Genomic DNA, 114,038 nt, shown 5'->3' with positions numbered 1-114,038 from the left:
ACCTATCAATCTGAAAAAATAATAGCCCCGGCAAACCAGGGCTACACGTGATGAACTTCCAAGTGGAGGCCCTCATTGAATGATCAAAATTATTAAATATTATTTGCTTTTAAAGACAGTACCTCTTTGCAAGCAAATAGAAGGTGGTAAAAGGTGACAGCTGAAAGGGAAATGCTGAAGGCTTTTAAAAAACCTTCTTTGCGCAGCAGAGAAGGTGGTCGGGCGAAGCGAAGACCGGATGAGTAAACCTATGCAACAAGCCTTAAGCCTAATCATATTAGCCTATTCAGCGCGGTTTCACCGTTAATTACCCCGTCGGTTAATATTTCACCGCTAAAATTGCCTTTTTTACCGATTTGTTTAAATAGCTGGCCTACTTTAGGTTGGCTAATTTAGTGGGCCGATGTACCTTTATATCATTAAACAACACCACTAAAACTGAAAACGATGAACATGTACCAAAATCCATACTATGCATTACCAGGCATTACCCCAGAAGAGGGAATGTTTTTGCAACAAGCAGTAGCTGAATTTAATGAAGAGCAAAAAGCTTATTTCTTTAATGTGTACGCTACTAAAAGAAAAAGTCCGCAGGATGTAATGTTGGTAACATTACTTGGCTTTATCTGGATATCAGGCGTGCAACGCTTTATGCTTGGCCAGATAGGAATGGGGCTGTTGTACCTTTTCACCGGCGGTTTGTGCTTTATAGGTACCATTGTTGATTTGGTAAACCACAAAAGCCTTACTAACGATTACAACAAGCAAATGGCTTACGAAAGTTTCCAGATCACCCAAATGTATGGCAACAACGCGCCTAAATTTTAACCGTAGCCGAAAGGCAATCTATCATATATATGATGCGGGCAGTATAACGATACTGCCCGCATTTTTTTTTAAGATAAGGGCGAATTAAGCTCCCGGTATCTGCTCGATAATTTTTTCGGTAGTACCGCTCTCACCTATTCGCGGGAAAATGTATTTCAGGCTGCGGTCGTGTGCTTCGATGGTTATATCTGTCATGGCATCAATTGCAAAGGTTACATTATAACCCAATGCGCTGGCCGAACGCGCGGTGCCTTCAACCCCTAAGCTGGTTGCTACACCGCCTAATACAATATTGGTAATGCTACGCTCTTGCAGTATCTCATGCAGGCCGGTTTCGTGAAATGCGCTCCAGGTTTTCTTTACTATAAAAATATCGGTTTCGCGGGGTTTTATGCCAGGTGTTATATCCAAAGCGCCATCGGGTGCCGGGGCAGTATTTTGTTTAGCTTCCTTGCGGGCATGCGTCCATGGCGCGCCATAGGTGTCAACGGTTACTATTACTACGGGTAAGGCCGCAGTATGAAAGGCGTGCATTAATTCGGCCGATCTTTTAATGATGTCGTCGATTGGGTGTACTGTAGGATAGGCTACAATGTTGTTTTGCAAATCTATCAGTACCAGCGCGGTGTTTTTATCAATTGCAGTAATCATGTTGTTTTTCTATTTTGTAGTGTTATGCAGTTACGGCAGCTTGTATCTCCGGTTCAACTATGGGTATGCCTGCCGCCGGTTTATTTGATTTTTCTTTTTTGATAAAGTATAGGTGAGCAACGCCAATCAACAGGGCTATAATACCTTCGGCCAGTATGGTATTTTGAGCGCCGATCTTTTGTGATGCCGCGCCGATGATGAGCCCGCCCAATGGCTGCATCCCGAAGAAAGCCATAGCGTAAAAACTGATCACCCGTCCGCGCATTTCAGGCGCAACGGTGGTTTGTATCAGCGTATTGCTAATGGTAATTTGCGACATCATGCCGAACCCTCCGATTGCCGAGAACAGCAAGGCCAGCGGATAATTGCTTTCGTGTGAAAACAACACCAACCCTGTGCCGAAAATGAGCGTATTGATGGCCAGTATCAGTTTCAGGTTGCGGCCGGGCTTTAACGAAGCCAGGAAAATGGCACCTGAAAACGCGCCTAATCCGATCAGGCTATCAATCACACCGAAGGTAGATGCAGTACCCTTAAAAATATCGCGGGCATATACTGGTATCAATGTACCATAAGGCAATACGAACAGACTGATCAACCCGAGCATCAATAGTAGGTAGCCGATGGATGGCGTATTTTTGATATAGGTAAACCCTTCCTTCAGTTCTTCAAATACCTTTTTTGTGTGCGGTATGGCTACGTATTTTGGCAAGCGCATCATCATCAATGAACCTATAACCGCTATAAAACTCACGGTATTCAATCCGAAACAAACATCGTCGCCCCATTTTTCCAATACCAACCCGGCAATACCCGGCCCAATAAGTCTGGAAAGGTTAACCATGGATGAGTTGAGTGCAAGGGCATTAGGCAGGTGCGCTTTATCATCAATCATTTCGTAAACAAGCGATTGCCTTGCCGGCACATCAAAGGCATTGATAATACCCAGCACTACGCTCAGCGCGATAATTTCCCAAACGTTATAATGCTTAAAAAAGATAAGCCCGGTTAACAGTAAAGCCTGCACCATAGAGGCAATTTGTGTTATCATGAGCAGTTTGTAGCGGTTGTACCTATCGGCCACTACACCGCCCAAAAACGAGAAAACGAAAGAAGGGAAAAGGCTGGCAAACAAGGTTAGCCCCAGCATAAATTTTGAACCGGTCAGGGCATAAACTACCCAGCTAACCGCTGTTTTTTGCATCCACGTACCTATAAGCAATACCGACTGCCCGAAGAAATATAACCTGTAATTGTAATTTTTAAATGCGTTGAATGTGTTAATGCTGCTCATTGTGTGTCAAATCCCTCTCCCTGTAATTGGGCTTTTCCCAATTATTCATAGTCAATAATTTTTGTTAATGGCGCCATTGCCCGGCTAATCAGCTCCCGCTCTTCATCGGTACATACTTCCGTAATAGCCTTGAAAAGCCATTCTTCACGTTCGTGCCTTACGCGGTACAGCATCTCCTGCCCCAATGGAGATAGCGATATATATACCTTGCGCTTATCGGTTGTTGATGCTTCGCGGATAATGCAACCCAGCTCAAGCAGGTGGTTCAGTATTTGCGACATGGATTGCGTGGTGATCTTTTCCGTAGCGGCCAGCTCGCTCGGCAGCATTTGCTTGTGCTGATCGAGCAAGGCAATAACCGACCGCTCGGTAAGCGATAGCGAAGACCCGGTTTCCGACTTTTTACGCAACTTTTTAATGAGCCTCGTAGTGGTGGTTCTTATTTGCGATGCCAGTTGATGGCTTTCCTGTTCGTTCATTATACAATGTTGTAAAGAAAACTTGTAAGTTTACCTTACAAAGGTACGTGAGGTTTAAATTTTTATTGTCATGGGTGTTTCATTATCGTTGTTGTGGGATCATTCGGAATATGTTATGCCGAGTACCTTTTTCGTCAGCAAACAGCTTCGGGCGAAAGCGGGCAGAACTGTGGTGGCCCGGAGCGCAAAGGCGGGGCATAGGAACTTGTTGCATGTGGGGTGGAGAATGAGCGACGGGGCAAAAGTTTCAGCCCTAAGTTCTGTACGTTTTGCAGGGAAGGCCATGTGCGGCAAAGAAGCCTTTTGCTGGACAAGCCTTTTTGTTACTTTTGGGCTCAAAAGTAATGGGGCACTGCGCCCAAGAGCAGGCTGCCTTGAATATTAAGTACAAGCTAAACAAATGACGAATAGAGTTGCCCCACTGCTTCAAACTACAATAGTTTTCCTCGCATGATAAAAGCAAATACATAAAATAATTTCACATCCTACAAACGACACACGCCCTTTTATACTAATTTAGTTGAATGAAATTAGCCGAACTGATCAACTATCTGGAAAGCTTCGCGCCGCTGGCCTACCAGGAAGATTATGACAATGCCGGACTTATTGTGGGCGATGCCGGTAAGGAAATTACCCAGGCGCTCATCTCTTTAGATTGTACCGAGACTGTGGTTGATGAGGCCATAGCTACCGGCTGCGAAGTGATCATCTCGCACCACCCTATCGTTTTTCGCGGGTTGAAAAAGTTTAACGGGCGTACGTATGTGGAGCGGGTTGTTGAAAAAGCCATTAAGCACGATATTGCCCTGTATGCCATCCATACCAATTTAGATAATGTGATAGGCGGTGTAAACACACGCATTTGCGAAACCTTGGGTTTAAAAAACCTGCATATCCTCGCGCCTAAAAGCGGTTTGCTTAAAAAGCTGGTTACTTACGTGCCCCTTGCCGCGGCAGAGGAAGTAAAAGACGCGTTGTTCGCCGCCGGAGCAGGTGATATTAGTAATTACAGCGAATGCAGTTTTAATGTAGAAGGCACTGGTACGTTTAAGGGAAATGAAGATACCAACCCCTACGTGGGCGAGCCCGGCACAAGGCATCACGAAAGTGAAGTGCGTATAGAAACCATTTACCCGGCCGCTATAGAAAGTAAGATCATCATGGCGCTGATACTGTCTCACCCATACGAGGAGGTTGCTTACGATCTGTATAACTTAACAAACAAGCATTTGCAGGTAGGCTCGGGTATGGTTGGCGAACTGGACGATAGCGTGAGCGAAGAGTATTTTTTACGGCAGGTAAAAGAAAAGATGCAGGCAGGTGTTATTAAGTACACCGAATTACGGGGCAAGCCCGTAAAAAAAGTAGCCGTTTGCGGAGGTGCCGGGGGCTTTCTTTTAAAGCAGGCTATTGCCGCCGGAGCCGACGTTTTTGTAACGGCCGATTACAAATATCATGAGTTTTTTGATGCCGAAGGAAAAATAGTGATTGCCGATATCGGACATTTTGAAAGTGAGCAATTTACACAACAATTATTGTTTGATATTATTCGAAAAAAATTTGCTACCTTTGCCCTCCGTTTAACAACGATAAATACGAACCCCGTCAAATATTTTATTTAATGGAACAAACCGTTGAACAAAAGCTTAAGGCTTTATATGAACTCCAGACTATCCACACCAAGATTGACAGAATACGTCAGGTGAGGGGTGAACTGCCTGTAGAAGTTGCTGATCTTGAAGATGATGTTGCAGGCCTTGAAACCCGTATACAAAAATTAAAAAGCGAGCTTGATGATGTAGAAGATGATATTGTAACCCGCAAAAACCTGATAAAGGATGCGCAGGCCAACATCAAAAAATACGAAACCCAGCTTAATGAGGTAAAAAATAACCGCGAGTATGATGCTATTTCTAAAGAGATAGAGATACAAGGGTTAGATATACAGGTAAGTGAAAAGAAAATCAGGGAGTATGGCTACGAAATAGCTACCAAAACCCAGGTTTACGAAAAAGCCCTTGCCGACCTTGATGTTCGCAAAAGCGACCTTGATGGTAAAAAATCTGAATTGGGTACTATTACTGCCGAAACTGAAAAAGAAGAAGCAGAATTAGTAGACCAGGCTGAAAAAGCGCTTCCGAACATTGAAGAGCGTTTATTGATCGCTTACAAACGTCTGCGTCAAAATGCGAAAAACGGCTTGGCAGTAGTAACTATTCAGCGTGATTCATGCTCAGGTTGCTTTAACCAAATTCCGCCTCAGCGCCAGTCAGACATCCGTCAACGCAAAAAAATTATTGTTTGCGAGCATTGCGGTCGTATCCTGGTTGATGAGCAAATGGCTTTGGAAGCTGAAGAAACAGCCTAATTGCAACACCCATATAATATATCAAAAGCGCCCAAAAGGCGCTTTTTTTGTTTTAACCCATCGGTAATTGAGCTTTTACTATCCTTTAGTTGTCTCTATAATGATAATACGGCTTTTGCTTTTATTAAATACCACAATGGTGTGGGTTTTATGATGGTCGATGGTTTTGCCTACGGCAATATCCACATCGCTAAGCGCTTCTTTCTCCTTGTCTTCACGTATAAAGAAGGCGTTATCTCTTAAAGTGGTATAACCGTGGTTGCCGTTCATAAAATAATCTTCAACCTCTTGTTCGTTGTCAGCGTTATAGCCCAATATGTAGCTTACCCTGCTTTCGTTATTATTGGCATTGCTTTTAATATTAACGTTGTTTAAATCTACCTTCAATCCCGGGCAATATTTGGCCAGTTTCTCTTTGCTTTCGGTAAACAGGGCACAACCCGAGTACAATACGCAGGGAATAAGAAACAGGATAAGATTTAGTGAATGCTTTTTTAAATGGATCATGTGGGTTTAAATTATTGTGTTGTGTTTGTTTTTTAGACGATAGTAAGCAGAAGTTATTACAAGCGCGATAAAAGAAGCGGAGATGGCGGATACGATGACATTTCCGACCAACAGCATAGTACGGGAGATCGCGAAACGAGCAATAACAATAAGCAAAGTGATAGTTATCACGACTAACCAATACCCAAAGATCGGCCTTTTGATGGTGAGTAACCCAACAGGCAGTTTCCATATAGCATATAAAATGACGAGTAACCCTAATAAGGAACTCGCATGTTGCACTATATTATACACATATAAAGTGGTATGATTTATAGTAACCGGAATAGAAAGCGCAGGAATATGCGCCACAAAATATCCGGATTTATGTGTAAAGCCATCCCATAAAATATGGCTTATCGCGCCCAGCAAAATACATAGCACTGCGATGATTGCGTTTGAAAAGCGAAAGCTTGGAGGATTTTTAAATGAAGAGAAACGCTTGTTAAGAAATTCGGGCAGGTGATCAATCAATACGTTCTTAACTAATGAAAGGTAGATCAGCAGCACAAACAGACCAACCGGCAGATCAAACCACAATAAGCCATCCCAGGTATGGCTATAAATGCTGAAGATGCGCATCCTGAAGAAATACTCAAAATCGGGCGCCATACTGCCGATAACCAGTGCCGATACAGATACCACGCGTTTAGGTAAATAGCCCAAAGGCAAAACAATAGCCGGGTGACAAAAGGTAAAAGGCATATCACTAATATACAATCATTATACGCACTGTATGTATTGACCGCGAACAATCAATCTAAATCTATTATATTAGCCCATATGCTTAAACAAAGGCTCGTCTATTTAGCGCTTACTCTGGCCACCATAATTATTGGCCTGCTCTCCCGGCATTATGCTGCTATTCCTTTGTTTGTTGGCGATATTTTGTACGCTGTAATGGTTTACTTTATTGTGTGCTTTCTGTTTGTTAACGCGCACATAAAATATGTTGTGATAGTCGCACTGGTATTTTGCTATGTCATTGAGTTCAGCCAGCTTTATCAGGCTATTTGGATCAACGATATCAGGCACACACTATTCGGGAGGTTAGTACTCGGCGCAGGCTTTTTATGGAGCGACCTGCTTTGCTACACTGTTGGCGTTAGTATAGCGATGTTAGTTGATCGGTGGTTCCTGAAGATAAAAAATGATGCATAACTTTTCAGCCTTCCGAAGTTTCAAAACGTCGGAAGGCTCCATACAATCTGACAGTACTAAAAAAACTCCCCGAACTCTGCGCAAGCCTCAGCTTTCTCAGCGGTTAGAAATAAACTAATCAAGGCAATCCCCCAAATCCCATAAAATCATGGTCAAAATAAACTCGTTTGCTTGCCATTTTTAGGCGTAAATAACGACAGGTCATACGCAGGCATATCGCGCCCGGCCATAAAGCGGTTGCACGACATGCGGAACAATTGGTGAATGGAATTAGCGACATGCCCGTCGCCGCTCATGCGGCGACCGAACTCGCTGTCGTTAAGATTGCCGTTGTGGCAGGCACGTATCATGTTCAGTATTTTATCGGCACGGTCGGGGAAGGCTTTATGCACCCAGTCGGTAAAAATTTCGGCGATGCTGCCATTTAGCCTCACTATGGTAAACCCGGCCGAAAGCGCGCCGCGATCTGCCGCGGCCTTTATAATATTAGGAATCTCGTTACTGTTTAAGCCGGGAATAATAGGCGCGGCCATTACCCTTACCGGGATGTTATTTTGCGAGAGTTTTTGAATAACCGCCAGTCGCCCTGTTGCCGTAACCGTACGGGGTTCCAGTTTTTGCCGCAGCTGCTCATCAAGCGATGTGATGGATACATTTACATGAACGAGGTTCATCTTGGCCATTTCGGTAAGAATATCCAAATCGCGAAGGATAAGATTATTTTTGGTGATAAAGCTCACGGGGTTGCGGTAGCGCAAAAACACCTCTAATAACGAACGCGTGATTTTCAGCTTGCGCTCAATGGGCTGGTAACAGTCGGTATTGCCGGATAGTACAATGGGGACGGGTTCATAATTCTTTTTATTGAAATATTTTTCGAGCAGTTCGGCGGCATTACGTTTAACGATGATCTTGCGTTCAAAATCAAGCCCGGCGCTGAACCCATAATATTCGTGACTGTTGCGGGCGTAGCAGTAAATGCAGCCATGTTCGCACCCCTGATAAGGGTTAATAGAATACATGTGGCTCAGATCCGGACTGTTTGATTCGCTTATTATCTTCTTAGCGTTCTCCTCAAACAGTTGCGTAGCTGTATTTTCAAGCAGCGGTTCATCCAGCCCCTCAATATGCTCTAACACATATTTGTTCTTTAAAAACTTATTGTGGGTATTAACCTGCGCGCCTCTTCCCTTAAAATACTCCGGATTATCCTCATGTGCCATGAGAACAAATTTGCTAATTAATTTAGCAAATTACAATTCTATCAGCTTATTTTTTATGGCGTAAAGTACCAGGCCTACGCGGCTTTTTATTTGCAGTTTTTCGAAAAGCTGGTCGCGGTAACCATCAACCGTACGTACGCTAACGCACATTTGGTCGGCAATTTCCTTATAGGTGAGTTCGGTACCGGCAAGTTTTAAAAATTCAAGTTCGCGGCTGTTCAGTTTAATATCTTCAACCTTGTTGTTAAAACTGTTGATCAAATGGCGTGTAACAAACTCCGGGTAGTACACTTCGCCTTGCGATACCTTGGTTAAGGCTTGTTCAAATTCGCCGGGTTCCGAGTCTTTCAGCAGGTAGCCCTTTACACCCATTTTCACCATGGTGAGCACCTTTTCGGCATCCTCAAACATGGATAGTACAATAATGCAGATCTCCGGGTAATTCTCCTTTAACCATAGCGCGGTGCTGATACCATCCATAACCGGCATGTTGATATCCAGCAATATGATATTGGGCTTGTTTTTGGGCGAAATTTTACGGCCCAGCTCTTCGCCGTTACCGGCTTCAAACAGAATATTAAATCCGTTGAGGTTATTTATAAGGGATACAATGCCGCTTCTGAAGAGGCGGTGATCATCAACCAGCGCTATTTGGATAGTGTCCGTCGGCATAATTTTGTTTAACAAGTGGGTCAAGAGAAATTTTTATACTGCAGCCCTCGCCCGGTTCGCTGCTTATTGTAGCCGTTCCACCGATCAGGGTTGCCCTGTTTTCCATGTTTTTCAAGCCCGAACCACTGTTTTCTTTCAGTTTATCGGTAATTGAAAAACCCGCGCCATTATCTTCAATCTCCAAAGTAAACAAATCGGCAGTGTAATTCAAACAGATTTTTAAATTGGCGGCAAAAGCGTATTTCAACGTATTGTTAAACGCCTCCTGAAATATGCGAAATAATACCAGTTCGCGCTGTGCGCCAAGCTCATACTCATCGCCCTTTACTTCCAGTTCGGCCTTAATAAGCTCGCTTTTGTTAATGCGGTCAACCTCGCGCATAATAGCGCTTTTAAGGCCCACAACCTTTATGCGTTCAAAGCTTAAACTTTTTGACAGATCGCGTAAGTCGTTAATAGCCTGGGCAATCAGTTCGCGGTTCTCGTCTATTTTTTGATGCTGCTGCCCGGTATCCATATTTTTTACCGTGGCTAATGAGAGCTTTACAAAGGAGAGCACCTGCCCAATGTTATCATGAATCTCCCGGCTGATGTGGTTGAGGGTTTGTTCCTGCACCTCTATCTGCGTTTTTAAAAGTTCCTGGTGAAATTTTGATTGCAGCTGCGTTTTTTCGCTGAGGTGGTTGTTGTGCTTGCGCTGATAAAAGAATAAAAAGCTGATAATGAACATGCCCAGCAAGAGCAACATAATGGTTCCTGCAATTATCAGGGTGATAACTTCTTCGTCTTGCTGAAGCATAAGAATGATATGGATAAACAAGAATACAAAATTAAATTGGCCATATTAGCTATCACCAGCGATAATAAGTAATAGTGATAGTTATTGCGCGATGCCATATAGGCAAATGCCGCGAAAAACAGGAACTCGGCCAAACAAAAGAAAAGCAATCCGGTATTCACCCAAAAATGCGGGAGGCTCAATAACGACATGGATTGCCCGCTGCTGTTCATCAGCTGGTAAAAGAAACAGCATACCAAAACGATAAGCATTACGTACTGTACCAATATGGCAATGGTACACAAGTTCCAAAAGCCTTGTAAAAAAAACACATCCACCAAGGTAAACAGCAGGCAAACGATTACCAATGCTGTTAAAAGCCGTTTCAGTTTGCGCGAAATAAGGGAGATAAGGAAGAAACTGTAAAACGCAAACTCAACAGTAATTACAATATTGGTGATATAAGCGTTACTACCGTGTATATTGAAAAGATTGAAAACCGACGCGCATTCATATATTACGATGAATAGCAGGTAAGGGAGGAAATAGATGTAAACTGATTTTTCAAGCTTCTTATACTGAATGATCAATATAAGAAGCGCTATGGTTTCGAATGCTAAGTATAAAAATGTGGGCATTAAAATTATTATGTTAACGGGCATTGCGCCGGCGGGCAGATCTTTCCATGATCTAATCCTGTACCGGCCTCAAGCTTTTGCTTTGAACCTGTTGCTGCAACGGTCATCATTTTGGGCGCCAGGGCAATAGGCTCAACCAGTTCGTGCTTATCATTATCATAAAGCTGGTCAACCTGTTTACCTGAGTGGGCATCAAAACGGGTGGCTACTAAAACAACCATTAATTTATCGTCAAACTCCGTTTGCATCACGTCTTTATCGTGAACGCCAAAGTAAATACGCAGGCCACCATTATCGTCAACACGGTTAGCGTCAAATAATTTTTCAATGTCGGCTTTTGAAAACCAAATGCTCGATGAATCATTTTTCAGGTCATGTGCCATCGGCGAATCGGAGTTCTTGTGTAAATAGAGTACCCGTTTCCGGAAATTGTTGGTTAATCTTTTTAACACGCTTTTTGTAACACCAATTGGCTGCAGCCTACGTTCTTCTATCATGACAGTTGTTTAAGGGTTTAAAAAAAATAGAGTTTAAGCCACTAAATTAATAAGTTAATCCTTTTTATCAACCCCGTGTTTTCACGGTATTTACAGGGTGTTTGTGCACCAAAAATACCGTGATTTGGGTATTTTTTGGTAAGCAGGCATAGCGGATATTTGTATCAAGGCAGAAGTAGGATATGAAACAGCATGCCGGTACATATCCTATATAAATAGGGGTATTTTTTCTGCTTAATATAAAGATCGGTTCCCTGCACCTAACAGTGCAGGGACTTCTTTTTTGACCATGATTTTGTGGGATTTGAGGATTTACCCTGATTAGCCACTCTCCTATCATGTTATTTCCCACAAAAGATTCTGCTAAACTTACCGTCCTTCCCTCCTCACTTAAAATCAGTCCTTTATTTATCCTTCCTGCCAAACAATCCGCATTATTAATACATTAGTGTGTAGATGCGCAAATTTCTTCAGCAACTGTTACGTAGGACGGTGAGTAAACTGGCCGACAAATATTCGTCGCGCCCGGATAAAAGGCAGGTGAATTACGCGCTGAATAAACTACTGAAAAAAATGCGGGAGGGTAAAGGATATAGGGGATCGGTTATTCAGTTTAATCCACAAATGGATAAGTTCATTATCCTGTCCGATCAACATGTCTTTAAGGAAATTTCAAACTCTTTGTTAAGAAAAGAGCTGCTATGAATATAAGTAGTTGACTTTTAGTCGATTGTTGTAAAATAAAAGAGAGCTAGATAAATTATATCTAGCTCTCTAAAAGTAGCCCGTAGGGGAATCGAACCCCTGTTTCTAGAATGAAAATCTAACGTCCTAACCCCTAGACGAACGGGCCATTTTTTATTTGGTGGTGCAAAAATAGGCTTATATTTTAATTTGGCAATACCTGATGCAAAATTTGGCACTAAACAGATAAAGCGGTATTAGCTATCGCCTACCCAATCGCTTACAATTTTTGCCGAAAGCAGGCATAGGGGAATGCCGCCGCCGGGATGTACGCTACCACCGCAGAAGTATAGGTTCTTTACCTTTGCTGACCGGTTGGCATGCCTCAAAAATGCCGCGAAACGGTTGTTGGAGCTGGTGCCATATAGCGAGCCACGGTATGAGGATGTGCGCTGTTCAATACTTCTCGGGTCGAGAATATCTTCGGTAACTATCAGATTTTCAATGTTCTCTTGCAACGCTGTTGATAATTTGTGGAGGATATTTTCTTTCGCTTTGGCAATCAATGCATCCCAATTTTGGCCGGAGTTGGCTGGCACGTTGATCATTACGAACCAGTTTTCGCAGCCTTCGGGGGCATCTGTATGTTGATGTTTCGAGCTGATGTTGAGGTATACTGTAGGGTCGTGGTAAATGTTCTTTTTTTGCCAGATGTGTCTAAATTCAGCGGCATAATCAGCACTGAAAAAAATATTATGCAGATCAAGCTTGTCGAACTGTTTTTTTATTCCCCAGTAAAATATCAGCGCCGAGCTGCTGCGTTGTTGTTTCAGGGTTTTATTAGGGTGCAAGGCCGGGTAGTTGCTCAATAGCTTACGGTAGGTGAACCAAACATCCATATTGGATACAATGATGTTGCCCTTAATTTCGCGGTTGTGCACCAATATGTAGCGGGCCTTATGATTCTCGACTATTATTTGCTGTACCGGCGAATTGTAATGAAACTTTACACCCAGCTCCTCCGCCAGTTTCACCAGGCTTTGGGTAATGCTATACATTCCCCCATCCGGAAAGTAAGCGCCGTAATGTTGTTCAAGGTGCGGTATAACGTTAAGTGTGGCCGGTGCCTTGTAGGGGTTTGAGCCATTGTAAGTGGCATAGCGGTTATATAATTGCACCACACGCGCGTCATTAAAAAAGCTTTGATTGGCCTTGTGCATAGTGCGCATGCTGTCAATCTGCCGCAGACGAAATATCGATCGCAGGGTATCCCACTTCAAATAAGTTTGCAGGCGGTGTAATGATCGTTCTAAAAAAACGTGGTTGGTTATGCGGTAGATCCGCTCACTGTAACCGGCGTGCTTTAAAATCGATTCGACCGGTTCTGTCGTGTTACGGTTTATTTCTTTTGCCAGATCATTTACATTGGCGGGGGAGTTAAATTGAGTGCCATCGGGGTAATGGTAGCGACAAACGGTATCCAGCTTTTTGTAGTTGAAGTAATCGCGCGGGTTTTTACCGGCCAGCGTAAAAAGCTCATCCACATATTGGGGCATGGTAAACAGGCTCGGCCCGGCATCAAACCGAAAACCATCCCGTGTAAATTCAGATAGCTTACCTCCGGGATAGGTATTCGCCTCAAAAACTTCTACTCTGTAGCCTTTTACGGCTAAGCGTATGGCTGTGGCTATTCCGGCTATTCCGGCACCTATAATAAGCGCTTTTTTGGTAGGCATGCCCGCAAATATACCTAAAGCAAAAATTTAAAAGCCATGTTACTATTGTTGCCCTGCGCAAAAACTTTGTTGATAAAACGCTGTTAAATAATGCCTGTTACAGCAACGAGATTTATCAGTATTTAATAATACCTTTAAACAAGCCGTTTCAATAAAATATTTAACCGTATGAAATTAGTATCAAAACTCTTTTTAATAATTATGCTGGGTATTCCTTTTATTACACAGGCGCAGGACCGAACAGCTTATGATAAAGGCCTGTACGCCGCAAAGGGAGATACCCTGCCCTATCGCATATTGTTCCCGCTGCAATTTAACCCTACCGAAAAATACCCAGTTGTAATTATACTGCATGGCGCAGGCGAACGTGGTAAGGACAACAATGCCCAGCTTACTTACGGTGCCGACTTGTTTTTGAGGCCCGACATAAGGCAGCAATACCGCGCTATCGTGATCTTCCCGCAGTGCCCTGCCGAAAGTTTTTGGTCTAACGTAGATATTGAGCACAATGATGTTACCGGCAAAAACAAATTTCTGTTTAAAACCGATGACAGTGCGCCTACCAAGGCTATGGCTGCCTTGCTTGGTTTTACCGATGAATTGTTGAAGAAACCATATATCGATAAAAAACAAGTATATATTGGCGGCCTGTCAATGGGTGGCATGGGCACGCTTGAAATGCTGGGGCGTAAACCGAATCTGTTCGCGGCGGCAATTGCTATATGCGGCGGCGATAACTCGCTGAATGTGCCTAAATACGCCAAAAAAGTTCCGCTTTGGGTTTTCCACGGGGGCAAGGATCCGATTGTGCCGGCAGATCACTCGGAAGTAGTAGTAGCCGCGTTGAAAGCCGAAGGCGCTAACCCTAAATTCAGCCTTTACCCTAACGTTGGGCACGATAGCTGGAACAATGCTTTCGCCGAGGTCGGGTTGTTGCCGTGGTTGTTCTCCAACAAAAAATAGAAATTACCGATTAAATAGTTTTTCAGTATCCCGATGTATGATAAATATGCCGGGATTGCTTTTTTGTAAGTTGTTTGATATGCCTCACAGCTGAGCTTTTTTAGCCGGACAAATTATGTATTGATATATTTAAAATAATTTACATATTTATTCAATCTATCAATTGAAAACGCTATGGGACTATTCAGCAAATTATTAAACGAGTTTATTGATGTAATTGAGTGGGTAGATACTACTCATAATACAATTATATGGAAGTTTCCGAGGTATGAGAATGCCATTAAAATGGGCGCCAAGCTTACCGTTCGCGAATCGCAGGTAGCCATTTTTATGAACGAAGGCAAAATTGCCGACGTTTTTGAGCCCGGCATGTACGAACTTACCACGCAAAATATGCCCATCCTTACCCTGCTGCAAAGCTGGAAATATGGCTTCAACAGTCCGTTTAAGGCGGATGTGTTTTTTGTAAGCACCCGCCAGTTCACCAACCAGGGCTGGGGCACCAAAAACCCGGTAATGCTGCGCGATGCCGAATTTGGCCCTGTGCGCTTAAGGGCTTTCGGTTCGTATAACTTTAAGGTGCAGGATCCTAAATTGTTTCTGCAACAGATAGCCGCTACCAATCCCGAATTTAATGTAGAAGATATTAACGAGCAATTGCGCAATATCGCGGTATCGCGCGGGATGGATGCTGTTGCTCAATCTAAAATACCGGTGCTTGATCTTGCTGCCAATTACGATGAAATGGGCAAGCTTATCACCACCAATATACAGCCCGATTTTGCCGAGATAGGCCTTAACCTTACCAAGCTGCTGGTTGAAAATATTTCCCTACCGCCCGAAGTGGAGCAGGCGCTTGATAAACGCAGCAGCATGGGCATAGTGGGCAACCTGGGTGCTTACGCGCAGTTTCAGGCAGCTAACGCTATCGAAAAATCTGCCGAGAACAGCATTGGGGGCAACCTTGGCGCGGCGGGTATGGGTTTAGGTGTTGGCGCGGCCATGATGGGGCAGGTTGGCAATATCTTCCAGCAAAATAAATTCGACCCTAACCAGGGCAGCACCCCGCCACCTACAGCGGGCGGGCCACCGCCAGTACCCACCGAAGAGCAATACTATGTGGTTATTGCCGATAAATCGAACGGGCCGTTTACCCTGCACCAGTTAAGTCAAATGGCAGGCGAACGCTCGTTTAGTGAGAGCAGTATGGTTTGGAAAAAAGGTATGGCAGCCTGGGCTCCCGTAGCTACGCTGCCAGAGGTGGCCGATCTGTTTAAGAACACGCCGCCGCCATTGCCAACCGCTTAATAATCGGCAATTACATTTATAAAAACTTAAACCACCCTGTATGGAACCGGAGGCAAGTGCCGTAATAAATAATTCGCTTAACTGTAAAGGTTGCGGGGCTATATTAAATTTTGCCCCGGGCACGCATAGCCTAAAATGCAACTATTGCGGGGTATCCAACGAAATAGAATCGGCACCGGATAGCAGGGAGATCATCACGCTGGACTATGAAGCGTTTATAGCCCAAAGTGAAAATTGCCGGCAGGATGCCGGGCTGAAGACCGTAAAGTGCAATAGTTGCGGCTCATCAACCGTGCTGGCCGCTAATGTTACGGCCGATAAATGCCCGTTCTGTACATCGCCGTTGGTGCTCGATCTATCTGCTGAAAAGCAATACGTTCGGCCGCATTATGTACTGCCATTTTTTGTTACTAAGGATGCCGCCATACAGTACTTTCAAAAATGGATGAAGGGCTTGTGGTTTGCTCCTAATGATCTGGTGAAGAAGGTAAGCGGTAATATGATGCCTTCATTGCAAGGTGTTTACATTCCGCATTGGGCTTTTGATGCCGATACCAATACCCGTTACGAAGGACAGCGCGGCGAACACTATTACGTAACCGAAACTTATACCGAAAACGTGAACGGGCGCAGTGAAACCCGTACCCGCCAAGTACGCCATACCCGCTGGTACTCGGCATCGGGCACCGTACAGTGCGATTTTCGGGATTTGGTAGTGCCGGCCAGCAAATCGTTACCAACAAAAACACTGAACAAGCTTGGCCCATGGGCCTTTAATATGCTGCTTAAGTTTGACGAACGCTACATCAGCGGTTTCCGTGCCGAAACCTATCAACTGGCACCTGAGGCCGGTTTTGATCAGGCGGTCATCATGATGCAGCCCGAAATAGAAAGCGCCATCCGTAACGACATTGGCGGCGATGAGCAGCGCATTGACGATACCGACAGCGATTATTTCAACAAAGGTATTAAATACCTCATGCTGCCGGTATGGGTAAGCTCATACACTTACAGCGGAAAGGTATACCAGTTCACCATCAACGCCAGCACCGGCGAGGTTATCGGCGAACGCCCGCTTAGCTGGATCAAGATCACCCTGACTGTTTTGTTGGTGATCATATTGCTGATCATTGGGTTTATGGTATTTGGAAATAAGTGATCAGGATTGCGATAAAAGCGTCTGTGTGATATGTAATATTGTCATCCTGAATATTTGTAAGGATGACAATATTATAAAAAAAACTTACGCTCCCTTCAGCTTATCTATCGCCCTGTTAGCGTTAATATCGGCTTGTTTAATTTTATAGGCCAGCCATTTATCTTTAAACAGGCGGCGCATGGTGTTATCCACACGGCGGGTTAGTAGTATGTTTTTCAATCCGCGGAGGCGTTCAATGGGTCTTTCGTTGAGCATACGCATACTTACCGAATAACCCTCGGTTGCGTATTTTATGTAGTGCCAGTAGCCCGATGGTATGTACAGCGTTTCGCCGGGTTGCAGCTCACATTCGTAACCGTTAAGGTATTTCAGGCCGGGGTGTTTATCATAATCGGGATTGTTAAGATTGGCCATGCCATGAAAGTTATATGGCAGCTTATACAACAGCGGGGACTGATCTAAGGGAAAAAGCCAGATCTTTTTCACGCCCTTAAACTGCGTTAAAAATATGTGCGACATATCAATATCGTAATGATAGCGCACGCTTGAGCCCTCGCCGCCAAAAAACATGTATGGCAGCCACGATACTATCTTACCGCCTGTTGGGTCGTTATAAACAAGGTCTTTCTTAAGTTCCGGATTGTGCTGTAGCAGGTTGAATAAAAACAACCTCAATTCGGCCGGGCCGGAAGCGATAATATCCAGGTATTCGCCAAAGGTAGCCTTCATTACCGGCGGACTGGTAACATGGTCGTTAAACTCGTCCTCACGGCCATAAAGGTTTACTTTATAGTCGCCCGCTATTTCTTTAAAATAATCGTACGTCCATTTATGGAGTGCCGGGCTGTCCTTAACAAATCCGGTTAGTATTACCGGTTTTTTAGGTTGAAGATGTTGTTTGTAAAATTCGTCTTTCTCAATAAGGCCAACACGGCTAATGGGCTTCAATAACATGAACCAAAAATAAAATAATTATATAATTACCATAAAGCTTTGCTACAACTATTGAGCGTACATGGCGGTAAGCGCCTGCATAAACCATGCCGAATGCGGGATCCATTGTTCGGTCCACCGCCATTCGTTGCCTTCGGCCTCTGTTTTATAATCTATACCGCTGCCATCAGGGTTGCCATCTTTACCGGTAATGCCGTTTGAAATACCGCCCCGTTCTGATCCATGGCCAAAGTTGGAGTGCATATAAGGCACATTATTCCTGCCGAATTTATACATAAAACAAGCCTGATAGGGGTTGCAGCCAAGTATCCAGGCTATCTGTTGTGAAGCGAAAACTTCCAGCGAATCTTTAACGGCTTTGTTGCCGGCATAAGCCACCTTCGCGCCCGCCAGCGCGGCGGTAGCCAATGAGCCTAAGCGCGCGTTTTCGCCCTGCCACCACCAGCCTGTTTCGTTCTCGTGCGGAATAAAAAAGCCGTCTTTAATTTTGCCTTTGTATTTAAATGTTTGCCGTGCATAACCAAAGGGATTGCTCACCTCGTTAGTTATCCTCAAATTATACGCCAGCGCTTTGCGAATAGTACTTAGTGCAGCTTCGCGATGTACAGCATCATTTTCCTTTTGCAAATAACGACACAAAGCAATTACCGGCATACCGGCATCGGATGCATGCCAAAACGGACGGCCTTTATCATCGGCCCTGAAATAACCTGCTTTAGTAATACGGGCATTAAGATTAGCGGCGCGTTTACGGGCTTCATTGCGGTAGGATACATTGTTGGTAGCGGCCCAAAGTTCGGTTGCGGCCATCAGGGCACAGTAATCGTCGATGATGTTTTCTTTACCATCGTCATCGTATTTTTTATTGTAGATGAGTAAATGGGCAAAGCCTTTTTTTGCTGCCGCGAGATATTGTGCCGAGGTATATTCGCCGTGCTTCTGCCAGCGCGATGCACGGGCCAGTGCCGCTATGGCCATACCACCACCCTCGCGAAAGGCGGCCTGGTATTGATTGGTGGTTACACTATTGGCCAGCAATCCAACTACCCGCCTCGCATGTGGGTCTTTATTAAAATAGCTGAACACGATCATGTAAAAATAGCCATCCTTTGATAGCGATCTTGCCAGGTAGTCGGCTCCCCAAAGCGCTTCGTTCTCTATAGAATCTTTTATTTTAAGCTGCCCGAGCAAACCGGGCATATTATCGCGGGCGTTAATGAGCGACCAGGTAACCAGCGGGATCTGCTGCGGCGACATGAAATTGGCATAGGCCAAATGCGAAAAGTACTTGCTTACATCGCCCGAGGCATCGCACCAGCCACCATGCAGATCAACCGTTTTGTTACTGCCGAATAAACGCACCTTTTTATCGGCTTCCAACTCGGCCGGGGTGTTGGCGCGTTGCTTATTATAATAATGCACTATGCTTGGCAGGGTGAGTTTGGCCAAAGCATTATCACCAATGGCAAAACTATCCGACTGGTATGTTTTATCATTAATGCTGATGGCTACATGGTAAGTGCCCGATTTATCGAACGTTGAAAAATCGGCCGAATAAAACACCTTACCCGGCAGCCATTCTTCTATCGCCTGCGGACCACTTAATACGCCTGTAAACACTTCCTCGCCAGTAGAATCATTCACCAAATGGAATACCGTTTTACGGGTAAGTTTTTCATCCATACCAACCAAAGCCATTTTGGGGCTGCGGTTGTTATAGGCAACCTGGTTAACATAAATATTGGGCTGGCCGCTGCAATATCCGCAGGCGAATAGAAACATCAGGCAGGCTAAAAGTAGTTTCATCATATTGCTGTAAGATAGGTTTAATGTTTACCCGCCGCCCAAAATATGGCATTGGTAAATAGTTTGGTGTAAGCCGTGTTGCTAAATAATTCGGGCGAATGCCCCATAAAAATATAGATGTTACGGGCCTTGTATTTAGGGTTGGTCCATACCACGGGATGATCGCCCATTTTAATATCTGTAGCAGGCTGATAGGTTGATTCATCAGCCGAGGCCAGCACCTGTACATTAGCCCGCGGACTTTTATCATAAGTGTACCATTCATCCTTATCTACTACAAATGCATGGGGCACACCTTTCATAACGGGGTGCGCGGGTTGCTCAACCTTTACCGTTGCCGATGCAAACGTGGCTATATAGTTTTTAAAACGGATACCGCCCATAAACTGATAGAACCACTGCCACATCTGCTGTCCGTCGAACTCTCCTAACAGACTGGCATGGTGAAAGCCTATCCACCCGCCGCGGCCTTTGTTAATGTATTTTATAAAGGCATCTTCAGCAGGTTTTCCCCAGCCATAAGGCGCGTAATCAATCTGAATAAATAGCCGGTAACGTTTCAGCAGGTCATCGGTAATTAATTTAGGATCTTGTATATAATCAACAGTAAAGTTGCTATCCGTAGCCAGCTTATCGAGCCATACCCTTGCCGCTTTTGAGTACGCAACATGATGCCCGCCGTTCTCGTAAATAGCCAGCACCTTAAACCGGGGTGTTTTTTGTTGCGCCCATACAATAGTTGTGCAAAATACAATGAGTAGCGTAAGTAAATAACGGGGAATGTTCTTCATTTATTTAGCAAGTTGACTATTGGTTTTTAAAAATACATATTATCGTTTAAAATGCTAATTGTTTAGCAATCAGTATATGCAATAAATAATTATAGGCATCGGCAGGTATAAAGCCTAAACTTTTTATCTGCTTGCTTGTAATAAAGGCATCAACCCATTAAACAGCAGGTATGGCTAAAAATTACAAATCAATATATAGCGCGCTGGCGGCCAACCTGCTTATAGCAGTAACCAAGTTTGTTGCAGGAGGCTTCAGCGGCAGTTCGTCCATGATATCTGAAGGAGTACACTCGCTGGTTGATACCATTAACCAGGTGCTGATATTGTATGGCCTTAAACGCAGCCGCAAACCGCCCGATGCAACCCACCCGTTTGGCTATGGTAAAGAGATCTATTTTTGGTCGTTCATTGTATCGATACTCATTTTTGGTTTGGGCGGCGGTATTTCTATTTACCAGGGTGTACACCATATAATGGAGCCCGAACCATTCGGCAACCCAACATGGAACTACGTGGTACTGGTGCTATCAATGATATTTGAGGGGAGTTCGCTCGTTATCGCCATAAAAGAATTTAACAAGGTTAGGGGCGACTTAAGCTGGTGGGATGCCATTGTAAAAAGCAAAGACCCAACCAGTTTTTTGGTACTGTTTGAAGATAGCGCCGCCGTAATTGGCCTGATGATCGTGTTGGTGTTTATGCTGATCGGTCATGGTTACAACCTCCCTTATATGGACGGGCTGGCATCGGTAATGGTGGGCTTGCTGCTGGTATTCGTATCGGCCATACTTGCCCGCGAAAGTCGCAGCTTGCTGATGGGCGAGGGTATAGCCCCCGAAACAAAGACCAAAATAAAGGCTATTGCCGAGCAGGATGGTTCGGTAATAAAAGTGCTTAATATCTTATCGAACTACCAATCGCCGGAGGAGGTTATACTGATGCTGATCGTAGCTTTTAAGCCCGACCTGGATACGGAAGACATTACCGATACCATCGACAGGCTGCGCAAACGCATTATGGACGAATACCAGCTTGTGCGCTTTGTGATCATACAGCCGCAAACCTATCCGCCAACGGGCGATACAGGTGTAAAAGCCAATGCCGAAAATATTAATTAGCCAGCACCATACGCTCCAGGGCGTCGATAAAGGTAGGTGAGTCGTTCAGGCTTTCTACCAGTTGCACCTCTTCGCCGCCTAAGTGTTTAAACTCGGCGCCGTACTCTTCGGTAACCTCAAAAACGGTTTCCAAACAATCGGCAACAAAGGCCGGGCAAAATACCAACAAGCGTTTTTTACCTTCTTTGGCCAGTTGCGCAATTACTTCGCTGGTGTAGGGCTGTACCCATGGGTCGCTGCCCAGGCGCGATTGAAAGCAAACGGTATAATCCTCTTTTGAAATGTTAAGTTCGGCCGCGATGAGCCTGGCTGTGTGGTATGATTGCGCCGAATAGCAAAACTTGTTTTTATCGGTAAGCGTTTGGCAGCAATCGTTCACTTTTAAACAGTGACTATGGGTATGATCGGCTTTAATAAGCTGCCTTTGCGGCAGGCCGTGAAAGCTGAACAGGATATGATCGTATTTTTCGGGCTGATATTTACGGCCGTTATCGGCAAAGGTTTTAATCATCAAATCATCATCGTGAAACGAGTTGATGAATGATATAGGCGGCGGGGTAGGCCAATCTTTAACCAGGCGCATTACCTTTTCATACACCGAACCTGTACTTGCCGAAGCGTATTGCGGAAACATCGGGATCACCTGTATACTATCCACCAGGGCAGCTTTCAGGTTATCAAGCGCCAGTTCTATCGATGGGTTTTGGTAGCGCATAGCCAGCTCAACCATGTAGCCATCGCCAAGGCGTTGTTGCAGGGCATCACGCTGTAATATGCTGTAGTGTTTTAATGGCGAACCGGTTTTATCATCCCAGATAGCCTTATATAATTTGGCCGATTTTGGCGCCCTGAAGGGTACAATAACCGCCTTAACCAAAAAGGTACGCAAAGCAGCATTTACGTCAATCACCCTCGGATCCATCAAAAACTCATCCAGATAACGGCGCACATCGCCTGTGCTCGGGCTATCCGGCGTACCTAAATTCACTAATAAAATTCCCTTTTTAGCCATAATATTTCGAGGCGCAAATGTAATAAAAAACCCCCTAACCCCCTGAAAGGGGAACTATTATTGCAAATTGATGATTAGCTTATGAATGCCGCCAATTACTTTATATTGCAAAACAGGTTTCCATTGAAATTATCGTTAGCCTGTGTGTCGTTTTAGGCTGATCTTAGGCAGGTTACAAATAACTATCAATATTATTCCGATCAAGCCCCCTTGAAGCGGGATGATTAGCAAGGGTGAAAAATTGCCCGCATTATCAGGCACTGCTTCACGCCCTATAGAAGTAGCTACGATAGTCAATAACTCAAACCACCAACCGAGACTCATTAAACCAGTTATAATTAAAATAAGATAAGCCTTGCTACGAAGCCGCTTTGCAAACAAGCACAAAGGGAGGATATAACCAGCCAATAACATTATCCAATAACTCCACCAGTATGGTCCGACTGCACGATTAATAATATTTATTGTATAATATTCTGCCGATGAAAAATAACCAATAAGGAATTCAATAACAGGAATGATGATATTGAGCGATGTATAGACCAATACTAACCAGCTGATTATAATAACCGGTCGCTTATAATCTAAATCTCTTTTTAACAGGATTCTCGCAACTATGATAATAAGTACGCTGAAAAAACTGCCTTTTATCAGGTTCATATCAATCAGATGTGCAAAACGATGTAATATCTCCATTAACGATATGTTTAGGTTGCTGTAAAAGTATCCCTTTTATTTACTGCTAACTTAGTAAACAGCCTATTTATTTGCTTGTGGCGGTGGCGTTTGCCACAGCTTCCACCATGGTGTACCCGGCGAATCGTGGTGTTCATAATGATAACCAAAAAAATAGCAGCTAAAAAAGGCCGCTACGTGGTTTCGGGATTGACTACGGGCGTGGTATTGATTATCGTGCTCACCTTTGTGTGGTAAATAAGTGCCAAAGTAAAACAGCTGCAAGGTGCTTAATAAAGATGGCGCTACCCAAAACAGCAGCAGGTTAGGCTGCGGAATCCATAGCTTTAGTACATTGAATACTATCGCCATAATTACTATTTGCCAAACAGACAGATAATTGCGGATAAACCTTACATACCAACTCCAAAAACCACCTTCATGATAATCCGGATCGACCTCGGTATGTACATGGCTGTGGTGTAAGTGGTGTTTGGTATACAGTTGCGGGTACCAAAATGAGGCATACAAAAAAGTACAGATATAACCTACCAAGTTATTAACCTTTCGGTTGGGTGCTATAGTACCGTGCATGGCATCGTGCGCGGTAATGAAAAGCCCTGTATACAGGTGCATCTGCAATAAAATAAAGAAATAAAGCAGCGGATTAGCAAAGTTCACCTGCCATTGCATCAGCAAAATAATGGACGTTAGCCAGCTGCCAATAACCAGCATGGCAACAAATAAACCGGTGTATGATGGTGCTTTTTGCATGAATATGCTATAGCGCAAATATCGTGCTGTTAAAATTGCTCAAGGGCTTCTTTCACATCTTTCATCAACCACATAGGGGTCGATGTAGCGCCTGCAATGCCCACGGTATCACCGGGATTAAACAGGATCTTATCCAGTTCATCAACTGCCGAAATGAAGTAGGTGCTCGGGTTATGCTTTTTGCATACCTCATACAACACCTTCCCGTTTGATGATTTACGGCCGGAGACGAACACGATCTTATCAAATTTGGTAGCAAAGGCAGGCAGATCCTTATCGCGGTTGGATACTTGCCGGCAAATAGTATCGTTCGCCTTTACTTCATACCCGCGCGACAGCAACTCATCCTTAATACCATAGAATTTCTCCATGCTTTTGGTGGTTTGGCTGTACAGGGTAAAACTTTGCGGCAACTCCACATTATCCAGCTCGGCAATATCCTGAAAAACCAGCGCCTCGTTATTGGTTTGCCCTTGCAGACCTATAACCTCGGCATGGCCATGTTTACCGAATATGAGGATCTTCTCCTTACTATCGAACGATGTTTTTATCCTGTTTTGCAGTTTAAGCACTACCGGGCACGAGGCATCAATCAGGGTGATGTTGTTCTCTAAAGCGGTGCGGTAAGTTTCCGGGGCTTCGCCATGGGCGCGGATGAGCACTTTTTCGTTATGCAGGTCGCCCAGTTCGGCGTGTTCAATAATGCGCAGACCTTTAGCTTTCAGGCGGGCAACCTCTTCATCATTGTGCACAATATCGCCAAGGCAATAAAGGTAGCCGTCTTGCTCCAGTATTTCTTCGGCCATGTCAATAGCAAACACTACCCCAAAGCAAAAGCCCGAATCCTGGTCAATGGTAACCTTTAAATTATACTCTCCCATGATGATGCAAATTTACAGCAAAAACATTTAACAATTATAATAAACCATTTGTGTTATGCCGATTGATTACATGGCTTTTACATCTGCCGGAAATTCGTAATTTTATCAGATAACGATCTAAACCTATAACTGCTGGATACCTTAAAATATATCTTAAAAAACACAGTAGTTTACTTGCTCCTGTGTGTGGCAACCTTTTTAATGCTGCTGGGGATTGTACGCTATTGTCCTATGCAAAACAACATCGGTTTTTTGCAGTTTAAACAGGCATACTTACATATCCTGCCCTGGAAAATCGCTTTTTAAACGCATGTATTCACCATCATATTCACATTGCTGGCAGGCTTCACGCAGTTCTCGGCCTATATTTTAAAACACCATTGCCAATTACACCGTGTAATAGGGAAGATATACGTTTACGATATTTTTATAAACTTCCCCGTAGGCTTATTGATGGGTATTTACGCCAACGGATTATTACCCTCAAAAACAGCTTTTGTTATTTTAGATTGCCTGTGGTTTTGGTTCACTTATAAAGCGGTAATAGAAGTTAAGAAAGGCAATATTACAGCACATAAGCAATACATGATCAGGAGTTACGCGCTTACCCTATCTGCCGTTACCCTACGCTGCTGGAAAATTGTTATTTTAAGTATTACCTATGTTGATCCGCTGCATCTTTACATGATAGATGCCTGGCTGGGTTTTGTGCCTAATTTATTATTTGCCGAATGGCTTATCGGGAGAAAAAAACGGCACTATCGCTCAATCCGGAAATTGTATAATATCACAAAATAAAAAGCGGTAAGAATTATGGCCAAACTGCCCATAAAAACAAGCGCGCTAAATAGTCCGGGATATTTACTCCCGTTACTTTTCAATTTTTTATTAGCGAAAACAGTAATAAAAGTGGAGGCTATAATGGCAATAAGAAATGGCAGTACAGTTATAAGTAAATAGAACATGTCGCTTATGATTTAGGTACAGGGCTTGTGGATATGATAATAATGCAAGATAATTGTTTTTTGAGAGGATAGTACCTACACCCAACGCAAAACAATAAAAAACACAAACTGCGCGATCAATAAAGCTAAACCGACAAACCCCTGCTTTTTAAAGAGGAACAGCTCAAATACAGCCAACATTAGCGCGCTTACTAAAAACCAGCAGATATAATTTTTGAGAGGAATACCGGCCGATTGCCACTGCCAGTAATCAAACAGGATAGCTACAGGCTCAATCAAATAATCCAGCAGCACCAATACAACCGCGCCAAGAGCAATACGAACTACAGGTTGTTTGATGCCCGAATGTTGCAATACTGTTCCGGCAGCATAAATCAACAACAACCAGTTTACGCCGATCATCAGCGGGATATCAAATACTTTTGTGCCCAGCGTTTTACCGTAGGCATAACTGCCAAACAGCAGGCCTGTATGTACGCCTATCCATTCGGCAGTAAAACCGGCTATGAAAATGAGCAGGGCGAATAACAAAAACTTCCCGCTAAAACTCTCATGACTGTATAGCAGCACGGCCAGCATCAACAGCAAATGAAACGGCACCAGCTGTAAAAACAAGGGCACCAGGGCAGGTATGGCAAAGCCGATCAATCCCACAAAGTGGAACAATGCCACAATGATGATCAGTATCCTATTGCTTACCATGCGTTGCCCGTTCATATCCGCCTGCCTTTCCATACGGTGGTTTTGGTAAGGTATTGTTGAATAGAGGTAAATGCTATGACGGCAAGGTTAAGCATCTGCACAGGGTGCAGCAGTACATTTACTAAGGCATTTTGCCCGGCCAGCAGCGATATCATGATGCGGGTAAGTACAATGAGGCCTATCATCATAAACATCAACTGGAAATTTAAGGCCATAATTACAATAAGCGGACCACCCACCAACAGCGTTATGTACAGCAAAAATCCCGGTATGCTATAGTTGAAAGCTGCCAAAAAATTCTTCCCGAAACCGTTGATCGCCTCGTGCCTGCTTTTATACATCCGGCAACTGATCATCCCGTTGGCTAACAAAGCTTCGCCATTATATTTTTGCGCCTTTACACAGCGCATTATCTCCACATCTTCCACCACCTTATTACGCACTGTTTTATGCCATTCGTGCCTGCGGTAAACTTCGGCATCAAACAGCATAAACTGCCCGCTGGCTGCCGCTACAGATGGCGTTTTTAGCAAGTACACCAGGCGCAAAGGCAGCAGGTTTAACAAAATATAATGCATCAGCGGCACTACCGCTTTTTCGCCGGGACTAAGCATGGTTTGATTGGTGAACAGGCTTAGCAAAGCCAGTTTGTTTAGTTTCATGCGGTGCAGCGCGCTGTTGATGAGCTGCCGGTTAACCTGTTCATCGGCATCTAAAAATAAAAAGTATTCGCCCCGGGCTTGTTTGGCCAATTGATGGCAGGCGAAGTTTTTGCCCAGCCAGTCGTCGCTTAATTTTTTGCCTTTTATTACCCTGAACCGGGGGTTGGTCGCCACGAAATCGCTGCATACCCGGTAAGTATCATCGGTAGAGTTATCGTCGAGGATGAGCACTTCGTAATTCGGATAATCCTGCCCGGCGATAGATTGCAGGAGCGTTAAAATATTGTCCTGCTCGTTGCGCGCGGGGACGAGTATGGACACCAGTGCGTTGTACTGGTGCGCTATATGCGGGAGTTTTGGGTTCGACAGGAAATTGAACAGGGTTACAGCAAAGCGCAAAATGACAAAAAAAAGCGTTACGTATATGGCTATGATCACGTTATAAAACTATTTGTGTTTGCTGCTGCCTTGCCGCATCGTAATGCTGCCGGTAGGCCTGCTGTAAATTGCCGATAGTTGCAAATTCGCTATCGCTGTTACTAATGTAAACGTTTGCTGTTGGTTTTTTATGTTGCAGGTGCTCTATAAAAGTTGCGGCAAATACCAGGCTGAAGTTTTTACCCGCCCGCTGCATAATACGGAACACCCCTTTCTCAAAAATAACATTATCCGAAAAGTTGGAGTACAGTTTACCCTGCGGAAATATGAGCACCAAATTTTGCGGATCGTTCAGTAAACCAGCCGCATAATCCAGCGAAGCCACAACATCTTTTGAGTTTTTGGATACCGAAAAGCCGCCCACATATTTAAAAAAGGAAACCTTGCGCGAGGTTTCTTCCAGTATCATTACAAGGAAACGTTTTTTGAACAGCCGGGTATTGATGTAATACATAATAAAACCATCCCACCAGCTAAAATGATTGGCTATCAGCAGCACGGCCTTATCATTGGCCACCTCAACCGTATTATAATTTACGGCAGCAAAGCTTTTAACCACCAGCCTGTTAATATAGCGGTGGAAAAACCAGTGGATGAGGGAGTTGTTCTTTGCGGGTATCATGCAGTGCCGGTTGGTGAGGCCATAAGGGCAATATTAACAATTACAGGCTAAAGCGGTAAATAATCGCCGGTATTTATTTGCAGGATGCCAACTTTAGCTTAACTTTATAAAAAAGGATTGCAGCGTAATGAAAGTAACCTATAGTAAATTTATGGCCTGTGCGTTAGCGGTAGCAGAAATAGGCTTACTGGCAGCATACAGTTATAGTTATCGGAAAGACCTTACCGCGCATACCTGGACACCATACGTAGCCGGTTTTATAATGGCGGGCATATTGTTAACCATCATTTACCGTAACGTAGTGCCTGCTTTTAAAAATGCGGTAGCATTAGAGATGAATGAACATCAGTTGATCAATAATACCGATAACCGCACTTTAGATTGGACTGAAATTAAGAAGATCCATTTGTTTGACTCGGGCGTGATTTCTATAGAACTGCATGATGCCGAAGCTTTAAGACCCGTTACCATGCTGGGTTATTTACCTTATGGCTTATCAAAACTAATGTACCGTAGTCCGCTGGTGATAGGTACACGCATGTTAAACAATAAGGCTACCGTAATACACGAAACCATGCTGCAATACTGGAACGCTGCCAACCTGCACCGTAACGTCATTTGCCCCCGGTAGTTAAACTGTTATTAGCTTTAATATCTTTTCGGTAGCGCCTTTTTGCTCATCTACATACCGCTTTGCCGTAGCGCTGCTTTGCTCATAAAAGGCAGCATCATCTGTAAGCCTTTTCGCAGTAGCTATTAACTCTGTTTCGTTACTGATGCTGAACCCGCCCCTCAAGGCTATCAGATCGCAAGCCTCTTTAAAATTTTGATAATTAGTACCGAATATTACCGGCAGGCCAAAAGCCGCGGCTTCCAACGTGTTGTGTATCCCCGCGCCAAAGCCCCCGCCAATGTAGGCAATGCGCCCATATTGATAGAGTGACGAAAGCATGCCGATATTATCGATAATAAGAATGTCGTGTTGCTGGCTGTAGGTATCCACCTGCTTTACCAGTTCCGAATGACTGATGGCCGTGCCCTGTGGCAACACGCTCAATAAACGGCTTATCTTTTCTTCGCCGATTTCATGTGGTGCTATTACAAATTTCCAATCGGGGTAGGCGGCTACCAGTACGGCCAATAACTTTTCATCCTCGGGCCAGGTACTGCCGCAAACAAATGCATTTTTACCGTTAATAAAGTTTTTGATTACCGGCAGATCGCGTGGCGACTGCGCGTTGGCCCACACCCTGTCGAACCGGGTATCGCCGCTTACGGTAGTATTGGTTATGCTGATGGCTTGCAGTAATTGTGTTGAGCGTTCATCCTGCAAAAAAAAATGGCTCACAAAAGTTAACATCTTACGGTGCAGCCCGCCATACCATTTAAAAAACACCTGTTTCGGCCTGAATATGCCCGATACGATATACAACGGAATATTCCGCTGATGCAGCGCTTTAAAATAGTGGTACCAGTATTCGTACTTGGTAAATACAGCGAGCGTGGGCTGTATGGCATCTATAAAATTACGGGCGTTAGCGGGGGTATCTAAGGGCAAATAATAAACGGCATCGGCAAGGGGCGTATTCTTCCTTATTTCGTAGCCTGATGGTGAAAAGAACGTGACTACTATTTTTCGGCCGGGGTGCTGCTCGCGCATCTTCTCCAGCACAGGGCGGCCCTGCTCAAATTCGCCCAGCGAAGCGAAGTGAAACCATATACTATCCTGGCAACGTATAACGGTTTGGTTCTTGCGGCCTGTTATCCATAGCTTTGCTTTTTTATTGAAAAACGAAGCGATATAAACAGCAAGATAATATAACCTGACCCCTAAATTATATAGTAACATCATTTAATAAACGAATTATTATATTCGTAGGGGATAAAAGTAAGAACATTAATTTTATAAAACATCTGCGAAAATAATAGCTGTTAAACGGCGGGTTTTACAGGGATACGAGAGGGTGATATTAACAGGTATTAGTGTATAACATCTAAAATAAAAATACCAATATGTCAAGAAAGCGTATACTGATCACCGGGGCCGCAGGCTTCTTAGGGTCGCACCTGTGCGACAGGTTTATCAAAGAAGATTACCATGTAATTGGTATGGACAACCTGATAACAGGCGACCTGCGTAACATTGAGCACCTGTTTAAACTGGAAAATTTCGAGTTTTATAACCACGATGTATCCAGCTTTGTACACGTACCCGGCGATCTGCACTATATCCTGCATTTCGCATCACCGGCCAGTCCGATCGATTACCTGAAGATCCCTATCCAAACCTTGAAAGTAGGTTCATTAGGTACGCATAACCTGCTTGGCTTGGCCAAGGTGAAAGGCGCACGAATGCTGATCGCTTCTACCTCAGAAGTATATGGCGACCCAAACATCAACCCACAACCCGAAGAATACTGGGGTAACGTAAACCCTGTTGGTCCGCGTGGTGTATATGACGAAGCCAAGCGTTTCCAGGAAGCTATTACGATGGCTTACCATACCTTCCATGGATTGGAAACCCGCATTATCCGGATCTTTAATACTTATGGCCCAAGAATGCGACTGAATGACGGCCGTGTATTGCCTGCATTCATCGGTCAGGCTTTGAGAGGCGAATCATTAACCATGTTTGGTGATGGTTCCCAAACCCGTTCATTTTGTTATGTAGATGATTTGGTTGAAGGTATTTACCGCTTGTTATTCAGCGATTATGCCCAGCCGATGAACATTGGTAACCCCGATGAGATAACGATAAGACAATTTGGAGAAGAAATTATAAAATTGACCGGTACTGACCAAAAATTAGTAAGTTTGCCGCTCCCGGTTGATGATCCAAAACAGCGCCGTCCGGATATAACCAAAGCCAAAGCCATACTGGGCTGGGAGCCGAAGGTGTCGCGTAGCGAAGGTTTAAAGATCACATTGGATTATTTTAAATCCTTACCCGAGAAAGAAATACGACACAAGGATTTCACTTACTATAATAAATAATTTAATGGCAAAAATATTAGTAACCGGCGGCTTAGGTTTCATAGGCTCGCACACGGTGGTTGAACTGGTAAACTCGGGCTATGAACCTGTAATTGTTGACGACCTTTCAAACTCTAACCCTAAAATTTTAGATCAGCTAACCAAGATCATCGGTTACAAACCGGTTTTTCACCAGGTTGACCTTTGCGACGAGAAAGCCGTAGCAAACCTGGTAGCTACCGAAAACGACATTGCCGGCATTATCCACTTCGCGGCTTTTAAAGCTGTGGGCGAATCGGTTAAACTGCCATTAAAATACTACCGCAACAACTTTTACTCGCTTATTAACCTGCTTAACGGTTATTATGGCAAGCCTTTAAACTTCGTATTTTCTTCAAGCTGCACCGTGTACGGTCAGCCGGAAATATTGCCTGTTACTGAAGATGCACCGGTGCAACCGGCACAGTCGCCTTACGGTAATACCAAACAGGTAGCCGAAGAAATACTGACCGACATGGTAGCTTCGGGTACCGATTACAAAGTGATCTCCCTGCGTTACTTTAACCCGGTTGGCGCGCACGAAAGCGCCCTGATAGGCGAATTGCCAATTGGCGTACCGCAAAACCTGGTGCCTTTCATTACGCAAACGGCCATAGGCAAACGCGAAAAACTGACCGTTTTCGGTGACAAATATGATACCCCTGACGGCAGCTGCGTACGCGATTATATCCACGTGGTTGATTTGGCCAAGGCGCACGTATCGGCACTTAAACTGATGGAGCAGGAAAGCTTTAAAGGTTACGATGTGTTTAACCTGGGCACAGGCACAGGCAGTACCGTTTTACAGGTGATCGCCGCTTTTGAGCAGGCCACCGGTGTAAAACTGAACTACGAAATTGGTCCGCCGCGCGAAGGCGATGTGGAGAAAGTTTGGGGCAACGTTACCAAATCAACCGAAAAGTTGGGCTGGAAAACCGAGCTTGAACTGGATGCCATGATGTCATCGGCATGGGCATGGGAAAAATACATTTCTCAAAATCCGCTATAAAAACTATTAGCCGGTAATATTGGTTATATTACCGGCTAATAAATAATATAAGGCGCCTACAAAATTGCCGCGCGCCATACCACTATGTTTGATTTTTTCAGGAAACCGAAGGTTGCCGCGTTTAATTATGAAACGGTGGCGGTTGATATGCACTCGCATGTTTTGCCGGGTATTGATGATGGTGCCCCAACCCCTGAAGATTCGATAATACTGATCCGTAAGATGATGAGTCTTGGTATCAGCAAAATAATCGCTACGCCGCACATCATGGCCGATTATTACCGCAACACGCCCGAAACTATCAATAACGCTTTACAGCTATTGAAGGCGGCCCTGGTAAAAGAGCAGATCAACATCCCCATATCTGCCGCTGCCGAACATTACTTCGACGAAAATTTTGAACAAGCCATAAATGAAGGCCGTGCAATGACAATGGGCGACAAATATGTGCTGTTCGAACTGTCGTTTTTAAGTATGCCCGGTAATATTTTAGAAATGATCCGCCGCATGCGCGAAGTGGGGTACAGACCAATACTGGCTCACCCCGAGCGTTACCTGTACATGAGCGTTGATCAACTCAAACGCATCCACGATGAAGGCTGCGACCTGCAGCTTAACACCATATCGCTCACGGGGTACTTCGGCAAAGCCTCAAAAAAAATAGCCGAAGAATTGATAGACCGCCAGATGGTCGATTTTATATCCAGCGACATGCACCACCCGCGCCACGCCACCGCTTTTGAAGAGGCGCTGCGTATGCCGTACCTTGAAAAGGTATTGTTTGATTATCCATTGAAGAATAAGTTATTATTATAAGCGGCCTAATTACTCCGCGGTTACTCTTTTAACGTATTCCGTTTTGCCCATCTTCTTATCAGCCAGTAAACAATTACAACGGCTAACCATAATGGCCATAATGCTATAATACCGAAAAGAATGCTTTCGATAGTGCCAACACCGTTGCCCAATGCCTTTTGCAATTTATACACAAAGCCATTTCCGCTGGCTACCTGCTCTGCTTGCTTGGTGTAAAATGTGATGGAAAGCGAACTGTAAGCAACTTGTTTATTTAAATAGTTCAGTTGGCTTTGGGTCGATTCAATATCGCTACGGATCTCAGTAAGCTTGTTTTCAATCTCCAGCAGGTCGCTTATTTTAGTGGCTTTCTTCAAAAGATCGAGGTAGCGCGCCTCTAACAGCTTCTTATTATCGAGTCTTGTTTTATTATCAATGTATTGCGTAGTAACATCTGTAGCGCGGATACTGCGACTGTCAATTTTAACGGCTGTAGCCGATACATTGCTTACAAAACCATCGAAATTAGCGGCCGGGATACGGATATCTAAAGTATACTCTTTACGATTTTCGTCACCATCGGTTGTTTCGCTGTCGTTATCAACGTAGCCACCCATCTTTTTTAGCGAAGCGAGAATCTCTTTACGGGTGTCTGCTACATTACCGGTTTCAAATCTAATAACACCTTCTTTTATAATTTTCTTGTCGGTATTACTTGCTGTTGAAGTGTTACCGGCCATCGGTTTAGCTGCATCGCTTGCCGATTCTTCACTGCTTATATCATCTGCTGACTCTCCATTATCAGGTACAACCACAGGCGGCACGAATCTTTTAGCCGAATTACCAGCTTCTTTCTGCAATACTATTTCGGCTTCGGCAGCATTAGTCTTTTTTTCATTACCACAAGCACCCAAAGTGAGTATCAGTGGCATTATCAATAGTAACCTTTTCATATTTTATGGTTTAAGTTTCTCATTATTCCTGTGCCTGTCGGCATCGCGGATACTTTTCTTCTCCAGGTTTTTCTCCAACGCTTCGGTAAGGTCAATGCCGGTTTGGTTTGCCAGGCAAATCAGCACGAAGAGCACGTCGGCCATTTCATCGGCCAGGTTAACTTCCGTGTCCGATTTTTTGTAGCTCTGCTCACCATACTGCCTTGCCATAATGCGGGCAACCTCACCAACCTCCTCCATTAAAATAGCGGTATTGGTCAACTCGTTAAAGTAACGTATCCCCATTGTTTTTATCCAGTTATCTACAAGATGCTGAGCGGCCTTGATTTCCATAAAGTATTGTGCTGTTTTTTAGTGTGTATCTTTTTCCTTAGTATCCATTATTATGGTGACCGGCCCGTCATTCACCAGGCTTATCTTCATATCGGCCCCGAAAATACCGGTGGCTATCTTTTTGCCCGTGAGCTTACTTAGTTCGCTTATCATATACTCGTATAGCGGAATAGCTTTGTCCGGCCGTGCAGCACGGATAAACGACGGGCGATTGCCTTTTTTAGTTTGGGCAAACAGCGTGAACTGTGATATGAGCAGAATATCGCCGCCAACATCGGCCAGGGCTTTATTCATCAAACCATTCTCGTCGCCAAATACCCGCATGCCGGTTATTTTTTGTGCCAGCCATTGCGCGTCAGCTTCTGTATCGGCATCCTCAACTCCTAATAAAACCAAAAAGCCTTTGGCTATTTCACCCGTAATATTGCCGTCGACCCGGCAAGCGGCTTCTGAAACCCGTTGTAGTACTGCACGCATAATTATGATAGAATAAAAATGCAAGATAGGTAAGTGAGAGGCAAGAATAAAGAAACAAGATTCAGGAATCTTAAGGATGCCCTGTCTCCTGATTCTCAACTGCTGTATCTAATCACGCTCTTGTATCGTTGCCGTTGTAAATGCTGAGGTAGCTTTCGTAGCGTGATAGTTCAATTTCGCCGTTTTCCAGGGCTTCGAGCACCGCGCAGCCGGGCTCGTTGATGTGACGGCAGTTGTTAAAGCGGCAATCGTGCATGCGCGAGCGCATTTCGGGGAAGAAATGACCAAGCTCCTGTTTCTCAATATCGATAACCCCCAGTTCGCGGATGCCGGGCGTGTCGATAATAAATCCGCCTTGCGGCAGCTCAAACATTTCGGCAAAGGTGGTGGTGTGCATGCCCTTATCGCTCCAGTCGGAAATTTGGTTGGTACGCAGTTCCAGGTCGGGCAGCAGGCGGTTGATCAGGCTTGATTTACCTACACCCGAATGCCCAGAAAACAAGGTCACTTTATCTTTAAGCAAAGCCTGCACTTCATCAATATTGGTACCCTCCAATGCCGAAACTTCAAAGCAAGGGTAGCCTATGTTTTCGTAAACGGCTTTGTATTCCTGCAAAATCTCCAGGCCTTCGTCACTAAACAAGTCAAGCTTATTAAAGATAAGCCTTGCCGGAATATCGTAGGCTTCGGCAGTAACCAAAAAGCGGTCGATAAAACCCAGTGAAGTACGCGGCGAAGCCAAAGTAACTACCAGCAAGGCCTGATCAAGATTGGCGGCGATGATTTGCGCCTGTTTTGACAGGTTGATGGATTTGCGGATGATATAGTTTTTGCGCTGTTGCATGTTGGTAATAACGGCGGTATCCTGGTCGGGCTCCATCTCAAAATCAACCACGTCGCCTACTGCTAAGGGGTTGGTGGTGGTGATGCCTTTTATCCTGAATTTTCCTTTTATCCGGCAATCATAGCGTTCCCCGTTGGGCGTTTGCACCTGGTACCAGCTTCCGGTTGATTTTGTTATTAGTCCCTGCATTTTGAAGGGGTAAAGGTATGAAAGATAACAGCCGCTAAAAAATAAATAACAATTACCCTTGCTAATTCAAAAATTAACCGCTTTATTTGCGACGTCTGAAAAACAGACATATAACAACAATGTTTAACTGCACCACCATTATTATTAGCATTATTACCACCGGGATAACCCGCGGAGGAAGATAAGCGTATGGTGTAAAAAATACAAAGAACCAAATGAGCGCCTTCCTCCGAAAAGAGGAAGGCGCTTTTTTTTTAATTTAACCTGAAGATGAAAGTTTTAAAATTTGGCGGTACTTCCGTAGGCTCTGTTAACAGTATAAAAACCTTATTGAGCATTGTAAAAAATGAGGTTGATAAGGGCGAAAAGCCGGTGGTAGTATTATCGGCCATGAGCGGGGTTACCAACCTGCTGATCAATATGGCCGAAGAGGCTGCCAAAGGCAACGAATTTACCGCCCAACTGGCCGAGCTGGAAAAACGCCACTTTGATGCTGTGAAAAGCCTGCTGGATATACAAAACCAAAACCCGGCCTTCACCCGCTTAAAAATTCATTTTAATCAACTGGAAGAGCTGCTGCAAGGTGTGCTTACCCTACGCGAGCTTACCCTAAAAACCCGCGACCTGATACTAAGCTACGGCGAGCGTTGCTCAACCCTTATGATCAGCAAAATTGCCGCGCAGCATTTTGCCAACGCCTTTTTTGTAGATGCAGCTGATGTTATAAAAACCGACAATACCTTTGGCAACGCCAAAGTGAACACCGGCCTTACCGAAATGCTGATACGCGATTTGCAGCAGGCCAATACCGATAAAGTACTTTTTGTTACCGGTTTTATAGCCAGTAACGATGCCGGGCAAATCACCACCCTTGGCCGTGGCGGCAGCGATTACACCGCGGCCATATTCGGCGCAGCGCTTAACGCGCAGGAAATACAGATATGGACAGACGTTAACGGCATGATGACCGCCGACCCGCGGATGGTTAAAAAAGCCTTCCCGCTGGATGAGCTTACCTATACCGAGGCGATGGAGCTTTCATACTTCGGCGCCAAGGTGATCTATCCGCCAACCATGATCCCGGCTTTTCTGAAAAAGATTCCTATCGTTATCAAAAACACCTTTGAGCCTGAGTTTGCGGGCACCGTGATCAAGCACGATTGCAAACCATCAAAATTGGCTATTAAGGGTATCTCATCAATCAACAATATCAGCATACTTAACCTGCAAGGCAGTGGCATGGTGGGCAAATCGGGCTTTAGCGGCCGTTTGTTCTCCTTACTGGCCCGCGAGCAGATCAACGTTATCCTTATCACCCAATCATCGTCAGAGCATAGTATCACCTTCGCGGTAAACCCTGATGATGCCAACAAAGCCAAGCTGTTAATAGAGCAGGAATTTGAACTGGAACTGCTGGCTAATAAATTAGACCAGGTAGTGATAGAGCAAAACCTGGCCATACTGGCTGTGGTAGGCGAAAACATGAAACAAACACCCGGCGTATCCGGCAAGTTGTTCCACGCGCTGGGTCGTAACGGGGTTAACGTAAGGGCAATCGCGCAGGGCTCGTCAGAGTATAATATTTCGGTGATCATCAGCGAGTATGACCTTGCCAAAGCGCTTAACGCGGTGCACGATGCTTTCTTTGTTGATCTGTATAAAACCCTGCACGCGTTTTGCCTGGGTACAGGCAACATAGGCAAAACCTTGTTTAAACAGTTGAATGCCCATGCCGAGTTTTTACGTAAAGAGAACGGCATACAGGTTAAAATTTCCGGTATAAGCAATACCCGCCAAATGGTGTTCAGTGCCGATGGCATATCGCTCGACGATTGGGAAGAAACCCTGCAAAACAACGGCGAGCAAGCCGACCTGCGCGGATTTATCGACAGGATGAAGAGCATGAACCTGCCTAACTGCGTGTTCATTGATAACACGGCCAGTCCTACGCCTATCGCTTTTTACGAAGAGGTTTTTAAATCAACTATATCTGTGGTTACCTGTAATAAAATAGGTAATTCGGGCAGCTTTAATCAATACAAAACCTTCAGGGATACCGCGAGACAACATGGTGTCGACTTCTTTTACGAAACCAATGTTGGTGCAGGCCTGCCAATCATCCGTACCCTTAAGGACCTAATGAACAGCGGCGACCGCGTGCAGCGTATCGAAGCCATCTTGTCGGGCACTATATCATTCATCTTTAATCACTTTAAGGGCGATGCCAATTTTCACGATGTGGTAAAGCTGGCACAGGAGAAAGGCTATACCGAACCCGATCCGCGTGATGATTTACGTGGTACCGACTTTATGCGCAAGATATTGATACTGGCACGTGATGCAGGCCACGCTTTCGAAGCCACTGATGTGAACATAGAAAGCATATTGCCGCAAGCCTGCCTTGATGCTACCACTGTTGAAGATTTTTACGCCGCACTGAAAAGCGAAGATGTCTACTTCACCAACCTGAAAGAGCAAGCTGAAGCCGGTAAAAAAGTATTGCGTTATATAGGTATGCTGGAAAACGGCAAGGCATCTATTAAACTGCAAATGGTTGATGAAAACCATCCGTTCTACATGCTGTCGGGCAGTGATAACATTATATCCTTCACTACTGACAGATACAAGGAGCGTCCGCTGGTGGTTAAAGGTCCGGGCGCAGGTGCCGAAGTTACAGCGGCCGGTGTGTTTGCTGATTTGATTAATGTTGGGGCTAATTAAGTGAGAGGCAAGAGTTAAGATTCAAGAGACAAGAAAAAGGCCTTTAGCGCCCGGGTTCCCCTCTTGAGAGGGGCGGGGGTGTGTTAATGACGATGCAAAGCACGCATGTGTTAAAGCTAAAAGAGATATTATTATGAGCAACGATATACAAGAAATAAAACAAAGCGCTGCCGCTGCCTTTATCGGCAACAGTGTTGCTGTGGGTACAGAGGTGAAGGTTTTTGCACCGGCCACTGTGGCTAATGTGGTGTGCGGGTTTGATGTGCTGGGTTTTGCGGTAAACGAACCCGGCGATGAAGTAGTGATGCGTGTTACCGGAACACCGGGCATTACCATCAGCAAAATTACAGGCGATGACGGTCGCCTGCCTTTAGACCCGGCTAAAAATACGGTAAGCGTAAGCGTACAGCATTACCTCAACAGTATCGGTCGTGCCGACATTGGGTTGGATATCGAACTCCACAAAAAAATGCCTATAGGCAGCGGATTAGGTTCAAGCTCGGCAAGTACCGTGGCTGGTTTATACGCTATCAAAACCTTATTAGGCGATGATCGCGACGTAATCAACCTGCTTCCGTTCGCCATGAAAGGTGAAGAAATGGCTTGCGGGCATGGCCATGCTGATAACGTAGCACCTGCCTTATTGGGCGGCTTTGTGCTGATACGCAGTTACGAGCCTTTAGATGTGGTACGTTTACCGCACCCTGCCGGTTTATACTGCGCCATTGTATTCCCCGATGTAGATGTGCCAACCCGTGAGGCCAGGCAGATCATCCGCACCAAAATATTAATGCGCGACGCGGTTACGCAGTGGGGCAACATCGCCGGGTTGGTAAGCGGCTTGTTCATGCAGGACATCGACCTGATCGGGCGTAGTATGCAGGATGTACTGGTAGAACCGGTACGCTCCATGCTTATCCCCGACTTTTACAAAATGCGCGAAATAGCCATGGAAAACGGCGCGGTAAGCTTCGGCATATCAGGCTCCGGTCCGTCAGTGTTCGCCTTCACCAAAGATGAAGCTACCGCCACACTCATCACGCAGAAATTACAACAGCACCTAACCGGCATCAAAATAGGTTCGAATACTTATGTATCTACTATTAACGATGCAGGACCGAGGGTGCTTTAAGAGGGAAAAGGTGAAAGGCGAAAGCAAAAAGCTTTGGCATTGATAAATAGATTAAAACCCTTGTCATGCTGAGGAACGAAGCATCTGTCGGCTACTTTAAAGCGAAGAAGATTCTTCACTACGTTCAGAATGACAGTCTTTTTAATCTTGTCATTGCGAGGAACGAAGCAATCCCGTCGCCATGCAAGCTATAAAGCAATAACAAACAAACCAAATTCGAAATTGAACATTCGAAATCCGAAATAAAATGAAATTATACAGCACCAATAACACCGCAGCCAGCGTATCATTTAAAGAGGCGGTTTTTAACAGCATGCCGCAGGATAAAGGCTTGTATATGCCGGTAAACATTCCGCAGCTCGATCCGGAATTTATCAGCAACCTGGATAAGTACACCCTGCCCGAGATCGCTTTCCGTGTAGCTAAGAACCTTTTGGGCGATGCAGTGCCGGAAGCCGATCTGAAAGCTTTGATAGAAGACGCTATCAACTTTGATGCGCCTGTAGTGGAGCTGGAAGAAGATGTTTACGTGCTCGAATTGTTCCATGGACCATCGCTGGCGTTTAAGGATTTTGGCGCGAGGTTCATGAGCCGTATCATGAGCTACTTTTTAGAGGCAGGCGAAAAACAGCTCGACGTACTGGTAGCCACATCGGGAGATACCGGGGGTGCTGTAGCGTTGGGCTTTTTAGGTGTGCCCAACACAAGGGTGACTATATTATACCCTAAAGGCAAGGTGAGCGGCATACAGGAGCAGCAACTAACCACCAACGGCCAAAACATTCGCGCGCTGGAAGTGGAAGGCACCTTTGACGATTGCCAGTCCCTGGTGAAACAGGCTTTTACCGATGCAGAACTGAACGCGGAGTTCCGCCTTACATCGGCTAACTCCATCAACATAGCACGGTTGGTTCCGCAAACGTTTTATTACTTTAACGCCTACGCGCAATTATTAAGGCAGGGCAAAAGCAAGGTGGTATTCGCGGTGCCAAGCGGCAATTTTGGTAATATCGGAGCCGGCTTACTGGCCTGGAAAATGGGCTTGCCTATAGAGCAGTTCATTGCTGCTACCAATGCTAACGATACTGTTCCGGCTTTCCTGAAAACGGGTGTGTATGAGCCAAAGCCATCGGTGCAAACCATATCAAACGCCATGGATGTGGGCAACCCAAGCAACTGGGTACGTATTGCCGACTTGTTTAAAGAAGATACCGAAGCCCTTAAAAAACTGATCATAGGTTATAGTTACGATGATGCCGAAACGGTAACAGCTATTGAGCAGGTGTATGATGATTACCAATACGTGGTTTGTCCGCACACGGCTATCGCATGGCAGGCCCTGAAAGACTGGCAGATCCGCAACTCGGAAAATGACGCCGCAGGCGTGTTCCTTTCAACAGCACACCCATGCAAATTCCCGGATGTGATCCCTGCCCGGGTCGCCTCAAAAATTGTAGTACCCGAAGTAGTAAAAGAACTGGAAGGTAAAGCCAAACAAGCCGTTGAACTATCAACCGATTTCGCTGATTTTAAAGCTTATTTGCTGGCGAATAAATAAGAGATATTGCGGTGCAGACTTCTAAAGGTTTGACAACTTTTTAAAAGTTGTCAAACCTTTAGAAGTTAAAAACGTGTCATTGCGAGGAACGAAGCAATCGCGAATAATCAGGGCGAACATCCATAGCTACGGGATTGCTTCGTTCCTCGCAATGACAATGTTTTTTGCTAAACCAAGCATAACCCCATCCCCCAAAACATTTCCCGCGGCATCCTGTTGCTACACATTAATTGTAATGTTTTTGTTGCATGTTGCACTTCGGGGTATTTCTCCGTCTATAGCTATATATACAAACTAATAATACGAATATGAAGAAGATCATTATAATGGCGGCACTGCTTGCCTCAACTATTGGAGCATTTGCACAAACTGCCGATCTGCGCAGAAAAATTGAAGTTACCGGCATCGCCGAAAAAGAGGTTACCCCTGATATTATCAACGTATCCATCTCCCTTAAAGAATATCTTGACGGTAAAAAGAAAACCACCATTAGTCAGTTGGAGCAGCAATTAGAAAAGGCCGTTGCCGAAGCCGGTATAGCCAAGGAGGACTTTACAGTGAACAATGTATCAAGCTGGAACTATACTATTGAAAAGAAAAAGAACCCCGATTTTTTGGCCAGCAAACAGTATGGTATCAAATTCCGCGACCTGAACAAATTTAACCAGGTATTGAGCAAAATCGATCCGAAAGGGATACAATCAACCAATATCGATAGCTACGATTACTCAAAGGTAAACGACCTGAAAAAAGAGCTGAAGGTGCAAGCCTTACTGGCAGCGCGCGATAAAGCCAGCTACCTGGTAGCAGCGCTTGGCGACAAACTGGGCGGCGCTATTAACATTACCGAAACTGATAACAGCAGCTTTCCATCACCACGCATGTATGCTAATATGATGTTTAAAGGCGCCGCTGCAGACAGCGCGGTACCAGAATCTGACATCGATTTTAAGAAAATAAAGCTGAGCTTTCAAATCAACGCTATTTTCGAAATAAAATAAGGCTAACCACATTTTATTAATAGTTGAAAACCAGGCCCCTAAAGGCCTGGTTTTTTTATGCAGTTTAGCCAGTCGTTAACTTTGTGAAAATAATTTATCACATATCTACCAAAAGTTACGTTATAGGATATTTAGGAGAAATTAACTGTATGTTAATATAATGCATTACACTTTATTTAAAACAAGTGCTTGACAATGTGAATATTACCATATATTTTTACGCACCCCTAACAAACTGAGCATGATTCGACAGAGATTCAAGACGGTATTATTAATAGCTCCCGATAACTGCCCGAGGCGACTTGCGGCAGAGTACCAAAACGTTAAACACGTATCCTCACTCGATAGGGTATTCCCCACCATGTTTGAAGTAAAGCCTGATATGATCTTGTTTGATTACGAGCATGTAAAGAACGATCTGGAACGCATTGTGCGCCGCATCAGGATGAATGCATTCTATAAAAAAACCAAAATTTGCTGCTATAAATTAAAGGCTCATACCGGTACCGATGAATTGCTGAAAGCCATTGGCGTAAACAATTTCGTATACCCCGAAGACCTGCTGAACAACCCGGCCGAAGAAAAAGTGAATATTTTCACCGCCATACTGGATGCTTCGCTGATGAGAGTATTGGCTAAGGTGGCTAACTAAGCTTGATTATTACATAGTAATTCTTTGCATCTGTTTTATTAAATTTGTGTATGACAGTTAAATATTTGACAGATCAGCACGGCAAAACAACTGATGTGCAGCTTTCAATTGATGATTATCTTAAATTACTTGAAAAGGCAAACGAACTGCCCGAGTATGTAAAAGAAGGCATTGAAAGGGGCAAACAGCAAGCACGTGATGGCCGTACAAAATCGACTGCCGAAGTTATGCGCAAATACGATAAAAATGCATGATATTTGACATCCGATGGACTGAAGAAGCAGAACTTACTTTCGATAGTATCTATACTTCTATAGAAAACCGTTGGAGCACAGCCACGGCCAATAAATTCAAGGGCAGAGTTTTATCGCTATTAGACAATATTTCGGGTCATCCCTTTTTATTCCCCGAGACCGTGATTCCTAACATCCGTAAAGCAGTTATCACCAAACAATCTTCTTTATTTTATGAAATCCATGATGACCATATTGCTTTAGTTTTCTTTTGGGATAACAGGCAGGATCCCCTGTTCTATTGAAGTAACATTCAATTTTTTGAACATTTCGTAACTCAAATAGAAGAAGCAATTCGGGTATACCAAAAAGATCAAAGCACTCATAACTTTCACTGTTGCGGCTATGTAAACAACAAAGGCAATAAATACGCTGCTAACAATCATAGAATATACCCACAACCCCTTATTATTGGCATGTTTACTAAAGTTAAATTGGCAAAAGTAAACAGCTTCGACACTTAATGAGATCGCGGTGAATACCAGTGTGGCAATTTCTCCGGTACCCAAATCCAGCGGCCCATTCTGATCTAATGCATCTAAAGCCAGCAGTAAACATATGCCCGCGGGTATCAGGTTAATCCAAAATAAGATGGCGGCGGCTTTGGTTGTTGATAAGCCGCGTACATAACCTGATATATTTATCATAGTGTGTTTAACGCTAATCCAATAAACACCCTGTCATTCTGAGTGTAACGAAGAGTCTTCTTCGCTATCTAAGTAGGCTAATAGATGCTTCGTACCTCAGCATGACAGGGTTTAACAGGGTATTTTGAATGGAGTTAAGAATCTTCTTCGCTATTTAATTCGGCTATATAGATGCTTCGTACCTCAGCATGACAGCGTGAAAAGCCCGGCGGCGTCTTAATCAATCCACTCAAACTTAGTGTATGGCACTAATGCTTCCGGTATTTTAATGCCATTCTCGGTTTGGTTATTTTCCAACAGGGTGGCTACAATTCGCGGCAGGGCCAGGGCGCTGCCGTTAAGGGTGTGGGCCAGCTGGGTTTTGCCTTCGGCATTACGGAAACGCAGCTTAAGGCGGGTACTTTGAAAGGTTTCGAAGTTTGATACTGATGATACCTCCAGCCAACGTTGTTGTGCCGCGCTCCAGGTTTCCATATCGTGGGTAAGCGCTGCCGCGAAGCCCATATCGCCGCCGCATAAACGCAATACACGGTATGGCAGGCCAAGCTTTTGCAGCAGGCTTTGCACGTGCGCGCTCATATCTTCGTGCGCTTTATATGATTCTTCCGGGTTTACAATTTGAACGATCTCAATTTTATCAAACTGGTGTAAACGGTTTAGTCCGCGTACGTGCGCGCCATAAGATCCCGCTTCCCTGCGGAAACATGGTGTGTAGCCGCAATTCTTCACCGGTAGTTCATCAGCCTTTAAAATAACATCACGATATAAGTTAGTTACCGGTACTTCGGCAGTTGGTATCAGGTATAAGTTATCTATTCCAACATGGTACATCTGTCCTTCCTTATCGGGCAATTGCCCGGTACCAAATCCTGACGCCTCGTTAACCAATAACGGAACCATTACCTCGCTATAACCCGCTTTTTCGGCTTCATCTAAAAAGAAGTTAATGAGCGCGCGTTGCAATTTGGCGCCTTTGCCCTTATATACAGGGAAACCTGCTCCGGTTATTTTAACACCAAGCTCAAAATCTATCAGTCCGTACTTGGCGGCCAACTCCCAATGCGGCAAGGCACCGGCAGGTAGTTCGGGGATAGTGCCGTTCTCTAAAACCACTTCATTTTCTTCGGGCGTTAAGCCTTTGGGTACTGATGAATGCGGCAGGTTGGGCAACAGTACCAGCTTTTGGTAAAGCTCATCCTCTACAGCAGCTAATTGCTCAGTATATGTTTTAATATCTTCTTTCCATTTGCCGGTATTGGCTTTCAGGCCCTCGGCTTCTTCTTTTTTACCGCTGCGCATCAGTTCGCCAATTTTTTTGGCGGCGGCGTTAGCTTCGGCAGCTACCGAATCCGACAGGTTTTGGGTTTGTCTGCGTTTTTCATCTAATTGAATAATTTCATCAACCAGCTCGGGTTGTTTAAAATTTTTTACAGCCAAACGTTCTAATACCTGTTCCCTGTTCTCGCGGATATAACTAACTTGCAGCATTATTTTATTTTTAAAAGGCAAAGATATAATCAGTTGGCGGTTTGCAGTGTGAAGTTTGCAGTTTTTTATTAACCTGCAAGGCAATGCTTACTGCGAACGTTTAACTGCAAACTAAAAAATGGCCGGTAAACTTTATTTAGTACCCACCCCAATTGGCAACCTGGAGGACATGACCTACAGGGCTATCCGCATTTTAAAGGAAGCCGACCTGATACTTGCCGAAGATACCCGCACATCGGCACCCATGCTGAAGCATTTCGATATTCATCAAAAGGTATTTTCGCACCATCAGCATAACGAACACCAGTCATCGGGCGAGATCATCCGTTTTTTAAAGGAAGGCAAAAACATCGCCCTTATCTCTGACGCGGGCACGCCTGCCATATCCGACCCAGGTTTTTACCTCGTACGCGAAGCTTTAAAGCATGAGCTGGCGGTTGAATGCCTGCCCGGCGCTACGGCCTTTGTACCGGCATTGGTAAACTCGGGTTTCCCTACTGATAAATTTTGTTTTGAAGGATTTTTACCGCTGAAAAAAGGCAGGCAAACACGTTATAAAATATTAGCCGAAGAAGAGCGAACTTTGATACTGTATGAGTCGCCGCACCGTTTATTAAAAACGTTGGAAGAGATGGCCACCTATTTTGGTGCCGACAGGCCGGTATCGGTATCGCGCGAGCTCACCAAAATGTTTGAAGAAACCGTGCGTGGTACCGTAGCCGAAGTAAAAACATATTTTGAAACACACCCGGTGAAAGGGGAGTTTGTAATTTGCGTACAGGGCAAAGAGGATGCGAAGGCCTTGAAAGCAAGGCTGCGGGAAGAGCAGGAGTAAATGTTGTTTAGAAAAGCTGGGCAATGTGCGATTCCCTCCCCTGGGAGGGTGTAGGGAGGGGTTTCGTGGCTGTTTTATATGAAACTGCATAGCCCCCCCCCTGCCACCACGGTTCCCAACGCGCCCCTCCCCAAGGAGGGATTGGAATCTTTTAATACCTGCGGTGATGACATCATGGGTTTAAAAGTAGATTGTCAATGACAACATGGTTAGTAGTAAATACTACGATTTAACAGACTAATGAAAAAAAACATACTTCTATCCGTATTTTCGGGGTTGCTGCTTTGGATAGCCTGGCCGCCAACTTCGTATACTACCTTTTTACTTTTTGTGGGTTTTGTGCCCATGCTGATGGCGATGGAGAACATCATTGCCTCATCAATCAGGCATACAGGTAAAAAGATCTTCTGGACTACCTTTATCGGCTTTTTCATCTGGAATACGCTATGTATTTACTGGGTGTATAACTCGCTTAAGGAGGCGGGCAGTATTGTGGCTATCCCTATCAGTTTGATACCTTACTCGCTGGGGCCGCTGCTCATGTCGTCGGCTTGCTGGCTGTATTACAGGTTGAGGCTCATCACCAACCGGGGTTACTCTTTGATAGGCTTAATGATATTTTGGATAGGTTACGAATACCTGCACCAAAACTGGGATCTTAACTTCCCCTGGATGACGCTGGGTAACGGATTCGCGGTATCGCATAAATGGGTACAGTGGTACGAGTATACCGGGGTATATGGCGGGACAATCTGGGTGCTGGCGCTTAATATCCTGTTATTTCTTTTATATGTTGGGTTGAAGGAGAACGCCGCCAAAAAGCGCAGATTAAGGTTAATCATAACGGCTGTGATTACGCTGGTATTGCCGCTCGGGTTTTCGCTGGTTACCTATTATGGTTATCGTGAAATACCTAATCCATCTAATATTGTGGTGGCCCAGCCTAATATTGATCCATACCAAAAAAGTGGGGGCATCCCTGTGCCGGTGCAACTGGCTGCGCTTACTCACCTGTCCGACTCATTGGCCCAGCCTAATACCGAATTTTTTATATGGCCCGAAACCGCTATCCCCGATTATAAGAATGAGGAGGATATCCGCGGTGATATGGCTTTTATGGAGGTAAAGAACTTTTTGAGCAAGTATAAAAACGGCAACGTACTTACAGGGGCCGAAACCTACAAGGTATACAACAGTCGCCTTACTCCTACATCTAACCCTTATGATGACAAAGGCCGTCAGTTTTACGACAGGTTTAACGCGGCAGTAAATATCGAAAACTCACCCGAAGTACAATTTTACCATAAATCGCGCCTGGTACCGGGTGCCGAAGAGTTGCCTTTTGGCGAAGCTTTATCTTTTTTGAAACCGGTTTTTGAACATTTAGGTGGCGCTACCGGCAGCTATGGCAGCCAGGAGAAACCCGGTGTTTTTTATTCGCAAAGTGGTATCGGGGTTGATCCGGTGATCTGTTATGAATCTATTTGGGGCGATTGGGTGGCTAAATCAGTTAAGACCGGCGCGCAATTCATCGCCATAATTACTAATGATGGCTGGTGGGAAAATACATCGGGCAAAGATCAGCATTTAGATTATGCCAAGCTGCGTGCTATAGAAACCCGTCGGTGGGTATGCCGCTCGGCCAATACCGGGATATCGGCATTTATCAATCAGCGCGGCGATGTGGTTAAGCATACCGAATGGTGGGTGAGAACGGCCATTAAGCAAGATATCAACCTTAACTCGGATATTACTTTTTACGTGCAATACGGCGATTACATCCCGAAAACGGCAAGTTTGTTAGCCTTGGCCGGTATCCTGTGGATCGTATTCAGATTGAAATTCGGAAAAAAGAAACTAACTGTCGCGGCTTAAAATAAAGGCCAGCAGATCGGTAATAGGCTGGCGCAATATTTTGCCCGGCCTCATCCCATTTTCGTTTAGCATAAAGCTAAGCTCATCGGCAAATACATAGGCTATAGATCCCACAAAATTACATTTGTATTTATGGTGCTGCGGGTAGGGCTTTACGTTGGTATCAATAAACTCCTGAAAGCCTTTTCGCAACAGTTGCTGCGCGTAAGGGGTTTCCCTGATGTTGTATAAAAATTTAGTGAACGATGCCAGGTAAGAGTTAGCCTTGGGTGCCTGGTACACATTCTTGATCACCTTTTCGCGGTTAATATGGTAGGCCTCGTTAAACTGCTTGCTGATGGTATCGGGCATTTTGCCGTATAAAAAATCGGTGATTAGCGCTTTGCCAAACCACGTGCCCGAACCCTCATCGCCCAATACATAACCTAAACCGTGCTCCCCCTCGTGGATATCTTCGCCATCAAAAAAAGAAATGTTTGAGCCGGTACCCAACACGCAGCAAAGGCCTTTCTCATGCCCGCAGGTTGCGTAGGCCGAACCCAGCAGGTCGCTATCTACACTAACAAATGCTGTAGGGAAAAGCTGGCTCAACGCGTTTGATACGATCTCGTGCCTGTCCGGACTTGAACAGCCCGCGCCAAAAAAATAGATCTCGGTAACTTCGGTATTAAAGGCGATCATATCGGCGGCCTGGGCCTGCAATATTTTAACGATCTCTTTTTCCGATAAAAAGTAAGGGTTTAATCCGTCGGTTCTAAAAGCTTTCGGTTCCTGTTGTGGTAATGTCAACAGCCAATCCGTTTTTGAAGAACCGCTATCAGCAACTAATATCATGCACTAAGTTCCTCGAGCACCTGAAAGGTGAGCGGCTTATGAATAAATTGGGTAATATACTTGTTATTTGAACTCCGGCGCAGATCGTTAGGGTCAAGCGATGATGACAGCATGAAGATCTTGATGTCGTTTTTATCAATTTCCAGCTTATCATACTCCTGCAAAAACTCAAAGCCACTCATCAGCGGCATACGGATATCCAGGAAGATCACATCGGGTTTTATCTCCGTACTGCGCAGAGCTTCAATGGCTTCGCCGGCAGATTGAAATACAACTATCTTCTCGGCAAAATGGGCCGTTTCCAAAATTCTGCTCGTGACAAAATTATCAATGTAATTGTCATCAATCAGCAGGCAAAATTTATAGGGCACCATATAAGTTCAAAATTAGCTTTTTAAACAATAACTTTTCAATATTTATTGAATATTTATACTGTTAGTTATCTGTTTTAAAGTAACTTCCGCCATTTTCGATTGGTACTGCGCTGCCGAGAACCGCGATTGAGCATCAAGGTAATTCCTTTGCGCTTCGCGTATTTCAAGCGGCGTAATGTTCCCCAACCGGTATTTCTCTAAAGAAAGATCAAGATTATGCTTGGCAAGAGTTACGTTGGTTTGCCCTAACTTAATCAAGTCAAGCCCAGACGAATAACTTATATAAAAGTTACTAACGATAGCTTCAATGTTTTGTTGTGTTTGCTTGTAGCTCAACTCGGCATTATTTATTTGCAGCTTAGCATTGCGCTCGCGCCGCCACTGGTTAAAGCCATCAAATATGTTGATAGATGCCGTTAGGCCATAATTAAAGCCTTTTGAATTTTGCACCCGCGCAAAACCCGACGGGTTTTTGCTATCGCTGATGGTATAGCCCGATGTTACCGAAATTTGTGGGTAACGCGTCGCTTTCACCTGCCTCAAATTGATTTCGGCCAGGCGTTTGTTTATTTGCGATGCCAGTACCGATGGGTTTTTGCTTTGCGCGTCGTTAATAATATCGCCAAGCTTGAGGCTTTCGTCCACTATAATGGTATCGGCTACTACAAAATCTGTTTGCAGGTCGCGCACCAGTAACTGGTTCAGCTGAATTTTGGTGGTTTTGAACTGCTGTATTTGGTTGATGAGGTTAGCGGTATCGATATTGGCATTCACCAGCGCGGTATTTACTTCCAGTTTTGATGCCCGGCCTACGCTGTATTTATCGTTAGCGTATTTGGCCTGCGTACGCGATATGGCAAGCACGCCGTTGAGCGCCTTTATCTGGTCGTTTTGGCTGATGAGGCTATAATAGGTATTGATCACGTTGGCCACGGTGCTTTGTATGGTATCCTGCAAACCTATTTGCCCCAGTTTCTCCAGTTCTTTAAGCTGATCGTAATTGGCAAACATGGCAAAACCGTCAAATATAGTCCAGTTGAGGTTGGCACCGTAAGTAATACCGGTGTTTTTGGCATTGGTAATATTGTTGGTAGTCCCATCGGCACGGGTTTGGTTGGTAGTTTGTATACTATTGCTTGATGTAATATCGGCACTTACCACCGGCAAAATACCCGCGTTGCCCAGCGTAACATTGTTTTTTGAGATGGTTGAACGGTTTTGCGATAGCTGGATATTGTAGTTGTTCTTTAAAGCTATCTCAATAGCCTCGCGCAGGGTAAGCCGCTGCGGGTTTTGCGCATGCGCCGTTATGGTAAAAACGCCAAGGCTTAATATCAGGAAAAGTGTCTTTTTCATGTTCATCGTACTACAGCTTTTCAATCAATTTTTGTGTTTTTACAGGTTCGTTATCTTCAGGCAATTCAGCATCGGGGTCGCGGCGTGTTTTTGAGGCGAACACGAGGTACATGGTAGGGATCACATACAGGGTAAGTACCAGCGAGAAGATCATCCCGCCCATAATTACAATACCTAACGATACCCGGCTTTTGGCACCTGCACCCAGCGCGAACGCTATTGGCACCGCGCCCAGCACCACGGCCAAACTGGTCATTAAAATAGGGCGAAGACGTGCTGTAGCCGCCTCAACCACTGCCTCATATTTCGACAGGCCATGCTCCATACGCTGATTGGCAAACTCTACGATAAGGATACCATTTTTGGTAACCAAACCAACCAAGGTGATAATACCTATCTGCCCAAAAATATTGAGGGTTTGGTTAAATAACCATAACGACAGGAATGCCCCGGCAATAGCCAGCGGCACGGTAAGCATTACAATGAATGGATCAACAAAGCTTTCGAACTGCGCGGCCAGTACCAGATAGATCAGCACCAGCGCGAACGCGAACGCGAATACCAGGTTAGAAGCACTCTCTGCCGCGTCGCGGGATGAACCGCTTAGGGCTGTGCTGAATGTAGGATCGAGCAGTTGTTTGGCAATGCGGTTCATTTCGGCAATACCATCGCCTACGGTATTCCCGGGCGCAAGTCCGGCTTGTATGGTGGCAGATTTGTAGCGGTTAAAGTGATATATAGATGGCGGCGTAGCGCCTTCATCCACCTTTACCACGTTATCCAGTTGTACCAGGTTGCCACGTGTACCACGCACATAAACCGATTTAAGGTCGAGCGGCTGATCGCGGTTGGCACGATCAACCTGGGCTATTACCTGGTATTGCTTGCCATTCATCAAAAAGTAATCTAAACGACCCGCGCTGTAGTAAAGCTGCAAAGTTTGGGCTATGTCGGCAACCGATACGCCCAGGTCGCGGGCACGGTCGCGATCGGTAATTACCCGTATTTCGGGCTTGGTGAATTTAAGGTTCACATCCGTTCCCTGGAAAACCGGACTTTTATTTACCTCGGCGAAAAAGTCGGGCAATACCTTACGGATCTTTTCAAAATCCTGATTTTGTATAACGAACTGTACCGGCAAAGAGGTACGCGCGCCGCTACCGCCACCGCTAATGGTTTGTTCCTGCACTACAATGGCACGGGCATCGGGCATGCGGCTTAGTTTTTTGTTGAGCCAGTCGGCAATTTCCTGCTGGCTGCGAACACGCTTATCGGGCGCTACCAAACCAATACGGCCAAAACCGTTATTGGTTGAACCGCCGCCACCACCGCCGCCCGATACTACTTCGATGTTTACGTTAGCTTCGGGAATGGAATCGTCAACCAGGGTGGCCACCTTATCCATATACTTGGTCATGTACTCGTAAGTAGCACCTTCAGATCCGGTTACGCTGTAACGCAGTAAGCTTTTATCATCCAACGGAGCCAACTCTGATGGCAATACGTTTACCAGTACACCTATAATGATCAGCGATGCGCCCAAAATCACGAATGACACCCACTTGCGCTTCATGAATTTGATGAGCGTATCGGTATAAGAATTGGTCATGTTTACGAAGAACGGTTCGGTATCTTCATAAAACTTCGATTTCTTTTGATTTTTGCGGATCAGCTTTACGTTAAGCATTGGCGTTAACGACAACGACACGAATGCCGAGATCAACACCGCCCCCGAAACCACCACCGCGAACTCGCGAAACAAACGGCCGGTGAAGCCCTGTAAAAACATGATGGGTAAAAACACAGCTGCCAGCGTTACCGAGGTAGATACCACCGCGAAGAAGATCTCGGCCGAGCCTTCAAAGGCTGCCTTGCGGATGTCCATGCCTTCTTCTACCTTTTTATAGATATTTTCGGTTACTACTATACCGTCATCCACCACCAAACCGGTGGCCAGTACTATGCCCAGCAGGGTAAGGATGTTGATGGAATAGCCGAAAATATACATCAAAAAGAAAGCGCCGATAAGCGATACAGGAATATCTATCAGTGGACGGAAAGCGATCAACCAATCGCGGAAGAAGAGGTAAATGATAATTACCACAAGTACAAATGAGATAAGCAGGGTTTCTTCAACCTCGGTAATAGATTGGTTGATGAATTTGGTGTTATCCAACGCCACTTTTACCTGTATATCTTTTGGCAGATCTTTCTTGATCTGATCTAACCGGATGTAAAAATCTTTGGCTATTTGCACGTAGTTGGCACCCGGTTGCGGCACTATGGCCAAACCCACTTCGGGCACGCCCGATTCTTTTAATGATGTTTCCTCATTGGCCGAGCCCAATACGGCATAACCAATATCGCGCAGGCGGATCACCCTGTTGCTATCCGCACGGATGATCATGTCGTTAAAATCCTTTTCGGTACTGAGCTTGCCCAGTGCACGGATGGTTACTTCGGTGCTGTTACCCTGTATCTTCCCGGCGGGCAGCTCTACGTTTTCCTGCGCTAAGGCCGCGCTGATATCGCTGGCCGCCAAATTTAATGCCGAAAGCTTATTTGGGTCAATCCACAGGCGCATGGCGTATTGCCGCTGCCCTTGTATATTGATCTGACTTACACCCGGGATAGTTTGCAGGCCTTCCTGCAACACGTTCTCAGCAAAATCATTGATCTGCGTAATGTTACGGGTGGTACTGCTTACCGTAAGGGTAATAATGTTATCGGCGTTGGCATCGGCCTTGGTTACTACCGGCGGGGCGTTAATATCCTGCGGCAACTGGCGCTGGGCTTGTGATACCTTATCGCGCACGTCGTTAGCGGCAGTTTCCAAATCGGCATCCAAATTAAACTCAACCGTAATGTTACTGCTCCCCACCGAACTGGTTGACGATATATTACGGATGCCCGGTACACCGTTGATCGCTTTTTCGAGCGGTTCGGTAATTTGCGATTCAATTACATCAGAGTTGGCGCCCGAGTAAGAGGTACTAACGGTGATAATAGGCGGATCTACCGAAGGAAAATCGCGGATACCAAGGTATTTGTAGCCTATAATGCCAAATACTACTATGGTTACCGATAGCACCGTGGCCAGTACCGGCCGTTTTATACTGACTGAGGATAAGCTCATTATTTGATAACTTTTAAAATGTTTACCTGAGCTTTTGGTCTTAACTGTATAATGCCCGATACGATTACGCTGTCACCCTGTTGCAAGCCATCCAAAATCTCAATTTGGGTATCGGTACGGATGCCTGTTTTAACCGGCCGCTCGGTAGCCAGGCCATTTTTGGCGATGTATACTTTGCTGCTTTTTAAATCAGGAATAACGCTTTGCGTTGGTACCATAATGGTTTTCGGGATCTGATCTAAAGAAAAATTGATCTTGGCGAAACTACCCGCGGTTAATAAACCTTCGGCGTTTGGCGCTTTTGCCCTTACGTTGATGGTACGCGAGTTTTGATCTATTGACGGATCTACCGCGTAAATGGTAGCGTTAAATTTCTTTTGCGAGCTCTCTACCGTAAAGCCAATTTTACCGCCCGGTTTTACCAGCGACAGGTATTTCTCCGGCACCGAGAAAGTAACCTTGGCCGGATCGATATTCACCAGCAGCGCGATAGGGGTTGATGGCGATAAATACCCTCCCGGACTAACATTACGCAAACCGATAACGCCCGAAAACGGCGCACGGATCTCGGTGCGGGCCATTTGTGCCTTTACAGCTTCGCTTTGTGCCTTTAACGAGTTTAACGAGGCCAGCGAGGTATCATACTCCTGCTTGCTTACCGCTTCTTTTTCCAGCAATACACGGTTACGGTATTCGTTCTCTTTGGCCAGGGCTACCTGGTAATCGTTTTGTGCTAAAGATGCTTTAAGATCCTGGTTGTAAATTTTAACCAGCAACTGGCCTTTCTTTACCCGGCTGCCCTCATCAAAATAAATATTGGTGATACTGCCCGATGCCTGGCTTACCAGGTTCACCTGCTCGTTAGCGCTGATGGTACCGGTTATATCAATGGCGTTGTTTACAGTAGTATCGCGCACAATCAATACGCTTACAGGTACCGGGCCGCCGCGTTTGCCGCCTTTACCCTTATCGCCGGGAGCTATCCGGTCGTCTTTGCCGCTAAAAAATTTGTTATACACCAAAAACCCAACAAGCAGGGCCAGTACAATGTATATGATATACCTGGTTCTCATAAATAATTATAGTAAACGAAATTTTGATGGCAATTTAAGTTGGTGGCTGAGTGATTAAAGTTGCGCTTTTTCAGTCTGCAAAATAATCGCTTATAGTTTACAAAAGTTTTTATGTATCAACCATTTTACATCTTATTTGTGTTACATAAAAGTTTAGCCGAATTGTAAAAATTTATAAATTGCCGGATGAAAAAATTTCGACTGACAACATTTATTTTTTTAATAGCTTTTTCTATGGGGAGTATTGCCGGCCAGGCCAAAGGCGCACAAATTTCATATAAAGTTACTTTTCCTGAAGCACAGGCACATTATGCCGATATTGAGATGAAAATAAGCGGCTTAAACCAAAAAGCCACCAATCTTAAAATGCCCGTTTGGACTCCCGGTTCATACCTCATCCGTGAGTTTGCCAAAAGTATAGAGGGCTTTAGCGCATCATACAAAGGCGATGCCCTATCTGCCGTAAAGATCAATAAGAATACCTGGCACATTGGTACCGCAGGTGTTAGCGAGCTTACCGTTAAGTACCGTGTTTACGCTTTTGAAATATCGGTACGTACCAGCGTGATAGATGCATCGCATGGCTTCCTGTCGACTTCGGGCATTTTCCTGTATCCTGAAGGCATGCTGAACCAGCCATCAACCATCAACATCGTACCTTACAAAAACTGGGATAAGGTATCAACCAGTTTAGAGCAGGTAGGCAATGATCAGTTCACGGTGAAAGCACCTAATTATGATATCCTCTTCGATTCGCCTATTGAAGTAGGTAATCAGGATGTTTTCGGCTTTGACGTGGCCGGCGTTAAGTACGAGGTATGTATGTATGGCGGCGGTAACTATGATAAAGAACGCCTGAAAACCGACCTCACGAAGATCATTGAGCAGCAAACCGCGGTATTCGGCGAAAACCCTAACAAACGTTATGTATTTATTGTGCATAACTACCAGCGCGGCGGCGGTGGTTTAGAGCACCTGAGCTCAACGGTATTAGGCGCTTCGCGCGATGCTTACGGTACCGAGCGCGGCTATGAGGGATTTTTAGGACTGGCATCTCACGAGCACTTTCACCTGTGGAACGTAAAGCGCCTGCGCCCGATAGCTTTAGGTCCGTTTGATTACGAAACTGAAAACTACACCACTAACCTATGGATAGCCGAAGGCTTTACCGCTTATTACCAGGATAACATTGTGCGCCGTACCAACCTTTATTCGGTAGATAACTACCTGGATGATGTGGTTGGCAATTTCAACATGCTGGATAACCAGCCGGGAGCCAAAATACAATCGGCATCAGAATCGAGTTTCGACGCTTGGATCAAATTTTACCGCCCTAACGAAAATTCGGCAAACACTACCATATCTTACTACAACAAAGGCGCGGTAATAGGTACCCTGCTCGATCTGGAAATTATTAACGACAGCGATGGCAAGTACTCATTAGATGATGTAATGAAGTACATGTATACCGAGTATTACAAAAACCGCAAGCGTGGTTATACCGATGCTGAATTTAAACTGGGTCTTGAAAAATTCGCGGGCAAAAAACTGGACGATTTCTATAAGAAATACATTAACGATGTTGACCAGGTTGATTACGACAAGTTTTTAGGCTATGCAGGCTATAAGCTGAATAATGAGTTGGCTAATTCAAATACGCCGTCGTTAGGTATATCAAGCAGTAACATAAGCGGAAAGATCATTGTAAGCGCCGTAGCACGCAACAGCGCGGCCTGGGTTGATGGTATTAACGTTAACGACGAGATTGCCGCTATTGACGGCACCCCGGTAACCGACCCAACCGCTATACTAAACGGTAAAAATGTTGGCGATAAAATTAACGTTACCGTAAACCGCGACGGCAAACAACTGGTATTGCCGGTAACCTTGCTGAAAAGCACCCGCGTTAAATATAAAATTGAGGCTATCGCCGATGCCAATGCCAAACAACTGGAAGTACGTAAAAGATGGCTGCGCCAGTAATTTGTACACATTTGCAGATATAACTCTTAAAAAAACTACACAAAAAGCCGCTTTAGCAATAAGGCGGCTTTCTTTTTATACATGCGATCTGTTTCGGCACGATAATGGGATATAGCTTAATATCTATTTATGAAAATCGTTAACTAAAATTAAAAAGCTATGAGATCTCTATTGTATATTATTGCTGTGATCCTGATAATTGGATGGGCAATCGGAGTATTTGCATATTCGGCAGTTGGTTTGATACATGCCTTATTGGTAATCGCTATTATAGCACTGTTACTGGGCGTTATCAGAAGACCAACGGCTATATAAACAGCCGGGTAAAATTTATTGAAAGGGCCGTGTTTTTACATGGCCCTTTTTAGTTGGTATCAGGTGAGCTTGGATAAAAGCAGAGTCTATTTAAGATTAGTGTTGGGATAAAGACATTACAGCGTAACAAAATAATACCATCTATTGCGTGATAACTCAGAGGTTATATATTTGTTATACCCCTAAACGGCATTGTATATGAAATTTAACAAAAACTGTGTAGCTGGCATAGCCTCTTTATTTATAAGCGTTACCGCGTTGGCACAAGATACCCAGAGCGGCAAGCTATCACCCTATGTTTTTCCTGAATTTGTAACCGGTACCGTGTTGCAAAAAGGAGGTGCTTCGCTTGAGGCATCGCTCAACTATAATACTATCACTGAGGAAATGATGTTTGAAAAAGACGGGCAAAAGCTGGTGCTTGATCAAGGGAATATCATTGACACTATTTACCTGAATAAGCGCAAATTTATACCGGCCAGGCAAGTCTTTTTTGAAAAAATTACCAATACCCTGACAGCCCTCTTTGTACAACACCGCGGAAAAGCAATAAAGAGCAACTTTAAATCAAATAATGAAAACCAGGCGGCATCAATGAATGCCAAAAAAGCCGAGGCGCCAACGGTTGACAAGTATGCCTTGCTTTTGCCTGATGGGTATGTTATGCAAACAGATGATAAATACTGGCTGCAAAAGGGCATGGAATTTATCCCGCTTACTTCCCTAAAAAAGATAATAGATCAATTTGCGGGTAAAGAGGCACAAATTGAAAACTTTGTGAAGGATAACAACATCAGCCTTAACAAGGCTGGCGATTTGATAAAGCTGATCGAGTTTTGCAACAAATAGGCAGTTCTTCCACATTGTCAGGGCTTTTTTACGCTGAAGGAATGCTCGCCGTATACCAGGTCTTTATCTGAAAAACCCTGCACAATTACCCTGAATGGCCCGGTTACATCACTGGCGTAAAAAGAAATAGCGGTTTCTTCTTCGGAGTTGATCGCTACACCATGATTCCAGTAAATGGTTGAAAAATACTCCGGTTCGGCTGGGCTATATTGTGCATAATCAGACCCGTAAAACTCTTTGGCCATATAAATGCCTTTCAAAATTTGCAGGTGTTTGTTTTCAACCTCCTTGCATCCGGTATAAATAACAGTCTCCAACCTGCCTCCAATGACAGATCTGTATTGTTTGTTCTTTTCGGGTATACTACCACCAAAAGGATGGTTAGGGCAGTTTAAGATACCGAAAGAGCATACATAATCGCCACAGGTATTTTTCAATGCGCTATTTAATCCATTCAATGTGCTTGAACCTCGTATCTCTACACCTTTGAGGTTAATAGCATTTTCAAATCCATTCAGCTTTAATGCTTCGGTACTTTGTTCGGTTGAGCTGTAAGCAACGGTAACAAATTTTTGCTGCTGTGATAATTCCCTGTTTAAGGGTAGGTATGGGTCGTTTAAAGATATCGCGTAATTCTCCATCGCTTTGCCATTAGTTATCATCATTACCTTATGATCCTGCTGTACAAACAATTCCCGGGGAGTTAATTCAAATTTTCCCGTGCTGTCAGTAAATACCAAACCGGCAATGCTATCACGCAAAAGCGTTAATGATAATGGCTTTTTTAATGGCTTACCATAATAGGTAACGGCCCCGGTAAAATTAAGGGTTTTATTAGCCTGCGCGGTATCAGCGGCGGTGGTTTGCAGCAGCTCGTCCCATTTATATTTGCGCCAGCCTTTAACCAGTAAAATATCTTCAAGATAAGCCTTGTCATTATACGCACGGCCCTGCGGGCTGGGTGGTAAGGCCTCCAGGTTATGGTTAAAATAAATATAGCTTTCTATGTCTGTTTGTTTAGCCTTTTCAATACGGTTTTCCTGCACGCAGGCAATAGAGACAAAGCCGCTGACCCGATTGCCCGAGGTGTCCCTTTTAAGCTTAAACTTCAAATTTACCTTTTCGCGGGTATTGTATTGCTGCCGTTCAGATGTGATGCTAACACCCGTAGATGGGCCATAATGAGCGAAGAAGATCCGCTCGGCCAAAGGCCTCTCCAATGAATCAAGTACCGTAATGGTAGATAAACCTTTAGGCAGATCTGTTAATGCTATTTTTAGTAATGTAGGTTTCTTTGATACCCGCTGTTCGGTACGGCCAAACACTTCGGTATAATTATGTACAATAACTGAAACACTTTGCATTAGCGCGCTACTCAGCAAAACCCTTACAGAATCGGCACACAGCGCATTAACCACACTAAGCTGTATTTTACCCGGCAATGCCTGTGGCAGGGCATAAACAGAGTCGGCCCCCGGGATATTGGTTTTTAATTTTATATAATACTTACTGCCCGTAAGCGGCAATATTTTAAACCTGCCAATACCATAAGCGCTGGTATTAATGGTTTCAAAGGGTTTATCATCCTTGTATAAAACAGCGGTTAATTTCAGTGGTTGCCCTAAAATTGTCTTGGCCTCCCAGCCTATGGTGTTTGTTAAACCTGCCGCCAAATTACCCCCTTCAGGGTAAAAGCCTATTTTAATCGCGCTCTTTACAACCGGCAAGCCTAAACTTATATTCTGGCTTTCTTTATCTACCCTAATATTAGCCTGCAACAGGCTGCTGGTATCGCCCCCCAGTTTTTCGCGCGGTATGCTGATAATACACTGCCCCATGTCATCGGTTTTAACCAGTATCTTTTTCTCATTACCCAGCGTATAGGTTAAGCGGGCATTGTTTATTGGTCTGTCATCTTTATAACGTACATTAACCAGTACCGATAGCGGGCCCACAAAACGATTTGCAGTATCAAGCACCCGCATAGTGGCATTAAAAGTTTGTTCCGTAGGGGCTTTAATAGTAATGGCCTGCGAAAAAACATCTAACGGTTTACCCTCTTTATTAAGCACATTGGTATAAGCAATAAAATGATAATTGCCCGGTGCAATACTATCGCTAAGCAAAATATTACCAAAAGCGAGCCCGCTTGCCATGGCAAACTTATCCTGCATTATTATTTGATGATTGGCATCGCGTATCAACACTACCGAAAGTGCCTCATGGTTAACACCCTCCTGGTTTGGTGATAACATATAACCCGAAAACCATACCTGCTCATTTTTAGTATACACCGTTTTATCAAAATGGACAAACAATAAAGACGCCGATTTTTTTAACGAATAGTATTCAAAGTTCTTTAATAATGCCTCCAGGCTATCGGTGCCGGTGCGTGCGTACAGATTCCCTGAAAAAAGCAATAGCATCAAATTAAAGATGATAATCCGGAAAGCGTTTCTCATAAGGTTGTTTTAACAGGTTTAAATTTATAAAATACTTTTTCGAAAACGCAGTATGCGTCTTACTTAACACCGTTAAGTTACTTGTCACGCGTTTGCCACATTGACGAGGACTATATAAGGACGTACAATAAAATGAGGCCATTTTCGGTTAATGTGCCTGTATGTTTTTGAACGATATTTCGCTGGTTGTTCCTCCCTCTTCATCCTGCCCGGATAACATTAAATTAAAAAATTTAATTAGTGCTGTTGCTCTTTGCCTGTAGCTCCCGTTTTATCAGGTAAACAAACAAGACTAATAAAATACACATGAAAAAATTCAAACACTTTTTGAAACCGGCTGCGGCCCTATTTGCTATTGCTTTAACTGTTACCGCTTGCAGCGATGATAAGAATGATTTGCCTGCACCAAGCGAAGCTGCTTTAACCGTAGTGCACGCGTCACCGGGCAGCCCTGAACTTACTTTAAAGATCAACGGAACTAAGGCGAATGCAAGAGCGCTTACTTTCGGTACTGCATTTCCTTACAGTGCAATTATTGCCAACACTTACGAGTTCAGCATCACTAAAAAAGATTCGAGCCGTGTAATGGTAAAATCAAACCTGGAGTTGAAAGCTAACAAGTTCTACTCATTATACATTGCTGATGTACCAACAAAACCGGTATTTGTATTAACCGAAGATAACCTTACCGCGCCTGCTGCTGATAAAGCCAATGTACGTTTTGTAAACTTAAGCCCTGATGCAGGTGCCTTAGATTTAGGTATCACAGGCGTTGCTACTAACGTGTTCACTAAAACCGCGTTTAAAGAGTCAACCGCGTTTACAGGTGTTACTCCGGGTGCTGAGCTTACTTTCGAGATCAAAGAAAACACCAAAACTGAGGTAATTGCCAAAGTAGAGAAAGTAAAAATTGAAAAAGGCAAGATCTATACCATTTGGGCAAAAGGTCTTAAAGCCGCTACCGACAGCACTAAACTGGCTGTAAAAGTAATTACAAACAAATAAGCAATACCCCTTTTAGTACCCCGCCACCCTTAAATAAATTAAGGGTGGCTTTTGATCTTTAAATGAAATCCGCAGCGCTGTTGTTCAAGTTTAAAAGCCAGGCCAAGGTGAAGCCCATAAAAAAGCTTGACGATATTCTTATTGGATGTTTGAGCGATGATGAGCAATGCCGCGAGTGGGTATATAAATCATTTTACGGCTACCTGATGGGGGTGGTGATCAGGTATAATAATGATGTGAGCCAGGCCGAAGAACTGGTGAACGATAGTTTTATAAAGATCTTTAAAAATATAAGGATGTTCATTCATCCCGAAGACCCCGAAAACCTGCTGAAGGCTTTTAAGGGTTGGATAGCAAGAATAGCCTCGCGAACGGCGATAGATTTTTTGCGGATAGCCAAAAACAACCAGGCTACCGACGAGCTGACCGAGATGCATACCCTTACCGACCACGTTACCGTGGTTGATAAAATGAACGCGCAGGATATATTGAAACTATTGAATAACCTGCCGCAAATACAAAGAGTAATATTTAACATGTACGAAATTGAAGGATTTAAACATGAGGAGATCGCTACCGAACTTAACATACCGGTAAAGAACAGCCGCGTTTACCTGGCCCGTGCCAAAGAGCGTTTGCGCGCGCTTTATCAGCAAACACTTAACAGATCAGGAGCATGAAAGACGAATTGATAGAACATATAAAAGCCGAACTGAGTGATCTGGATTTTGATTACAGGCCCGGCGCATGGGAAGAATTTCAGGAACGCAAACACAAGCGCAACAAAATAATACTGTGGAGAAGGGCACTAAGCGCGGCTGCTATATTAGTAATAGCCTTTTTACTGCTGCCCGGTAAAATAGCCAAACAAGATGATAAGAACGATGCCCAGGTAGCTGCTGTAATACAAAAAACAAATCCGCAGACTTCGCAAGCTATTGTTCCGCAGGCAATAGTTGAGTCTCAGCAAACAATCAAACACGCCGAAGCTCCGATAGTTACCAAGCCTCAGTTTGTTCGCCATACAAATCCTGTGGTTAAAGCGCAGGTAATTAACATTGAAGATAACGCAAGCGTTACGCCATCAACGGCAGATACGCAACAATATATAGCTACGGTACCTGTGACTGCAAATACAGGTAACATTACCCCATCGGTAGTGAAAACGCCTGCCCGTAAAAAAATGAGCATGGAAGAATATCTGGAGAAAGAAGCTCAGTTAACCCGTAAGCAACAGCCAGTAACCACCGGAGAAAAGAAATGGAGTTTCGGGCTGATGGTAGGCCAGGCATTGGATACGCGTTCAAAAACAAACTTAAATTTAGGTACGCAGGTATCATACGCCATCAACAATAAACTGGCCATTAGTACCGGTATCAATTATAATGAGCTTGGCGGTGCCAAAAAAATATCACCCGCCGCAGGCATAATGGATAAAAATGCGAGAATGCTTGACGGCGCCGAAGCCAGCATGGCCGGTATCGACATTCCGCTTGAGCTGCAATACAAGGTAAATAAAAAGATATACGCGCGGGTAGGGGTATCGGCATACTCTATACTATCGCAGCAGCAATCGTTAAAATACAGTCAGCAGCTATCAGTAGTTAATACTTATTTTGATGGGGCGGGGCAGCAACGTATTGAAACCGTTAGCCGTACCGAGGTATCAACCGAGGCTGTGCCCGATGAAAAGTTAAAGCAAAACAAATATGTAGGCCTTTACAATCTGTCGGTAGGTTTTCAGCAGAAGATCAATAACCGCAATACTTTATCGTTTGAGCCTTATGTTAAAGTGCCCGTAAGCGGCTACTCCGAGCAAAAACTCAACCTGGTACAAGGCGGGTTACGCATTAAGGTTGATTTTTAGATAAAACGCTGCTTTATTAACTTTTACATATTGTATAAATAGTGAGTGATATTTATGCTAATGAGCTATCTGCCAATAATTTGTTAGCTTGCATTAAAATCATCTATTCTATATGAAAAAGCAACTCATTTTAGTTTCCCTATTATTTTTTGCAATTAACATGACCGGTTTTGGCCAGGGGAAAAAAGGACAATCATTTGGAAAACGATCTGCCGAAGGTATAATGCAATATGTTGGTGAACAAGCACAGAAGGAGAATAAAAAAGTACTGGTTATTTTTCATGCTTCGTGGTGCGGCTGGTGTAAAAAAATGGAAGCTTCAATTAATGATCCGGCGATAAAAAAGATGTTCGATGATAATTATGTGATTGCATATATTGATGCGATGGAACAGCCTGATAAAAAAGACCTGGAAACCCCGAACTCACTGGCATTAATAACTAAATATAAAGGAGAGAAATCAGGACTTCCGTTTTGGTTCATTGCCGATGACAAAGGCAATAAACTGGCTGATAGTCATATTAGGCCAAGTGGTGCCGCCTTAGATACTTATGGTGAAAATATTGGCTGCCCGGCAGAAGAAAGCGAAGTAGCCCATTTTTTAGAAATACTAAAAGCAACCTCAAGCCTGAATGCTGAACAACTTGCCATAATAGGTAAGCGTTTCGCGCTAAATAAGCCCACACCTGTGCCTGCTAAAGGTTCGAATTAAATGAGGCTGCAATATTTATAGAAAGCAGTGATCTAAGCATTTTAAACTACGTAGCAATAGCTGTTAAGGCTTTGATAAGCTGATCAGTTTGGCGTTTATAACATCTTTGGGCGCGGCACCTATTTGCCTGTAAATCTCCACACCGTTTTTAAAGAATAATAAAGCGGGTACGCTGCTGATACCAAACTGCTTTGAAATGCCGGGACTGGCATCCACATTCACCCGGCCTATCAATATATTCTCTTTTACTTCGTTGGCCAGATCATTTAGTACCGGGCCAATCATCTTGCTCGAATTGCACCAGCCGGCGCAAAAGCTAATTAGCGCTAATTTTCCGGAACCGGTTAACGAGGTGAAGTTTTCGTCAGTTATTTCTGTTAATGCCATTGTTAACGCATTTACTGTTGTGAGGCATGGGAACGGATTCGAACCGTTGTAAAAGGTTTTGCAGACCTCTGCCTGAGCCGCTCGGCCACCCTGCCATTTAATTAAGCCGGCAGCCTTTGCAGGCATACCGGCACTATTGAGGTCAGTTAATAGTTTCTGATTTTTTCAAAGAAAGAAGTAACCCGGCTGCAAGCCGGATTAACTTCTGGTTGCACAAAGAACCACCACTTGTGCAATATGATACTACCACCATTTATTAAATGGTGAGGTTGGGAACGGATTCGAACCGTCGTGCAAGGTTTTGCAGACCTCTGCCTAACCCCTCGGCCACCCGACCTTTTGTTTACAATTACCTGCTGCCTGTTTTGGCCGCGGTATTTGTGTTGGTATTATACAGTTGTTGTAGTTTCTCGTTTAATTTATCGCCGGTAAGGTTTTTGGCTATGATCTTACCATCAGGATCGAGCAAAAAATTTTGCGGTATGGCCCTTACACCGTAAAGTTCGGCCACTTCATTTTTCCAATATTTAAGGTCCGATACCTGTGTCCAGTTCAACTGGTCATCTTCCACCGCTTTTAACCATGCTTCGCGTTTGTTATCCAGCGATACGCCCAGTATAGTGAAGTTTTTATCTTTAAACTGGTTGTAAGCTTTTACCACGTTGGGGTTTTCGCGGCGGCAAGGGCCGCACCACGATGCCCAAAAATCAACCAATAAATATTTGCCTTTAAATGATGCCAGGGTTACGGCATTGCCATCTTTATCGTTTTGTGTAAATGCCGGGGCTTGTACGCCTATCGCCGTTTGTTTCCAGCCTTGCAGCCATTTGTTGTATTGTTCGCCTGCTTTAGATTTTTTTACCGCTGCTGATAATGCCCCGTACAATGGCTCAACTTCTGATGCTTCAGGGAAATAGCCTCCCAGTGTTTTCAAGGCATCGAGGCTGATGAGCGAGTTGGGGTGATTTTTAATGAATGGCACCAGTACGCCTTTTTGCTGGGCTTCTATCTCTTCGGTACGTTTATCAAGGGCGGCTTCTGCTTCGGCGGTCTGTTGTTCTTTAGGCAGGCCGTAAAAAGCGGTGGCTTCGGCCTTTAATTTATCGCTGTAAGGCTTTAATACTTTTGCCAGTTGCTGGTTGTCCTTGTTTAGCGTTCCGCCTATAACGGTTGCTTTGGCTGCCGAGTCACTGCTGCTGATTTTTATGTTCCCGTTTTCAAGGTATACCGGTAAGTAGTCGGCTTTTTTTAGCTGTCTTAAACTTTCGCCCTCATGGGCGATGATCAGGTTGGCTTTAACAGCTTCCGGCAAAGTGCCCTTAAAACTGAATGCGCCTTGCTGTATAATGGCCGAATCGGTTACGTTACCGGCATCGTTGCGGTAGCTTAAAAATGCTTTTGCCGGCGCGTTTAGTTTGCCGATATTGCCGCTAATGGTATAAGTTATATTTTGTGCCATTAATGCTGCAGGTGATAGCAAGAGGGCTGTAATGATGCTTCTTTTCATAAAAAAACTGAGTGAATAAAACGATGTGGATACGTAGGCATACCGGGAATAGTATGCGAATAGGTTAATTACCAACCGGTTTCAGCAACAACAATAATGCGCGGCGTTGTTAAACATAAATGAGGCGTAATTTGCAAACCTGGTTTTCATATCGTAGCTTTCTGCTGTAAAAGCGTTGTTCTTCATAATCACAATGCAAATGTATATAAATTCTATAGATATAGTATACATTTGCGTTGTTCATTTTGTTTCTTCCTGATAATCTGCTTATTATTTTTTCATTTAACGAAAATATACTTTCAATTTCACTCTAAAAACTGAACGAGAACCTGTTCTATCAGTTCATTGCAGGAATAATAAACAGCTTTCAGATTGTCATTAAAAAGTTGCCATATCATGTAATCGTCATCTAAAATAATAGGTGATAAATTACATGTTTAAACATGCATGTTTGTGCTGTTATTTATAACTAAACAAACACGACTTAAAATGGCAAAGATTTTAAATATCATTTCAAGCCCTCGCGGCGAAGCATCAAACAGTATTAAACTGGGTAATGCTATTGTAGAGAAATTGAGAGAGAAAGATCCGGCAGCAGTTGTACAGGTAAAAGACCTTACTAAGAATCCTTTCCCGCATCTGGAAGAAGCGCACCTTGCCGCATTTTTCACTCCTGCCGAAAAACATACGGATGCTAACAAAGCAGCCATCAAACATTCAAACGAATCTATCCAGGAAATTATGGATGCCGATATCATAGTAATTGGCGCGCCAATGTACAACTTTGGTGTATCATCAACCCTGAAAGCATGGATAGACCATATTGCCCGTGCAGGTGTTACCTTTAAGTATACTGAAAACGGTCCGCAAGGTTTATTGACAGGCAAAAAAGTATACGTTGCAGTAACTACAGGTGGTGTGTACAGCGAAGGCGCTTACAAAACTGCCGATTTCATTAGCCCATACCTTAAATTTATGTTAGGCTTTTTGGGTATGACGGATGTAACCTTCGTTACCGCTGAAGGTTTTGCAGTGGCCGATTTTCAGGCTACCGCTTTAGATAAAGCTATTGACAGCATTGCTGTTTAAATATATTGTTTTCATGTTAAGAGGTGAGGGAATGGCTTAGGCTGTTCCCTTTTTTTGTTCGGTTTTTGTATAACAGCTGCTCATTCAAAGGCGCTTGCATTTTAGTAGCTTGCGAAAAACAATCACAAACATGAAGAGAACCTTATTTTTAAGCATAATGCTGGTTTTAAGCTTATGCATAGCAGCTTGTTCAACAAAACCCGCTAAACCATCGGCAAATGATGTAATGAAGCAGGCTTACGCGCAGGCAACAAAAGAGAACAAAAACGTAATAATTGTTTTTCAGTCATCAACCCGCGAGTGGTGTAAAAAGTTTGAGGCATCAATCAATGATGAATCGGTTAAGAAGCTGATTGATGATAACTATGTAGTGGTATACCTCGACCTGATGGAAGACCCCAACAAAAAAGAGCTTGAAAACCCGGGTGCTATAGACATACTTACCAAATACCAGGGCGAAAAAGCAGGCCTGCCATTTTGGGTAGTTGCAGATGCCAAAGGCACTAAACTGGCCGATAGCCAAATCCGATCTAAAGGTGCTTCTGTAAATACTTACGGGCAAAATATCGGCTGCCCTGCCGCCGATAGCGAGATAGCCTTTCTGCTGAATATCCTTCAATCCACCTCAAAGCTTTCTAAAGATCAGCTTACCTTAATTGGCAAGCGCTTCGCGAAAAACAAGCAGGCCTAAGCCGTTGTTGTTATCAATAAACGGGTAAAATTTCAGTACGTGTAAAAGCCATAAATGCCGAATTACTACATTTGGAAAAACAAACATAATGATAGTACACCACGTTTTATTCTGGCTTAAAGCCGATACCACTGAAGATCAGAAACAAGCATTTCGTAAAGGGTTAGAATCACTGCAATCTATTGGAGTAGCCAAAGCGTTCCATGTAGGCACGCCTGCCGCTATTGAGCGCGCGGTTGTTGATATTACTTACACATTCAGTCTTACCTTATTTTTTGAAGACCTTGCCGCACACGATGTTTACCAGGTACACCCGCTGCACAAAGCATTTTTAGATGAGTTCCGCGTATACTTTGAAAAGGTAGTTATTTACGATGCCGAATAAGCACATCGCAAGAAACAATAAAAAGCGGGTTGATAATCTCAAATTATCAGCCCGCTTTTTATTTATAACAAATTACGATGATCAACTAATTGCCCAAATTGACTATTTTTAATCCGGGGCTCAATAACCTAAACACTTGAAAACACATCACCTCATCTTGCTTTTATTATTAGTATGCTGCCTGTCGTCGATAAAAACAGATGCCGCTACACCGCATATTGATACAACCCGTACACGCCAAAAGGCAAAGGAGGCACTCGTTTTTTGCAAGCGCAAAGGCTATAACACTCGCTATTGTATTCTGATTGATATGAGCCTGTCATCGGGCGTAAAACGCTTTGTAGTATGGGATTTTCGTGCCGATAGAATACACTTATCGGGCATGGTAAGCCATGGCTGCGGGAGTAGCCCGTGGTCGGGAATTTGGTCTAAAGACAGGCCTGAGTTCAGTAATCTGGATGGCAGCCATTGCACGGCCCTGGGTAAATACCGGATAGATGGGCGGGCTTACAGTGCCTGGGGGATCCATGTAAAATATTTTTTAGCCGGTTTAGAAAGCAGCAACAGCAACGCCCTCGGCCGGCAAATTGTTTTCCACTCCTGGGAGCAGGTGCCCGAGCAGGAGGTATATCCGGGTGGCACACCCGAAGGCTGGGGCTGCCCCGCAGTATCAAACAGTGTAATGAAGCTGACAGATGCGTTGCTGCGCAAGAAAAAGAAGCGTATGTTAATGTGGATCTATAACTGACCTATCTTTTTTCTACTCAATTTGATAGAATGTATGCATCCTGCTGACACAGGGTTGTCACTACCCGCGCGATCTTTGCCCGCCTAATACACATCACAAATATGGAAACCACACAATTAGAAAAATTCAACATCATTGGGCTTGCTATTCGTACCACAAATCAGAACGGACAATCAGGCATCGACATCCCCAAATTATGGAGCCGTTTTATGATGGAGAATGTTATTTCCCGCGTGCCCGGCAAGGTAGATAGTGCTATCTATTGCATTTATACCGATTATGAGGGCGATTATACCAAGCCTTACACTACCCTATTAGGTTTTAAGGTAGACAACCTGAACAATATCCCGGCAGGACTTACCGGTAAAGCATTTGATGCCGGTAAATACACCAACTTTAATGCAAAAGGAAAATTTGAAGACGGCGTGGTTTTCGCCATGTGGACCCGTATATGGGAATCAGACCTGCCTCGAAACTACATTGCCGATTTTGAGGTTTACGGTGAAAACACTGCCGACGGCGAGGTGCAGGTTGATATATTTATAGGGGTCGAGTAAAATTTCTTTCTCCGATTGTCGTTTATTTCCAACAAAACCGGCTCAATAGTCGCTTATTTGTCACACGTTAATATAGTTTAAACATTATCGGTTTAACTTTGTTATAATCGTTGCTGATTATAAATGGATTATAATCAATTATTCAACAACTAAACAGATTATGAAAATTCACTTATCGTTACCCCTGATGCTGATTGTGGCAGTGGCAACATCAAGCTGCGTTAGTAGTAAAAAATACAATGAACTACAGGGCAATTACACGCAGTTGCAGGATAAAACCCGCGATCTTAACCTGAAATACCTGCTGAGCGAAAAATCGCTGGCAGCGGCCAATAGCAGGATAAGCAGCCTCGAAGAACAAATAGCTTCTGAAAAAGCCAATTCTGCCGGTTTGCAATCTGCCTTAAACAAATGTTTATCGGGCAATAACCAGGGCAGTATCAACATAGCCAAACTGGTTGACGAAATAAATGCATCCAACAAATACATTAAACAACTGGTTGATACCAAAAACAAAAGCGACTCGCTTAATATGGTGTTAACTAACAACCTTACCCGCTCATTAAGTCGCGACGAGATGAAGGATGTTGACGTGCAGGTATTAAAAGGCGTGGTTTATATTTCACTTGCCGATAATATGCTGTACAAATCTGGTAGTTATGAAATATCTGACAAGGCCGGTGCTACCTTATCAAAAATTGCCAAGATCATCAAAGACTACTCAGGTTACGATGTACTGATAGAAGGTAATACCGATAATGTGCCAATCAAACAAACCAATATCCGCAACAACTGGGATTTGAGTTCGTTAAGAGCGGCATCAGTAGTTAACGCGCTGCAAACCAATTATGCTGTTGATCCTAAACGCTTAACAGCAGGTGGCCGCGGCGAGTATAACCCAATTGCTGATAACAGCAGCGAAGCCGGTAAAGCTAAGAACCGTCGTACTCAAATTATTATTACGCCTAAGCTTGATCAGTTTATGGACCTGATAGGTAAATCAACCGATCAATCGGCACAGCCTGCTCAACCAGCGCAGCCGGTTCAGCAAGATCAGCAAAAACAATAATTACAAGAACGTCATTCTATACAAAAAGCCGTTTTGCAGCCGCAAAACGGCTTTTTTGTGCGATAATTTCGCCGAAGTACCGACAGCACCCCTCGTTCACCGATAATTAGCCCTCGCTTACCGTTTTGTTTTTCATGCCGAAGCCTGCTTGATATAGTTTTACATCATGAAAAACATGATAAGCACCGATATGGAACAGGATATAAAAGCTGTGCTAAAAATAAATAGCCGCATTTGCAAAGCCTTTGAAACCGTCGACTTTAGAGGCGCCGCTGCATATTTAACACCCGATTGCAATTACATCACCTTTAACGGCGATCATTTAAAAGGCCGCTATGCCTATGTTAAAACCCATGAGGAACTGATGAACAGTTTCTTTTTCAGGGGGGCAAGGCTTGAAGCCCAGGTAACAGAAGCCCGCTTTCTAAATGACGATACCGCCGTTGTTATAGCTACCGGGGCCATAAAGCTACGCTGGCAAAAAGAAGCACCAGCAAGTCGCCGGTCAATTACCACCTCAGTTTTTGTGCGTGAAGATGACGACCAATGGCGCCTGGCCTCGTTCCACAATTGCCGAATCAAAAAGTTCAGTCCGTTTGCAAAATGGCTGATGAAGATATTTAAAAGTTAATCTCCTAACCTTGCATCACCATGAGCACAGCGGCCCTAAAGCCTAACTGTGCTATGTGCGTTTATACTATTCTTCCTGCAAAAGGATATCCATATCCTTCATCAACTGTTCGGTTTGCTCCTCTTTGGTGCCATCATAAGCGCCGCGTACCCTTTTCTGTTTATCTACCAATACCAAATACCCCTGGTGCACATAACCACCGGGCGCTTTAGCATCAGCACTTACACTTACGAGGTAGTCACGCTGTGCCAGCCCGTAAATTTCTTCCTTACTGCCATGCACAAACTGCCATTGCTGTCCGCTTATGCCCAACCTGGTGGCGTAGGCTTTTAGCACATGCGGCACATCGTACTTAAAATCGATACTGTGCGATAGCAGCATTACATTTTTATTGTCCTTATACTTTTCGTACACCTTTAACAAATTGCGGTGCATAATGGGGCAAATAGAAGGGCATGAGGTAAAAAAGAAATCGGCCACGTAAATTTTACCATCAAATAAATGATTATCTATCATGGTGCTATCCTGGTTTAAAAACCTGAAGGCCGGGATGGTTTTGTATACGGTATCGGTAACCGTTTTGCCACCTACTATTTTCTCTACGGCTTCGCGACTGCCGTAAATAGGCAGTTTGGCTTGCTTAGGTTTGCAGGCGGCAAAAATTGTTATCGCCATGCATAAACATATCAGTTGTTTCATCGTCCTTACATTTTCATATCGTGGTGATGAGCCATACCCGTACCGGCAGTAGTATCGGCCTTGATATTGTATTGCTTCAAATAATTGGCAGATGCAGCAATGGCTTTTTTATACAAGCTGTCTACCTTTTTTACTTTCAGCATTTCCGCATCAAAATACTTGGATGCTTCAGCGTTGCTTTTACCTTGCACATCGGCATTAAAGGCATGCATCCAATTGTTCATTTCATCGTCGGCAGCATCAAGGTCTTTTACCAACACCGCTATTTGCTGCTTTATGGCGATGGTATCTGTAGCAGGCTGGGCTTTTTTCAAAGCCGACAAACCGGTTTGAGCTAAAGTATCCAGCTTCATTTTGTTATTCATGGCCCGTTCGCCGTCTATCATAATCTTATCGTGCAGATCGAGCACCTTTTGGCGGCTTTCCTTGTAATCGGGTTCGTTGGTACAGGCTTGTAATAGCGCTGCGGCTAAAATTAGAGTGGCTATTATATGGTTTTTAAATAGTTTCATGGTTGTTTGTTAATATTAGAAATAGAATAATGATGGAGCATCCCCCGGTTAATTTCACTCATCCGGTCTCGGCTTCGCCCGACCACCTTCTCTGGCGCGCAAAGACGGGTTTTATTATTTTCACCATCTTTGCGAAGCAGAGAGGGTCGACCAGCGTAGCGGAGTCGGGGTGAGTTGCCTATGCAAGCTGCCTTAACTTAAGGACACGGGATGACGCATGCAAAAGCGCACGTGCGAACATTCGCATATCATCGACAATAAATATTTGAAGAGATCACCCTACCTGTGGCGGATGGAATATGCCCGATGCCCTGTTAACCGGACTTTTGATGGGGCTTTGCGGATATGTTATTTTATAATAAACAGGCGCTTTGAAGCTAATGCTTAGCTTACGTGTGGTAAGCGCTTCCTGGTAACGGTTCTTTTGATCTTCGCGTTCCTGCTTTTTCTCTTTTTCTTCGGCTTGTTTAAGCTTTTTGGCAAGGTAGCACCTGCCGTTGCAATGCAACTCGGGGCGGGCCTTATTTATACAGAGGTTATTGATAATGTATTGCTTATTTACCTCGTAACCCGCACAAACAAAAAAACGCGAAAAGTTTGAACCGATCAGCGTAAAAATGAGGCATATGGTAAGTAAGCGTTGCAGCATTAGTGCGGCAAAGGTATATAGTTTTTAATTTAATACCGCATAGCTATGTAATTTGCGGAATACCCTAAATAGAAATCTTAACGTGATCTTTCTACGGGTGCGCTTTTGTGTGACAGGGGCATCGCATGTGAGCGGTTGCATTGACCCAGCGCAACGTAAATAATAATAAAGATAACAATTGTTGAAAAGCAGCCACCACCCAGTTTTTTAGCGCCCCAGGCAGCTATAATTCCTCTGAAAAAGTTATTCATAACAAAACGTTTGTTATACAACCCCAATTGAGTATGTATAGTTTTACTCTATGATAATGATTATTTGTAATTCAATATAAAGGCTTTGTAAAATCACAGCAAACCTGCTATCTATATTAGCCATTACGCCTTCATTATTTGAATCGTTTTTGTATTTCTTTCCCTTTAATCAATGTTCATATTAAAAATACCAGCTTTTGGGTATTGTTACACTTTGAAAACGTATACACCTTTATTGGTAACATAAATCGAATATAAAAATGGAAATAAACGCACCTGAATCCACTTTCGCATCCAGACTAACACAAATACAACTCTCGGCTGATATCCCTACTCCACAGAGTCATTTACAAAACCTTGTCAGTAAAGGTAAAACAGCAAAAGATTATTATTTGACATCTACAGATCCTGCAGCTGGGAGTAGCTTTAAAGAAAGAATGGATAATTTAAAAGCTTACATTAAAGAAGAGTTCAAGAGTTTTTCGTCAAAACGGGCCTTAGAGTACGCTACCCTGGAGTGGACATTTAGCAGCTTTGATTGGGCAACAGGACATCATGCCACTAAAACAGAAGTTATTGCAATCAATACGTACATTTTTACCAAGATATCAAGGACAACAAATGGAGATTGGAAAGGGGGGCCAATTATAAATGGAGTAGATCAAAAAACATGGATATCAGGTGATATTGCTGGTGGTAATGTAACCTGGACTACCGGCGGTCATGGAAAGGCAGAAACAAAATGGACGATATGGGCAAAGCTTGATAATGAATATATATTAAATATGATTCAAAATGAATTAAATAATATAAAAGCTCAACTAAATTTGTTAAATGTCCCGACGGATGTTTGATGGATTTTGTAAAGCATTATAGATTATTTCAAAATTGTAAAGGGATGCTACTGATAGGGTTATAATTAATTAATAAGCCCTTTCGGTTAGTGCTGATTATTACCTGGTATTAAAAAATCACAGCAATTTCCTTGTTGACGTAAAAAAACAAAACCGCTCTTAGAAAATGGAGCGGTTTTTATTTATAAGAAGGATTGCGTTTAATATCACTTCATTTTTACATCATTTCCCATCATGCCAATCAATTTTAAATACATATGATTCTGAAACTTTTCCACCGTTAACGTTCAAATCCGCTGAGCTATAGAAATAGGCTGGCTTGCCATTCAGCATCAAAATTGCGGGGCGTTCAAGTTTGCCCGATGCGTCCCTGTTAAAAACACCCGGTTTGGAAAGCAGCTTTTTATGATCCTCCGCTGTTCCCCAATAATCTAATATATTCCCCATGGCTATTTTTGAATCAGCCAGTTTAAAATCTAACCCAGTCTTTGACTTCCACAAGGTAATATCACCATAGATGCCCGTATTGCCGCCAAGGTTATCGGTAGTCAATAAATAGTATTTGTTTCCCCATTTAAATGCCTGCGCGTCTTCAAGGTATGATACATTGTCAGTTATCGGATGATCGCTCAGCGTGTATGGCCCTTCTAATTTATCGGCCACCGCGTAACCATATTTCGACTCCATTTGCCCCGGGGTGCCCGATTTGAAATATACATAATACTTCTTCCCTATCTTCACAAATGCCGGGTTATCGGCACCGATAGCGCCTTGATACGTCCAATGTTTTGAGTCGTTGGAAGTTTGAATAATGATACCGCCTTTGTCGCCTACAAATTTCCAGGGGCCTTCCAGCTTATCGGCAACCATCATCCCGATCCTCTGCTTTGTTTCTTTTGACGGATTTTGACAAATGTAGAGCAGGATGTATTTGCCATCCACATATTCGAGGCGGGGATTATGCGGCCCCCACATTGTTTTTTGATCGGTAAACATGGACGATTTCAGAACGGTGGTCACATATTTAAAAGGCCCCTCCGGGCGGTCGCTAACAAAATGTGCTATTTCGGCATTAGGCCCGGTCCAGCCTTCCATCCCTTCTGCCGCAGGCCAGCGCGCACCGAAGATGTGAATTTTACCATCTTTTCCCTGTATCGGCGATGCGCACCAGTTATACCAATTTGAATCGGCTACTGCCGGGCCAATATACTTTGCAGTTAAGGCCATGTGGGCGTACGGTACCTTTGTTGGTTTACCTTTGGCTGTTGGTAGCTGATGGCCATTTTTATCCTGGGCAAGCAATCGGTTACTTACCAGTGCGCAGGCAAAAAATAAACATACAGCAAGCAGCTGCATTGCAGTTGATTTGGTTTTCATTTTCAGAGTTCTATAATTGGACTTATGCTTTCAAAAATATGCTGCCTTTACAAACAATAAAATGGATAAAGCGCTGAACGTAATGGATTATTGCATAAACGTTGGCAAACGTTACACGGAAACAAAATGTACGTTTATTGTATAAATGATATCTGACGTGTTTGCGATGAGATTGATGTTTTATTTTGGTTGTCTGTTGAAGGAAAGTTTTAATTTAGTAAAATTGCAATCAGGGTAGTGAGAGTTACCATAATTTCAGAATTAAACTACCAACACCTAAGCATCAAAAGATATTACATAAATGAGCCAAAAAGAATTAGCAGAGCTAACAAACGAAGAGCTGTTACAGGAAACAAAAAAAACTAAATCCACCAAAATTTTCGATGCCGCCATCTTTGGCTTTTTGATTGGCGTTGCCGTTTATAGTGCCGTAAGAAATGGTTTCGGATTGTTAACTTTTCTTCCCCTGATATACATACCAATAGCCGCAAAGAATAAGGCAAGAAGTAAAGATTTGGAAGTATTATTAAAGGAAAGAAATTTAAAATAGGCCTCCCTCCTCCTGCAAATAACATCATATAATCTTTTGCAATTCTCATTTTCCGCAAGGCTATTTTTATAGCGTTGGCGCAAGTTTGCCAAGCCCTTTTTTTGGCGGGTTACTCCCGTTGTCATCTTTTAAGGCCCTTAAATAAGTCACATTGGAATAAAAATGCAAATAAACTTGCGCAACTCAAAAGTTGCACATATATTTGCAACCAGCGGGTTGCTTAAATGCGCCCGGGCAAAAAATGAAACAAGATATATTCCAGGCCATATCCGACCCAACACGCAGGGCTATTTTAGCTTTGCTGGCTATTCAGACATTAACGCCTAATGCCATGGCAGATAAATTTGATATGAGCAGGCAGGCCGTATCAAAACATATTAAAGTATTACACGAATGCGAACTGATAAAGCCAGAACAATCAGGCAGGGAAATTTATTATCACTTTAACGCGAAAAAAATGCAGGAGTTTGACCATTGGTTAGCTCAATTCAGAAAAAGCTGGGAAACTCAATTCAATCAACTCGACCAATTATTAACAACCATTAAAGAACAGGAATAATGAACAACGATTTGCTATTTGATTTTAATGTTGACAAAGCCGCGAAAACGGTTTATATAACCAGGGAGTTTAATGCAGGGCAATCTTTAGTATGGGATGCCTTTACCAATGCCGAACTGCTTGACCAATGGGGAGCGCCCGCACCTATGCGCGCCAAAACCAAGTACATGAATTTTGAAGTAGGCGGGCGGCGCTTTTACGCTATGATAAGTCCCGACGGGCAGGAGCGCTGGTCGGTGCAGGAATTTACATCCATTACCCCAAAAACCAATTTTAAGATGTACAACGCCTTTGCTGATAAAGACGAAAACAGGGAACTGCCGGGTTCTGAATGGGATTACAATTTCAGCGAACAAAATGGTATAACCAAAGTACACATTGTCATTTTTAATGAATCTTTCGAGCGATTGGAGAAATTATTGGAAGGCTTTAAGATCGGGTTTACCATGACCTTAAAAAACCTGGAAGAGCTGTTAACCACTTTGTCGTAAAAACTATAAAAGGAAATTATAATCACATTTAACAATAAAAATTATGAGAGCAATTAATCCCTGGATTAACTTCAATGGCAATGCCGAAGAAGCATTCACTTTTTACAAATCAGTTTTTGGCGGAGAATTTGCAAAGATCGTTCGCTTCGGTGACCTGTCGAGCGATGAATTCCCTGTAGCGGAAAACGACGCGAACAAGATCATGTACATCGCTTTGCCCATTGGCAAAAACAATGTGTTAATAGCCAATGATGTTCCCGAATTTATGGGACGGGTAAGCGAAAACGAAAACAGATCTAAAATATTGGTTAGTGCCGAAAGCCGTGAAGAAGCCGACAAGGTATTTAACGGATTATCAGCAGGTGGTGATGTTGAGGGAGAAATTGGCGACAGTCCATGGGGAACCTATGGCGGCATGTTCAGGGATAAATATGGCATTGAATGGATTGTGGAATTTGACCCCGCTTTATAATTGACGGCGAAAATAAACTCGCCGGTGCAAACGTGCAGCGTGTTCCGATAACAACAAGAAGCCGCTTTATGAAAGTAAAGCGGCTTCTTGTTTGATAAGCTACCAAAGAGGAATACCTTTTGAAAGTTATTTACTAAATGTGAGGATATTTAAGGGTGATTATATTAAATTACACGCAGCAATTCAATGTTTGCTAAAATCCATCAAGCCTTAATTATCATAAATGAGAATACGATTAATCTTAACACTTACTATTTCAATAACAATGCTCTTAGGGTTGGCAAAAGCCACTACTACTGAAAAGCCAATACCACGAAATATCAAACTAATTGCTGTTTTGAAAGACAAAAAAGGAAACGAACTGGGCAAAGTTTATATTGAAGACTTTAAAAAGGATGTTTTTAAGAAATTGTTAATCACGAAAAGAAGGAACGGGAAAACAGACACTTTATATTTTATTGATAACTATGTTTTTAAAAATTCGAAAGGCGTTGATATTACGTTTGATGCAAAAACATTTAATGGTTATAAAATTGAATGGATTAAAGATGATGCGTTACAGTTATTTGGCATAGGAAAGGGTGCAAACGGCGCATCTGATCCGGTTATAATTGCATGGCGCTACAAAAAGAAAGTATTTGAAGTTTTTTTTGAATCGCCTTGATAACTTGTAAAGTTTTGAACACAAAAAAACCTTACTGAAGTGCAAGGCTTTTTTATGCCAAAACGAAAAAATCTCAGAACCTCTTACCGAGTTTTTAGAAGTAGTAAAATAATTTGAATAGCCATTGATATTGAATAACATACTATATTTTACCAGGTTGCGTTTCATATTTTCAAACAGATTGGAATAACTAAATCGACACGGACTAAACCTGTATTAAAATGAACGTTACCGCTCAACTGAAGCTACTGTTCCTGTTCGTTATTTATTTCTTCTATGCCGAACTTGTACAAGCCCAGACAGTACAGGGCAAAATATATGAGATGGGTACTAAAAATGCTATCTCATCCGCTGAAATTTCAATAATATCAAAAGCCGAACATGTGTATACCGACACTAACGGCAATTTTCAAATAAAAGCAGCAATTAATGATTTACTGGTAATTGCTGCAAAAGGCTACAGGTCAGATACTATTTTGTTAACCAACCTCAAGTTTAAACAAATCTACCTGCTGCAAATTGAACGCTGGCTTGCGGGGGTGAAAATTAACGCGAACAAGGCAGTATCAACTAAAACTTTTCAATATCAAGACCCTGATTTTCATAACCAAACGGTGAAAAAGCAAATGGACGATGACGGAAACTATAAAGGCGGGTTAAGCTTAAGGCTTTGGTATTGGAAAAAGGATGAGAAAAGGAAGAAGAAAATTGAGAAATTAATCAATGATGAAGAAACTGCTATAAACATCGACAGGGTTTTTTGTAAGGATACTGTTCAAAAGTACATCCCTGTAGGCGATGAAGAAATTAACAGTTTTATAAAACGTTACAAACCAAGTCTGGCTGTTTTCCAGGCAAATTCTTTTAACTTATTATTGTATTTAAACAGTGCGTATAAAAATTTCAAAACGCTTTCTAAAGACGAACGGATTCGATCTGAACTGTTTTGATACAGTAAATGCAGTTTCTGAAGCAAAGAGAAAGGCAAATCAAAAACTTTGACTTGCCTCTTAAAATAGCCATAGGAGAATCCACTCGAATGCCATTTAGCAGACTTGAGACTATGGCGAGTTAGTATATTGGCTCAGTCTTGTTCCGGCTTAAAAGGAAAGAATTAGAAGTGTAAATGAATGCATATTTTCTACTCACTTCTTAAACTTTTTACCGGGTTGGCAATAGCAGCCCTCAAGGTTTGGAAGCTTAAAGTAAACAATGCCGTCACCAGCATGCCTGCGCCGCTGATAACGAAGACCCACCAACTGATAGCTACATGATCAACAAAACTTTCCATCCATTTATTCATGGCATACCATGCAACCGGCGTTACTAAGATAAAGGCCAGTAAAATGAGCCATACCAGTTCTGTGGATAGCAAGGTTAAAATTTGTGTAACAGTAGCGCCAAGCACCTTACGTATACCAATTTCTTTGGCGCGTTGGTTGGTTGTATAAATTGCAAGGCCCAATAAACCAAGGCAACTAATAAATATTGATAAGCCTGTAGCCCACGTTAATAAGGTTGATGTGTGTTGTTCTTCCTCGTAAAACTGGGCTATCGTTTCATCATAAAACTGGCAATCGAAATCATCGTCGGGATAAACCTTTTTCCAGGCTTTGGCCATCCGCGCAATCGTAGTTTTCCATTCGTTACCATCGGCAGTTTGAGGTTTTAAACTAACATGTAAAGTTCGCATCTCCCCGTATTTTTCGCTACCCCATGAAATAGCTGACGGATAGATTGGCGAATGTAGCGATCGCTGGTTAAAATCGGCTACTACGCCGATAATACTAATATTTCTGCGCCCGCTAAACTTGTCTAATTGTTTCCCTATAGCATCACCGGGATGCTTAAAGCCTAATAATTTCGCGTATGTATTATTAATAATAATGGCTTTTCCGGTATCTGATTCGAGTATGTTTCTGCCCGCGAGCAATTTTAGCTGATATGTTTTGATGAAATTTTCATCGCCCGTTTTAACTACTATTTCCTCTGTTACTATTTCCTTTTTTCCGGCATTATAAACACTGCGCGTTCTGTTAAAAACGTCAGACGAAGGCGGGTCGCTGCCTAAGCCTACCAAGGCAACTCCGGGTATTGATTGAAAGCTATTCAACAGTGCCTTATTATCGCGGAGCGTGGCGGCCTTCCATGGAGCATTAACCACCAGGATGGCATCTTTTTTAAACCCGAGTTCTTTATTTAATACGTAATGGATTTGCCTGCTTACCAAAACAGTTGCCATAATAAAAAACTGTGCTACCACAAACTGAGAAACCGTAAGCGATTTACGCAGCCATGCATGTCGTGTTTTGCTGCTATCACTTTGTGCCTGTTTTTTCAATACCGAAACAGGTTTGTAACCCGACAGCATAAGGGCCGGATAAAAACCCGATAAAACGGTTACCACAACTGTTAAAATCAGCAGAAACAGCATGATTTCCGGTTGATGCAGAAAATCTACGCGGATATCGGGGAGGATAAAGTCGGAGAATAGGTTTAAAATAACCGGTGCAAGTAAAACGGAGATAACAACCGCGAAAAGGGTTATCAAAAATGTTTCGCTTAAAAACTGTACTATCAATTGCGCACGGGTGCCACCCATTGTTTTACGAATGCCAATTTCTTTTGCCCTTTGGCCGGCCTGGGCGGTAGTTAAATTAACAAAGTTGATGCAGGCCAGCAGCAACAGGAAACCGGCTATAGCCAATAAACCATAGTCGGCGGTTTTGTTTGCCGGCGATGAAAAACTGAAAATATTATAATCCGCGTTGAAGTGAAGATCATCTAATGGCTGCAAGCGTAAGTTTACATTGTTGGCAAGCGCCCTGTCATCGCGCGGGGGTGGGTTATTTTCCTTATAAAGGGTATTCATTTGTTTTAAAACCTTAGCTGCCGAAATGCCGGGCATCAACTTTACAAAAACCTCTGAACCCGAAAAAATGTGCCCCCAATTAGTTATGTGTGACGATGCGGCAAAACTTTTGTTTGTGGTTATGGTGCTGATAGATACGAAACCGTGAAAGGCAAAGTCGGTATTTTGTGTAAGCGTTTGTACAATGCCGCTAACTGTTGTTGTTAGTGTATCATAGGTAACCGTTTTACCTATCATGTCTTTATATTTTAACGCCGGGAAATACAACCTGGCTTGTTGCGATGTTAGCACTACCTGGTTAGGTTCATCAAGCGCATGCTGCCGCGAACCGGCAAGCCATACATAGTTAAAAGCCTTAAAGTATTGCTGGGCGGTAAATGTCATCCCGTTCTGATCTTTAAACCGCTTTTGCTTATTGTTGATATAAACAAAATGAGGCCAAAACTCATAGATAGGTACAGTGGCCTCAATACCCGTTACCTGGTTTTTAATTGCACCGGCCAAAGGGCCCGGCACTCCGCTGGAATGAATTTTTTGCCCGTTAGACAGCTCCATATCCATAACCACACGGCAAATACGGTCGTTGTCTTTATGAAATTTATCGAACGTAAAATCATAGTTCACTATAAGGTAAATTACTACCGAGGCGCTGATGCCTATAGATAAATCGGCAATGTTTATTATCGTAAAAAGCTTATGCTTCCAAAATCCTCTGAATGCTGTTTTTAAATAATTTCTGAACATAAAATTGTAATTAAATTTCGAGGCAGTCCACTTCAGTGTGGATTGATTGCCCGAAACTACCGTTGCAAAGCGGCCATTACGTCCCATATTATAAGTTGGGAACTCTTTTTTCAGTTCAATTTTATATTCGGCGGGGCTTTTACCGGTCATTTCCTTAAAGATCCGGTTAAAGGTGCTTTTTGAGTTGAAACCGGAATCGTAGGCAATACCCAACAGGGTAATATGATCGTTTGCCGGATCCTGCATTTTTCGGATAACCTCTGCAACACGGTATTCGCTGATAAAATCGTTAAAGCTTTTTTGGAGTGCTGTGTTAATTATCCGCGATAATTCATGCGGGCTCATATCAAGCTTTTCGGCCAGCAAACTTAAATTGAGTTCCGGGTCCTGGTAGTACCTATTGACTTTCATCGTATTCTTCAGCCAAATGCCTTTTTGCCTCAGCTCCGCCGGAATCAATGATTTTAAAAACAATGGCGCATCTGCCTGCACATTATCCCCCGGCCTCAGAAAAACCACGGCGCCCATTCCAATGCTAACTACAGCCAACAGCAGGTGTAATAGATAATAAGGGTGTGCGCCCGGTTGGTTGTGGCAGTAAAAATAATCTGCGGCAGCAAAAGGAATCCATAACAGCCACACCAATCCGAAGGTTAACAGTAAATTACGCAGCCATTGCAGTTCGTTCCGGGGGCGGTCACCCCAATTAAATTTGAGTTGCCGGTAAAAACGCTCTATCTGTATAAAGCACAGGCACAGGTAAATGCTAACCGAAAAAAACGCCAGAAATTGGAGTACGAGATTTAACTGTTGAAATGTGTGGGTATTATAGGTTGCCCCACCCGTTTTCATACTTTCTTTAACCGCCAATACATGAGCGCCCAGCTCCAGCAACAGCGGACTGAAGTGCAGCAAATCCTTACCCCTGAATTTGTATTCAGGCCGGGTTATTTTGAGCACATAAAAGAAGATAAGCGGGCCGGTTGCCAGCGAAAATTGAAGCGGCAGCCAACCCCAGTGCGGGAAATAGGTGTTCAGGCCGATATCGATGCCTAATGTTTCCGTCATCCATAAAACCGCTGTGCCTAATGCCAGAGCAAAAAAACGGTTTGCCGTCCGCTTTGTTTTGGGGCTAAACCACAACAACAGCATGAAATTTAGGCCGATAAATATTGCCCCCAAAAGCGCTAAGTGGTAGGCGTTAATATGAAAGATATATGGATTCAGTTGCAACATCTATCCCGGTCGTTTCTCCTGTTTACTGTTTGTTGAAATATAGCTTTTTTACAGCAAATACACTGTTCATTATTAACTCTTGAAAGATGCAATCAATACACTGTAAACGAATATAAAGATAAAAGCACCAGGAGGCGAGCGTTATTTTATATTTCCATAGTCTTTTAGCCCCAAGCACATTAACACCTGTTTTTATTGAAGAAAGCCGGGATATATTAAATAGCAGCCGGGATGTAATTTGTTGATTTATTTTAAATTTACCTTGCATAAAAAAACCACCAATCGTGTATGATGATGGTTTTTATACCCCAAGTGGAGATTCTCTGAACACTTATCAGCGTTTACGAGGGCATTTGCAGCTAATCCTTAGCAACCGTTATTTTTGCTAAAATCACGTTTAAAAAGCACCTTGTTATTTTGCTCAATATAGTCGCCCGATATAATTAAATATGGATGATTAGGCGAATACCCCGCGCTGTGGCTTCTTACAATTATTTTGTCGTTAACTTTCAGGCTGTTTAACTGCTCAAAATCATCAGGAATAAATTGCATCATGTATTCTTCACCTTTAATTTTGACTATAAGCCATTTTGGTCCTGATGAGTTGCTGTTTTTGCGCTGAAAGGTAACAGAGGTTACCACAGCCTCCATATTGGAAAAATCCTTTATGTACTTCCTTATTTTATCATGACTGGCGTGCACTTTTATACCTTCAGGAAAAACCTCCCATTCTTTGTACCTTATACCGTCGGGAGAAGCCTCCCATTTTTTCCTGTCGTCCCGATGGGCTATGCTGTCAGCAATGGACAACGGCTTTGGATATCGCTCATTTCCATTTTTAATTTCACGATTAGCAAATACTAATCCGCTCACCACAACCAGCGGCAAGATGACCGCATAGATGACATTTTTTTTATTTTTCATATCCTTTCAAATTGGTTCAGCAAATCTACTTTGATGTTTTTTGGGTCGGGTGATTTGGATTGTAAATAAAAATGTAAATTTTGTAAATAAAGTTAAAATAGTAGCGGAATCGGGAGGCCGGATGGATCCGGAATGAAAATCAGGTGTTTCTTATCCGCCGTATTTGTCCGCCGTAGCTTAGCGTAATCAGTAGCTTTAGCGCTTTACCGACAGGTGCAGATCGTAGATTGGGACGAGGATTCACCAAAATAGCAAGTATAAAAAGCATCGATCCTAATAATCGATGCTTTTTTATGTAGTCCGTAGGGTGCTCGAACCATTTATCAAAGACCAGAAACGTTTGGCCGGGAAATGGTCGGGGAACCTTCTATCAGAACGCCGCAAAATATACATACTCCCTTGCCACCCCAAGCCTCCGATTTGTGGCCGCTTGCAAAGTCGCTGTCATATTTATAGAATCTTTACGGTTTAAACATAGGAACCACCACCACGGGGTGCTAACTGTAGTGAGAAGAGTAGACGCTACGCAAACACAAGCCTTACTGTTTCCTATTTGGCAACCATCGGCAAGATGAAAACTTACGCGTGTCGATGATATTTTTTTGCTGATTAATTACCATAGATATTATACCAGGGAACAAAATTTAGCTGTAAATAACCATTCTCTACTTTTTTTTGCTTGCCCGCAGCGTCAAGTATTGTAGCGGTAAATTTTGCTTTCAGATTGTAACTGCCGGATGTTGCTTGTGTAAAGCTCATAATCTCAAAGGTGGAATTTTTTTGAAAACCTGATGCGGCTACAACAGTATTAACTCCGTTATATGCATTGTAAGATGAGCCTGCTGCTACATCAATGGCAATACCATTTTGGGTGTTTTGCCATTCGAAATCTTCAGATAGAGCATATTTGCCTACGGTAAACAATTTAAGTATATCATTTCGGCCCGGCATCCACGAAACCCCTTGTTTCTGCTTAAGGTATTTTCTTAAAAAAGTAACAGTTATATCTGCGCTTTTAGTAGAAATAGAGTTTTTTTGATAGAACATCACAGAGTCTGGGTTGCCTACAAGGGTATAATTATGCGGGTTGTTATCGTTAATAACAAGTTTGCGGTTAGCCTCCTGACCGCCAACGTGCATAGAATTGAGGCCAACGCCACCGGCTGCATAGTTTTGGCCATCTATGGTATAAGATACCGAATCGCGAACAATGGCTATTACCTGCTCGGCAGGTTCGTCTACAGCGGGTTCCGGGTGATCGCTTTTTTTACATGATGTAAATAACATCAAAAGCGCAAAGGCATAAATATGGTTAAGGTTTTTCATATATGCTATGACGGCAATTAGCGGTAAAGGATTAATCTTTCTGTTATGGAAACCATAAAATAATTAATCAAAAACAAAATGCCTTAAGTTGATTAACTTAAGGCATCAATTGTTTCTCGTAGCCCGTAGGGGAAAGTTCCCGACCTCCTTCTTGGCAGATTTGCGACTGTTGGCGTCTTAATATCCTAAAATTGAGATTTTATCTTAATATCACTTTTTGATTTTCGTATAATAAGGCACAAACTCCTGTATATAACAAGATTTACTCGTTTTAAATATACCTTTCTCGAATGCAATTTTATGTAACTCAGATAGTTTCTTAAATCTTTTCATTCGAAGTTTATCTATCCGCTTTAGAGTTATAAAATCATAAGTGCCGCTTAACATCAGTACAACCTCTACTTCATTACATTTATCTACAAGCTTTATAGTTGCTGGCTCTATTCCAACAGTATTAAATGTTATTTTTTCCACTGAAATAGCAATATCTATATGGAAAAAACCATTTAAATCTGTTTTGCCAACCTTAATTGTGTCATTAATCAAAATTGATACATATGGCAAGGTTTCCAAATCATTATCAATTAGCCTTCCTGTAATTGTTTTATTCTGAGAATAAAGACTACATGTTGAAAAAGTGAGGAAAATAAGAGCGATTAATAGTTTCTCCACGTTGTTATCATTATTGGGTGAATAAATATTGATGAGAATAACCCAATTGTCCGAAACTCGTTTTTTCGACTAAAAATATCGAAAGTTTTCAACTTTCAAAAAACACAGACAATAAAAAAAGCCGCTCTACTTTCGTAAAGCGGCTTCTTCAGTAGCCCGTAGGGGAATCGAACCCCTGTTTCTAGAATGAAAATCTAACGTCCTAACCCCTAGACGAACGGGCCTTATATTTCCCTTATTTTGGGAATGCAAAGATATGTGTTTTTGTGAAAAAATAAAAATTTATTTAAAAACAGTTTTTCTTTTTTAAAACTATGCTGAATATCAGCACAAAACAAAACGCGCCTTGCTGGTATTGTATATTATTATGAACCACGAGAATACTGAAGTCACACATCTTGCATTTATGGCCCTGGCGGTTAAGTGCGCCGATGATAACCTTAAAACAGGCAATGGCGGTCCGTTTGGGGCGGTGGTAGTGAAAAATGGCGAGGTGATAGCCGCTACGCCTAATTCGGTAACGGCCACGAATGATCCTACCGCGCATGCCGAAGTAAATGCCATCCGCGAAGCGTGCAAAAAACTGGGAACACCCGATTTGGAAGGCTGCGTTATGTATACCAGCTGCGAGCCCTGCCCCATGTGTGCCAGCGCTATTTACTGGGCAAAAATAAGTGCGGTTTACTATGCTAACACCAAGGCCGACGCGCACAGTGCGGGGTTCAGCGATGCCTTTATTGAGCAGGAACTTTCAAAGCCATTAAATGAGCGCGATATAATTTTTAAAAGAATTGATGCTGCCGATGCTATAAAATCATTTGAGAAATGGGTAGCTTTGAGTGAAGCAGAAAAGGCCGGGATAAAGAACGGAACCTTATAAGCAACCTATTGTATGAAAGCCATTTGGAACGACCAGGTTATTGCCGAAAGCGATAACACAATTGTAATTGACAACAATCATTATTTCCCTAAAGAGAGTGTAAAAAGCGAATACCTCGAAGAAACCGACATTTACACTACCTGCCCCTGGAAGGGCCGGGCATCTTACTATTCGCTTAACGTTAACGGCAAACACAACCAGGACGCGGCATGGTATTATGCCGAACCCAAGGAAGCCGCGGCACAAATAAAAGACCACATCGCTTTTTGGAAAGGCGTTAAAATAACCGGATAATTATGAAAAACTACGATGCCATAATAATTGGTGCGGGGCAGGCTGGTGTGCCGTTAGCCAAAAAGCTGGCCAATGCCGGTAAAAGAACGGTACTTATTGAAAAGCGTTTTGTAGGCGGCACCTGCGTTAACGATGGCTGTACCCCCACAAAAACCATGGTGGCATCGGCTAAGGCCGCTTATGATGCGGCGCACGCTTCGGCTTTGGGAGTAAACATCAGCGGGTTTACGGTAGATATGAAAGTGATTAAGGCCCGTAAAGATGCTATCGTGCTGAAATCGCGCAATGGCGGGCAAAAAGCTGTTGAAGCCACTAAAAACCTCGATCTGATTTTCGGCGAAGCCACATTTACGGGCGACAAAACCCTGCTGGTAAAACTGAACGACGGCGGCGAGGAAGAATTAAACGGCGAATGGATCTTTATCAACGTGGGCAATAAAACGGCCATACCTGATATTGACGGACTAAAGGACATCGATTATCTTACGTCAACCACTATTCTCGATCTGGAAGAAGTACCGGAGCATTTGCTCATTATCGGAGGCAACTATATCGGCCTGGAGTTTGGGCAGATGTTTCGCCGCTTCGGTAGTAAGGTAACGATATTGGAAAGATCGGAACGCCTGTTGCCGCGCGAGGACGAAGATATTGCCGGTTCGGTAAGCAAGATCCTGAAAGCGGAGCAAATTGACATCCTTACCGAGGCTAACGCCTCGCTGTTTGAAAAAGCTGCCGATGGCAAAATATCCGCCACCATTAAACATGGCGACAAAGAAATAAAGATCAGCTGCTCGCATGTGCTGGTAGCTGCCGGGCGCATCCCGCAAACGGAAGCTTTAGCGCTGGATAAAACAGGTGTAGCCACCGATGATAAGGGCTTTATAAAAGTAAACGATAAGCTGGAAACCAATGTACCCGGCATTTATGCCTTGGGCGATATAAAAGGCGGTCCGGCGTTTACACATATCGCTTATAACGATTATACCATAGTATACCGCAACCTGATTGACGGCGAAGATTTTAACGCGCACGACAGGCCTGTACCCTACTGCATGTTCACCGATCCGCAGCTGGGGCGTATAGGCATCAGCGAGGCCGAGGCGAAAAAGCAGGGGCTCAATTATAAAGTGGCCACTTTGCCTATGGAGCATGTGGCCAGGGCTATTGAGGTAGGCGATACCCGCGGCATGATGAAGGCCATTGTAGATGCCGATACCAAGCAAATATTAGGCGCGGCCGTGCTGGGTACCGAAGGCGGCGAGGTTGTTACCGTGCTGCAAATGGCTATGCAGGGCGGCATCACTTACGACAGGATCCGTTATTGTGTTTTCGCGCACCCTACCTATTCCGAATCGTTAAATAACCTGTTCATGACCTTAGAAAAATAAACGCGCGTATGATAAAAGCCGACAAGCTGAGCAAACATTTCGGGGGGATAAAGGCGGTGGATGAGATCTCGTTCGAGGTGAACGAGGGCGAAACCATGGTACTGCTGGGCACCAGCGGCTGCGGCAAAACCACTACCCTCAAAATGATCAACCGGCTTATCGAGCCAACCAGCGGCACCGTATTTATTAACGGGAAAAACATCCTCAATCAACCGGCCGAAGAGCTAAGGCGAAGCATCGGTTACGTGCTCCAAAACAACGGCTTGTTTCCGCATTATACCGTGGCCGAAAATATTGCCATTGTACCACAACTGTTAAAGTGGGATAAGGCACGCATAACGCAGCGAACACAGGAACTATTAGAAAAACTCCATCTCAGCCAAGACCAACTACATGCCTATCCCGGTGAGCTAAGCGGAGGACAGCAGCAACGCATTGGCCTGGCAAGGGCACTGATCGCCGACCCACCGGTTTTATTGATGGACGAACCTTTCGGGGCGCTGGATAATGTTACACGGGCGAGCATCCATAAGGAGTTTAACGCGCTGGATGAACTGAAAAAGAAAACCATCATCATGGTAACGCATGATGTGCAGGAGGCTTTTGAACTGGGCGACCGTATTTGTATTATGGATAAAGGCCGCATCATCCAATCGGGTAGCCCTGCCGAATTGTTGTTTAAGCCTGCCAATAGTTTCATCATTGATTTTTTGAAGGAGCAACGCCTGCAACTGGAGTTTAAAACTATTAAGCTTACCGATGTATGGGATCAGCTACCTACAATTGAACGCAAAAGTAACACCTCACAAATATCGGCAGATGAAGGTTTGTGGACCGCGCTGGAAAGCTTCAGGTTCGCATCCGCAGAAAACCTTAACATATTGAACCAGCAAAGCAAAGAAATTAAAACCGTAAGCTTTGATCAACTGATGACGGCATTTTATCAATATAAACAACATAAAAGCCATGGATGAACAGCAACAATCCCTGCTGGGCTTCATGAGCCAGCAAGCCGATAAGCTACTCTCGCAAACGCTGGAGCATATCGGCCTTACTTTTATATCGTTGTTTATCGCCGTAATCATCGGTGTGCCGCTGGGTATCCTTATCGCCCGCAAACGTAAGCTTTCGGGCTCTGTATTGGGCATCGCGGGTATTTTGCAAACCATTCCGAGTATAGCATTGCTTGGCTTTATGATTCCGCTATTGGGTATTGGCCCTAAGCCTGCCATTGTCGCGCTGTTTTTATACGCTTTGCTGCCTATCATCCGTAACACTTATACCGGCATCAGCGGGGTTGATGTTATTGTAAAAGAGGCCGCTTTGGCCATGGGCATGAGTAAATGGCAAATACTGAAAAAGGTAGAACTTCCTCTGGCTATGCCCGTGATACTGGCAGGTATCCGTACCGCTACGGTGATCAATGTAGGCGTGGCTACGCTGGCTTCTTATATAGCCGCCGGTGGTTTGGGCGAGTTCATTTTCGGGGGTATCTCCCTTAACAATACCAACATGATTCTGGCAGGTGCCATACCGGCTGCCTTACTTGCTATAATTTTCGATTTCCTGCTGTCGAGGGTGCAAAAGTTAAACTTTAAGAAGATCCGCACCGGCACATCGGTATTACCTGTTTTGATGTTGTTACTGGCTTCGTTTTACTTTATCCCTTCTGCTTATGGGGGCAAGTTTACCGCCGGTTTTACCCCGGAGTTTATGGGAAGACAGGACGGCAATTTGGGCCTCCGCAGTAAATACGGCTTGAAGGTTCGTACCATAGTGATCAGCGACGCGGTGATGTACAAAGCCGCGTATGAAAAAGAATTGGACGTGATCAGCGGCTACTCTACCGATGGTCGCCTCAAGGCTTACGATCTGGTTACGCTGGATGATGATAAGCACATCTTTCCGCCATATTATGCCGCTCCCATAGTTAACGAGAGCGCGTTGAACCAGTTCCCTGAGCTGGAACATACCTTAAATATACTGGCGGGCATAATTACCGATTCTATTATGCGCGAGCTGAATTACCGTACCGACTACCTGCACCAAAGCCCCGAGCAGGTGGCAAAAGATTTCCTGGAATCAAAAAACCTGTACAAAGCACCACGCAACGGGCACGACGGAATAGTACGCATAGGCTCAAAAATATTTGGCGAGCAGTACATTTTAGCCAACATGTACACCATGCTGATAAAGGGCAATACCAATTACGATGTGGCCACTAAAACAGGCCTGGGCGGCACCAAAATTTGTTTCGACGCGCTTACCAATAAGCAAATTGATCTTTACCCCGAATATACCGGCACCGGCTTGCTGGCCATAATACAGGCATCACCTAAAAAGGTGAGCGAGTTAACTGTAGATAAAGACAAAACCTACCAATACGTAAAAACCGAGTTTGAAAAGCGTTACCAAATAAAATGGCTTACCCCTATTGGTTTTAACAACGCTTACGCTTTAATGATGCGGCAAAAACAAGCTACCGAATTGCGTGTTAAGACAATATCTGATCTGAAAAAATATCTTGACAGAAATTAAAATTTTTGATGGACTTAGTAGACTGTTACCAAAAAGTTAGGGCACGTACCGAGTGGATCTGTAGTCCGCTGCAAACGGAAGATTATGTAGTGCAGCCGGTAGAAGATGTGAGTCCGCCTAAATGGCATTTGGGGCACACCACCTGGTTTTTTGAAACCTTTATATTAAAGCCCTACTTTGCCGCTTACCAGGAGTTCGACCCGAATTATAACTACGTTTTTAACAGTTATTACGAAACTGTTGGTAACCGCGTTATCCGTACAGACAGGGGTAATTTAAGCCGCCCCACGGTTATCGATATTTACAGCTACCGCAAGTATGTGGACGATGCCATGTATCACTTTTTACGCGGCGAGCTACCTGCCGAAATTGAAGAGCTGATGCAGCTTGGCTTTAACCACGAAGAGCAACACCAGGAACTGCTGTTTACCGACATTAAATACATTTTAGGGCATAACCCGCTGTTCCCGGCCTATAAAAAAGACCACGAGGCACCGCATGTTCATGAGCATACTTCATCTGCTTTTATTAATATGGATGAAGGCATTTATGAAATAGGTTTTGAGGGCGAAGGGTTTAGTTTTGATAACGAGCTGAACCGACACAAGGTATACCTCAACGCTTACCAAATAAGCCCGGCACTGGTTACTAATGGCGAGTATCTGGAGTTTATTAACGCGGGCGGATACCAGGATTTTCGCCACTGGCATGCCGAGGGTTGGGCCTGGGTAAACACCCACAAGGTTGAAGCGCCGATGTACTGGTACCTCATTGATGGCAACTGGCACCATTATACCCTGAACGGCTTAGAGCCTTTGGATTTAAAAGCCCCTGTAAACCACATCAGTTACTTTGAAGCCTACGCTTATGCCGATTGGAAACAATGCCGCCTGCCTACAGAGTTTGAATGGGAAGCCGCCTCCGCCAAATTCAATTGGGGCAGCCGTTGGGAGTGGACCGAAAGTTCATACCTGCCCTACCCTGGTTTCGCTAAGGCGCCGGGTGCTATTGGCGAATATAACGGCAAGTTCATGGTAAACCAAAAGGTATTGCGGGGCGCATCAGAGGTAACATCGCCGGGGCATAGCCGGGCCACTTACCGCAACTTTTTTCAAACCCATTTGCGCTGGCAGTATACGGGCATAAGGCTGGCAAAATAAAACATACAAAACCACCTACCACTATGATATTAACACAAAACCACCAGTGTAAAAATATTGCAGTTGAAAACAAGCAGTTTTACCGCGATGTGATCAGCGGTTTGCAATTGCGCCCCAAGCAGTTGCAATCAAAGTATTTTTACGACGAGAACGGCGATAAGCTGTTCCAGGACATTATGAACAGTCCGGAGTATTACCTTACGGATTGCGAGATGGAGATCTTCACGCGGCAAACCAAGCAGTTGGCGGCCGCGATACGCAAAGGCGGCGAACCATTCGACCTGATAGAGCTTGGCGCGGGCGATGCCACCAAATCCATCCACCTGCTAAAACAGCTGATGGATGAGGGGGCTGATTTTACTTACCTGCCCATAGATATATCCGACCATGTAATATCATACCTTGATGCTACCTTGCCGGTGAGCCTACCCGGCCTAAAAATAACCGGCCTTAACGGCGAGTATTTTGATATGCTGAAAAAGGCGTCGGCAATATCTAACAGGCGCAAGGTGGTGCTGTTTTTGGGCTCCAACATTGGCAATATGCCGGTGAGCGACGCGCAGGAGTTTTGCAACGAGATCCGCAAACATATTTCGGCAGGTGATATGCTGGTGATGGGTGTCGATCTGAAAAAAGACCCGAAAACCATCCGTGCCGCTTATGACGATAAAGAGGGTATCACCAAGCAGTTCAACCTTAACCTGCTTACCCGTATCAACCGCGAGCTGCATGCCGATTTTAATGTGGACAGCTTTGACCATTATTGCAGTTACGACCCGGAGACTGGTTCGTGCAAAAGCTACCTCATCAGCCTTACCCAACAACAGGTATGCGTTAATGGCGAAAACATCAGCTTTGAAAAGGACGAGTACATTTACATGGAAATCTCCCAAAAGTACACCGTAAACGAAATAGACCAAATGGCCGATGCGGCCGGTTTTAAAACCCTTGATCATTTATACGATGACCGGGGCTGGTTTACCGATTCTGTTTTGATAGCAGAGTAATTCTTTATACTATAGAAGATCATCAGCTTTGACAACTTTTAAAAGTTGTCAAAGCTTTTTGCATTTTAACCCATCTACTAAATGGGTATTACCAAAGGTTAGCTTTTTGCGTTTCAAGCACCTGTAAACATACTATTTACATGTAATCATCATTATTTAACAAACAATTAACCTGCAATTTTATTGATGTAATAAACACAAAAGGAGTATGGCATTAAACACAGGCAGACCGACCGGTAAAACAGACGAACAACTTTCATTTTCGCATAAAATTTGGATAGTAATAGGTATAGTAGCACTTGCGGTAAGCATTATATTAATACTGCGGGTTGCCTTTAACGTATTGCTGATGGTGCTGGCCGGTTCGCTTATAGCAGTGTTTTTTCATGGCCTGGGCGATGCCATACAACGCAGAACTTTTATGCGCCGCTCGATATGCATGATCATATCAGTAGTGGGTACGTTTGCTATTGTGGGCTTTTTGTTTTGGTTTATGGGCAACAAGATACAGGCACAGGTAGCCGCCCTTAGCGATGATTTCCCAAGGATTGTGAGTAAAGCCCAAGGCCAACTACAACAAACCGAGTTGGGTGCGAAGGTGCTTAAAAGCGTATCCAAATATGATACCACCAGTTTAATGACCACCGCGCAAAGCTTTTTCAGCACCAGTTTTGGCGTATTGGGCGATCTGTATATTATCCTTTTCCTGGGTATCTTCTTTACCGTTAGTCCGTCGATGTACAAGGATGGTATCATCAAATTGATCCCGCCAAGCGGCAAGCACGATGCCAAGGTGGTTATAGACCGTATCAGTTTAGTGTTGAAGGGCTGGCTTAAGGGCATGATGCTGGCTATGCTGCTCATCGCCATACTAACCGTTAGCGGCCTTACCGCCCTCAGCATTCCTATGGCACTTACGCTGGCGCTGATGGCGGGCCTGCTTAACTTTATACCCAATTTTGGTCCGCTGATTGCCATGGTACCCGCCGTGTTGCTTGGCTTTACCATTAGCCCTAATATGGCCATTACCATTGCGGCCATGTATATCCTGATACAAATACTCGAAAGCAATATCATTACCCCTATGGTACAAAAACGCATGATCGACCTGCCGCCCGCGCTTACCATCATCAGCCAGGTATTAATGGGTACGCTGTCGGGGGTGTTGGGTATCCTGCTGGCAACGCCTATGCTGGCTATAATTATTGTTTTGGTAGATGAGCTTTATGTTAAAAAACAAAAGGAAGTGATCATTACTTCGGAGTAAAAGGCTTGTTATTTAGGGCGATTTTAATCTGCGAAGCATAGCGGAACTAACCTTGCAAAGTTGATATTTGTATAAATACATCAACCCATGCCTACCGAACTCGAAAAAATGCTTGCCGGCGAGCTATACAATGCCGGCGATCCCGATCTGATAGCGCGTCGTTCAGCCGCGCGTAAGCTTTTTGTAGCGTATAACGCGCTGCCTTATGAAAATGCCGACGAGAAGAAAGCCATCCTGCGAAAGTTGCTTGGCGGCTTTGGCAACAACGTAGATATTCAGTCGCCATTTTACTGCGATTACGGCGAGAATATCTATTTCGGGGAGAACGTGTTTGTCAACTTCAACTGCATCATGCTCGATTGCGCTAAGATCACCCTTGGCGACAATGTGTTTTTAGCGCCCAATGTGCAACTGTATGCCGCCTACCACCCCATTATAGCATCCGAACGTATTAAGGGACCCGAGCTGGCCGCGCCTATCACCATTGGCAACAATGCCTGGCTGGGCGGTGGTGTAATTGTTTGCCCCGGCGTAACCATTGGCGAAAATACTACCATTGGCGCGGGCAGCGTAGTTACAAAAGATATACCGGCCAATGTGGTTGCCGCGGGTAACCCTTGCAGGGTGATAAAGCACCTGTAATATTATTTTAACATTGTTTTTTGCATTGAATATACAAGGCATGCCAAAATAACTTAACGTTTTGTCAAAAACGCTAAACGCAGTGCCTCGGAAAAACGTTTTATTTGACTTTTGTTAAAAACCTCATAATGCAAACCATCAAGCGCAAAATCACTTTCTTGTTATTGTTGATAACAAGCCTGCCCGCTATTGTGGCCGCCCAAAACGGACTGCCTATCAATAACGAAAAATTGAACCAGCTACAGCAGCAATTTGTAGATCTTAGGTTCGGTATGTTCATTCACTTTAACATGCCAACTTACAACAATGCCGACTGGCCTGATCCGGAAGCTTCGCCGGAAATGTTCAACCCTAAAAAGCTTAACGCCGACCAATGGGCAAAAGCGGCAAAATCTGCCAACATGACCTATGGTTGCCTTACCACCAAACACCACAGCGGTTTTTGTATATGGGATACCAAAAGCACCGATTATAACGTGATGAACAGTCCGTACAAAAAGGATGTGGTAAAGCAATTTACCGATGCTTTTCGTGCTAATGGCTTAAAGGTGATGCTGTATTATTCGATATTGGATACGCACCACAAACTGCGCCCTAACCAAATTGAGCACAAACATATTGAGATGATCAAAACCCAGCTTACCGAGCTGCTTACCAAATACGGCAAGATAGAGGCCCTGATCATTGACGGATGGGATGCGCCATGGTCGCGTATTTCTTATGACGATGTGCCTTTTGAGGATATCTACAACCTGGTAAAATCATTACAGCCAGATTGCTTGCTGATGGACCTTAACGGCGCCAAATACCCTGCCGAAGGTTTATACTATACCGATATTAAAACCTACGAAATGGGTGCTGGTCAGCGTTTATCAAAAGATAGCAAACGCATGCCTGCACTGGCTTGTTTGCCTATCAACAGCGCATGGTTCTGGAAAACAGATTTCCCTACCACCCCGGTTCGTGAGGCCGCTAAAATTGTTAACGAGAACATTATCCCGTTGAACGATGCAAGCTGTAACTTCATATTGAACGTTGCGCCAAACCGCGATGGTTTAATTGACGACAACGCTTTAGCCAGCCTGAAAGAAGTAGGCAAACTGTGGAAGAACACCGGCCCAACAACCAAACTTTCTCCACTTGAAGCGCCGATAATTTCGAGCAACATCGCGCTGCGTGCACCTGCCAATGGCAGCTGGAGTGATGATTCGGCTATTTACGATTTTGCTAACGATGATAATTTCCACTCTTCATGGCAATCAAGTCCGGGTGTTAAAGCGCCATGGTACGAGATCGACTTTAAAAAGGACAAGCCATTTAACACTATCGTGGTTTTTGAAGAGCAATCTAACATCAGCAAATACCGTTTAGAATATTGGGATGGTATTGCCTGGAAACCACTTTACAGTGGCGAAAACAAATCGCGCATGAAACTGCACCGCTTTAACCGGGTATGGGGCAGCAAAGTACGCATACTGGTTGATGCCTCCGAGCATCAGGTATCGATAGCCGAATTCCAGGTATTTGACGAAAGAAGATAATTTTTGGATACACTTTTAAACGGAGCCTTTAGCTTAATTGCTAAGGGCTTTTTTGTTTTGGTTTTTTGAAGAGGGGTTAACCGCTGAGTTAGCTGAGGTTATCGCAGAGGGCGGGGAGATTTATTTTTTTACCACAGAGTACACAGAGATCTCTTTGAGTTTTGCAAGAAGAACTCCAAAAACTCAGCGTTAACCTCAGCTAACTCAGCGGTTAATTTCAAACTGTTAAATTTCATAAAAGACCATCTCCTTTCCATCTATATTTTATAAATTGCTTCACCGTTAAACCTATCGTAAACCATGAAGAAACTTTTTATAATCGCCTGTTTTCTTGTTTTGTCTGCCATTGCGTATGGCCAGGATACTGTTCAAAATGCCGATGGCAGCACAACTATAACAACAACGATGATCAGTACTAAAGCGGGGCGTTTAGATACCAATTTAGTGGCATACGATGAGCAAGGCAAGGCACTGCGTTATTACCAATATACCAAACTGCTTAATTCGGGCCAGTACACCATGAGCTTTGAAGGCCCGCAAACTGATAAGCCGGTAATGCACATAAAAAAGCTATCAGTAGATGAGCAAAATAAAATGTTCAACATGATCCGCGAATCAATTACCAGTAAAAGCCCGGGTTTAAAGGAGGGTTCGCCATTTGATACGAAACCGCTCGAATCAATTGTGCCTGTAAATCAATTAAATGGAAAGGTGCTGCTTTTGCTGTTTTGGTATGCCAACTGTCCGCCTTGTACAGAGGATTTCGCAAGTATCAACAAAATACTTAAGCAGGTACATAATCCCGAAGATATTACCATACTGGCTATCACCACCGATAATGAAGATATTGCCGCGGCAAAATTAAAAGAGAAGCCTGTGTTATATGCCAAATTGATCAGCGGGGCAAGGGATATAACCAATGCTTACAAACCCGAAGGCTTTCCGGCATATGTGGTGGTAGATAAAGCAGGCATTACCCGACTGGGCATTATAGGCAGTTCGCCAATAACCATGCAGTTGGTAGGTACTGCTGTAAGGGCCGCGCTAACGCAGTAGCCCCTACAGCAGGTATACTCAAAATTTATTTAGCCTCGTGATCAGCAAATAGAACGGTACCGTTATGGCCGCCAAAGCCAAAGGTATTGCTCATGGCGTAGTTCACCGGGAAATCAATGGTTTCGCCAAGTACAATGTTCAGGCTGTCCGGTACTGCCGGATCAAGCTCTTGTGTATTAATGGTTGGCGGAATCACCTTGTCGCGTATCGATAATAACGAAATAACGGCCTCAATAGCGCCCGCTGAACCCAACAGGTGACCGGTCATTGATTTGGTAGCGCTGATCTGTAATTTATGTTTTTCGCCCTTAGTAAGGTTCAATACCGCTTTGGTTTCTGAAAGATCGCCAATGGGGGTTGAAGTGGCGTGCATGTTCAGGTAATCCAGGTCGGCAATACTTATACCGGCTTCATTCAAGGCCAGTTGCATGGCCCTGGTAGCGCCAAGTCCTTCGGGGTGGGTTGAGGTCATGTGGTAGGCATCGGCCGTCATGGATGCGCCGCGTACTTCGGCATAGATATGCGCGCCGCGTTTAATGGCATGTTCGCGATCTTCCAATACCAATGCTGCCGCGCCTTCGCCCATTACAAAACCATCGCGGCTCACATCAAACGGACGAGATGCCCCTTCCGGATCATTATTCAGGGTCGACATGGCTTTCATCGAACTAAACCCACCTATAGATGCCGGAGTAATAGGTGCTTCAGAACCACCGGTAATAATCACTTTCGCTTTACCTAAACGGATATAGTTAAAAGCATCCATAATAGCTGTATTTGAAGTAGCGCATGCCGAAACCGCGGTGTAATTAACGCCCATATAGCCATTACGCAGCGATATCATCCCCGAAGCCATATTGGTAAGCAGCTTAGGTACAAAGAAAGGGCTGAACCTTGGGTTGCCATCGCCCTGCGCATAGCCGGTTACCTGCTCTTCGAAGGTTTCCATGCCGCCTTGTGCCGAACCCCATATTACACCAACGTCAAACGGATCCATTTTGCTGAACTCGAAGCCCGAATCCTTGATCGCCTCGTCCGACGCGATGAGCGCGTACTGCGTAAAGGGATCGGTACGTTTAAGATCGTTACTGTCAAGATAGGTGGCCGGGTTATAATCCTTCAGTTCGCAGGCAAACTGCGTTTTAAACAATGTAGGATCAAAGTGGGTGATGCGTGCCGCGCCGCTTTTGCCGGCCACAACATTTTGCCAAAAGGTTTTTACCTCGTTACCAATAGGCGTTAACGCGCCTATGCCTGTTACAACAACTCTGTTAAGCATATACTGTAAATTAATCCCTCCGCTATCGCGCGGAGTTTTTGGGTGGGCAAAGGTAATAACAAAATACCTTATGGTATATTTAAGTGTAACTATGTTTACTGTTTAATGATAAACTATTGATTTACAGCTTTGAAAAATCGTGCTCTATTTAAATTGATATGTCTTGAAGAGGCAATAATAGCTTGTGGCTATATAACATAATGAATGCCTCATATATTAAAAGAATTAACAGAGATTGCGCAATAAAAAAGCCCTTTCTGCACATCAGAAAGGGCTTTTTTTATTGCTAAATAATGTTATTATAAAGACAGTATCTCAACTATCTTCAGCATGTTGCTGTTTAGTTGTAAGTTCTTTTTAATGGCTTGCTCAAACGGGGTGTATGAAATTTCGCCGTGTATTACACCTATCATTTCGGCACGGTGGCCATCTTTAAGGGCTTCCACTGCGGCATAACCTACACGGCTTGCCAGTACGCGGTCCATACAGGTTGGCCTGCCGCCGCGTTGTATGTGGCCCAGTATTGATACGCGGGTATCGTAATTAGGGAATTTTTCTTTCACTAAGCGGCCAACTTCAAAAGCGCCGCCTTCCTGGTCGCCTTCGGCAACTATTACAATGCGCGATGATTTATCTTTACGGCCATGCTCTAAACGGTGGAACAAAGCGTTCAAGTCACCGGTACTCTCCGGTATCAATACCGCTTCGGCACCCGATGCAATACCCGAACGCAAGGCGATCAATCCCGAATCTCGGCCCATCACCTCAACAATAAATAAACGGTCGTGTGATTCTGCCGTATCGCGAATTTTATCAACCGCGTTGATAACGGTATTAATGGCGGTATCATAACCAATAGTAAAATCGGTACCCACCAAATCGTTATCAATAGTGCCGGGTAGGCCGATGATAGGAATATCATATTCCTCACCCAGTAATTTAGCGCCGGTAAAAGTGCCTTCGCCGCCAATGGCAACAAGGGCATCTACCTTATTCTTTTTTAACTGGAAATAGGCAAGTTTACGGCCTTCAGGAGTTCTGAATTCATCGCTGCGGGCCGATTTTAGTATGGTGCCGCCGCGTTGTATAATGTTTGAAACAGATTTACGGTTCATTGGCTCGTATTCGCCGTTGATCATGCCTTCGTAACCGCGGCGAATGCCTGTTACTTGTATATCATGATACAATGCTGTACGTACCACTGCCCTGATGGCAGCATTCATGCCCGGCGAGTCACCTCCGGAAGTATATACTCCTATGTTTTTGATTTGGCTCATTTTTTATTCTTGTAGGCAGCTATTCCGCTGTCCAAAAATTTTAAATAACTGCTAATATTAAAGTTCGCGCCTGATGGTTCGATGGTTTTGTTATTAGGGTCAGTCATTAAATTACCATCGCTATCAAGCAGCACATAAAATGGCTGTGCATTAGCGTTAAAACGCTCGGCCTGCATATCCTGCCATTTGGCGCCTAAATTAGTAATTTTTTTGCCACTAAAGGCCGAAGTATATTGCTCTTCGGGTTTTAATTCTGTTTTATCGTCAGTATATAGCTGTAACAACACGTAATCATCACGTATGCGTTTAAACACCTGCGGGTCTTCCCACACATCGTTCTCCATTTGGCGGCAATTCACACAGTTCCAACCGGTAAAATCAATCATTATGGGCTTGTGCAGCTCTTTAGAAACCTGCAAAGCCTGCTCATAATCGTACCAGGCATCAAGTCCTTTTACCTTGGCACGGCTAAATATTTCGGCGTATTTTTTTTCTTTAACAGATGATTGCGCCAAAGCAGGAGCTGCTGATCCGCCTCCGTTTTCTGAAAGGTAAAAATCCTGCGTGGCTGGTGGCGGCAATAAAGCGCTCAGTGGTTTCAGCGGTGCGCCCCATAAGCCGGGTACCAGGTAAATTACAAAGGCGAAAACGATAACCGCCAAAAAGATGCGTGGTACCGATACGAATTGCAGATCGCTATCGTGCGAGAATTTGATCTTACCTATAAGGTATAATCCCATCAGGAAGAAGATCGCTATCCACAACGCCAGGTAAATATCGCGGTTAAACCAGTTCCAGTGGTAGGCTAAATCAACGTTCGATAAAAATTTAAGCGCCAGCGCTATCTCTAAAAAGCCCAATACTACTTTAATGCTGTTCAGCCATCCGCCCGATTTTGGCAGGCTCTTTAATGCCGACGGGAACAACGCGAATAAAGTAAATGGTAATGCCAATGCTAATGAAAAGCCAAACATGCCCACAGCAGGAGCAAGTCTTTCGCCGTTTGTAGCGGCCAATACCAGCATATTGCCGATGAGCGGGCCGGTACATGAGAATGATACAACCACCAATGTGGCTGCCATAAAGAAGATTCCGGCAAGGCCGCCTTTATCCGAATTGGCATCCAGCTTATTGGCCAGCGAGCTTGGCAGCGTAATTTCGAAAGCGCCCAAAAACGACACCCCGAAAACCACCAGTAATATAAAGAACAGTAAATTAAATATACCGTTTGTGGCCAGCGCGTTCAGCGCGCCCGGACCAAAGGCCAGCGTAACGGCGAAGCCTAAAAGCACATATATTACAATGATAGATATACCATAAATAATAGAGTGCAGTATCCCCTTTTGCCTTGAGCCTGCCTTTTTAGTAAAAAAGCTAACCGTTAAAGGCAGTAATGGATAGATACATGGCATGGTAACTGCCAGCAAACCTTGTATAAAACCGGTAATGAACAGCGTCCATAACGATTGTGATGGCGCTGCCGGTTTTGCTACAGTTGTTGCTTTAACTTCAGTAGCCGGTTTTGCGATGGCCTTTTTTGCTTCACGGGCCTTTTTCGCTGCGGCTATACTATCTGCCGCCGATGGAATATCGGTAAATTCAATATCTGCCGATGAGGTGGTATCTGTTTGCGCCTTAGCAGGAGTGCCTGCCGTTAATAACAGGGCGAATACAAACAGAAGAAACGAAAATCGTTTAAGGTTCTTTAAAAAGATCATGATGCTTACCGGGATTATTTAACTGGAATACTAAACGATACTTGTTCCGGTGGTAAGCATTTGGTATCGTTACAGGTCATAAACTCTAAGCTGCCTTTTACTGTGGCGGCTTTTCCGTTCAATTTTATTTTTTGCTGAAAAATGGCAGACGTTTCAAAAAAGGTAACATCCATGCCAAATACTTTTTCGTTACGGGTAATACCTTTTGGTTCGCTTGGTTTGCCAACAAGCGTATATTCTTTTGAAGGGGTAAATACAAACGATGTTTTAACCGGGCCGCCTTCTTTTACATTTTGCGAGTAAACGTGCCAGCCTTCGTCAATAGTGGCTTTTAAAAATACGATGGCCTCTTTAGCATTCACCTTTTTGGCCGCGTACGACCACTTTACATGCGCTTCAATTTGCGCGAAAGCTCCGGTGCTAAATAAAATAACAGTTAACAAGGTCAGTAACTTCTTCATTATATTGTTTTGTTTAAAAATTCAATTTGTTTTAAGTCGAACATCAATTCGCGGTTGTCGCTGTTTACAACCAACAGCCCGTTCTCTTTAACGCCGGTAATATTACCTGTGAAAACGGAATTGTTTGACTTATATTCTCTCTCTTCGTTTAACCAGTATAAAGCGGCTAAATACTCTTCGCGTATTTCAGTCACATTGCCTGCTTTTAAGCGCAGATAGGCAGCTTCAATGTGGCTGCAAATTTCTGACAATAAAAGCCGTAAATCGTAATCCCTTTGTAAGATTTGCTTAACTGACGCAGGATTAGGCACATGCGCCGGAAATACATCCTGATTTACATTGATACCTATGCCAACCACGGCATGTTTAATAGTGCTGCCCTGCACTATATTTTCAATGAGTATGCCGCCCAACTTTTTGTCGGCGTAATATACATCATTCGGCCATTTTATTTTTAATAAGCTGCCTAAATGCTGCTTAAGCGCGTTGTGCACACCCAAACTTACAACGCGAACCAAATCAAATTGCTGATTTACAGGCAAAAAAGAGGGGTTAAGCAGCAAGCTAAAAGTAAGGTTTTTGCCCGGCTCGGCATGCCATCCGTTTTGTTGCTGACCACGGCCTGCATACTGCTCTTCTGCCATAATGACCGTTCCTTCGGGTACTGGCTTGGAATTTGACAGTAAATTCTTGAGGAATGTGTTGGTGGAGTCAATTTGTTTAATTGTTACTAAATTTTGTCCAACAAATAATCCCGAAAATATGTTATTTTGCAAAGTATAATATCTAAAACTTAAAATCGTTCAAAACTAAGTCTTTTTGATGGTAAAAAACAAAGCGTTAAAAGAGTCCGCTTATATTTCCGAACTCGCCATTCACGGCATTCAGGAAAAGAAAGGGAATGATATAGTGAGGTTAGACCTTCGGAACATATTCAGTTCAGTATCTGATTATTTCGTGATATGCCATGCCGATTCGTCAACACAGGTGCGCGCCATTGCCAACAGTGTTGAGGATGAAATTTTTAAGGCTACGCAGCAAGAACCCTGGAGAAAAGAGGGCTTGGAATACAGCGAATGGATATTGCTGGACTATATAGATGTGGTGATCCACATTTTCAGGACCGACAAAAGAGAATTCTACGGAATGGAAGATCTGTGGGGGGATGCAGAGATAAAAAATTATAAAAGCGCTTAAACCTACGTACATCATACAACCCCTGTTTATTTTGAAATATTGATTGTATGTTTGAGCCTGTATTAACATGAAAGATAATAACTTGGAAAAACCAAAACCAATTCGGAAAATTTCGAATAAGAAGATAACTCCTAAGCCACCTAAGTTTAATATTATGTGGCTTTACGGCATACTGATAGTTGCATTGCTGGTTGTGCCAACCATTATTGGCGGCAGCAACGGCCGAACCATCAGTTTTCAGCGTTTTGAAAGTGAAATGCTGAGCCAGCGCGATGTGGAGAAGATCGTGGTATATAAAAACGGCGAGCTTGTAGTGGCCGAGGTTTACATTAAAAAGAACAGCCTTGCCAAGCCGCAATATAAAGACGTAAAGACAGATCAGCGCTCGTTCACCATGAACCCATCGAGCGGACCACAGTATAACTTTACTGATGCAACCTACGAAAGCCTTAAAAACTCCATAGCCAATTCAGAAAAAAACATACCTGATAGCGAAAAAACCCCGATAGTATACGAACAACACGAGAATTGGTTAACTAACTCGCTGTTCCAGTTTATTATTATGGGCGTATTGCTGGTAGTTGTTTGGCTGTTCATCATGCGTCGCATGTCGGGCGGTTCAGGCGGTGGCCCGGGTGGTCAGATCTTCAACATTGGTAAATCAAAAGCTACCTTGTTTGATAAAGAAGCCCAGGTATCGGTAACATTTAACGATGTTGCCGGTTTGGAAGAAGCCAAGCAAGAGGTAATGGAAATTGTAGATTTCCTTAAAAACCCTAAAAAATATACCAACCTGGGTGGTAAAATTCCTAAAGGCGCATTGCTGGTAGGTTCGCCGGGTACAGGTAAAACATTATTGGCCAAAGCCGTTGCAGGCGAGGCGCAGGTGCCTTTCTTCTCACTTTCAGGTTCTGACTTTGTGGAGATGTTTGTGGGTGTGGGTGCATCACGTGTACGTGATTTGTTCCGCCAGGCTAAAGATAAGGCGCCATGTATCATCTTTATTGATGAGATTGATGCTATCGGCCGTGCCCGTGGCAAAAACAATATTGTAGGTGGTAACGACGAACGCGAAAACACCCTGAACCAGTTATTGGTGGAGATGGATGGTTTCGGTACCGATTCTGGTATCATCATACTGGCTGCTACCAACCGCCCCGATGTACTTGACTCTGCCTTATTACGTCCCGGACGTTTTGACAGACAGGTATCTATCGACAAACCGGATTTGGTTGGCCGCGAGCAGATCTTTAAAGTGCACTTAAAACCGGTTAAACTGGCCGAAGGTGTTGATGCTAAAAAACTATCGGCACAAACCCCTGGTTTTGCCGGTGCCGAAATTGCCAACGTTTGTAACGAAGCAGCGCTTATCGCTGCCCGTAAAAACAAAGAGGCGGTTGATATGCAGGATTTTCAGGATGCTATTGACCGTGTAATTGGTGGTTTAGAGAAAAAGAACAAGATCATCTCTCCGGAAGAGAAACGTATTGTGGCTTACCATGAGGCCGGTCACGCTATTGCAGGCTGGTTCCTGGAGCATGCCGATCCGTTGGTTAAGGTATCTATTGTTCCGCGTGGTGTTGCCGCTTTAGGTTACGCGCAATACCTGCCGAAAGAGCAATTCTTATACACTACCGAGCAATTGCTTGATGGTATGAGTATGACGCTTGGCGGTCGTGTGGCGGAGGATATCACCTTTGGTAAAATATCAACCGGTGCCCAAAACGATTTGGAACGCATTACCAAACTTGCCTACGCTATGGTTACCATTTATGGTATGAATGATAAGGTAGGTAACGTTTCGTTTAACGATACACAAGGCGAGTACCAGTTCAACAAGCCATATTCAGAAAAAACATCAGAACTGATTGATCAGGAAGTTCGTAATCAGATCAACACCGTTTACGAGCGTACCAAACAATTGCTGCTTGACAAACGCGATGGTTTAGAGAAACTGGCTAACAAGCTATTGGAAAAAGAGATCCTGTTCCAATCTGATTTGGAAGAAATATTGGGTAAACGTCCGTTTGATCATCGTACTACTTATGATGAATTTGTGAACGGCGCGACTGAATCAAACCAGGATCCTGTTGCACAAAACTTAGTGCACGAAGGCATTAGCGATCATTCAGGTACGTTTAACCGTAACCCTGAAGAGAAAGAAGCTAACGGTACAGATACGAAGTAAAAACAATTAATGATATAAAGCCATTCGCCTAACCGCGAATGGCTTTACTGTTTTATAATGAGGGATATTACTACACCGAAAGAGAAACTGCTGAAAAAGATCCGCAAGGCGCTGCTGGAAAAAAGGGACAATCCCTATCCAAACCTTGAAGATCTGCCATTGTATCCCGCTAATGAAGAAATGCTGGAGGTACTTTTCGCCGAGCAATTCACCGAAGCGGCCGGGCAGTTTGTTTTTTGTGAGGATGATATCCAGTTTATTGAAAACCTGCTTACCCTCGCCGAAGAGCGCAAGTGGCACAAAATATACTGCTGGGAACCCGAACTGCAAAACATCCTTACCCAGTACGAATATCCTTATTTTGAAACCGATAAAGATTTTGACCAGGCACAGGTAGGTTTTACCCTGTGCGAAGCGCTGATAGCCCGTAACGGCAGCATCATGCTCTCAAACGCGGGCATGGCAGGGCGCAGGTTGAGCATTTATCCGCCGGTGCATATTGTACTGGCCTACACCTCGCAATTGGTTTTAGAGGTTAAAGACGGTCTGAAACTGCTGAAGAAGAAATACGGCACAAACCTGCCCTCCATGATCACCAACATCACCGGCCCCAGCCGCACAGCCGACATAGAAAAAACACTGGTATTAGGAGCCCACGGCCCCAAAGAGCTGTTCGTGTTTCTGCTGGATGGGTAAGAGAGGTTTCAGATTCGGGGTTCGAGACTAAAAAAGGTATTTGATATTTCATCCTGTTTTAACCAATGAAAACATTAACAGAATTTAAAGAATCATTGAATTTAGAAAAACCGGTTGACAGGCTCTCTGTGCAGTTAAAAAGTTTGTGGTATGATGGGAAAGGCGATTGGCACAATGCTCATGCACAGATTGATCATCTAAATGACCAAGCTTCGGCATGGGTACATGCCTATCTCCATCGTAAAGAGGGTGATATTTGGAATGCCGATTACTGGTATAACAAAGCACAGCAAAAACGCCCAAGAGTATCACTGGATGATGAGTGGGAGCAGTTGGTATTACATTTTCTTGATTGAGAATATATATGTAGAACTGAGGCTGCCAATTTAACAATCAATTGACCGGTTATCGCCCCCCTTACCAAAAATTACAAATCGTTTTTCGTGTAAAATCTCGCGTAATTATGTGCGCTCTCTTTTGTTATATATGCACCGCTCTCTGATTCAAATTCTTCGTAAATAAGCACCCTTCAATCAACTGTATCCTGTGTGGGTACCTCACTGGCAAGATGTTTCTTTTTATCAAAAAGTGCAAATAATAGCCGTTTTACTACAAGGGTAGTTTAAATTGCACGGGGTAACTTAGTATTATAACCTATATTATAATAACCGGTTCAAATCCCTTCTCTTATGGTTCATTTTACACGTGCCTTTGCCTGCCCGAAAGTTTATTTTGTAATCGTTTTTTTTGCATGTTTAACAGGGTACAGCAACTCTACTCAAGCACAATTCAACGGTTATCCGCTGATATCCGCGAGTAAAAACGGTATTGTCAACAAGCTCTCGCCCGATCCTACCATTGGTTACACCTGGGCCAACCCAAAGGCAAACGATGGGTTGGAGAGTTATATCCTTCAGCCTCTTAGCTGGTCGGTTTCAAACGCGCGAAGCTTCAACATGGCCGGGTTCAAAAAAGACAAAACTATCGTTGTGAATGGCGAAGGAAGCATCCGCTTTGATTTTGGGCAGGAAAATGCCGCCTGGCTTGAATTTGACAGTCCCGACCTGAGCGGCAAAGTAGAAATGAGCATAAGTGAATTTAACGAGCCGCCTGTTGATGCATCCAGCTATCCGGTAAAAACCTTATCGCCAAAAAAATACGGAAACACCTACCGACTTGAGCTCAACCCCGAACTATATGAAGGAGTTCGTTTTGGGTGGATACATGTACGGTCGTTCCCTAAAAACTGGCATATTACGGGCGTACGTTTGGTTTGCCAAATAAAACCGACTAATTATAACGGCAGCTTTTCGTGCAGCGATACCATGCTTACCCGCATTTGGTATACCGGGGCTTATACGGTAAAGTTGAACCTGCTGAAAGATTACTTAGGCGCGATACTAATGAACCGGGGCGACAGGTTCTCGTGGACCGGAGACGCGCATCCCTCACAGGCGGCCTCCATGGTAGCATTCGGCAATTATGATTTTGTAAAGCAAAACATTGCTTATACCTCTACGCAAAGTAACGGCATCCGCAGCTACGCGCTTTACTGGGTTTTGAGCCTTATAGACTACTATAAATATACCGGCGATACCGGGACGTTGAAGACCTATATAGATAATGCCTGCAACAAGCTGGATGACGCTTACAAGGTTTACGGCACCAATCCTAACCTCGAATATTATGGCTGGGACGAACGCCTCGGCGCGGGCTTTGAACACCCTAACCTTGCCGAACCGCAAAACGCTTACAAAATGCTCTCCATAAGGGTATGGAACGAGTTTTCAGCAGCTATGGCTATTTATGGCCGCAAGGATCTTCAGAACAAATACCGCGACTACGCAACAGAAAAGATGAACGTGCTGAAAAAGGACGCTGCCTGGTACCACAATTTTGGCTTGCATGCCGGCACAGACGCCGTTACTACCGGCTTATTAAACCCCGGCGAGAAAAAGGCCATCTACGAAAAAAGCTTCACGGATAGGGTAAACCGTGTTTCCTATTCTCCCTTCAACCAGTATTTTGTAATACAGGCTTTTGCCCTATTGAATAAATACGACGATGCCCTAAGCTCCATCCGCGACCTTTGGGGCGGGCAGATAAAATATGGCGGCACTACCTTTTTTGAAGACTACCGCCCATCATGGAACGCCGTTACCGGCCTCAATGGCGCGGTGCCTAATAATCAATGCGGGTTCACCAGTTTATGCCACCCATGGGGCGCCGGTGTTACCAAATGGCTGAGCGAAGAAGTACTCGGCATAAAACCAGCATCGCCCGGCTTTGCCACATTTGAAATACTACCGCATCCCGGCCGCACACTTACTAAAGTATCCGGAACAACACCAACACCACACGGCGCTATAAGCGCGAGTTTTAATGTTACAACGGGGCTATGCGAGTTTACCGTACCGCCCGGCACAGCTGGCCGCATCGGGATCCCAAAGGTTGAAAAAAACATCAGGAGCATAAAGGTAAATGGCAAACCGGTATGGAACGGCGTTTATCATTCAGTTACAGGCATTGGCGGTGCAAATGCCGATGAGCAGTTTGTTTACCTTACAGGTGTGCAGCCCGGCAAATATTCGGTAGTTGTTGAATATAGCGGCTCTACGCCTAAATATGTTGACCCGCGCGAATCCTATGCTGCCAAATACATCGGAGCAGACTCCCTTACGGGCGGCAATTGGGGCAATATCTACGGAAAAGATGGTTATGTGCTATGTAATTATAATGGCAACGGGAACGACAAAAAAAGCTTCCCTGCCTATGTTACCGCTGTTGATTATTATAAGATAAAGGGCAACGGCCAACCCAATAACGTTGTATGGGCAACAAACACAACTGACAGCAGGGCGTTATCATCAAACGCGGCTAACTCTGGCGCCCGAACCGCCGCCTGTTTATATGCCATGGATGGCGACCAGGTGGGATATACCTTTACTTCTACCATTACCATAAAAGGCACGCACGACTATAAAGTATCACTCTATTTTTTAGACTGGGACCGTAAGGGCCGAAAGATAGCGGTTGAAATGTTCGACGCGGAAACATCAAACCTGGTAGCTCCGGTAAAAATTGTTGAAGATTCTGCGGGCGGCGCTTACCTCACTTATTGCTATAACAAATCAGCCAAATTCAGGATCAACCTCGTGCGCGGTGATAATGCGGCATTGAGCGGGATATTTTTTGACCCGGTAAAATAAGTCTAACAGGATATCAAAATAGGCTTATTAGCACATCTTTAATCTTGTACATAGTCCTCATTGTGTAAGTATAAAGCAACTATAATAACCTGTTTTGTTTAACACGAAACCCGCTCTACCATGATAAAGCGGGTTTCGTGTTTAATAGTGTAAACTAATATTTAAAAACCTAAACCAACTGTAAATCCGCGGATGTTATTAAGCGGAAAATCGCGACCGGCAGTTGTAGCTCCGGTGGATAGGTTTACATTATAAAATTTTGTTTTACCGTCTGATGTGGTGAAAATACCATAGGCTAAATTACTGGTACCTCCTATATCAAAACCGCCGGTGGCAGTAATATCAATATTTAGCTGACCTACAGGCACAAGCTTACCGTCATTCGGAGGATCTTGCTTGTACAGCATATCGGTTTGGCTGTCAATATCGTACAAGGTAGAGTTCAACGCGCCCGCGTAATTGTTATGGTAAGCTATTGATACTATAGATGGTATGCCGGGGTTTAATGCCGCGTCAACCGAAGTAAGGTCGGCCGTTGTTGGATTTATACGCAGGTTTTGCCCGGTATTGCTTACCACGCGTATCATATCAACCGTTGGGTTAAAATCAAACCCGAAACTTGTGCCTGATAATGGAGTAGAGAATACCGTGCCGCCATTAACAACAGTAGCCGCGCCCGATGCCGCATTAAGCGTATATAAGCGGCTGGTGCTGCCCAAAGCGTATATTTGTCCGTTCAATGGGCGCATATCAATGCCCAGTATATTTTCGCCGGGTTGCAGGCCCGTTACAGCAAATGTGGTAGTTGAGCCAGTGTTCGGGTTATAAATAACAAACTGATTATCGGGGCCAATTACGTAACTAACCGGATCTGTCGGGATAGCTATATCTGCCAGTTTAGTACTAAAGCTGCCTATTTTGGTGGTTTTTCCGGTATTGCCATTAATAGTAACAAGGGTTGATTTGCCTGCAATATTTATCGCAGCAAGCGCGGTGCCATCGGGGCCAACATCAAAACCGCCGCCTTCTTCAGCATCAACGCCTAAATCGCCCACTGCAACTAATGTGCCGCTATTAGCGGGTTCCTGACGGTATAGCTTATCAGTAGCGGCATCAATATCGTATAATATGGCGGCTACCGCTCCTGCTTTGTTATCACTGTAAGCGATGGAAGCTATTTTATTAGTCGCGGCTATAGCTTGGTCAACACTGGCTACCTCACCTGTTTCAGGATTTATCCGCAGGTTTTGCCCGGTATTGGTTACTACGCGGATACGATCAACCACCGGGTTAAAATCCAAATTGGCCAGGGTGCCGCTAAGTGCAGGTGTAAAAGGCGTGCTGTTAACAGCCCTTGCCACACCTGTATTAAAATTAATAATGTAGATACGGCTGGTGCTGCCTAAGCCATAAAGCTGGCCGGTAGCCGGCCTGAAATCAATACTCAGTATTTTTTCTCCGGTTTGCAGTCCGGTAATAGCCAATTGCCCATCAACCGGCCCGGTTTGCGCATTAATTAAGGATAGTCTATTATCCTCAGTTAATGCAAAAAAATTAATATTTGGCCCTACTGTAAAATCGGGGTTGGGTTTATTTTCCTTGGCACAGGATGCCAGGCCTAACACGAAAGCGCCAATAACAGCGTATTTCGTTATCGATAAAAGTTTGTTTGTTCTCATAATTTATATTTAAAAGTAATAATAAATAGCTGATAGCAGCAAATGTAATTTGGTTCAGTATCGCTTATTAAATCGGTAAAGCAAATTGCGCAGGTTTAAACGGGCAGCATCCGCAAAAAAGTATGCCATACCCTTTTTTATATACGTTGATAATATTTAAAACGTAACAATAGCTTGTTGCATTTTATGTATATTGCTATACCCCTAAAAAATAATTAATTTAGCCATGGCTGCAAGTAGCTAAACCTTTTACTATTAACTTGTTAATTCAACTTACGTGAGTAGCCCGAACGCTGATAAGCCGTACAACCTGGATCTTTTTTTTGAACTGTCTGCTGATCTGCTGTGCATTGCCGGATACGATGGCTATTTTAAAAAGATCAACCCTGCGGTTTCAAAATTACTGGGGTATACCCCTGAGGAATTGCTGGCACGCCCCATCCACGAATTTATTTTTACCGGTGATAAAGATGTTACGGCACGCAATCGCGAATCGCTGCTGAACGATACCCCGCTGCTCAATTTCGAGAACCGCTATGTGACCAAAAGCGGCGAGATAGTCTGGCTATCGTGGACATCGATGCCCGTAGCCGATCAACAGGTGGTTTTCGCGATAGCAAAGAACATCACCCATAAAAAGAAGCTTGAAGAGGAACGCGACCAATTGATAGACGACCTCGCGCAAACCAACAACGATTTGAAGCATTTGGCCTACATGACATCGCACGATTTGCGTACACCCGTAAGCAACCTGCTGCTGGGGTTCGACCTGATGGATCTATCTAAAATAAAGGACGACGATACGCTGATGTTTATAGATGTATTAAAATCGGCGGCCGAAAGTCTTAAAACCACGCTTAATAACTATGTTGATGTGCTGATACAAAAAAGCACGCAAAACATCATCACCGAAGAACTGAATGTAAACGATTCCCTGGCCATTGTACTGCGGTCGTTAAACTCGCTGCTGTTCAGCTCCAGGGTAACCATCAATACCGATTTTTCGGCTGCCGAAACAGTGGTGTTCAACAGGGCTTATCTCGAAAGCGTTTTTTTAAACCTCATATCTAACGCCATAAAATATGCCCGGCCCGAGGTTGGTCCGCAGATAAATATTTACACCGAAAGAGAGAACGGCAAAACCAAACTGATCGTGGCCGATAACGGGCTCGGTTTCGATATGATAAAGGTAAAGGACCGTCTTTTCGGTTTTAATCAAAAGTTTGGTAATAATGCCGATAGCAAAGGCATAGGTTTGTACCTCGTATACCACCATATTACCAGCCTTGGCGGCGAAATAACTGTAGAAAGTAAGCTAAACGCGGGCGCAAGGTTCATAATAACCTTTAAATAGCGTTTTATTTAAGCTTTTTGCCCACTAAACAGGTAGAATATATTTCATATCATTATATTTGTATCATAAGGTTACCGTTGATAGTTTCTTAATTATACCAATGGATTTAGAGAGAGGGAGCCTTATTATAACCAATATATGTTATGAGAGAGAGCAAACTTTCGGGGGCGGATTGCCCCATGACCCGTACCATGGCCACCATAGGTACCAAATGGAAACCCATCATTATTTTCAGCATTAATACCGGCAGACTGCGTTTTGGTCAGCTGGATACCAACATACCGCTCATTACCCGTAAAGTACTTACTGAGCAATTGAAAGAGCTGGAAGAAGACGGACTGGTACTGCGCGAATCTTTTATTGAACTGCCCCCACGTGTAGAGTATACTTTAACAGAACAGGGGCTGGCGCTGCTGCCCATTTTACGCTCAATGTGCGATTGGGTAGTTAATTTTGAACAGTCGCAAGGCATCCAAATTAAAAAGAGGGCTCAACCTGTGGTGACCTAATTTGTCGCGCCAAAATAGATGCTGACCCTATCACGTTTTAAGGCTCATCATATACAGAATTATGCACATGCGCCTTTTTACTTACCTTTGATGTACAAGCGTAAACAGAAATGAGCAATAACGATATAATGAAGAAGCTGCGGGTAGCTTTAAAGTTTACTGATGATGATATTATAAAGGTGCTGGAACTGGTAAACTTCCGCATCACCAAAACCGAGATCGGCGCGATATTCCGTAATGACGATCACCCTAATTTTAAACCTTGCGGCGACCAGATACTTCGCAATTTTTTGAACGGACTGATCATTTACAAACGCGGCCCAAGAGAGAAAGCGCCTGCAAAACCATCTGATAGCAATTAATTATCAGGTCAAAAACAATGTTGTCATTGCTGTAAGGGTTTATTAATTCGAGGACAGATTAGTTAATTTATGATTTGTTGTTTAGGGTGATCATATCGATAGGTTTTTTGCCTCCAATTCCCTGATGAGGTCTTTCCCAGTTATAGTACACCAGGTATTGTACCAGCTCATCTTCGAACTCTTCAAGGCTGTCAAAGTCGGTTTCTTCGATGAGGTCTTCTTTGAGTGTTCTCCAGAAGCGTTCCACCTTTCCAT

At 43.9% G+C, this 114,038-nt stretch carries 113 protein-coding genes, 4 tRNA genes and 1 pseudogene; 63 read left to right on the top strand and 55 right to left on the bottom strand.

The features are described 5' to 3' along the window. Positions 1-447: 447 nt before the first annotated feature. Entirely contained in the window at positions 448-828 is a 381-nt protein-coding gene (locus tag ABD894_RS23535) for a TM2 domain-containing protein (RefSeq protein ID WP_345213538.1), read from the top strand. Positions 829-912: 84 nt separating this feature from the next. On the opposite strand, the gene ABD894_RS23530 is transcribed toward ABD894_RS23535, so the two are convergent. From ABD894_RS23530 to ABD894_RS23520, 3 genes are read right to left on the bottom strand one after another with little or no spacing between them, the layout of a single operon-like run. Then, positions 913-1,479 (bottom strand): isochorismatase family protein, encoded by a 567-nt coding sequence (locus tag ABD894_RS23530; protein ID WP_345213537.1) that lies wholly within the window; start codon positions 1,477-1,479, stop codon positions 913-915. Between the two features lie 22 nt (positions 1,480-1,501). Continuing rightward, positions 1,502-2,773 carry an MFS transporter gene (locus ABD894_RS23525; RefSeq protein WP_345213536.1) on the bottom strand — a complete coding sequence of 424 codons (1,272 nt, stop codon included), beginning with the start codon at positions 2,771-2,773 and terminating at the stop codon, positions 1,502-1,504. Between the two features lie 41 nt (positions 2,774-2,814). After that, positions 2,815-3,252, bottom strand: coding sequence for a MarR family winged helix-turn-helix transcriptional regulator (locus ABD894_RS23520; protein WP_345213535.1), 438 nt, complete (start codon positions 3,250-3,252; stop codon positions 2,815-2,817). A 524-nt stretch (positions 3,253-3,776) separates the two neighbouring features. Here ABD894_RS23520 and ABD894_RS23515 point away from each other — a divergent pair. Both ABD894_RS23515 and ABD894_RS23510 read left to right on the top strand, forming a co-directional pair. Beyond that, positions 3,777-4,874 carry a Nif3-like dinuclear metal center hexameric protein gene (locus tag ABD894_RS23515; RefSeq protein WP_345213534.1) on the top strand — a complete coding sequence of 366 codons (1,098 nt, stop codon included), beginning with the start codon at positions 3,777-3,779 and terminating at the stop codon, positions 4,872-4,874. Beyond that, positions 4,874-5,620, top strand: a complete 747-nt coding sequence (locus ABD894_RS23510; RefSeq protein WP_345213533.1) for a zinc ribbon domain-containing protein — start codon at positions 4,874-4,876, stop codon at positions 5,618-5,620. Before ABD894_RS23515 ends, ABD894_RS23510 begins: the two co-directional genes overlap by 1 nt. 78 nt (positions 5,621-5,698) lie before the next feature. Here the strand turns inward: ABD894_RS23510 and ABD894_RS23505 are convergent, their stop codons facing one another. Then, the gene (locus tag ABD894_RS23505; RefSeq protein WP_345213532.1) at positions 5,699-6,127 is read right to left on the bottom strand and encodes a hypothetical protein; all 429 of its coding nucleotides are present in this window, start codon (positions 6,125-6,127) and stop codon (positions 5,699-5,701) included. A 6-nt stretch (positions 6,128-6,133) separates the two neighbouring features. Then, entirely contained in the window at positions 6,134-6,871 is a 738-nt protein-coding gene (locus ABD894_RS23500) for a DUF4184 family protein (protein WP_345213531.1), read from the bottom strand. A 78-nt stretch (positions 6,872-6,949) separates the two neighbouring features. Here ABD894_RS23500 and ABD894_RS23495 point away from each other — a divergent pair, with 78 nt between their 5' ends. Beyond that, the gene (locus ABD894_RS23495) at positions 6,950-7,327 is read left to right on the top strand and encodes a ribosomal maturation YjgA family protein (RefSeq protein ID WP_345213530.1); all 378 of its coding nucleotides are present in this window, start codon (positions 6,950-6,952) and stop codon (positions 7,325-7,327) included. Between the two features lie 152 nt (positions 7,328-7,479). Here ABD894_RS23495 and ABD894_RS23490 read toward each other — a convergent pair whose 3' ends face one another. From ABD894_RS23490 to ABD894_RS23470, 5 genes are read right to left on the bottom strand one after another with little or no spacing between them, the layout of a single operon-like run. Further along, positions 7,480-8,550 carry a PA0069 family radical SAM protein gene (locus tag ABD894_RS23490; RefSeq protein ID WP_345213529.1) on the bottom strand — a complete coding sequence of 357 codons (1,071 nt, stop codon included), beginning with the start codon at positions 8,548-8,550 and terminating at the stop codon, positions 7,480-7,482. 30 nt (positions 8,551-8,580) lie between these two features. Next, complete coding sequence (locus tag ABD894_RS23485; protein ID WP_345213528.1) at positions 8,581-9,222, bottom strand: response regulator; 642 nt, start codon at positions 9,220-9,222, stop codon at positions 8,581-8,583. Then, the gene (locus ABD894_RS23480; protein WP_345213527.1) at positions 9,188-10,021 is read right to left on the bottom strand and encodes a sensor histidine kinase; all 834 of its coding nucleotides are present in this window, start codon (positions 10,019-10,021) and stop codon (positions 9,188-9,190) included. The genes ABD894_RS23485 and ABD894_RS23480 overlap by 35 nt, the downstream gene beginning before the upstream one ends. Continuing rightward, positions 9,988-10,638 (bottom strand): hypothetical protein, encoded by a 651-nt coding sequence (locus ABD894_RS23475; RefSeq protein WP_345213526.1) that lies wholly within the window; start codon positions 10,636-10,638, stop codon positions 9,988-9,990. Before ABD894_RS23475 ends, ABD894_RS23480 begins: the two co-directional genes overlap by 34 nt. 8 nt (positions 10,639-10,646) lie before the next feature. Next, positions 10,647-11,135, bottom strand: a complete 489-nt coding sequence (locus tag ABD894_RS23470) for a hypothetical protein (RefSeq protein WP_345213525.1) — start codon at positions 11,133-11,135, stop codon at positions 10,647-10,649. Between the two features lie 456 nt (positions 11,136-11,591). Here ABD894_RS23470 and ABD894_RS23465 point away from each other — a divergent pair, with 456 nt between their 5' ends. Continuing rightward, positions 11,592-11,840 (top strand): hypothetical protein, encoded by a 249-nt coding sequence (locus tag ABD894_RS23465; protein WP_345213524.1) that lies wholly within the window; start codon positions 11,592-11,594, stop codon positions 11,838-11,840. Positions 11,841-11,916: 76 nt separating this feature from the next. Here the strand turns inward: ABD894_RS23465 and ABD894_RS23460 are convergent. Further along, a tRNA-Glu gene (locus tag ABD894_RS23460) sits at positions 11,917-11,988 on the bottom strand. Positions 11,989-12,076: 88 nt separating this feature from the next. After that, positions 12,077-13,555: a 1-hydroxycarotenoid 3,4-desaturase CrtD gene (gene crtD / locus ABD894_RS23455; RefSeq protein WP_345213523.1), complete on the bottom strand. Its 1,479-nt coding sequence runs from the start codon at positions 13,553-13,555 to the stop codon at positions 12,077-12,079. Positions 13,556-13,723: 168 nt separating this feature from the next. Here crtD and ABD894_RS23450 point away from each other — a divergent pair, with 168 nt between their 5' ends. From ABD894_RS23450 to ABD894_RS23440, 3 genes are all read left to right on the top strand, one after another. Further along, a complete protein-coding gene (locus ABD894_RS23450; RefSeq protein WP_345213522.1) occupies positions 13,724-14,518 on the top strand; it encodes a carboxylesterase family protein in 795 nt (264 codons plus the stop codon). 174 nt (positions 14,519-14,692) lie between these two features. Continuing rightward, positions 14,693-15,826, top strand: coding sequence for an SPFH domain-containing protein (locus ABD894_RS23445; RefSeq protein WP_345213521.1), 1,134 nt, complete (start codon positions 14,693-14,695; stop codon positions 15,824-15,826). 40 nt (positions 15,827-15,866) lie between these two features. Beyond that, on the top strand, positions 15,867-16,985 hold the full coding sequence (locus ABD894_RS23440) for a zinc finger domain-containing protein (protein ID WP_345213520.1): 1,119 nt from the start codon (positions 15,867-15,869) through the stop codon (positions 16,983-16,985). Positions 16,986-17,069: 84 nt separating this feature from the next. Here ABD894_RS23440 and ABD894_RS23435 read toward each other — a convergent pair whose 3' ends face one another. From ABD894_RS23435 to ABD894_RS23425, 3 genes are read right to left on the bottom strand one after another with little or no spacing between them, the layout of a single operon-like run. Beyond that, on the bottom strand, positions 17,070-17,939 hold the full coding sequence (locus ABD894_RS23435) for a cupin-like domain-containing protein (protein WP_345213519.1): 870 nt from the start codon (positions 17,937-17,939) through the stop codon (positions 17,070-17,072). A gap of 48 nt (positions 17,940-17,987) precedes the next feature. Then, positions 17,988-19,748, bottom strand: coding sequence for a glycoside hydrolase family 9 protein (locus ABD894_RS23430; protein WP_345213518.1), 1,761 nt, complete (start codon positions 19,746-19,748; stop codon positions 17,988-17,990). Between the two features lie 17 nt (positions 19,749-19,765). Then, positions 19,766-20,536: a ThuA domain-containing protein gene (locus ABD894_RS23425; protein ID WP_345213517.1), complete on the bottom strand. Its 771-nt coding sequence runs from the start codon at positions 20,534-20,536 to the stop codon at positions 19,766-19,768. Positions 20,537-20,706: 170 nt separating this feature from the next. Here ABD894_RS23425 and ABD894_RS23420 point away from each other — a divergent pair, with 170 nt between their 5' ends. Beyond that, positions 20,707-21,654, top strand: coding sequence for a cation diffusion facilitator family transporter (locus tag ABD894_RS23420; protein ID WP_345213516.1), 948 nt, complete (start codon positions 20,707-20,709; stop codon positions 21,652-21,654). On the opposite strand, the gene hemH is transcribed toward ABD894_RS23420, so the two are convergent. The 4 genes from hemH to ABD894_RS23400 all read right to left on the bottom strand — a co-directional run bounded on the left by hemH (position 21,647) and on the right by ABD894_RS23400 (position 24,996). Beyond that, positions 21,647-22,666: a ferrochelatase gene (gene hemH, locus ABD894_RS23415; protein ID WP_345213515.1), complete on the bottom strand. Its 1,020-nt coding sequence runs from the start codon at positions 22,664-22,666 to the stop codon at positions 21,647-21,649. The two genes, ABD894_RS23420 and hemH, sit on opposite strands and share 8 nt — an antisense overlap. Before the next feature lie 135 nt (positions 22,667-22,801). After that, positions 22,802-23,362 carry a hypothetical protein gene (locus tag ABD894_RS23410; RefSeq protein ID WP_345213514.1) on the bottom strand — a complete coding sequence of 187 codons (561 nt, stop codon included), beginning with the start codon at positions 23,360-23,362 and terminating at the stop codon, positions 22,802-22,804. Between the two features lie 63 nt (positions 23,363-23,425). Beyond that, positions 23,426-24,115, bottom strand: a complete 690-nt coding sequence (locus tag ABD894_RS23405) for a fatty acid desaturase (RefSeq protein ID WP_345213513.1) — start codon at positions 24,113-24,115, stop codon at positions 23,426-23,428. A 29-nt stretch (positions 24,116-24,144) separates the two neighbouring features. Then, a complete protein-coding gene (locus ABD894_RS23400) occupies positions 24,145-24,996 on the bottom strand; it encodes a 4-hydroxy-3-methylbut-2-enyl diphosphate reductase (RefSeq protein ID WP_345213512.1) in 852 nt (283 codons plus the stop codon). 318 nt (positions 24,997-25,314) lie between these two features. On the opposite strand from ABD894_RS23400, the pseudogene ABD894_RS23395 reads away from it, so the two are divergent. Then, a pseudogene (locus ABD894_RS23395) lies at positions 25,315-25,794 on the top strand (DUF2306 domain-containing protein); the annotation flags it as partial. 242 nt (positions 25,795-26,036) lie between these two features. Here ABD894_RS23395 and ABD894_RS23390 read toward each other — a convergent pair. From ABD894_RS23390 to ABD894_RS23380, 3 genes are read right to left on the bottom strand one after another with little or no spacing between them, the layout of a single operon-like run. Then, complete coding sequence (locus ABD894_RS23390) at positions 26,037-26,696, bottom strand: carotenoid biosynthesis protein (protein ID WP_345213511.1); 660 nt, start codon at positions 26,694-26,696, stop codon at positions 26,037-26,039. Further along, a complete protein-coding gene (locus ABD894_RS23385) occupies positions 26,675-27,763 on the bottom strand; it encodes a glycosyltransferase family 2 protein (protein WP_345213510.1) in 1,089 nt (362 codons plus the stop codon). The genes ABD894_RS23390 and ABD894_RS23385 overlap by 22 nt, the downstream gene beginning before the upstream one ends. A gap of 1 nt (position 27,764) precedes the next feature. Next, positions 27,765-28,385: a lysophospholipid acyltransferase family protein gene (locus ABD894_RS23380; RefSeq protein WP_345213509.1), complete on the bottom strand. Its 621-nt coding sequence runs from the start codon at positions 28,383-28,385 to the stop codon at positions 27,765-27,767. Positions 28,386-28,512: 127 nt separating this feature from the next. Between ABD894_RS23380 and ABD894_RS23375 the strand changes: the two genes are divergently transcribed. Continuing rightward, a complete protein-coding gene (locus tag ABD894_RS23375) occupies positions 28,513-29,016 on the top strand; it encodes a hypothetical protein (protein ID WP_345213508.1) in 504 nt (167 codons plus the stop codon). Here ABD894_RS23375 and ABD894_RS23370 read toward each other — a convergent pair whose 3' ends face one another. Next, entirely contained in the window at positions 29,017-30,237 is a 1,221-nt protein-coding gene (locus ABD894_RS23370) for a 3-deoxy-D-manno-octulosonic acid transferase (RefSeq protein WP_345213507.1), read from the bottom strand. It abuts the gene before it with no gap. 161 nt (positions 30,238-30,398) lie between these two features. On the opposite strand from ABD894_RS23370, the gene ABD894_RS23365 reads away from it, so the two are divergent. The 3 genes from ABD894_RS23365 to ABD894_RS23355 all read left to right on the top strand — a co-directional run bounded on the left by ABD894_RS23365 (position 30,399) and on the right by ABD894_RS23355 (position 33,222). Next, entirely contained in the window at positions 30,399-31,379 is a 981-nt protein-coding gene (locus tag ABD894_RS23365) for a UDP-glucuronic acid decarboxylase family protein (protein ID WP_345213506.1), read from the top strand. A gap of 4 nt (positions 31,380-31,383) precedes the next feature. Next, the gene (gene galE, locus ABD894_RS23360; protein WP_345213505.1) at positions 31,384-32,406 is read left to right on the top strand and encodes a UDP-glucose 4-epimerase GalE; all 1,023 of its coding nucleotides are present in this window, start codon (positions 31,384-31,386) and stop codon (positions 32,404-32,406) included. Between the two features lie 84 nt (positions 32,407-32,490). Then, on the top strand, positions 32,491-33,222 hold the full coding sequence (locus ABD894_RS23355; RefSeq protein ID WP_345213504.1) for a tyrosine-protein phosphatase: 732 nt from the start codon (positions 32,491-32,493) through the stop codon (positions 33,220-33,222). A gap of 20 nt (positions 33,223-33,242) precedes the next feature. Here the strand turns inward: ABD894_RS23355 and ABD894_RS23350 are convergent, their stop codons facing one another. From ABD894_RS23350 to rsgA, 4 genes are all read right to left on the bottom strand, one after another. Beyond that, positions 33,243-34,154, bottom strand: coding sequence for a DUF4349 domain-containing protein (locus ABD894_RS23350; RefSeq protein ID WP_345213503.1), 912 nt, complete (start codon positions 34,152-34,154; stop codon positions 33,243-33,245). Positions 34,155-34,157: 3 nt separating this feature from the next. Further along, entirely contained in the window at positions 34,158-34,487 is a 330-nt protein-coding gene (locus ABD894_RS23345; RefSeq protein WP_345213502.1) for a nucleotide pyrophosphohydrolase, read from the bottom strand. An 18-nt stretch (positions 34,488-34,505) separates the two neighbouring features. Further along, positions 34,506-34,964, bottom strand: a complete 459-nt coding sequence (gene dtd, locus ABD894_RS23340; protein WP_345213501.1) for a D-aminoacyl-tRNA deacylase — start codon at positions 34,962-34,964, stop codon at positions 34,506-34,508. 112 nt (positions 34,965-35,076) lie between these two features. Further along, positions 35,077-35,997, bottom strand: a complete 921-nt coding sequence (gene rsgA, locus ABD894_RS23335; protein WP_345213500.1) for a ribosome small subunit-dependent GTPase A — start codon at positions 35,995-35,997, stop codon at positions 35,077-35,079. Between the two features lie 270 nt (positions 35,998-36,267). Here rsgA and thrA point away from each other — a divergent pair, with 270 nt between their 5' ends. The 7 genes from thrA to ABD894_RS28225 all read left to right on the top strand — a co-directional run bounded on the left by thrA (position 36,268) and on the right by ABD894_RS28225 (position 43,599). After that, positions 36,268-38,718 carry a bifunctional aspartate kinase/homoserine dehydrogenase I gene (gene thrA, locus ABD894_RS23330; protein WP_345213499.1) on the top strand — a complete coding sequence of 817 codons (2,451 nt, stop codon included), beginning with the start codon at positions 36,268-36,270 and terminating at the stop codon, positions 38,716-38,718. A 199-nt stretch (positions 38,719-38,917) separates the two neighbouring features. Further along, positions 38,918-39,850, top strand: coding sequence for a homoserine kinase (locus ABD894_RS23325; RefSeq protein WP_345213539.1), 933 nt, complete (start codon positions 38,918-38,920; stop codon positions 39,848-39,850). 247 nt (positions 39,851-40,097) lie between these two features. Continuing rightward, positions 40,098-41,408 carry a threonine synthase gene (gene thrC / locus ABD894_RS23320; protein ID WP_345213498.1) on the top strand — a complete coding sequence of 437 codons (1,311 nt, stop codon included), beginning with the start codon at positions 40,098-40,100 and terminating at the stop codon, positions 41,406-41,408. A 308-nt stretch (positions 41,409-41,716) separates the two neighbouring features. Continuing rightward, positions 41,717-42,409, top strand: a complete 693-nt coding sequence (locus ABD894_RS23315; RefSeq protein WP_345213497.1) for an SIMPL domain-containing protein — start codon at positions 41,717-41,719, stop codon at positions 42,407-42,409. Positions 42,410-42,650: 241 nt separating this feature from the next. After that, positions 42,651-43,061, top strand: coding sequence for a hypothetical protein (locus ABD894_RS23310; protein WP_345213496.1), 411 nt, complete (start codon positions 42,651-42,653; stop codon positions 43,059-43,061). Between the two features lie 50 nt (positions 43,062-43,111). After that, complete coding sequence (locus tag ABD894_RS23305) at positions 43,112-43,315, top strand: hypothetical protein (RefSeq protein ID WP_345213495.1); 204 nt, start codon at positions 43,112-43,114, stop codon at positions 43,313-43,315. Beyond that, positions 43,312-43,599, top strand: coding sequence for a type II toxin-antitoxin system RelE/ParE family toxin (locus ABD894_RS28225; protein WP_425563006.1), 288 nt, complete (start codon positions 43,312-43,314; stop codon positions 43,597-43,599). The genes ABD894_RS23305 and ABD894_RS28225 overlap by 4 nt, the downstream gene beginning before the upstream one ends. Here the strand turns inward: ABD894_RS28225 and ABD894_RS23300 are convergent. Next, positions 43,555-44,001 carry a hypothetical protein gene (locus tag ABD894_RS23300; RefSeq protein WP_345213494.1) on the bottom strand — a complete coding sequence of 149 codons (447 nt, stop codon included), beginning with the start codon at positions 43,999-44,001 and terminating at the stop codon, positions 43,555-43,557. The genes ABD894_RS28225 and ABD894_RS23300 overlap by 45 nt on opposite strands. 216 nt (positions 44,002-44,217) lie before the next feature. Continuing rightward, positions 44,218-45,489 carry a serine--tRNA ligase gene (serS, locus tag ABD894_RS23295; RefSeq protein WP_345213493.1) on the bottom strand — a complete coding sequence of 424 codons (1,272 nt, stop codon included), beginning with the start codon at positions 45,487-45,489 and terminating at the stop codon, positions 44,218-44,220. A 118-nt stretch (positions 45,490-45,607) separates the two neighbouring features. Between serS and rsmI the strand changes: the two genes are divergently transcribed. Further along, entirely contained in the window at positions 45,608-46,324 is a 717-nt protein-coding gene (gene rsmI / locus ABD894_RS23290; protein ID WP_345213492.1) for a 16S rRNA (cytidine(1402)-2'-O)-methyltransferase, read from the top strand. Between the two features lie 240 nt (positions 46,325-46,564). Further along, positions 46,565-48,199: an apolipoprotein N-acyltransferase gene (lnt, locus tag ABD894_RS23285; protein ID WP_345213491.1), complete on the top strand. Its 1,635-nt coding sequence runs from the start codon at positions 46,565-46,567 to the stop codon at positions 48,197-48,199. Here lnt and ABD894_RS23280 read toward each other — a convergent pair. Genes ABD894_RS23280 through ABD894_RS23260 form a run of 5 tightly spaced genes read right to left on the bottom strand, consistent with a single transcriptional unit; the run spans position 48,182 to position 54,972 of the window. Then, positions 48,182-49,033: an N-acetylglucosamine kinase gene (locus ABD894_RS23280; RefSeq protein ID WP_345213490.1), complete on the bottom strand. Its 852-nt coding sequence runs from the start codon at positions 49,031-49,033 to the stop codon at positions 48,182-48,184. The two genes, lnt and ABD894_RS23280, sit on opposite strands and share 18 nt — an antisense overlap. Then, positions 49,030-49,407 (bottom strand): response regulator, encoded by a 378-nt coding sequence (locus tag ABD894_RS23275; protein ID WP_345213489.1) that lies wholly within the window; start codon positions 49,405-49,407, stop codon positions 49,030-49,032. Before ABD894_RS23275 ends, ABD894_RS23280 begins: the two co-directional genes overlap by 4 nt. 42 nt (positions 49,408-49,449) lie before the next feature. Then, positions 49,450-50,763, bottom strand: a complete 1,314-nt coding sequence (locus ABD894_RS23270; protein ID WP_345213488.1) for a TolC family protein — start codon at positions 50,761-50,763, stop codon at positions 49,450-49,452. A gap of 10 nt (positions 50,764-50,773) precedes the next feature. Beyond that, positions 50,774-53,899, bottom strand: a complete 3,126-nt coding sequence (locus ABD894_RS23265; protein ID WP_345213487.1) for an efflux RND transporter permease subunit — start codon at positions 53,897-53,899, stop codon at positions 50,774-50,776. Beyond that, positions 53,899-54,972, bottom strand: a complete 1,074-nt coding sequence (locus tag ABD894_RS23260; protein ID WP_345213486.1) for an efflux RND transporter periplasmic adaptor subunit — start codon at positions 54,970-54,972, stop codon at positions 53,899-53,901. Before ABD894_RS23260 ends, ABD894_RS23265 begins: the two co-directional genes overlap by 1 nt. A gap of 186 nt (positions 54,973-55,158) precedes the next feature. On the opposite strand from ABD894_RS23260, the gene ABD894_RS23255 reads away from it, so the two are divergent. From ABD894_RS23255 to ABD894_RS23245, 3 genes are all read left to right on the top strand, one after another. Next, positions 55,159-56,955: a M61 family metallopeptidase gene (locus tag ABD894_RS23255; RefSeq protein WP_345213485.1), complete on the top strand. Its 1,797-nt coding sequence runs from the start codon at positions 55,159-55,161 to the stop codon at positions 56,953-56,955. Between the two features lie 159 nt (positions 56,956-57,114). Next, a complete protein-coding gene (locus ABD894_RS23250; RefSeq protein WP_345213484.1) occupies positions 57,115-57,270 on the top strand; it encodes a lmo0937 family membrane protein in 156 nt (51 codons plus the stop codon). A gap of 198 nt (positions 57,271-57,468) precedes the next feature. Continuing rightward, positions 57,469-58,119 carry a hypothetical protein gene (locus ABD894_RS23245; protein WP_345213483.1) on the top strand — a complete coding sequence of 217 codons (651 nt, stop codon included), beginning with the start codon at positions 57,469-57,471 and terminating at the stop codon, positions 58,117-58,119. Between the two features lie 17 nt (positions 58,120-58,136). Here the strand turns inward: ABD894_RS23245 and ABD894_RS23240 are convergent, their stop codons facing one another. Beyond that, positions 58,137-60,581, bottom strand: coding sequence for a hypothetical protein (locus ABD894_RS23240; RefSeq protein WP_345213482.1), 2,445 nt, complete (start codon positions 60,579-60,581; stop codon positions 58,137-58,139). A gap of 306 nt (positions 60,582-60,887) precedes the next feature. On the opposite strand from ABD894_RS23240, the gene ABD894_RS23235 reads away from it, so the two are divergent. From ABD894_RS23235 to ABD894_RS23220, 4 genes are all read left to right on the top strand, one after another. Beyond that, positions 60,888-61,586 carry a DUF4397 domain-containing protein gene (locus tag ABD894_RS23235; RefSeq protein WP_345213481.1) on the top strand — a complete coding sequence of 233 codons (699 nt, stop codon included), beginning with the start codon at positions 60,888-60,890 and terminating at the stop codon, positions 61,584-61,586. 62 nt (positions 61,587-61,648) lie between these two features. After that, positions 61,649-62,266: an RNA polymerase sigma factor gene (locus ABD894_RS23230; RefSeq protein WP_345213480.1), complete on the top strand. Its 618-nt coding sequence runs from the start codon at positions 61,649-61,651 to the stop codon at positions 62,264-62,266. Next, the gene (locus tag ABD894_RS23225) at positions 62,263-63,453 is read left to right on the top strand and encodes an outer membrane beta-barrel protein (RefSeq protein ID WP_345213479.1); all 1,191 of its coding nucleotides are present in this window, start codon (positions 62,263-62,265) and stop codon (positions 63,451-63,453) included. The genes ABD894_RS23230 and ABD894_RS23225 overlap by 4 nt, the downstream gene beginning before the upstream one ends. Positions 63,454-63,565: 112 nt before the next feature. Beyond that, the gene (locus ABD894_RS23220) at positions 63,566-64,165 is read left to right on the top strand and encodes a thioredoxin family protein (RefSeq protein WP_345213478.1); all 600 of its coding nucleotides are present in this window, start codon (positions 63,566-63,568) and stop codon (positions 64,163-64,165) included. A 63-nt stretch (positions 64,166-64,228) separates the two neighbouring features. Here the strand turns inward: ABD894_RS23220 and ABD894_RS23215 are convergent, their stop codons facing one another. The 4 genes from ABD894_RS23215 to ABD894_RS23200 form a co-directional block, all read right to left on the bottom strand. Continuing rightward, complete coding sequence (locus tag ABD894_RS23215; RefSeq protein WP_345213477.1) at positions 64,229-64,552, bottom strand: thioredoxin family protein; 324 nt, start codon at positions 64,550-64,552, stop codon at positions 64,229-64,231. Positions 64,553-64,574: 22 nt separating this feature from the next. Continuing rightward, positions 64,575-64,647: transfer RNA gene (locus tag ABD894_RS23210), tRNA-Cys, on the bottom strand. Positions 64,648-64,817: 170 nt separating this feature from the next. After that, positions 64,818-64,890: transfer RNA gene (locus ABD894_RS23205), tRNA-Cys, on the bottom strand. Positions 64,891-64,901: 11 nt separating this feature from the next. Further along, complete coding sequence (locus tag ABD894_RS23200) at positions 64,902-66,011, bottom strand: redoxin domain-containing protein (protein WP_345213476.1); 1,110 nt, start codon at positions 66,009-66,011, stop codon at positions 64,902-64,904. Between the two features lie 537 nt (positions 66,012-66,548). Here ABD894_RS23200 and ABD894_RS23195 point away from each other — a divergent pair. The 7 genes from ABD894_RS23195 to ABD894_RS23165 all read left to right on the top strand — a co-directional run bounded on the left by ABD894_RS23195 (position 66,549) and on the right by ABD894_RS23165 (position 71,229). Beyond that, positions 66,549-67,148 (top strand): FMN-dependent NADH-azoreductase, encoded by a 600-nt coding sequence (locus ABD894_RS23195; protein WP_345213475.1) that lies wholly within the window; start codon positions 66,549-66,551, stop codon positions 67,146-67,148. Positions 67,149-67,278: 130 nt separating this feature from the next. Then, positions 67,279-67,839, top strand: a complete 561-nt coding sequence (locus ABD894_RS23190; protein WP_345213474.1) for a thioredoxin family protein — start codon at positions 67,279-67,281, stop codon at positions 67,837-67,839. Between the two features lie 88 nt (positions 67,840-67,927). Then, positions 67,928-68,224: a Dabb family protein gene (locus ABD894_RS23185; RefSeq protein ID WP_345213473.1), complete on the top strand. Its 297-nt coding sequence runs from the start codon at positions 67,928-67,930 to the stop codon at positions 68,222-68,224. Positions 68,225-68,360: 136 nt separating this feature from the next. Beyond that, positions 68,361-68,972: a murein L,D-transpeptidase catalytic domain-containing protein gene (locus tag ABD894_RS23180; RefSeq protein WP_345213472.1), complete on the top strand. Its 612-nt coding sequence runs from the start codon at positions 68,361-68,363 to the stop codon at positions 68,970-68,972. Between the two features lie 101 nt (positions 68,973-69,073). Beyond that, complete coding sequence (locus ABD894_RS23175) at positions 69,074-69,529, top strand: GyrI-like domain-containing protein (RefSeq protein ID WP_345213471.1); 456 nt, start codon at positions 69,074-69,076, stop codon at positions 69,527-69,529. 160 nt (positions 69,530-69,689) lie between these two features. After that, positions 69,690-70,598: an OmpA/MotB family protein gene (locus ABD894_RS23170; RefSeq protein WP_345213470.1), complete on the top strand. Its 909-nt coding sequence runs from the start codon at positions 69,690-69,692 to the stop codon at positions 70,596-70,598. 166 nt (positions 70,599-70,764) lie between these two features. After that, positions 70,765-71,229, top strand: coding sequence for a YybH family protein (locus ABD894_RS23165; protein ID WP_345213469.1), 465 nt, complete (start codon positions 70,765-70,767; stop codon positions 71,227-71,229). A gap of 66 nt (positions 71,230-71,295) precedes the next feature. Here the strand turns inward: ABD894_RS23165 and ABD894_RS23160 are convergent, their stop codons facing one another. From ABD894_RS23160 to ABD894_RS23150, 3 genes are all read right to left on the bottom strand, one after another. Beyond that, a complete protein-coding gene (locus tag ABD894_RS23160) occupies positions 71,296-71,904 on the bottom strand; it encodes an SCO family protein (RefSeq protein WP_345213468.1) in 609 nt (202 codons plus the stop codon). Between the two features lie 29 nt (positions 71,905-71,933). Further along, entirely contained in the window at positions 71,934-72,440 is a 507-nt protein-coding gene (locus tag ABD894_RS23155; protein WP_345213467.1) for a hypothetical protein, read from the bottom strand. A 274-nt stretch (positions 72,441-72,714) separates the two neighbouring features. Continuing rightward, the gene (locus tag ABD894_RS23150) at positions 72,715-73,089 is read right to left on the bottom strand and encodes a hypothetical protein (RefSeq protein WP_345213466.1); all 375 of its coding nucleotides are present in this window, start codon (positions 73,087-73,089) and stop codon (positions 72,715-72,717) included. A 511-nt stretch (positions 73,090-73,600) separates the two neighbouring features. Here ABD894_RS23150 and ABD894_RS23145 point away from each other — a divergent pair. Continuing rightward, positions 73,601-74,194, top strand: coding sequence for a hypothetical protein (locus ABD894_RS23145; RefSeq protein WP_345213465.1), 594 nt, complete (start codon positions 73,601-73,603; stop codon positions 74,192-74,194). 222 nt (positions 74,195-74,416) lie between these two features. On the opposite strand, the gene ABD894_RS23140 is transcribed toward ABD894_RS23145, so the two are convergent. Beyond that, positions 74,417-75,571 (bottom strand): glycoside hydrolase family protein, encoded by a 1,155-nt coding sequence (locus tag ABD894_RS23140; protein WP_345213464.1) that lies wholly within the window; start codon positions 75,569-75,571, stop codon positions 74,417-74,419. Between the two features lie 301 nt (positions 75,572-75,872). Here ABD894_RS23140 and ABD894_RS23135 point away from each other — a divergent pair, with 301 nt between their 5' ends. The 6 genes from ABD894_RS23135 (at position 75,873) to ABD894_RS23110 (ending at position 79,257) form a co-directional block, all read left to right on the top strand. Beyond that, the gene (locus ABD894_RS23135) at positions 75,873-76,121 is read left to right on the top strand and encodes a hypothetical protein (protein WP_345213463.1); all 249 of its coding nucleotides are present in this window, start codon (positions 75,873-75,875) and stop codon (positions 76,119-76,121) included. Positions 76,122-76,362: 241 nt separating this feature from the next. Continuing rightward, the gene (locus ABD894_RS23130) at positions 76,363-76,680 is read left to right on the top strand and encodes an ArsR/SmtB family transcription factor (protein ID WP_345213462.1); all 318 of its coding nucleotides are present in this window, start codon (positions 76,363-76,365) and stop codon (positions 76,678-76,680) included. Beyond that, complete coding sequence (locus tag ABD894_RS23125; protein WP_345213461.1) at positions 76,680-77,171, top strand: SRPBCC family protein; 492 nt, start codon at positions 76,680-76,682, stop codon at positions 77,169-77,171. Before ABD894_RS23130 ends, ABD894_RS23125 begins: the two co-directional genes overlap by 1 nt. Positions 77,172-77,214: 43 nt before the next feature. After that, a complete protein-coding gene (locus ABD894_RS23120) occupies positions 77,215-77,643 on the top strand; it encodes a VOC family protein (RefSeq protein ID WP_345213460.1) in 429 nt (142 codons plus the stop codon). Positions 77,644-77,866: 223 nt separating this feature from the next. Next, positions 77,867-78,307 carry a hypothetical protein gene (locus ABD894_RS23115; protein WP_345213459.1) on the top strand — a complete coding sequence of 147 codons (441 nt, stop codon included), beginning with the start codon at positions 77,867-77,869 and terminating at the stop codon, positions 78,305-78,307. Between the two features lie 221 nt (positions 78,308-78,528). Further along, positions 78,529-79,257 (top strand): carboxypeptidase-like regulatory domain-containing protein, encoded by a 729-nt coding sequence (locus ABD894_RS23110; protein WP_345213458.1) that lies wholly within the window; start codon positions 78,529-78,531, stop codon positions 79,255-79,257. 191 nt (positions 79,258-79,448) lie between these two features. Here the strand turns inward: ABD894_RS23110 and ABD894_RS23105 are convergent, their stop codons facing one another. The 5 genes from ABD894_RS23105 to ABD894_RS23085 form a co-directional block, all read right to left on the bottom strand. After that, positions 79,449-82,991: an FtsX-like permease family protein gene (locus ABD894_RS23105; RefSeq protein WP_345213457.1), complete on the bottom strand. Its 3,543-nt coding sequence runs from the start codon at positions 82,989-82,991 to the stop codon at positions 79,449-79,451. Positions 82,992-83,525: 534 nt separating this feature from the next. Further along, a complete protein-coding gene (locus tag ABD894_RS23100; protein ID WP_345213456.1) occupies positions 83,526-84,083 on the bottom strand; it encodes a hypothetical protein in 558 nt (185 codons plus the stop codon). Positions 84,084-84,692: 609 nt separating this feature from the next. Then, the gene (locus ABD894_RS23095; RefSeq protein ID WP_345213455.1) at positions 84,693-85,409 is read right to left on the bottom strand and encodes a hypothetical protein; all 717 of its coding nucleotides are present in this window, start codon (positions 85,407-85,409) and stop codon (positions 84,693-84,695) included. Between the two features lie 210 nt (positions 85,410-85,619). Further along, positions 85,620-86,081, bottom strand: coding sequence for a peptidase associated/transthyretin-like domain-containing protein (locus ABD894_RS23090; RefSeq protein WP_345213454.1), 462 nt, complete (start codon positions 86,079-86,081; stop codon positions 85,620-85,622). A 152-nt stretch (positions 86,082-86,233) separates the two neighbouring features. After that, positions 86,234-86,305 (bottom strand) — tRNA-Glu (locus ABD894_RS23085). Between the two features lie 143 nt (positions 86,306-86,448). On the opposite strand from ABD894_RS23085, the gene ABD894_RS23080 reads away from it, so the two are divergent. The 11 genes from ABD894_RS23080 (at position 86,449) to ABD894_RS23030 (ending at position 97,854) form a co-directional block, all read left to right on the top strand. After that, positions 86,449-86,961: a nucleoside deaminase gene (locus tag ABD894_RS23080; protein ID WP_345213453.1), complete on the top strand. Its 513-nt coding sequence runs from the start codon at positions 86,449-86,451 to the stop codon at positions 86,959-86,961. Between the two features lie 12 nt (positions 86,962-86,973). Then, the gene (locus ABD894_RS23075; RefSeq protein ID WP_345213452.1) at positions 86,974-87,255 is read left to right on the top strand and encodes a DUF427 domain-containing protein; all 282 of its coding nucleotides are present in this window, start codon (positions 86,974-86,976) and stop codon (positions 87,253-87,255) included. Positions 87,256-87,257: 2 nt separating this feature from the next. After that, positions 87,258-88,643 carry a mercuric reductase gene (locus ABD894_RS23070; RefSeq protein WP_345213451.1) on the top strand — a complete coding sequence of 462 codons (1,386 nt, stop codon included), beginning with the start codon at positions 87,258-87,260 and terminating at the stop codon, positions 88,641-88,643. Between the two features lie 8 nt (positions 88,644-88,651). Then, on the top strand, positions 88,652-89,617 hold the full coding sequence (locus ABD894_RS23065; protein WP_345213450.1) for an ABC transporter ATP-binding protein: 966 nt from the start codon (positions 88,652-88,654) through the stop codon (positions 89,615-89,617). After that, positions 89,610-91,181: an ABC transporter permease/substrate-binding protein gene (locus ABD894_RS23060; protein ID WP_345213449.1), complete on the top strand. Its 1,572-nt coding sequence runs from the start codon at positions 89,610-89,612 to the stop codon at positions 91,179-91,181. The genes ABD894_RS23065 and ABD894_RS23060 overlap by 8 nt, the downstream gene beginning before the upstream one ends. Positions 91,182-91,189: 8 nt before the next feature. Further along, positions 91,190-92,341 carry an ergothioneine biosynthesis protein EgtB gene (egtB, locus tag ABD894_RS23055; protein ID WP_345213448.1) on the top strand — a complete coding sequence of 384 codons (1,152 nt, stop codon included), beginning with the start codon at positions 91,190-91,192 and terminating at the stop codon, positions 92,339-92,341. A 23-nt stretch (positions 92,342-92,364) separates the two neighbouring features. Continuing rightward, complete coding sequence (egtD, locus tag ABD894_RS23050) at positions 92,365-93,348, top strand: L-histidine N(alpha)-methyltransferase (protein ID WP_345213447.1); 984 nt, start codon at positions 92,365-92,367, stop codon at positions 93,346-93,348. A gap of 208 nt (positions 93,349-93,556) precedes the next feature. Beyond that, positions 93,557-94,615: an AI-2E family transporter gene (locus ABD894_RS23045; protein WP_345213446.1), complete on the top strand. Its 1,059-nt coding sequence runs from the start codon at positions 93,557-93,559 to the stop codon at positions 94,613-94,615. A gap of 87 nt (positions 94,616-94,702) precedes the next feature. Further along, complete coding sequence (locus ABD894_RS23040) at positions 94,703-95,257, top strand: sugar O-acetyltransferase (RefSeq protein WP_345213445.1); 555 nt, start codon at positions 94,703-94,705, stop codon at positions 95,255-95,257. A 128-nt stretch (positions 95,258-95,385) separates the two neighbouring features. Then, positions 95,386-96,798: an alpha-L-fucosidase gene (locus tag ABD894_RS23035; RefSeq protein ID WP_345213444.1), complete on the top strand. Its 1,413-nt coding sequence runs from the start codon at positions 95,386-95,388 to the stop codon at positions 96,796-96,798. A 300-nt stretch (positions 96,799-97,098) separates the two neighbouring features. Next, positions 97,099-97,854, top strand: coding sequence for a TlpA family protein disulfide reductase (locus tag ABD894_RS23030; RefSeq protein WP_345213443.1), 756 nt, complete (start codon positions 97,099-97,101; stop codon positions 97,852-97,854). A 25-nt stretch (positions 97,855-97,879) separates the two neighbouring features. Here ABD894_RS23030 and fabF read toward each other — a convergent pair whose 3' ends face one another. The 5 genes from fabF to ABD894_RS23005 form a co-directional block, all read right to left on the bottom strand. After that, positions 97,880-99,133 carry a beta-ketoacyl-ACP synthase II gene (gene fabF, locus ABD894_RS23025; RefSeq protein WP_345213442.1) on the bottom strand — a complete coding sequence of 418 codons (1,254 nt, stop codon included), beginning with the start codon at positions 99,131-99,133 and terminating at the stop codon, positions 97,880-97,882. 299 nt (positions 99,134-99,432) lie between these two features. After that, entirely contained in the window at positions 99,433-100,410 is a 978-nt protein-coding gene (gene pfkA, locus ABD894_RS23020; protein ID WP_345213441.1) for a 6-phosphofructokinase, read from the bottom strand. Then, complete coding sequence (locus ABD894_RS23015) at positions 100,407-102,128, bottom strand: protein-disulfide reductase DsbD family protein (protein WP_345213440.1); 1,722 nt, start codon at positions 102,126-102,128, stop codon at positions 100,407-100,409. Before ABD894_RS23015 ends, pfkA begins: the two co-directional genes overlap by 4 nt. Before the next feature lie 14 nt (positions 102,129-102,142). Beyond that, positions 102,143-102,589: a protein-disulfide reductase DsbD domain-containing protein gene (locus ABD894_RS23010; RefSeq protein WP_345213439.1), complete on the bottom strand. Its 447-nt coding sequence runs from the start codon at positions 102,587-102,589 to the stop codon at positions 102,143-102,145. After that, complete coding sequence (locus ABD894_RS23005; protein WP_345213438.1) at positions 102,589-103,365, bottom strand: biotin--[acetyl-CoA-carboxylase] ligase; 777 nt, start codon at positions 103,363-103,365, stop codon at positions 102,589-102,591. The genes ABD894_RS23010 and ABD894_RS23005 overlap by 1 nt, the downstream gene beginning before the upstream one ends. Positions 103,366-103,411: 46 nt before the next feature. Here ABD894_RS23005 and rsfS point away from each other — a divergent pair, with 46 nt between their 5' ends. The 5 genes from rsfS (at position 103,412) to ABD894_RS22980 (ending at position 109,879) form a co-directional block, all read left to right on the top strand. Continuing rightward, the gene (rsfS, locus tag ABD894_RS23000) at positions 103,412-103,786 is read left to right on the top strand and encodes a ribosome silencing factor (RefSeq protein WP_345213437.1); all 375 of its coding nucleotides are present in this window, start codon (positions 103,412-103,414) and stop codon (positions 103,784-103,786) included. Positions 103,787-103,853: 67 nt separating this feature from the next. After that, complete coding sequence (ftsH, locus tag ABD894_RS22995; RefSeq protein ID WP_345213436.1) at positions 103,854-105,974, top strand: ATP-dependent zinc metalloprotease FtsH; 2,121 nt, start codon at positions 103,854-103,856, stop codon at positions 105,972-105,974. Positions 105,975-106,031: 57 nt separating this feature from the next. Continuing rightward, positions 106,032-106,670, top strand: coding sequence for a LutC/YkgG family protein (locus tag ABD894_RS22990; protein ID WP_345213435.1), 639 nt, complete (start codon positions 106,032-106,034; stop codon positions 106,668-106,670). A gap of 65 nt (positions 106,671-106,735) precedes the next feature. Then, complete coding sequence (locus ABD894_RS22985; RefSeq protein WP_345213434.1) at positions 106,736-107,026, top strand: hypothetical protein; 291 nt, start codon at positions 106,736-106,738, stop codon at positions 107,024-107,026. A 333-nt stretch (positions 107,027-107,359) separates the two neighbouring features. Then, on the top strand, positions 107,360-109,879 hold the full coding sequence (locus ABD894_RS22980; RefSeq protein ID WP_345213433.1) for an alpha-L-rhamnosidase C-terminal domain-containing protein: 2,520 nt from the start codon (positions 107,360-107,362) through the stop codon (positions 109,877-109,879). Between the two features lie 161 nt (positions 109,880-110,040). Here ABD894_RS22980 and ABD894_RS22975 read toward each other — a convergent pair whose 3' ends face one another. Further along, on the bottom strand, positions 110,041-111,558 hold the full coding sequence (locus ABD894_RS22975; protein WP_345213432.1) for a DUF4394 domain-containing protein: 1,518 nt from the start codon (positions 111,556-111,558) through the stop codon (positions 110,041-110,043). 277 nt (positions 111,559-111,835) lie between these two features. On the opposite strand from ABD894_RS22975, the gene ABD894_RS22970 reads away from it, so the two are divergent. From ABD894_RS22970 to ABD894_RS22960, 3 genes are all read left to right on the top strand, one after another. After that, positions 111,836-112,912 carry a PAS domain-containing sensor histidine kinase gene (locus tag ABD894_RS22970; protein WP_345213431.1) on the top strand — a complete coding sequence of 359 codons (1,077 nt, stop codon included), beginning with the start codon at positions 111,836-111,838 and terminating at the stop codon, positions 112,910-112,912. A gap of 143 nt (positions 112,913-113,055) precedes the next feature. Then, a complete protein-coding gene (locus ABD894_RS22965; protein ID WP_345213430.1) occupies positions 113,056-113,421 on the top strand; it encodes a winged helix-turn-helix transcriptional regulator in 366 nt (121 codons plus the stop codon). Positions 113,422-113,531: 110 nt separating this feature from the next. After that, on the top strand, positions 113,532-113,783 hold the full coding sequence (locus ABD894_RS22960) for a DUF1456 family protein (protein ID WP_345213429.1): 252 nt from the start codon (positions 113,532-113,534) through the stop codon (positions 113,781-113,783). Positions 113,784-113,850: 67 nt separating this feature from the next. Here the strand turns inward: ABD894_RS22960 and ABD894_RS22955 are convergent. Further along, positions 113,851-114,038: integrase core domain-containing protein (locus tag ABD894_RS22955; RefSeq protein ID WP_345213428.1), on the bottom strand; the 188-nt coding region annotated here is incomplete at its 5' end.

The sequence above is a fragment of the Mucilaginibacter gynuensis genome (genome assembly GCF_039541195.1).
GTDB classification, from domain to species: Bacteria; Bacteroidota; Bacteroidia; order Sphingobacteriales; family Sphingobacteriaceae; genus Mucilaginibacter; species Mucilaginibacter gynuensis.
Note: the sequence above shows the minus strand (reverse complement) of the source record. Positions and strands in the feature narration are given on the sequence as shown.

What these genes read in the sequence shown, in the direction of transcription:
- ABD894_RS23535 (WP_345213538.1), top strand. Translation starts at nt 448, where the DNA reads ATGAACATGTACCAAAATCCATACTATGCATTACCAGGCATTACCCCA.
- ABD894_RS23530 (WP_345213537.1), bottom strand. Translation starts at nt 1,479, where the DNA reads ATGATTACTGCAATTGATAAAAACACCGCGCTGGTACTGATAGATTTG.
- ABD894_RS23525 (WP_345213536.1), bottom strand. Translation starts at nt 2,773, where the DNA reads ATGAGCAGCATTAACACATTCAACGCATTTAAAAATTACAATTACAGG.
- ABD894_RS23520 (WP_345213535.1), bottom strand. Translation starts at nt 3,252, where the DNA reads ATGAACGAACAGGAAAGCCATCAACTGGCATCGCAAATAAGAACCACC.
- ABD894_RS23515 (WP_345213534.1), top strand. Translation starts at nt 3,777, where the DNA reads ATGAAATTAGCCGAACTGATCAACTATCTGGAAAGCTTCGCGCCGCTG.
- ABD894_RS23510 (WP_345213533.1), top strand. Translation starts at nt 4,874, where the DNA reads ATGGAACAAACCGTTGAACAAAAGCTTAAGGCTTTATATGAACTCCAG.
- ABD894_RS23505 (WP_345213532.1), bottom strand. Translation starts at nt 6,127, where the DNA reads ATGATCCATTTAAAAAAGCATTCACTAAATCTTATCCTGTTTCTTATT.
- ABD894_RS23500 (WP_345213531.1), bottom strand. Translation starts at nt 6,871, where the DNA reads ATGCCTTTTACCTTTTGTCACCCGGCTATTGTTTTGCCTTTGGGCTAT.
- ABD894_RS23495 (WP_345213530.1), top strand. Translation starts at nt 6,950, where the DNA reads ATGCTTAAACAAAGGCTCGTCTATTTAGCGCTTACTCTGGCCACCATA.
- ABD894_RS23490 (WP_345213529.1), bottom strand. Translation starts at nt 8,550, where the DNA reads ATGGCACATGAGGATAATCCGGAGTATTTTAAGGGAAGAGGCGCGCAG.
- ABD894_RS23485 (WP_345213528.1), bottom strand. Translation starts at nt 9,222, where the DNA reads ATGCCGACGGACACTATCCAAATAGCGCTGGTTGATGATCACCGCCTC.
- ABD894_RS23480 (WP_345213527.1), bottom strand. Translation starts at nt 10,021, where the DNA reads ATGCTTCAGCAAGACGAAGAAGTTATCACCCTGATAATTGCAGGAACC.
- ABD894_RS23475 (WP_345213526.1), bottom strand. Translation starts at nt 10,638, where the DNA reads ATGCCCACATTTTTATACTTAGCATTCGAAACCATAGCGCTTCTTATA.
- ABD894_RS23470 (WP_345213525.1), bottom strand. Translation starts at nt 11,135, where the DNA reads ATGATAGAAGAACGTAGGCTGCAGCCAATTGGTGTTACAAAAAGCGTG.
- ABD894_RS23465 (WP_345213524.1), top strand. Translation starts at nt 11,592, where the DNA reads ATGCGCAAATTTCTTCAGCAACTGTTACGTAGGACGGTGAGTAAACTG.
- crtD (WP_345213523.1), bottom strand. Translation starts at nt 13,555, where the DNA reads ATGCCTACCAAAAAAGCGCTTATTATAGGTGCCGGAATAGCCGGAATA.
- ABD894_RS23450 (WP_345213522.1), top strand. Translation starts at nt 13,724, where the DNA reads ATGAAATTAGTATCAAAACTCTTTTTAATAATTATGCTGGGTATTCCT.
- ABD894_RS23445 (WP_345213521.1), top strand. Translation starts at nt 14,693, where the DNA reads ATGGGACTATTCAGCAAATTATTAAACGAGTTTATTGATGTAATTGAG.
- ABD894_RS23440 (WP_345213520.1), top strand. Translation starts at nt 15,867, where the DNA reads ATGGAACCGGAGGCAAGTGCCGTAATAAATAATTCGCTTAACTGTAAA.
- ABD894_RS23435 (WP_345213519.1), bottom strand. Translation starts at nt 17,939, where the DNA reads ATGTTATTGAAGCCCATTAGCCGTGTTGGCCTTATTGAGAAAGACGAA.
- ABD894_RS23430 (WP_345213518.1), bottom strand. Translation starts at nt 19,748, where the DNA reads ATGATGAAACTACTTTTAGCCTGCCTGATGTTTCTATTCGCCTGCGGA.
- ABD894_RS23425 (WP_345213517.1), bottom strand. Translation starts at nt 20,536, where the DNA reads ATGAAGAACATTCCCCGTTATTTACTTACGCTACTCATTGTATTTTGC.
- ABD894_RS23420 (WP_345213516.1), top strand. Translation starts at nt 20,707, where the DNA reads ATGGCTAAAAATTACAAATCAATATATAGCGCGCTGGCGGCCAACCTG.
- hemH (WP_345213515.1), bottom strand. Translation starts at nt 22,666, where the DNA reads ATGGCTAAAAAGGGAATTTTATTAGTGAATTTAGGTACGCCGGATAGC.
- ABD894_RS23410 (WP_345213514.1), bottom strand. Translation starts at nt 23,362, where the DNA reads ATGGAGATATTACATCGTTTTGCACATCTGATTGATATGAACCTGATA.
- ABD894_RS23405 (WP_345213513.1), bottom strand. Translation starts at nt 24,115, where the DNA reads ATGCAAAAAGCACCATCATACACCGGTTTATTTGTTGCCATGCTGGTT.
- ABD894_RS23400 (WP_345213512.1), bottom strand. Translation starts at nt 24,996, where the DNA reads ATGGGAGAGTATAATTTAAAGGTTACCATTGACCAGGATTCGGGCTTT.
- ABD894_RS23390 (WP_345213511.1), bottom strand. Translation starts at nt 26,696, where the DNA reads ATGGAAAGGCAGGCGGATATGAACGGGCAACGCATGGTAAGCAATAGG.
- ABD894_RS23380 (WP_345213509.1), bottom strand. Translation starts at nt 28,385, where the DNA reads ATGATACCCGCAAAGAACAACTCCCTCATCCACTGGTTTTTCCACCGC.
- ABD894_RS23375 (WP_345213508.1), top strand. Translation starts at nt 28,513, where the DNA reads ATGAAAGTAACCTATAGTAAATTTATGGCCTGTGCGTTAGCGGTAGCA.
- ABD894_RS23370 (WP_345213507.1), bottom strand. Translation starts at nt 30,237, where the DNA reads ATGATGTTACTATATAATTTAGGGGTCAGGTTATATTATCTTGCTGTT.
- ABD894_RS23365 (WP_345213506.1), top strand. Translation starts at nt 30,399, where the DNA reads ATGTCAAGAAAGCGTATACTGATCACCGGGGCCGCAGGCTTCTTAGGG.
- galE (WP_345213505.1), top strand. Translation starts at nt 31,384, where the DNA reads ATGGCAAAAATATTAGTAACCGGCGGCTTAGGTTTCATAGGCTCGCAC.
- ABD894_RS23355 (WP_345213504.1), top strand. Translation starts at nt 32,491, where the DNA reads ATGTTTGATTTTTTCAGGAAACCGAAGGTTGCCGCGTTTAATTATGAA.
- ABD894_RS23350 (WP_345213503.1), bottom strand. Translation starts at nt 34,154, where the DNA reads ATGAAAAGGTTACTATTGATAATGCCACTGATACTCACTTTGGGTGCT.
- ABD894_RS23345 (WP_345213502.1), bottom strand. Translation starts at nt 34,487, where the DNA reads ATGGAAATCAAGGCCGCTCAGCATCTTGTAGATAACTGGATAAAAACA.
- dtd (WP_345213501.1), bottom strand. Translation starts at nt 34,964, where the DNA reads ATGCGTGCAGTACTACAACGGGTTTCAGAAGCCGCTTGCCGGGTCGAC.
- rsgA (WP_345213500.1), bottom strand. Translation starts at nt 35,997, where the DNA reads ATGCAGGGACTAATAACAAAATCAACCGGAAGCTGGTACCAGGTGCAA.
- thrA (WP_345213499.1), top strand. Translation starts at nt 36,268, where the DNA reads ATGAAAGTTTTAAAATTTGGCGGTACTTCCGTAGGCTCTGTTAACAGT.
- thrC (WP_345213498.1), top strand. Translation starts at nt 40,098, where the DNA reads ATGAAATTATACAGCACCAATAACACCGCAGCCAGCGTATCATTTAAA.
- ABD894_RS23315 (WP_345213497.1), top strand. Translation starts at nt 41,717, where the DNA reads ATGAAGAAGATCATTATAATGGCGGCACTGCTTGCCTCAACTATTGGA.
- ABD894_RS23310 (WP_345213496.1), top strand. Translation starts at nt 42,651, where the DNA reads ATGATTCGACAGAGATTCAAGACGGTATTATTAATAGCTCCCGATAAC.
- ABD894_RS23305 (WP_345213495.1), top strand. Translation starts at nt 43,112, where the DNA reads ATGACAGTTAAATATTTGACAGATCAGCACGGCAAAACAACTGATGTG.
- ABD894_RS28225 (WP_425563006.1), top strand. Translation starts at nt 43,312, where the DNA reads ATGATATTTGACATCCGATGGACTGAAGAAGCAGAACTTACTTTCGAT.
- ABD894_RS23300 (WP_345213494.1), bottom strand. Translation starts at nt 44,001, where the DNA reads ATGATAAATATATCAGGTTATGTACGCGGCTTATCAACAACCAAAGCC.
- serS (WP_345213493.1), bottom strand. Translation starts at nt 45,489, where the DNA reads ATGCTGCAAGTTAGTTATATCCGCGAGAACAGGGAACAGGTATTAGAA.
- rsmI (WP_345213492.1), top strand. Translation starts at nt 45,608, where the DNA reads ATGGCCGGTAAACTTTATTTAGTACCCACCCCAATTGGCAACCTGGAG.
- lnt (WP_345213491.1), top strand. Translation starts at nt 46,565, where the DNA reads ATGAAAAAAAACATACTTCTATCCGTATTTTCGGGGTTGCTGCTTTGG.
- ABD894_RS23280 (WP_345213490.1), bottom strand. Translation starts at nt 49,033, where the DNA reads ATGATATTAGTTGCTGATAGCGGTTCTTCAAAAACGGATTGGCTGTTG.
- ABD894_RS23275 (WP_345213489.1), bottom strand. Translation starts at nt 49,407, where the DNA reads ATGGTGCCCTATAAATTTTGCCTGCTGATTGATGACAATTACATTGAT.
- ABD894_RS23270 (WP_345213488.1), bottom strand. Translation starts at nt 50,763, where the DNA reads ATGAAAAAGACACTTTTCCTGATATTAAGCCTTGGCGTTTTTACCATA.
- ABD894_RS23265 (WP_345213487.1), bottom strand. Translation starts at nt 53,899, where the DNA reads ATGAGCTTATCCTCAGTCAGTATAAAACGGCCGGTACTGGCCACGGTG.
- ABD894_RS23260 (WP_345213486.1), bottom strand. Translation starts at nt 54,972, where the DNA reads ATGAGAACCAGGTATATCATATACATTGTACTGGCCCTGCTTGTTGGG.
- ABD894_RS23255 (WP_345213485.1), top strand. Translation starts at nt 55,159, where the DNA reads ATGAAAAAATTTCGACTGACAACATTTATTTTTTTAATAGCTTTTTCT.
- ABD894_RS23250 (WP_345213484.1), top strand. Translation starts at nt 57,115, where the DNA reads ATGAGATCTCTATTGTATATTATTGCTGTGATCCTGATAATTGGATGG.
- ABD894_RS23245 (WP_345213483.1), top strand. Translation starts at nt 57,469, where the DNA reads ATGAAATTTAACAAAAACTGTGTAGCTGGCATAGCCTCTTTATTTATA.
- ABD894_RS23240 (WP_345213482.1), bottom strand. Translation starts at nt 60,581, where the DNA reads ATGAGAAACGCTTTCCGGATTATCATCTTTAATTTGATGCTATTGCTT.
- ABD894_RS23235 (WP_345213481.1), top strand. Translation starts at nt 60,888, where the DNA reads ATGAAAAAATTCAAACACTTTTTGAAACCGGCTGCGGCCCTATTTGCT.
- ABD894_RS23230 (WP_345213480.1), top strand. Translation starts at nt 61,649, where the DNA reads ATGAAATCCGCAGCGCTGTTGTTCAAGTTTAAAAGCCAGGCCAAGGTG.
- ABD894_RS23225 (WP_345213479.1), top strand. Translation starts at nt 62,263, where the DNA reads ATGAAAGACGAATTGATAGAACATATAAAAGCCGAACTGAGTGATCTG.
- ABD894_RS23220 (WP_345213478.1), top strand. Translation starts at nt 63,566, where the DNA reads ATGAAAAAGCAACTCATTTTAGTTTCCCTATTATTTTTTGCAATTAAC.
- ABD894_RS23215 (WP_345213477.1), bottom strand. Translation starts at nt 64,552, where the DNA reads ATGGCATTAACAGAAATAACTGACGAAAACTTCACCTCGTTAACCGGT.
- ABD894_RS23200 (WP_345213476.1), bottom strand. Translation starts at nt 66,011, where the DNA reads ATGGCACAAAATATAACTTATACCATTAGCGGCAATATCGGCAAACTA.
- ABD894_RS23195 (WP_345213475.1), top strand. Translation starts at nt 66,549, where the DNA reads ATGGCAAAGATTTTAAATATCATTTCAAGCCCTCGCGGCGAAGCATCA.
- ABD894_RS23190 (WP_345213474.1), top strand. Translation starts at nt 67,279, where the DNA reads ATGAAGAGAACCTTATTTTTAAGCATAATGCTGGTTTTAAGCTTATGC.
- ABD894_RS23185 (WP_345213473.1), top strand. Translation starts at nt 67,928, where the DNA reads ATGATAGTACACCACGTTTTATTCTGGCTTAAAGCCGATACCACTGAA.
- ABD894_RS23175 (WP_345213471.1), top strand. Translation starts at nt 69,074, where the DNA reads ATGGAAACCACACAATTAGAAAAATTCAACATCATTGGGCTTGCTATT.
- ABD894_RS23170 (WP_345213470.1), top strand. Translation starts at nt 69,690, where the DNA reads ATGAAAATTCACTTATCGTTACCCCTGATGCTGATTGTGGCAGTGGCA.
- ABD894_RS23165 (WP_345213469.1), top strand. Translation starts at nt 70,765, where the DNA reads ATGAAAAACATGATAAGCACCGATATGGAACAGGATATAAAAGCTGTG.
- ABD894_RS23160 (WP_345213468.1), bottom strand. Translation starts at nt 71,904, where the DNA reads ATGGCGATAACAATTTTTGCCGCCTGCAAACCTAAGCAAGCCAAACTG.
- ABD894_RS23155 (WP_345213467.1), bottom strand. Translation starts at nt 72,440, where the DNA reads ATGAAACTATTTAAAAACCATATAATAGCCACTCTAATTTTAGCCGCA.
- ABD894_RS23150 (WP_345213466.1), bottom strand. Translation starts at nt 73,089, where the DNA reads ATGCTGCAACGCTTACTTACCATATGCCTCATTTTTACGCTGATCGGT.
- ABD894_RS23145 (WP_345213465.1), top strand. Translation starts at nt 73,601, where the DNA reads ATGGAAATAAACGCACCTGAATCCACTTTCGCATCCAGACTAACACAA.
- ABD894_RS23140 (WP_345213464.1), bottom strand. Translation starts at nt 75,571, where the DNA reads ATGAAAACCAAATCAACTGCAATGCAGCTGCTTGCTGTATGTTTATTT.
- ABD894_RS23135 (WP_345213463.1), top strand. Translation starts at nt 75,873, where the DNA reads ATGAGCCAAAAAGAATTAGCAGAGCTAACAAACGAAGAGCTGTTACAG.
- ABD894_RS23130 (WP_345213462.1), top strand. Translation starts at nt 76,363, where the DNA reads ATGAAACAAGATATATTCCAGGCCATATCCGACCCAACACGCAGGGCT.
- ABD894_RS23125 (WP_345213461.1), top strand. Translation starts at nt 76,680, where the DNA reads ATGAACAACGATTTGCTATTTGATTTTAATGTTGACAAAGCCGCGAAA.
- ABD894_RS23120 (WP_345213460.1), top strand. Translation starts at nt 77,215, where the DNA reads ATGAGAGCAATTAATCCCTGGATTAACTTCAATGGCAATGCCGAAGAA.
- ABD894_RS23115 (WP_345213459.1), top strand. Translation starts at nt 77,867, where the DNA reads ATGAGAATACGATTAATCTTAACACTTACTATTTCAATAACAATGCTC.
- ABD894_RS23110 (WP_345213458.1), top strand. Translation starts at nt 78,529, where the DNA reads ATGAACGTTACCGCTCAACTGAAGCTACTGTTCCTGTTCGTTATTTAT.
- ABD894_RS23105 (WP_345213457.1), bottom strand. Translation starts at nt 82,991, where the DNA reads ATGACGGAAACATTAGGCATCGATATCGGCCTGAACACCTATTTCCCG.
- ABD894_RS23100 (WP_345213456.1), bottom strand. Translation starts at nt 84,083, where the DNA reads ATGAAAAATAAAAAAAATGTCATCTATGCGGTCATCTTGCCGCTGGTT.
- ABD894_RS23095 (WP_345213455.1), bottom strand. Translation starts at nt 85,409, where the DNA reads ATGAAAAACCTTAACCATATTTATGCCTTTGCGCTTTTGATGTTATTT.
- ABD894_RS23080 (WP_345213453.1), top strand. Translation starts at nt 86,449, where the DNA reads ATGAACCACGAGAATACTGAAGTCACACATCTTGCATTTATGGCCCTG.
- ABD894_RS23075 (WP_345213452.1), top strand. Translation starts at nt 86,974, where the DNA reads ATGAAAGCCATTTGGAACGACCAGGTTATTGCCGAAAGCGATAACACA.
- ABD894_RS23070 (WP_345213451.1), top strand. Translation starts at nt 87,258, where the DNA reads ATGAAAAACTACGATGCCATAATAATTGGTGCGGGGCAGGCTGGTGTG.
- ABD894_RS23065 (WP_345213450.1), top strand. Translation starts at nt 88,652, where the DNA reads ATGATAAAAGCCGACAAGCTGAGCAAACATTTCGGGGGGATAAAGGCG.
- ABD894_RS23060 (WP_345213449.1), top strand. Translation starts at nt 89,610, where the DNA reads ATGGATGAACAGCAACAATCCCTGCTGGGCTTCATGAGCCAGCAAGCC.
- egtB (WP_345213448.1), top strand. Translation starts at nt 91,190, where the DNA reads ATGGACTTAGTAGACTGTTACCAAAAAGTTAGGGCACGTACCGAGTGG.
- egtD (WP_345213447.1), top strand. Translation starts at nt 92,365, where the DNA reads ATGATATTAACACAAAACCACCAGTGTAAAAATATTGCAGTTGAAAAC.
- ABD894_RS23045 (WP_345213446.1), top strand. Translation starts at nt 93,557, where the DNA reads ATGGCATTAAACACAGGCAGACCGACCGGTAAAACAGACGAACAACTT.
- ABD894_RS23040 (WP_345213445.1), top strand. Translation starts at nt 94,703, where the DNA reads ATGCCTACCGAACTCGAAAAAATGCTTGCCGGCGAGCTATACAATGCC.
- ABD894_RS23035 (WP_345213444.1), top strand. Translation starts at nt 95,386, where the DNA reads ATGCAAACCATCAAGCGCAAAATCACTTTCTTGTTATTGTTGATAACA.
- ABD894_RS23030 (WP_345213443.1), top strand. Translation starts at nt 97,099, where the DNA reads ATGAAGAAACTTTTTATAATCGCCTGTTTTCTTGTTTTGTCTGCCATT.
- fabF (WP_345213442.1), bottom strand. Translation starts at nt 99,133, where the DNA reads ATGCTTAACAGAGTTGTTGTAACAGGCATAGGCGCGTTAACGCCTATT.
- pfkA (WP_345213441.1), bottom strand. Translation starts at nt 100,410, where the DNA reads ATGAGCCAAATCAAAAACATAGGAGTATATACTTCCGGAGGTGACTCG.
- ABD894_RS23015 (WP_345213440.1), bottom strand. Translation starts at nt 102,128, where the DNA reads ATGATCTTTTTAAAGAACCTTAAACGATTTTCGTTTCTTCTGTTTGTA.
- ABD894_RS23010 (WP_345213439.1), bottom strand. Translation starts at nt 102,589, where the DNA reads ATGAAGAAGTTACTGACCTTGTTAACTGTTATTTTATTTAGCACCGGA.
- rsfS (WP_345213437.1), top strand. Translation starts at nt 103,412, where the DNA reads ATGGTAAAAAACAAAGCGTTAAAAGAGTCCGCTTATATTTCCGAACTC.
- ftsH (WP_345213436.1), top strand. Translation starts at nt 103,854, where the DNA reads ATGAAAGATAATAACTTGGAAAAACCAAAACCAATTCGGAAAATTTCG.
- ABD894_RS22990 (WP_345213435.1), top strand. Translation starts at nt 106,032, where the DNA reads ATGAGGGATATTACTACACCGAAAGAGAAACTGCTGAAAAAGATCCGC.
- ABD894_RS22985 (WP_345213434.1), top strand. Translation starts at nt 106,736, where the DNA reads ATGAAAACATTAACAGAATTTAAAGAATCATTGAATTTAGAAAAACCG.
- ABD894_RS22980 (WP_345213433.1), top strand. Translation starts at nt 107,360, where the DNA reads ATGGTTCATTTTACACGTGCCTTTGCCTGCCCGAAAGTTTATTTTGTA.
- ABD894_RS22975 (WP_345213432.1), bottom strand. Translation starts at nt 111,558, where the DNA reads ATGAGAACAAACAAACTTTTATCGATAACGAAATACGCTGTTATTGGC.
- ABD894_RS22965 (WP_345213430.1), top strand. Translation starts at nt 113,056, where the DNA reads ATGAGAGAGAGCAAACTTTCGGGGGCGGATTGCCCCATGACCCGTACC.
- ABD894_RS22960 (WP_345213429.1), top strand. Translation starts at nt 113,532, where the DNA reads ATGAGCAATAACGATATAATGAAGAAGCTGCGGGTAGCTTTAAAGTTT.